This window comes from Nannocystis pusilla (assembly GCF_026626665.1).
In the GTDB taxonomy this organism is placed as follows: Bacteria; Myxococcota_A; Polyangia; order Nannocystales; family Nannocystaceae; genus Nannocystis; species Nannocystis pusilla.
This window is the reverse complement of record NZ_JAPNKE010000002.1, coordinates 1,647,709-1,763,051: the sequence shown is the minus strand read 5'-3', so window position 1 is coordinate 1,763,051 and position 115,343 is coordinate 1,647,709. Positions and strand designations below refer to the sequence as shown.

The 115,343-nt window shown below is 72.8% G+C and carries 85 protein-coding genes, 3 tRNA genes and 7 pseudogenes (1 of these 95 running past the window's edge); 43 read left to right on the top strand and 52 right to left on the bottom strand.

Annotation, left to right across the window (positions count from 1 at the left end):
• Positions 1–796, top strand: the 3' portion of a protein-coding gene (locus OV079_RS07805) for a hypothetical protein (protein ID WP_267767157.1). 395 nt of this gene lie to the left of the window's left edge; the window shows 796 of its 1,191 coding nt (coding positions 396–1,191); its start codon lies beyond the left edge, outside the window; it ends in the stop codon at positions 794–796.
• Positions 797–809: 13 nt separating this feature from the next.
• On the opposite strand, the gene OV079_RS07800 is transcribed toward OV079_RS07805, so the two are convergent.
• Entirely contained in the window at positions 810–974 is a 165-nt protein-coding gene (locus tag OV079_RS07800) for a hypothetical protein (RefSeq protein ID WP_267767156.1), read from the bottom strand.
• 19 nt (positions 975–993) lie between these two features.
• On the opposite strand from OV079_RS07800, the gene OV079_RS07795 reads away from it, so the two are divergent.
• Positions 994–1,428 carry a hypothetical protein gene (locus OV079_RS07795; RefSeq protein WP_267767155.1) on the top strand — a complete coding sequence of 145 codons (435 nt, stop codon included), beginning with the start codon at positions 994–996 and terminating at the stop codon, positions 1,426–1,428.
• A 76-nt stretch (positions 1,429–1,504) separates the two neighbouring features.
• On the opposite strand, the gene OV079_RS07790 is transcribed toward OV079_RS07795, so the two are convergent.
• Positions 1,505–2,761 (bottom strand): cytochrome P450 family protein, encoded by a 1,257-nt coding sequence (locus OV079_RS07790; protein ID WP_267767154.1) that lies wholly within the window; start codon positions 2,759–2,761, stop codon positions 1,505–1,507.
• A 72-nt stretch (positions 2,762–2,833) separates the two neighbouring features.
• Here OV079_RS07790 and OV079_RS07785 point away from each other — a divergent pair, with 72 nt between their 5' ends.
• The 3 genes from OV079_RS07785 (at position 2,834) to OV079_RS07775 (ending at position 4,391) form a co-directional block, all read left to right on the top strand.
• On the top strand, positions 2,834–3,421 hold the full coding sequence (locus tag OV079_RS07785; protein WP_267767153.1) for a TetR family transcriptional regulator: 588 nt from the start codon (positions 2,834–2,836) through the stop codon (positions 3,419–3,421).
• Between the two features lie 149 nt (positions 3,422–3,570).
• A complete protein-coding gene (locus tag OV079_RS07780; protein ID WP_267767152.1) occupies positions 3,571–3,873 on the top strand; it encodes a DUF3892 domain-containing protein in 303 nt (100 codons plus the stop codon).
• Between the two features lie 59 nt (positions 3,874–3,932).
• Positions 3,933–4,391 carry a hypothetical protein gene (locus OV079_RS07775; protein ID WP_267767150.1) on the top strand — a complete coding sequence of 153 codons (459 nt, stop codon included), beginning with the start codon at positions 3,933–3,935 and terminating at the stop codon, positions 4,389–4,391.
• 167 nt (positions 4,392–4,558) lie between these two features.
• Here OV079_RS07775 and OV079_RS07770 read toward each other — a convergent pair whose 3' ends face one another.
• From OV079_RS07770 to OV079_RS07755, 4 genes are all read right to left on the bottom strand, one after another.
• Positions 4,559–5,683 carry a gamma-glutamyltransferase gene (locus OV079_RS07770; protein WP_267767149.1) on the bottom strand — a complete coding sequence of 375 codons (1,125 nt, stop codon included), beginning with the start codon at positions 5,681–5,683 and terminating at the stop codon, positions 4,559–4,561.
• Positions 5,680–6,504 (bottom strand): gamma-glutamyltransferase, encoded by an 825-nt coding sequence (locus OV079_RS07765; RefSeq protein ID WP_267767148.1) that lies wholly within the window; start codon positions 6,502–6,504, stop codon positions 5,680–5,682. The genes OV079_RS07770 and OV079_RS07765 overlap by 4 nt, the downstream gene beginning before the upstream one ends.
• 405 nt (positions 6,505–6,909) lie before the next feature.
• Positions 6,910–7,581 (bottom strand): histidine phosphatase family protein, encoded by a 672-nt coding sequence (locus OV079_RS07760; RefSeq protein WP_267767147.1) that lies wholly within the window; start codon positions 7,579–7,581, stop codon positions 6,910–6,912.
• 109 nt (positions 7,582–7,690) lie between these two features.
• Positions 7,691–8,158, bottom strand: a complete 468-nt coding sequence (locus tag OV079_RS07755) for a hypothetical protein (RefSeq protein ID WP_267767146.1) — start codon at positions 8,156–8,158, stop codon at positions 7,691–7,693.
• A gap of 497 nt (positions 8,159–8,655) precedes the next feature.
• Between OV079_RS07755 and OV079_RS07750 the strand changes: the two genes are divergently transcribed.
• The 3 genes from OV079_RS07750 (at position 8,656) to OV079_RS07740 (ending at position 11,966) form a co-directional block, all read left to right on the top strand.
• A complete protein-coding gene (locus OV079_RS07750; RefSeq protein ID WP_267767145.1) occupies positions 8,656–9,969 on the top strand; it encodes a cytochrome P450 in 1,314 nt (437 codons plus the stop codon).
• A gap of 35 nt (positions 9,970–10,004) precedes the next feature.
• Positions 10,005–10,556 carry a TlpA family protein disulfide reductase gene (locus tag OV079_RS07745; RefSeq protein WP_267767144.1) on the top strand — a complete coding sequence of 184 codons (552 nt, stop codon included), beginning with the start codon at positions 10,005–10,007 and terminating at the stop codon, positions 10,554–10,556.
• 111 nt (positions 10,557–10,667) lie between these two features.
• Positions 10,668–11,966, top strand: a complete 1,299-nt coding sequence (locus OV079_RS07740) for a TIGR02996 domain-containing protein (RefSeq protein ID WP_267767143.1) — start codon at positions 10,668–10,670, stop codon at positions 11,964–11,966.
• Positions 11,967–11,998: 32 nt separating this feature from the next.
• On the opposite strand, the gene OV079_RS07735 is transcribed toward OV079_RS07740, so the two are convergent.
• Positions 11,999–12,358 carry a hypothetical protein gene (locus OV079_RS07735; RefSeq protein ID WP_267767142.1) on the bottom strand — a complete coding sequence of 120 codons (360 nt, stop codon included), beginning with the start codon at positions 12,356–12,358 and terminating at the stop codon, positions 11,999–12,001.
• Positions 12,359–13,885: 1,527 nt separating this feature from the next.
• Between OV079_RS07735 and OV079_RS07730 the strand changes: the two genes are divergently transcribed.
• Positions 13,886–14,305, top strand: a complete 420-nt coding sequence (locus OV079_RS07730) for a hypothetical protein (protein ID WP_267767141.1) — start codon at positions 13,886–13,888, stop codon at positions 14,303–14,305.
• 13 nt (positions 14,306–14,318) lie between these two features.
• Positions 14,319–14,801: pseudogene (locus OV079_RS57410) on the top strand (RNA polymerase sigma factor); the annotation flags it as partial.
• Positions 14,802–15,266: 465 nt separating this feature from the next.
• Here the strand turns inward: OV079_RS57410 and OV079_RS07725 are convergent.
• A complete protein-coding gene (locus tag OV079_RS07725) occupies positions 15,267–15,602 on the bottom strand; it encodes a hypothetical protein (RefSeq protein WP_267767140.1) in 336 nt (111 codons plus the stop codon).
• 65 nt (positions 15,603–15,667) lie between these two features.
• Between OV079_RS07725 and OV079_RS07720 the strand changes: the two genes are divergently transcribed.
• A complete protein-coding gene (locus OV079_RS07720; RefSeq protein WP_267767139.1) occupies positions 15,668–16,372 on the top strand; it encodes a hypothetical protein in 705 nt (234 codons plus the stop codon).
• A gap of 257 nt (positions 16,373–16,629) precedes the next feature.
• Here OV079_RS07720 and OV079_RS07715 read toward each other — a convergent pair.
• A pseudogene (locus tag OV079_RS07715) lies at positions 16,630–17,571 on the bottom strand (helix-turn-helix domain-containing protein).
• A 104-nt stretch (positions 17,572–17,675) separates the two neighbouring features.
• Here OV079_RS07715 and OV079_RS57405 point away from each other — a divergent pair.
• Positions 17,676–17,975: pseudogene (locus OV079_RS57405) on the top strand (putative quinol monooxygenase); the annotation flags it as partial.
• 641 nt (positions 17,976–18,616) lie between these two features.
• Here OV079_RS57405 and gcvH read toward each other — a convergent pair.
• From gcvH to OV079_RS07695, 3 genes are all read right to left on the bottom strand, one after another.
• The gene (gene gcvH, locus OV079_RS07705) at positions 18,617–19,021 is read right to left on the bottom strand and encodes a glycine cleavage system protein GcvH (RefSeq protein ID WP_267767136.1); all 405 of its coding nucleotides are present in this window, start codon (positions 19,019–19,021) and stop codon (positions 18,617–18,619) included.
• Positions 19,022–19,439: 418 nt separating this feature from the next.
• Complete coding sequence (locus OV079_RS07700) at positions 19,440–20,483, bottom strand: FHA domain-containing protein (protein WP_267767135.1); 1,044 nt, start codon at positions 20,481–20,483, stop codon at positions 19,440–19,442.
• Positions 20,484–20,735: 252 nt separating this feature from the next.
• Positions 20,736–21,272: an FG-GAP repeat domain-containing protein gene (locus OV079_RS07695; protein ID WP_338089057.1), complete on the bottom strand. Its 537-nt coding sequence runs from the start codon at positions 21,270–21,272 to the stop codon at positions 20,736–20,738.
• Between the two features lie 632 nt (positions 21,273–21,904).
• Between OV079_RS07695 and OV079_RS07690 the strand changes: the two genes are divergently transcribed.
• Complete coding sequence (locus OV079_RS07690; protein ID WP_267767133.1) at positions 21,905–23,638, top strand: LamG domain-containing protein; 1,734 nt, start codon at positions 21,905–21,907, stop codon at positions 23,636–23,638.
• A 512-nt stretch (positions 23,639–24,150) separates the two neighbouring features.
• On the opposite strand, the gene OV079_RS07685 is transcribed toward OV079_RS07690, so the two are convergent.
• The 3 genes and pseudogenes from OV079_RS07685 to OV079_RS07670 all read right to left on the bottom strand — a co-directional run bounded on the left by OV079_RS07685 (position 24,151) and on the right by OV079_RS07670 (position 28,318).
• Positions 24,151–26,034, bottom strand: a complete 1,884-nt coding sequence (locus tag OV079_RS07685; RefSeq protein WP_267767132.1) for a DUF4215 domain-containing protein — start codon at positions 26,032–26,034, stop codon at positions 24,151–24,153.
• A 384-nt stretch (positions 26,035–26,418) separates the two neighbouring features.
• The gene (locus OV079_RS07680) at positions 26,419–27,042 is read right to left on the bottom strand and encodes a hypothetical protein (protein WP_267767131.1); all 624 of its coding nucleotides are present in this window, start codon (positions 27,040–27,042) and stop codon (positions 26,419–26,421) included.
• A 212-nt stretch (positions 27,043–27,254) separates the two neighbouring features.
• Positions 27,255–28,318: pseudogene (locus OV079_RS07670) on the bottom strand (SMP-30/gluconolactonase/LRE family protein).
• Between the two features lie 192 nt (positions 28,319–28,510).
• Here OV079_RS07670 and OV079_RS07665 point away from each other — a divergent pair.
• Positions 28,511–29,377 (top strand): MBL fold metallo-hydrolase, encoded by an 867-nt coding sequence (locus tag OV079_RS07665; RefSeq protein WP_267767127.1) that lies wholly within the window; start codon positions 28,511–28,513, stop codon positions 29,375–29,377.
• A gap of 440 nt (positions 29,378–29,817) precedes the next feature.
• Here OV079_RS07665 and OV079_RS07660 read toward each other — a convergent pair whose 3' ends face one another.
• The gene (locus OV079_RS07660; protein ID WP_267767126.1) at positions 29,818–30,282 is read right to left on the bottom strand and encodes a protein-tyrosine phosphatase family protein; all 465 of its coding nucleotides are present in this window, start codon (positions 30,280–30,282) and stop codon (positions 29,818–29,820) included.
• A gap of 98 nt (positions 30,283–30,380) precedes the next feature.
• Between OV079_RS07660 and OV079_RS07655 the strand changes: the two genes are divergently transcribed.
• Positions 30,381–30,800, top strand: coding sequence for a hypothetical protein (locus OV079_RS07655; RefSeq protein WP_267767125.1), 420 nt, complete (start codon positions 30,381–30,383; stop codon positions 30,798–30,800).
• 349 nt (positions 30,801–31,149) lie between these two features.
• Here the strand turns inward: OV079_RS07655 and OV079_RS55635 are convergent, their stop codons facing one another.
• Positions 31,150–32,658 carry a hypothetical protein gene (locus OV079_RS55635; RefSeq protein WP_267767124.1) on the bottom strand — a complete coding sequence of 503 codons (1,509 nt, stop codon included), beginning with the start codon at positions 32,656–32,658 and terminating at the stop codon, positions 31,150–31,152.
• A 365-nt stretch (positions 32,659–33,023) separates the two neighbouring features.
• Between OV079_RS55635 and OV079_RS55630 the strand changes: the two genes are divergently transcribed.
• The gene (locus OV079_RS55630) at positions 33,024–33,404 is read left to right on the top strand and encodes a S41 family peptidase (RefSeq protein ID WP_267767122.1); all 381 of its coding nucleotides are present in this window, start codon (positions 33,024–33,026) and stop codon (positions 33,402–33,404) included.
• 58 nt (positions 33,405–33,462) lie between these two features.
• Here the strand turns inward: OV079_RS55630 and OV079_RS07640 are convergent, their stop codons facing one another.
• The 3 genes from OV079_RS07640 to OV079_RS07630 form a co-directional block, all read right to left on the bottom strand.
• Complete coding sequence (locus OV079_RS07640) at positions 33,463–34,197, bottom strand: metallophosphoesterase family protein (protein ID WP_267767121.1); 735 nt, start codon at positions 34,195–34,197, stop codon at positions 33,463–33,465.
• Positions 34,197–34,685, bottom strand: coding sequence for a HEAT repeat domain-containing protein (locus tag OV079_RS07635; protein ID WP_267767120.1), 489 nt, complete (start codon positions 34,683–34,685; stop codon positions 34,197–34,199). The genes OV079_RS07640 and OV079_RS07635 overlap by 1 nt, the downstream gene beginning before the upstream one ends.
• Positions 34,686–34,995: 310 nt before the next feature.
• The gene (locus OV079_RS07630) at positions 34,996–38,028 is read right to left on the bottom strand and encodes a hypothetical protein (protein WP_267767119.1); all 3,033 of its coding nucleotides are present in this window, start codon (positions 38,026–38,028) and stop codon (positions 34,996–34,998) included.
• Between the two features lie 123 nt (positions 38,029–38,151).
• Here OV079_RS07630 and OV079_RS07625 point away from each other — a divergent pair, with 123 nt between their 5' ends.
• The 4 genes and pseudogenes from OV079_RS07625 (at position 38,152) to OV079_RS07610 (ending at position 48,593) form a co-directional block, all read left to right on the top strand.
• Positions 38,152–38,724 carry a hypothetical protein gene (locus OV079_RS07625; protein WP_267767118.1) on the top strand — a complete coding sequence of 191 codons (573 nt, stop codon included), beginning with the start codon at positions 38,152–38,154 and terminating at the stop codon, positions 38,722–38,724.
• Positions 38,725–38,765: 41 nt separating this feature from the next.
• Complete coding sequence (locus OV079_RS07620) at positions 38,766–43,601, top strand: tetratricopeptide repeat protein (protein ID WP_267767117.1); 4,836 nt, start codon at positions 38,766–38,768, stop codon at positions 43,599–43,601.
• Positions 43,598–45,619 (top strand): annotated as a pseudogene (locus tag OV079_RS57400) (tetratricopeptide repeat protein); the annotation flags it as partial. The gene OV079_RS07620 and the pseudogene OV079_RS57400, both read left to right, overlap by 4 nt.
• A gap of 922 nt (positions 45,620–46,541) precedes the next feature.
• Positions 46,542–48,593 (top strand): tetratricopeptide repeat protein, encoded by a 2,052-nt coding sequence (locus tag OV079_RS07610; protein ID WP_267767115.1) that lies wholly within the window; start codon positions 46,542–46,544, stop codon positions 48,591–48,593.
• A 160-nt stretch (positions 48,594–48,753) separates the two neighbouring features.
• Here OV079_RS07610 and fghA read toward each other — a convergent pair whose 3' ends face one another.
• Both fghA and OV079_RS07600 read right to left on the bottom strand, forming a co-directional pair.
• Positions 48,754–49,599 (bottom strand): S-formylglutathione hydrolase, encoded by an 846-nt coding sequence (fghA, locus tag OV079_RS07605; protein ID WP_267767114.1) that lies wholly within the window; start codon positions 49,597–49,599, stop codon positions 48,754–48,756.
• A 455-nt stretch (positions 49,600–50,054) separates the two neighbouring features.
• Complete coding sequence (locus tag OV079_RS07600; RefSeq protein WP_267767113.1) at positions 50,055–51,212, bottom strand: hypothetical protein; 1,158 nt, start codon at positions 51,210–51,212, stop codon at positions 50,055–50,057.
• 212 nt (positions 51,213–51,424) lie between these two features.
• Between OV079_RS07600 and ftsW the strand changes: the two genes are divergently transcribed.
• The 6 genes from ftsW to OV079_RS07570 all read left to right on the top strand — a co-directional run bounded on the left by ftsW (position 51,425) and on the right by OV079_RS07570 (position 58,870).
• Positions 51,425–52,756 carry a putative lipid II flippase FtsW gene (ftsW, locus tag OV079_RS07595; RefSeq protein ID WP_267767112.1) on the top strand — a complete coding sequence of 444 codons (1,332 nt, stop codon included), beginning with the start codon at positions 51,425–51,427 and terminating at the stop codon, positions 52,754–52,756.
• Between the two features lie 114 nt (positions 52,757–52,870).
• Positions 52,871–53,452, top strand: coding sequence for a hypothetical protein (locus tag OV079_RS07590; RefSeq protein WP_267767111.1), 582 nt, complete (start codon positions 52,871–52,873; stop codon positions 53,450–53,452).
• Positions 53,453–54,013: 561 nt separating this feature from the next.
• Positions 54,014–54,988 (top strand): beta propeller repeat protein, encoded by a 975-nt coding sequence (locus OV079_RS07585; RefSeq protein WP_267767109.1) that lies wholly within the window; start codon positions 54,014–54,016, stop codon positions 54,986–54,988.
• A 727-nt stretch (positions 54,989–55,715) separates the two neighbouring features.
• Positions 55,716–56,498, top strand: coding sequence for a hypothetical protein (locus tag OV079_RS07580; RefSeq protein WP_267767108.1), 783 nt, complete (start codon positions 55,716–55,718; stop codon positions 56,496–56,498).
• Positions 56,499–56,595: 97 nt separating this feature from the next.
• Complete coding sequence (locus OV079_RS07575) at positions 56,596–57,120, top strand: hypothetical protein (protein WP_267767107.1); 525 nt, start codon at positions 56,596–56,598, stop codon at positions 57,118–57,120.
• Between the two features lie 379 nt (positions 57,121–57,499).
• A complete protein-coding gene (locus OV079_RS07570; RefSeq protein WP_267767105.1) occupies positions 57,500–58,870 on the top strand; it encodes a serpin family protein in 1,371 nt (456 codons plus the stop codon).
• Between the two features lie 113 nt (positions 58,871–58,983).
• On the opposite strand, the gene OV079_RS07565 is transcribed toward OV079_RS07570, so the two are convergent.
• From OV079_RS07565 to OV079_RS07530, 9 genes and pseudogenes are all read right to left on the bottom strand, one after another.
• Entirely contained in the window at positions 58,984–60,645 is a 1,662-nt protein-coding gene (locus tag OV079_RS07565) for a metallophosphoesterase family protein (RefSeq protein ID WP_267767104.1), read from the bottom strand.
• Between the two features lie 220 nt (positions 60,646–60,865).
• Positions 60,866–61,579 (bottom strand): SMI1/KNR4 family protein, encoded by a 714-nt coding sequence (locus OV079_RS07560; protein ID WP_267767102.1) that lies wholly within the window; start codon positions 61,577–61,579, stop codon positions 60,866–60,868.
• Positions 61,580–61,835: 256 nt separating this feature from the next.
• Positions 61,836–62,807 (bottom strand): PAAR-like domain-containing protein, encoded by a 972-nt coding sequence (locus OV079_RS07555; protein ID WP_267767101.1) that lies wholly within the window; start codon positions 62,805–62,807, stop codon positions 61,836–61,838.
• Positions 62,808–62,970: 163 nt separating this feature from the next.
• Positions 62,971–63,279 carry a hypothetical protein gene (locus OV079_RS07550; protein ID WP_267767100.1) on the bottom strand — a complete coding sequence of 103 codons (309 nt, stop codon included), beginning with the start codon at positions 63,277–63,279 and terminating at the stop codon, positions 62,971–62,973.
• A gap of 258 nt (positions 63,280–63,537) precedes the next feature.
• Positions 63,538–64,365: a D-arabinono-1,4-lactone oxidase gene (locus OV079_RS07545; protein WP_267767098.1), complete on the bottom strand. Its 828-nt coding sequence runs from the start codon at positions 64,363–64,365 to the stop codon at positions 63,538–63,540.
• Positions 64,257–65,369 (bottom strand): FAD-binding oxidoreductase, encoded by a 1,113-nt coding sequence (locus OV079_RS07540; protein WP_267767097.1) that lies wholly within the window; start codon positions 65,367–65,369, stop codon positions 64,257–64,259. The genes OV079_RS07545 and OV079_RS07540 overlap by 109 nt, the downstream gene beginning before the upstream one ends.
• Positions 65,370–65,571: 202 nt before the next feature.
• Positions 65,572–65,766 (bottom strand): FAD-dependent oxidoreductase, encoded by a 195-nt coding sequence (locus OV079_RS57395; RefSeq protein ID WP_420829508.1) that lies wholly within the window; start codon positions 65,764–65,766, stop codon positions 65,572–65,574.
• Between the two features lie 1,741 nt (positions 65,767–67,507).
• Positions 67,508–68,185: pseudogene (locus tag OV079_RS57390) on the bottom strand (NAD(P)-binding protein); the annotation flags it as partial.
• 2,328 nt (positions 68,186–70,513) lie between these two features.
• Positions 70,514–72,601: a serine/threonine-protein kinase gene (locus OV079_RS07530; protein WP_267767095.1), complete on the bottom strand. Its 2,088-nt coding sequence runs from the start codon at positions 72,599–72,601 to the stop codon at positions 70,514–70,516.
• Between the two features lie 666 nt (positions 72,602–73,267).
• On the opposite strand from OV079_RS07530, the gene OV079_RS07525 reads away from it, so the two are divergent.
• The 3 genes from OV079_RS07525 to OV079_RS07515 all read left to right on the top strand — a co-directional run bounded on the left by OV079_RS07525 (position 73,268) and on the right by OV079_RS07515 (position 73,570).
• Positions 73,268–73,354: transfer RNA gene (locus OV079_RS07525), tRNA-Ser, on the top strand.
• A 41-nt stretch (positions 73,355–73,395) separates the two neighbouring features.
• Positions 73,396–73,479, top strand: a tRNA-Ser gene (locus OV079_RS07520).
• Between the two features lie 7 nt (positions 73,480–73,486).
• A tRNA-Ser gene (locus OV079_RS07515) sits at positions 73,487–73,570 on the top strand.
• A 170-nt stretch (positions 73,571–73,740) separates the two neighbouring features.
• On the opposite strand, the gene OV079_RS07510 is transcribed toward OV079_RS07515, so the two are convergent.
• A complete protein-coding gene (locus OV079_RS07510; RefSeq protein ID WP_267767094.1) occupies positions 73,741–74,715 on the bottom strand; it encodes a polysaccharide deacetylase family protein in 975 nt (324 codons plus the stop codon).
• 90 nt (positions 74,716–74,805) lie between these two features.
• Between OV079_RS07510 and OV079_RS07505 the strand changes: the two genes are divergently transcribed.
• The gene (locus OV079_RS07505; protein ID WP_267767093.1) at positions 74,806–75,846 is read left to right on the top strand and encodes a hypothetical protein; all 1,041 of its coding nucleotides are present in this window, start codon (positions 74,806–74,808) and stop codon (positions 75,844–75,846) included.
• Between the two features lie 81 nt (positions 75,847–75,927).
• Here the strand turns inward: OV079_RS07505 and OV079_RS07500 are convergent, their stop codons facing one another.
• On the bottom strand, positions 75,928–76,173 hold the full coding sequence (locus tag OV079_RS07500; protein ID WP_267767092.1) for a hypothetical protein: 246 nt from the start codon (positions 76,171–76,173) through the stop codon (positions 75,928–75,930).
• Positions 76,170–77,270, bottom strand: coding sequence for a hypothetical protein (locus OV079_RS07495; RefSeq protein WP_267767091.1), 1,101 nt, complete (start codon positions 77,268–77,270; stop codon positions 76,170–76,172). The genes OV079_RS07500 and OV079_RS07495 overlap by 4 nt, the downstream gene beginning before the upstream one ends.
• Before the next feature lie 787 nt (positions 77,271–78,057).
• Here OV079_RS07495 and OV079_RS07490 point away from each other — a divergent pair.
• From OV079_RS07490 to OV079_RS07475, 4 genes are all read left to right on the top strand, one after another.
• Positions 78,058–79,449 carry a DUF4215 domain-containing protein gene (locus OV079_RS07490; protein ID WP_267767090.1) on the top strand — a complete coding sequence of 464 codons (1,392 nt, stop codon included), beginning with the start codon at positions 78,058–78,060 and terminating at the stop codon, positions 79,447–79,449.
• A 526-nt stretch (positions 79,450–79,975) separates the two neighbouring features.
• Positions 79,976–81,460 carry an NHL repeat-containing protein gene (locus tag OV079_RS07485; RefSeq protein ID WP_267767089.1) on the top strand — a complete coding sequence of 495 codons (1,485 nt, stop codon included), beginning with the start codon at positions 79,976–79,978 and terminating at the stop codon, positions 81,458–81,460.
• A gap of 347 nt (positions 81,461–81,807) precedes the next feature.
• On the top strand, positions 81,808–86,853 hold the full coding sequence (locus OV079_RS07480) for a sensor histidine kinase (protein ID WP_267767088.1): 5,046 nt from the start codon (positions 81,808–81,810) through the stop codon (positions 86,851–86,853).
• Positions 86,854–86,937: 84 nt separating this feature from the next.
• Positions 86,938–88,329 (top strand): amidohydrolase family protein, encoded by a 1,392-nt coding sequence (locus OV079_RS07475; protein ID WP_267767087.1) that lies wholly within the window; start codon positions 86,938–86,940, stop codon positions 88,327–88,329.
• A 66-nt stretch (positions 88,330–88,395) separates the two neighbouring features.
• Here OV079_RS07475 and OV079_RS07470 read toward each other — a convergent pair whose 3' ends face one another.
• Positions 88,396–89,379 carry a Hint domain-containing protein gene (locus OV079_RS07470; RefSeq protein WP_267767086.1) on the bottom strand — a complete coding sequence of 328 codons (984 nt, stop codon included), beginning with the start codon at positions 89,377–89,379 and terminating at the stop codon, positions 88,396–88,398.
• Between the two features lie 291 nt (positions 89,380–89,670).
• Between OV079_RS07470 and OV079_RS07465 the strand changes: the two genes are divergently transcribed.
• Positions 89,671–90,111 carry a hypothetical protein gene (locus tag OV079_RS07465; RefSeq protein WP_267767085.1) on the top strand — a complete coding sequence of 147 codons (441 nt, stop codon included), beginning with the start codon at positions 89,671–89,673 and terminating at the stop codon, positions 90,109–90,111.
• 55 nt (positions 90,112–90,166) lie between these two features.
• On the opposite strand, the gene OV079_RS07460 is transcribed toward OV079_RS07465, so the two are convergent.
• The 3 genes from OV079_RS07460 to OV079_RS07450 all read right to left on the bottom strand — a co-directional run bounded on the left by OV079_RS07460 (position 90,167) and on the right by OV079_RS07450 (position 92,326).
• Positions 90,167–90,394, bottom strand: a complete 228-nt coding sequence (locus OV079_RS07460) for a DUF1918 domain-containing protein (RefSeq protein ID WP_267767084.1) — start codon at positions 90,392–90,394, stop codon at positions 90,167–90,169.
• Between the two features lie 270 nt (positions 90,395–90,664).
• On the bottom strand, positions 90,665–91,249 hold the full coding sequence (locus OV079_RS07455; protein WP_267767083.1) for a DUF4269 domain-containing protein: 585 nt from the start codon (positions 91,247–91,249) through the stop codon (positions 90,665–90,667).
• Between the two features lie 144 nt (positions 91,250–91,393).
• The gene (locus OV079_RS07450; protein WP_267767082.1) at positions 91,394–92,326 is read right to left on the bottom strand and encodes a LysR family transcriptional regulator; all 933 of its coding nucleotides are present in this window, start codon (positions 92,324–92,326) and stop codon (positions 91,394–91,396) included.
• Positions 92,327–92,409: 83 nt separating this feature from the next.
• On the opposite strand from OV079_RS07450, the gene ahcY reads away from it, so the two are divergent.
• On the top strand, positions 92,410–93,675 hold the full coding sequence (gene ahcY / locus OV079_RS07445; RefSeq protein ID WP_267767081.1) for an adenosylhomocysteinase: 1,266 nt from the start codon (positions 92,410–92,412) through the stop codon (positions 93,673–93,675).
• Between the two features lie 94 nt (positions 93,676–93,769).
• Here the strand turns inward: ahcY and OV079_RS07440 are convergent, their stop codons facing one another.
• Positions 93,770–94,525 (bottom strand): CPBP family intramembrane glutamic endopeptidase, encoded by a 756-nt coding sequence (locus tag OV079_RS07440; protein WP_267767080.1) that lies wholly within the window; start codon positions 94,523–94,525, stop codon positions 93,770–93,772.
• 20 nt (positions 94,526–94,545) lie between these two features.
• On the opposite strand from OV079_RS07440, the gene OV079_RS07435 reads away from it, so the two are divergent.
• On the top strand, positions 94,546–95,148 hold the full coding sequence (locus OV079_RS07435; protein ID WP_267767079.1) for a helix-turn-helix domain-containing protein: 603 nt from the start codon (positions 94,546–94,548) through the stop codon (positions 95,146–95,148).
• Positions 95,149–95,338: 190 nt separating this feature from the next.
• On the opposite strand, the gene OV079_RS07430 is transcribed toward OV079_RS07435, so the two are convergent.
• The 5 genes from OV079_RS07430 to OV079_RS07410 all read right to left on the bottom strand — a co-directional run bounded on the left by OV079_RS07430 (position 95,339) and on the right by OV079_RS07410 (position 102,423).
• The gene (locus tag OV079_RS07430) at positions 95,339–96,739 is read right to left on the bottom strand and encodes a lamin tail domain-containing protein (protein ID WP_267767077.1); all 1,401 of its coding nucleotides are present in this window, start codon (positions 96,737–96,739) and stop codon (positions 95,339–95,341) included.
• Positions 96,740–97,062: 323 nt separating this feature from the next.
• The gene (locus OV079_RS07425; protein WP_267767076.1) at positions 97,063–98,115 is read right to left on the bottom strand and encodes a radical SAM/SPASM domain-containing protein; all 1,053 of its coding nucleotides are present in this window, start codon (positions 98,113–98,115) and stop codon (positions 97,063–97,065) included.
• 384 nt (positions 98,116–98,499) lie between these two features.
• Positions 98,500–100,230, bottom strand: coding sequence for a VWA domain-containing protein (locus tag OV079_RS07420; RefSeq protein ID WP_267767075.1), 1,731 nt, complete (start codon positions 100,228–100,230; stop codon positions 98,500–98,502).
• Between the two features lie 249 nt (positions 100,231–100,479).
• Positions 100,480–101,130, bottom strand: a complete 651-nt coding sequence (locus OV079_RS07415) for a formylglycine-generating enzyme family protein (RefSeq protein WP_276603220.1) — start codon at positions 101,128–101,130, stop codon at positions 100,480–100,482.
• 141 nt (positions 101,131–101,271) lie between these two features.
• Positions 101,272–102,423 (bottom strand): choice-of-anchor L domain-containing protein, encoded by a 1,152-nt coding sequence (locus tag OV079_RS07410; protein ID WP_267767073.1) that lies wholly within the window; start codon positions 102,421–102,423, stop codon positions 101,272–101,274.
• A gap of 137 nt (positions 102,424–102,560) precedes the next feature.
• Between OV079_RS07410 and OV079_RS07405 the strand changes: the two genes are divergently transcribed.
• Positions 102,561–103,943, top strand: coding sequence for a serine hydrolase domain-containing protein (locus OV079_RS07405; RefSeq protein WP_267767072.1), 1,383 nt, complete (start codon positions 102,561–102,563; stop codon positions 103,941–103,943).
• Between the two features lie 278 nt (positions 103,944–104,221).
• Here the strand turns inward: OV079_RS07405 and OV079_RS07400 are convergent, their stop codons facing one another.
• Both OV079_RS07400 and OV079_RS07395 read right to left on the bottom strand, forming a co-directional pair.
• Positions 104,222–104,359, bottom strand: coding sequence for a hypothetical protein (locus OV079_RS07400; RefSeq protein ID WP_267767071.1), 138 nt, complete (start codon positions 104,357–104,359; stop codon positions 104,222–104,224).
• 313 nt (positions 104,360–104,672) lie between these two features.
• On the bottom strand, positions 104,673–105,884 hold the full coding sequence (locus tag OV079_RS07395) for a Ca2+-dependent phosphoinositide-specific phospholipase C (protein WP_267767070.1): 1,212 nt from the start codon (positions 105,882–105,884) through the stop codon (positions 104,673–104,675).
• A gap of 73 nt (positions 105,885–105,957) precedes the next feature.
• Between OV079_RS07395 and OV079_RS07390 the strand changes: the two genes are divergently transcribed.
• On the top strand, positions 105,958–106,593 hold the full coding sequence (locus OV079_RS07390) for a hypothetical protein (RefSeq protein ID WP_267767069.1): 636 nt from the start codon (positions 105,958–105,960) through the stop codon (positions 106,591–106,593).
• Positions 106,594–106,657: 64 nt separating this feature from the next.
• Here the strand turns inward: OV079_RS07390 and OV079_RS07385 are convergent, their stop codons facing one another.
• Complete coding sequence (locus OV079_RS07385; protein WP_267767068.1) at positions 106,658–107,686, bottom strand: hypothetical protein; 1,029 nt, start codon at positions 107,684–107,686, stop codon at positions 106,658–106,660.
• Positions 107,687–108,344: 658 nt separating this feature from the next.
• Positions 108,345–108,605, bottom strand: a complete 261-nt coding sequence (locus tag OV079_RS07380) for a hypothetical protein (RefSeq protein WP_267767067.1) — start codon at positions 108,603–108,605, stop codon at positions 108,345–108,347.
• Positions 108,606–108,743: 138 nt separating this feature from the next.
• Between OV079_RS07380 and OV079_RS07375 the strand changes: the two genes are divergently transcribed.
• From OV079_RS07375 to OV079_RS07365, 3 genes and pseudogenes are all read left to right on the top strand, one after another.
• Positions 108,744–109,724, top strand: a complete 981-nt coding sequence (locus tag OV079_RS07375; RefSeq protein WP_267767066.1) for a protein kinase family protein — start codon at positions 108,744–108,746, stop codon at positions 109,722–109,724.
• Positions 109,721–109,885, top strand: a pseudogene (locus OV079_RS57385) (helix-turn-helix domain-containing protein); the annotation flags it as partial. The gene OV079_RS07375 and the pseudogene OV079_RS57385, both read left to right, overlap by 4 nt.
• A gap of 181 nt (positions 109,886–110,066) precedes the next feature.
• Positions 110,067–110,648 (top strand): LysR substrate-binding domain-containing protein, encoded by a 582-nt coding sequence (locus OV079_RS07365; RefSeq protein WP_267767065.1) that lies wholly within the window; start codon positions 110,067–110,069, stop codon positions 110,646–110,648.
• Between the two features lie 444 nt (positions 110,649–111,092).
• On the opposite strand, the gene OV079_RS07360 is transcribed toward OV079_RS07365, so the two are convergent.
• The 4 genes from OV079_RS07360 to OV079_RS07345 form a co-directional block, all read right to left on the bottom strand.
• Positions 111,093–111,704, bottom strand: a complete 612-nt coding sequence (locus OV079_RS07360; protein WP_267767063.1) for a ferritin-like domain-containing protein — start codon at positions 111,702–111,704, stop codon at positions 111,093–111,095.
• 214 nt (positions 111,705–111,918) lie between these two features.
• Positions 111,919–112,605: a hypothetical protein gene (locus OV079_RS07355; RefSeq protein ID WP_267767062.1), complete on the bottom strand. Its 687-nt coding sequence runs from the start codon at positions 112,603–112,605 to the stop codon at positions 111,919–111,921.
• A 137-nt stretch (positions 112,606–112,742) separates the two neighbouring features.
• Entirely contained in the window at positions 112,743–113,333 is a 591-nt protein-coding gene (locus OV079_RS07350; protein ID WP_267767060.1) for a hypothetical protein, read from the bottom strand.
• Between the two features lie 338 nt (positions 113,334–113,671).
• Positions 113,672–114,121 carry a hypothetical protein gene (locus OV079_RS07345; RefSeq protein ID WP_267767059.1) on the bottom strand — a complete coding sequence of 150 codons (450 nt, stop codon included), beginning with the start codon at positions 114,119–114,121 and terminating at the stop codon, positions 113,672–113,674.
• Positions 114,122–114,300: 179 nt separating this feature from the next.
• On the opposite strand from OV079_RS07345, the gene OV079_RS55625 reads away from it, so the two are divergent.
• Positions 114,301–115,080 carry a YncE family protein gene (locus OV079_RS55625; RefSeq protein WP_267767058.1) on the top strand — a complete coding sequence of 260 codons (780 nt, stop codon included), beginning with the start codon at positions 114,301–114,303 and terminating at the stop codon, positions 115,078–115,080.
• Positions 115,081–115,343: the final 263 nt, after the last annotated feature.

Below are 115,343 nucleotides of genomic sequence, written 5' to 3'. Positions count from 1 at the left end.
GGCGACGCGCATCACGTTCGCCATCTCCGACGACAACCTGCTCGCCGGCGCCAAGGACCGCTCGCCCTCGGCCGGCTTCAAGCTGGCGGCCGACCGCCTGTTCTACGACGCCATCGAGCAGGAGAAGCGCGGCTTCGAGACGGAGACGCAGCTCGTTGTCTACAAGCGCATGCCGACGTTCTTCAAGCGGATGGACGCGGAGGCGGCGTTCGTCACCGAGATCGAGCAGTGGCACGACGGCAAGACGTTCCAGAACTACACGACGCTCAGCGACGACGGCTCGTACGGCAAGCTCAACTTCTACACGAAGCGCAACGACTACACCGGCGATAACATCTCGCTGACGATGTTCCCGGTGGACTCGCAGCGGTTCCTGCTCGAGTACACGTACGCGGTCACGTGGGGCGGCGAGCGCATGTTCCCCAACAACACCGGTCAGACGCCGGGCCTCCGCCTGCGCTACGACTGGAACGTCGGCACCGGCAAGGACAGCTACGTGTTCCTCGGCGCCAAGTCGGCGCGCCTGCTCAACGAGAAGATCAACGAGCCGCAGACCTACTACTCGGCGCTGGCCGGCTTCGGCATCGGCTTCACCCCCTGGCTCGCCTGGGAGGTCAACGGCGGCTACTACCAGTCGGGCGCGTTCCCGATGTTCTCGCCGAACTCGCGGATCGGCGGCAAGACGGTCCAGACCTTCGGCGGCTCGACCCGCCTCACCGCCCACTGGGGCGTCCCGATCGGCACCTCGATCGACTTCCGCTGTTCCGCTACAGCCCCGACGCCAGCTTCCTGCTGACGCAGAACCAGATCTACGACAACCGCATCGCCGGCTCGGCCGCGGTCGAGTTCACCACGGTCGGCCAGACGCTGCAGAAGTTCGAGGAGCCCGACACCACGCGGATCCAGCCGGCCAAGGCGGCCGCGTTCCTCGGCAAGCTGCGCATCAAGAAGCTGCGCCTGTTCGCCAACGCCATCTACCGGGACCTGGCCTTCGTGGTCCTCTCGATCCCGGGCGTGTTCCCGTACCAGACGTTCCCCCACGAGGCGAAGGTCTCCCCGGAGCTGTGGGGCTCGCTCGGCTTCGACTACTACTTCGAGCGCTCGAAGCTGACGCCCGGCGCGGTGCTGGCCTACAAGTCCCCGGCGTCGATCAAGGTCGGCGACACGACCAACGTCTACCGCGAGTACTGGGACCAGGAGGTCCTCCCCGCCGGCGAGAACCCGTTCGACATCCTGTCGGGCAAGCTGACGCTGAAGTGGGACATCGCGCCGTTCTTCGTGGTCGTGTCCGAGCTCCGCTACACGCTCGACAACAACCGCACGAAGTTCGTCAAGGCGAGCAACGAGTCGGGCCGGATCCGCGTGTTCGAGGACCCGAACGTCACCAACCGCCTCGGCTTCTTCCTGCTCGCGCAGGCGCGCTGGTAACGGCTGCGCCCCCTGCGCCCCCTGACGCTCGCCTCGCGGGCCGGGCTCGAAGGGCTCGGCCCGCGCTGCTTAACGTCTACGCGCCCGCGACGGACAGCGGCAGCGACTGGAGCCCGCGCAGCCCCATGTTGGCGCGCCAGCGGATCTGGTCGGCCGGGACCGCGAGGCGCAGGCCCGGGAAGCGCCGCAGCAGCGCGGGGATGGCCACGCGCGCCTCCACGCGGGCGAGCGGCGCGCCGAGGCAGTAGTGGGCGCCGAAGCCGAACGCGACGTGGCGGTTCGGCTCGCGGGTGATGTCGAGCCGGCCGGCGTCGGCGAAGGCCGCCTCGTCGAGGTTCGCCGAGGCGAGCAGCAGCGTGAGCGTGGTGCCCCGCGGGATCCGGACGCCCGCGATCTCGAGGTCCTCGCGGACGAACCGCGGCGACACCGTGCCGACCGGGTTGGTGAAGCGCAGCAGCTCCTCGATCGCGCCGTCGATCCGCTCGGGGCGCTCGCGCAGCAGCCGGAGCTGCTCGGGGTGCTGCAGCAGCGCCAGCACGCCGTTGCCGATCAGGTTCACGGTCGTCTCGTGGCCGGCGAACAGCAGCAGGAAGACCATCGAGATGAGCTCGTCCTCGCCGAGCCGGTCGCCGCCCTCCTCGGCCTGCACGAGCGCCGTCACGAGGTCGTCGCCCGGCTGCTCGCGCCGCAGCTGCACGAGGCGCCGGAGGAACCGGTTGAGCCGCATCATGTTGCGGTAGTTGAAGACGAACCCGGCGAGGTTCATGCCCTCCGGATCGAGGACCTTGCCGATCAGCTCGCGGAAGCGCATCCGCTCGGGCTCGGGCACGCCGAGCATCTCCGAGATGACGGTCAGCGGCAGCGGCAGCGCGAGGTCGGCGATCAGATCGAAGACCGGCTTGTTCGCCGCGGCGTCCAGCAGCTCGGCGGTGATCTGCTCGACGCGCCCGTTCAGGCGCTCGACCATGGCCGGGGTGAAGGCCTTCTGCACGAGGTTGCGCAGGCGGCGATGGTCCGGCGGGTCCTTCATGACCATGCTGCCGAGGAACAACTTCATGATGCTCGGCATCCACCAGCGCTCGAGCGGCCCCTTGCCGCCGTCGCCGACGTTGCGGCGATCGTTGGCGACCCGCGGGTCTCGCAGCACGCTCATCACGTCGTCGTAGCGAGTGATGACGAGGCTGTCCTGGAACCACGTGCGCCAGTGCAGCACCGGCCCCAACCTCCGCAGCCGGGCGTACGCGGCGTAGGGGTCGGCCTTCGCCTCCGGCCGCTCGATCTCGCGGCGGACGTCGAGCCGCACGGGCTTCGATGACTCGAACGCAGTCCTCATGTTAGTTCGTCCTTCGAGGCCGCGTGGGGCGCCTCTTCTGCTCCCATCTCAATTATGGCATCGGGTGCCAAAATGCAACCTGCGACGAAGCGAGGCCGACCTCAGGAGGCGGACCCGCGCCAGATCGCCCGCGTCGCGCTGGGCCTGTTCGAGCGCCACGGGTTCGACCGGGTGACGATGGGCGAGATCGCCGAGGCGGCGTCGGTGAGCCGTCGGACCCTCTTCCGGCTGTTTCCGTCGAAGTCGGACCTGGTGTGGGACGGCCTCGACGAGGTGCGCGACCTCGTGCGCCAGCGGGCCGCCACCCTGGCCCGCGCCGACCTGCGGGTCGCCGGAGTGCTCCGCGAGTTCGCGGAGCCGTTCCTGCGCCGGCTGGACGACCCCGAGGCGGCCGAGCTGGCGCGCAAGCGCCTGCGACTGCTGGCGGCCGCGCCGGCGCTGCTCGACCACCCGCCGCTGCGAGAGATCGAGGCGCTGATCGCGACGACGATGGCAGGCCGCACGCCGTCGGGTGATACGCCGCCCACGCTGGTCGCGCGCACCCTGGTGGCGGCGACGTTCGCCGCGCTGATGTGGTGGGCGGAGCACGGCGAGGGCATGAGCGCGCTCGCGGCGACCCGCGCGGCGCTCGGAGCCCTCGCGCCCACCGACGAGACGTGAAAGCGGGACCGCAACAGCGAGCGCATCGGTTCCACTCCCGCCGAGCTCGCAAGTCGCGCAACGTCACTCGCAATCGCCTTCGTATTCGCCGAACTGTTCTTTTTTATTACCGGATTGGCCAGCTCGCGGCACTACCTGTCCAGTCCATCATGACTCAGTACCTGATCAGCAAATCCCGTAAGCACGGCGGAGTCATCGAATTCGTCACCGCTGGCCGGGTGAGTGACGACGGCAAGCATGTGCTCGACGTCATGCTGTACAAGCGCGAAGACGTGGTCGCGTGGATCCGCCGGGGCTACAACGTCAATACGTCCTTGGTCTACACGGACGAGTATGGCGTCAATCGTTGGCCAAGTAACGCCAAGGTCGAACTGACCCGCGACGGTCGGTACATCACGACCGACCCCAACCACACCACGAGCGACAACCTCGGCACTTTGCCATCCTGCTGACAAAGTGGTCTCGCTCTCACTTCCTCCCAAGGAGTAGCCTGTCGGGCTGTCAACCCATCATGATTCAACGAAAGTACTTCCCGAATGAGCACGAACTCTGCACGTGGAACGCGGTCACGCTCACCAGCCATCGAGTTATCTTCGGCGACCGCACGACAGGGACCTCAACTTCCCTCTTGCTACACTGTCTCAGCGGGACTGAAGTCGTCAAGCGTGATGAGCCGAGCTTGCTGATCCTAGCCGTGGTTGCGCTGGTTGTGGCGGCTTATGCCGACAAGTTTCAGCTCGGCGCTCTCGCAGTAGTTGTCCTAGTTCTTATCTACAGCGCGACGAGGAGGGCGAAACTTGTTATTCGAGGTAACGGCGGTGAAATTGTTCGTACGGTGACGGGGGGCGATGCCGACGCTCGTGCGGCACTCGAGTTCGCTGATCGAATCGACCGCGTCGCGTGTCTGGTGAGCCGTAAACCCGAAGCCGAGCCTCTACTTTCGAGCGAAGCAGCATCGATGCGGCAATAACTCTTTCCGCCTTGGGCGGGCGAGCGAGCTCTGGGCAAATCGACAATGTAGCGACCGGATGGCGGCGCAGGAGTCGCCCGAGTTCCGTCGACGGCCGACAAACCCTCGTCGACCGCGCCCGCGCCGCGAGCCCCGCAGCGCTCACGCCAGTTCGTGGAGCAGCCCCGTCAGGGCCTCGGGGGCCGAGGCGAACGGCGGCGCGAACCCTGCCGCGCCGCCGCGCGCTCGCCCGTCAGTGCTGGTCGAGGCCGCTGACGCCGCCGATCCGGCGCGAATCGGCGGCCCCGTACTGCTGACCGCCGCCCGGGTAGGTGACGATGGCCTGCACCGCCCCGATCGAGCTCGTCGAGTCGAAGTCGTAGCCCATGTTCTGCAAGCTCGAGCGCACCGACGCGCTGAAGCCCGACTCGATCTCCGTGTCTCGCCGAGCTGCTGCCGCTGTCGAGCGAGATCCGCGGCCGCTGCACCGCGGTGCTCAGGGTGAGGTCGTGGTCGACGAGGTTCAGCGTCACCTGCAGGATGGCGTTGATGATCCCGGTGCCGCCGGGCGAGCCGTAGCCCGCCACCAGCTCGTCGCCGAGGAACACCAGGGTCGGCGCGATCGTCGTGCGCGGGCTCTTGCCGCCCTCGACGTCGTTGGCGGCGGGGTTCGCCGCGGTGCCCTGGGGGTCGTCGTTGAAGTTGGGCAGCTGATTGTTCAGCATGAACCCGCGGCCGCGGACCATCAGGCCGGTGCCCCACAGGTCGCTGATCGTGCTGGTGACGCTGACGACGTTGCCGGCCTCGTCGATGACCGTGAAGTGCGTGGTGTCGACGCCCTCGTGCTCCTGGGTCTCCTTCGTACTCGCCGGCTTCTGCTGCGCGGCCGCCAAGGTCGGCGGGCTGCCGGCGGAGAAGCTCGAGCGTCGCTGGCCGGGCGTGATAAGGCCAGCGCGCGTCTGGATGTAGCTGGGCGCGAGCAGACCGGCGACGGGCACCGGGAAGAAGTCGGGATCGCCGAGCCAGCGCGCGCGGTCGGCGAAGGCGGCGCGCATCACCTCCTGCATGACGTTGAGGGTCCCCACCTCGCCGAACTCGTAGTTGCCGGCGCCGATCGAGAAGCCCCAGCGCGCCTCGAGCCGCTCGAGCAGGTCGAGCATCTGCACCAGAAAGACGCCGGACGACGGCGGCGGCGCGGTCACGATGGTATGGCCGTGATAGCTGCCGATGACCGGGGCGTGGACGGGATCGGAGTTGGCCAGGTCCGGATCGAAGACGCCGAGCTGATAGTTCGCCAGGTCGGAGCAGGTCATGCGACCGCGTCCCCGGAGTTGCCGCTGCGGGTCGCGGTCTGGGTCTCGACGATCGCGGCCGCGATCCCCGAAGGATCGGCGCAGCTGTAGAAGGCGGTGGCGCCGCGCGCGACGATGGCCTGCAGGGTCGTCGCCAGCCTGGGCTGCCGCAACAGGGTCCCGGTCGACAAGCTGTTGCCGTTGGGCCGGAACACCCCGCGCGCCTCGGCGTAGTAGCCCTTGTTGAGCGAGTTGGTGCTCGTCTCGAGGCGCAGCTGCGACGACCCGGTGTCGCCGGCCAGCCGCGAGCTGATGTTGAAGCCGTTGGTGGCGGCCGCGATCGCCGGCGCCAGCACTGCGGCGCGCGTCTTGGTGCCGTAGTGCTCGAGCGCGTACAGCATGCCCTTCACCGTGCCCGGCACGCCGACGGCGTAGCCGCTCGAGCCCTTGACCGCCGACGAGACCGAGGTGTCGAACATCCCGATCGTCACGTTCGCCGGCGCGACGTCGCGGAAGTCGATGACGACGGTCTCCCCCGGCGGCGCCCCGGCGAAATGAATCAACATGAAGCCGCCGCCGCCCATGCCCGAGGACTGCGGCTCGACGACGTTGAGCATGAACTGCACCGCGACGGCGGCGTCGACGGCGTTGCCCCCCTGGGCGAGGATGTCGCGGCCGACGTTGGCGGCCAGCGGCTCGGTGGTGGTGACGACCCCGCCGAAAAAGGCGGGCCCGGGCCCGCTCTGATTCACCGACGTGGGTAGCCGGGCGTCGGGCAAGGCGCGGAACTCGAGCTCGTCGTCCCCGGACGCCGCGACCTCTGCCGCTTCCAGACACGCCACCTGACCCATGCAGACCGCGCCCAGCCACGCCCGCGCGCACCATGACATCGTCCCTCGTTGTCGCATCGACATCTGGCCTCCTGGTGAAGCGGAGCCCCGGACGCACGTTCGAGCGTGGTCCGGCGTCGGCTTACCGCGTCGACCGAGAAAGCTAGCGCGTGATGATCGGGGCGTTCACGCGGCGTGTGACGAGCGACGCGACGTCACGGGCTGCCGCGGCCGGGCGATGTCGTTCACGACACACGGCCGGCGTGATCCAAAGCGACCCGCGAGATGACCGGGGGACCGTGATCTCCGCGGCACGGTCCTACTCTTCTCGCAATTGTCGGCGATGTGGTCGCGACTGCCGCGGAGGCGAATCGAACACTCACGATGGGACATGTTCTATCAAACATGTCCCATCGGTCACTCCCGCGACGCGTCCCACCACTTGGACAGCTTGGCGCCGGGTCGCGCGGGCTGGGCCGCGTAGTGCGACACGTCGTTGTAGAGCATCAGGCGGGCGCGCACGACGTCCTTGAACTCGAGGATGTTGAGGCACGCGGGGGCCTGGTCGAGGCGGTCGCGGTAGCCGCGGGCGTCGATGCCGAGGAGGCTCGACAGGACCAGGCGGATGGTCGCCTTGTGCGAGACGACGGCCACGGTCTGGCCGGCGTGCTGCAGCACGATCCGGCGGATGACGGGCAGCGCGCGGGCCATCACCGCGAGGCCCGGCTCGCCGCCCGCGGGCGCGAAGGTGTACGGGTCCTCCTCCCACGCGCCGTACTCCTCGGGGAAGCGCGCCTCGACCTCCGCGCGCGTGAGGCCCTCCCAGCGGCCGTGGTCGATCTCTCGCAGGCCCGTGTCGGCGATCGGCTCGCGCCGACAGGCCGTGGCCACCAGCGTCGCGGTCTCGTACGCGCGGCGCAGCGGGCTCGCGTACACGGCGGCCAGCTCCTGATCGGCGAGTCGCTCGCCGAGGCACCGGGCCTGACGCCGGCCCTCGTCGGACAGGTCGACGTCGGTCGAGCCGGCGAAGCGGTCCTCGGCGGACAGGACGGTGGCGCCGTGACGGATGAGCAAGATCCGGGTGGACATGCTCCCGAGGGTTGCCGGTTCCGCGCGAAGTGCAAGCCGGCCGACGCGGACCTTCGGCCGGACGCGAGCACGAAGCCTGACGCGGCCGGCCGCTCGCGTCACGCGTCGCTCACAGGTCGATGCCGCCGTCGAACTCCTGCGGCTTGGGCACCTTCGCCGCTTTCGGCTCCGGCGCCTGCTTCGGCGCGAGTCGGCTGCGAGCCGGCGGCGGCGGTTCTGCGGGCTTCTCGCCGCGCTCGATCTGCGGCGTCGGGGCCAGCTCGCCCTCGAGCACCGGCCGCAGCGGAGGCTCGAAGTTCGTGGGCACGTTGACCCCGCCCGCGATCGACTGCAGCAGGACCTCGTCGTCGCTCGCCAGCTTCTCGGAGCCCTTCACCGGCCCATGCGGTGTGCAGGCGCTGAGGGCCGCGGCCACCCCGGCCGCCGCGACCGCCTCCGGCAGCCAGCGCCGGCGCAGGCGCGTCACGGGGACCAGCGCGGGCGCGGGTGCGCGCGCCGGCGAGTCGGCGTATTGCAGTTCGCCCTCGGCGTCGCGCCGCAGGGACACGCACACCGAATTGCCGCGATTGGCCGCCAAGAACGCCTCGGCCTCGGCGCGGGGCCAGTTGGCGAGGACGTGAACGTCCTTCTGACAGTGACCACAAAGAATTGGCGCCCGCTGCGGTCGGCTTCGAGGTCGATGGGGCAAGGCCGGGAGATCTTCAGGGTGCGCGTGTCCATCGTCGCCCGCCGAAACGCCGCCCGCAGGCCCGCGGCTTACACCCGTTGTCGGGGCCTGGCGCCCGCAAGTGCGGGCCGCCCGCTCCCGCTCGCTCGCGCCCGACCTCTCGTGTGCCTCATGGGACATGTCGAAAGGGACATGTCCCATGAGACTTACGACGCCCGCTCAATTCGCGCCGGTCTGGCTCGACGGGCGCCGGTCGTCCACCTCGTGGAGGGGGCGCGCGAGGCCGCAGGACAGGTCGCCGGGAGCCCCACCGATGGGCGCCTGGCGTCGCCGGCCATATCGCCGTTTGGTACCCCGCGCGATCTCGTGCCATTGGCAGGCGCTTCGCCATCCCCGACACTCCCGCCGTGCCGGCGCTGCCCCCTGGACCACGCTCGACCTTGCTGACCAGCTTCGCGGTGATGCGCGAGCCCATCGGGGCGATGACGCGGGCCCGCGATCGATACGGCGATCCGTTCACGCTCCCGCTGGCGCACGGTAAATTGGTGTTGACCGCCGATCCGCGGCTCGCCCGCGAGATCTTCGCGATCCAGGACGTCGACCTGTTCGACACCTTCGGCGCCACCACTCTGGTGCCGCTGTTCGGCCAGCACTCGCTGCTCCTGATGGCCGGCGAGCCGCATCGACGCGAGCGCAAGCTGCTGCTGCCGCCCTTCCACGGCGAGCGCATGCGGGCCTTCGGCGACACGATGGCCGAGGCGACGCGGCGGGCGCTCGCCGCCGTCGCGCCGGGGCAGGAGTTCCTCGCGCTCGACCTGGGGCTGCGGATCTCGCTCGAGGTCATCGTCCGCGCGGTCTACGGCGTGGAGGAGCGCGCGCTGGTCGAGCGCCACACGCAGGCCATCGTCGCCATGCTCGACGCGGCCCTGCCGATCTTCATGGCCGCCGAGGCGTTCCAGCGGGCCCCGCTCGGGCTCGGGCCGTGGGCGAAGTTCCTGCGCCGCTCCGACGACGTCGATACCCTCCTCTACGAGCAGATCGATCGCGTCCGCCCGCACGCGAGCGAGCGCGACGACATCCTGTCGATGATGCTGAGCGCGCGCTACGAGGACGGGTCGAGGATGACCGACCGCGACATCCGCGACGAGCTGCGCACCCTCCTGATCGCCGGCCACGAGACCACCGCGACCACCTTCGCCGCCGCGCTCGAGGAGCTGCACCGGCCCGAGAACGCCCACGTCCGCGCGCGACTGCAGGACGAGCTCACGGCCGCCCCCGCGGCCCCCGAGGAGCTCGCCAAGCTGCCGTTCCTCGGCGCGGTGATCGACGAGACGCTGCGCCTGCACCCCGTCGTCGAGATGGTGCTGCGGCGGCTGCGACGGCCGTGGCGCCTCGGCGACTACGAGCTGCCGGCCGGCACCTCGATCGGCGTGGCCCTGCCGCTGGTCCACCAGCGCGCCGATCTCTACCCCGACCCACAGCGCTTCGACCCCCAGCGCATGCTCGATCGCAAGCCCAACGCCTCCGAGTTCGTGCCCTTCGGCGGCGGCATCCGGCGCTGCCTGGGCGCCGCGCTGTCGCTCTACGAGCTGCGGATCGCCCTGGCGGTGCTCTTGCGCGAGGCCACCCTGGCCCTGCGGGAACCACGGCCGGTGCCGATCGTGCGGCGCCGGATCACCCTCGGGCCGCAGACCGGCGTGCGCATGCAACGGATCGCCTGAAGCTCGCCGCGCGAGTTTGCTATCGTCGCGCAATCATGTCCGCGCCTCGTTCCCTCGCAGTCACCGTCCTGCTCGCCGCTTCGGCCTGTCGCTCCGGCGAGACCACCCCGCCGACCTCGCCGTCGCAGGACCAGGCCCCGCCGGTGCTGGTCGGTCCGCTGGAGCGCGCCCAGGTCGAGCGCGAGGTGCCCGGCTGGATCAGCGACGCGGAGATCGACCGCGAGGCCGCGGCGAAGCTGGCGAGCGTGCCGCCCGGGGCCGAGGTGACGGTCATCTTCGGCACCTGGTGCGGCGACTCGCGGCGCGAGGTCCCGCGCCTGTGGCGGGCCCTCGACGCTGCCGGCCCCGACCTCCCCTTCGCGTTGAAGTACGTCGGCCTCGACCGGCAGAAGACCGCCCCCGGGTTCGACAAGGAGGGGCTCGATCTGCGCTACGTCCCGACCGTGATCGTCGTGCGCGACGGTCGTGAGGTCGGCCGGATCGTCGAGAGCGCGCCGAACGGGATCGAGCGCGAGCTGCTCGCGCTGCTCGACGGCAGCAAGTCCGGGCTCGTCACCGGGCGCACCGACCTCGGCCCGTCGTCCTAGACCGACGCGCTCCGCGAGCGCGCGCGCGGCTCGACGGCGGGACCCGGCTCGTCAAGGGACGCACCCCCGCGCGGGCCATCGCGGGCTCGCGCTGGCGTATCCTCGGCGGCGATGCCTGCGTCCGCGAGCGCCGAGCGCGAGTTCATGGCCCGCATCCTCGCCGACCCGGCCGACGACGCGCCGCGGCTGGCCTTCGCCGAGTGGCTGACGCGACGCGGCGACCCGCGCGGCGAGTTCATCCGCCTGCAGGTCTCGCTGGGAACCGGCCCGCTCTTCGCGCAGGACGTCTGGCAGCGAGCGGACGCGCTGCGGCGGCAGCACGAGACCGCGTGGGTCGGAGAGCTCCGCGAGCTCCTCGGCGTCGCCGATAAGCCCGACTACCAGCCCGGCACCTTCCGTCGCGGCTTCGTCGAGGAGCTCTACGTCCCCGCCGACGTGTTCGCCGCGGCCGCCGATCGCCTGCTGGTCCTCGCGCCGCTGCTGCGCGTCGTGAGCTTCGGGCGGCCCATGCGTGGCGGCACCTTCGACGGCGCGCTCGCGCGGGCGCTGGCGGCTCGCCCCGAGCTCGCGGTCCTGCGGCAGATCCGTCTGGCTTACCTGGACCTCGCGGACGAGGCCTTCACCGGCCTGCTCGCCTCGCCGCATCTGCACGCCCCGCTCGCGCTCGACCTCGCCGGCAACGCGCTCGGCCCCGCGTCCGTCGCCGCCTTGCTCGCGGCGCCCTTCACCGCCGAGTACGAGGCCATCGATCTGTGGAAGAACCGCATCGGCGACGACGGGGCCGCGCTGATCGCCGCCTCGCCGCCGCCGCGGCTGCGCAACCTCCGTTTGACGCACAACCGCATCGGCCCGCGCGGCGCGATCGCGCTGGCGAGTTCGCCCCGCCTCGGCAACCTCGAGGCGCTCGACCTGGCTCACGATCCGATCGGCGACGCCGGCGTCCATGCCATCGTCGCCAGCCCGACGCTCCTGGCCCTTCGCAGCCTCGAGCTCTTCGAGGTGGGCCTCACCCTCGACGGTGTGGCGCGACTCGCAGCCGAGCCGTCGCTGGCGCGGATCGAGCACCTCGACCTCGGCGGCAACGGACTCGGCGATCGCGGCCTGGCGAGCCTCGCGGCCTCGCCCCACACGCGCGGGCTCGTGCGACTCGCCGTCGAGGGCTCGTCGATCGGCGACGCCGGCATCGAGGCCCTGGCGCTGGCGCAGGACCTCGCGCGCCTCGAGGCGCTCACGGCCCGTTACAACCGGATCGGCGACGCCGGCGCCCGCGCCCTCGCGGCCTCGACCCGCTTGCCTCGCCTGCAGGACGTCGACCTCGCCTACAACGACATCGTGCACGAGAGCGAGCTCTTCGCCCGCTTCCCCGACGTGAACCTCGTCGGCCAGAGCATGCGCGAGGAGCTGCGCTAGCACCTACGTAGGTCGTCTCGTCGGTCGTCCCGCTACCCGCTCGTCTCGTCGGTCGTCCCGGTGCCGGTCGTCGGCGCCGTCGTGTCCGTCGCGTCCGTCGTCGTCGCGTCCGTCGTCGTCGCGTCCGTCGTCGCGTCCGTCGTCGTCGCGTCCGTCGTCGTCGCGTCCGTGCCGAGCGTCTCCGCATTCGTGTCCGTGTCGGGGACGCCGTATTCGGGCTGCGGGGTGCCGCAGGCTGCCACCGCGAGGGCGGCGGCCAGAGCGACCAGCGGGCCCGTGCGCTCCGCTCGTGACCGCATCGCCCCGCAGTGCGGACAGACCGGATCGGCGACGCGCAGCAGCTCGCTGCACCTGGCGCAGGGGAACAGGTGGGTCTCTGGAACCAGGGCCATGCGCGATCCTTCGCCCGCGCCGCGGACCGTGTCAACGCGCCGGCACTAGCCGTCGCCGACATGCTTGAACAGGCATGTCCGATCGGCCAGCCCTCAACGCCCCGATCGTCGATTCTGAACCGCCGCGAGTGAGCGCTGGCGCGGTCCGTCGGCGACAGCACTGCTGGCTCGCGCGGCCGCGATCGACGACCGCGAAATCCCCGACCCGGTGGCGCGCTCGTGAGGGCCACACCGGGCCCGAGCGATCGCTCTCCGGGGCAGTTCGACGAGCGCGAGCCACCTCGCACGCGTGAGCCCGGGGGCCGTCGACGGGGCCGGAAGGGCGGCCGCTGGGAGGCCGAGGAGTTCCGCGGCTCGAGCTCGCTATCCGGCTCGCGGCCTGTCGGCGGCGTAGAATGGGCGCGTGGTCCTGGCGCTCGCAGGCCTGCTCGTCGCGCTCGCGTCGCCTCCGGCCACGCCGCGCGTCGAGCTGACCTGGCGGGCTCCGGCCCCGTGCCCGAGCGCCGACGACATACACCGGCGCCTGCGCGAGCTCGTGCCTGCACCCCCGCCCGGGCCGGTCGTGCGCGTCGAGGCCGACGCGGCGAGGCGCTCCGGGACCGGCTGGCGCCTGCGGCTGGTGTTGCGCGGGGCCCAGCTCGACGACCGCCGCCTGATCGAGGCCCGCGACTGTCGCAGCCTGGCGGACGTCACGGCCCTGCTGATCGCCCTCGCCGTCGCGCCGGAGGAAGTCGCCACGCGGATCGCCGCGCCTCCCGGCGGCCTGCCCGGCCCACCCACCAACCCGGCGACCGACGCCGCCGGCGCGCCCGGCCTGCCCCCCGGACCGCCGACCCGCGCCGAAGGCCCTACCAGCGGCGCGCCCGGCCTGCCCCCCGGACCGCCGGCCCGCACCGATGCCCCTACCAGCGGCGCGCCCCGCCTGCCCCCCGGACCGCCGACCCGCGCCGGCGCCCCTACCGGCGGCGCGCCCGGCCGTCCCGCCTCCTCATCTCCCGCTTCGACGCGTGCCGACGCTCCTCCCCGAGGCGCGTCCGGTGTGCCCGTCGCCGCGGGCGACGCCTCGACGCGCGCCGACGCTCCTCCCTCTGGCGCGTCCGGTGTGCCCGTCGCTCCGGCCGACGCCTCGGCGCGCGCCGACGCTCCTCCCCGTGGCGCACCCGCTGTGCCCCTCGCCCCGCCCGGCGCCTCGGCGCGCGCCGACGCCCCTCCCGGGGGCGCGCCCGGCCCATCCGCGAACCCGGCGAACGTCTCCGACGCCTCTCCGCCCGGTGGCCCGCGCATCTCCGGAGCCGACGCCGACGCCCCGACGCGCGCCGGCGCCTCTCTTCACAACCCCGGCCTCCCCGGCCCACCGCCGCCGGGCGGTCGCCTCGGCTCTCCCGTCGACGATCCCGCGCTCGACACCCGCGCCCCCGCAGCCCTCGCGCCGCGTACCCCGGTGCGGGCGGCGGTCAGGCTCGCGGGCGGCGGCGAATTGGCGGCATTCCGGCCTTCAGCCCGGCCGCCGGCCTCGCCCTCGGCCTGTTGCGCGGCCCCTGGCGGGTCGAGCTCGCCGGCACCTACGCCGCGCGGGCCCTCGCCTACCCCGAACCCGCGGAGGTCGGCGCGCGCGTGCGGCTCGCGACCGGGGCCGTGCGCGGCTGCGGCGTCCCGCGCTGGCGGCGGCTGGAGTTCCCGATCTGCGCCGGCCTCGAGCTCGGGTACCTGCACGCCGTCGCCCGCGGCGTCGCCGATCCGCGACCCGCCGGCGACCTGTGGATCGCCGCCCAGCTCAGCCCCGGCCTCGCCTGGGCCCCCACGCGCGTCCTCGCCCTCACCCTCGGCCTCGACGTCCTCGTCGCCCTGCGGCGCCCCGGCTTCCACGTCGCCGGCCTCGGCGAGCTCGCGCGGTCCCAGCCCGTCGGCCTGCGGCCCATGCTCGGCATCGAAGCCCGATTCCCGTGATGGCCGCGCTGGCATGCGGGCACCCAGGAGCACCGTGAGCGGCCCTTCCTTCCCCGAGCTCTACCAGGACCACTTCGAGTACGCCTGGGCCTGCCTGCGCCGCCTCGGCGTCCCGCCCGAGGCTCAGGAAGACGCGCTGCAGGACCTGTTCCTCGTCGTGCATCGCCGCCTGCCCGAGTTCGCCGGCCGCTCGACCCTCAAGACCTGGATCTTCGGCGTCGCCCGGCGGGTCGCCGCGCGTCACCGGCGGACCGAGGCCCGGCGGCTGCGCCGGCACGCCCGCCTCGCCGCCGCCTCCGCCACCGACCCGGCCTTCGCCGACGACGACGAGCTCGCGCGCCGCGAGGCTCGCCGCCGGCTCGCCGAATTCCTCGACGGCCTCGACGACGATCGTCGCGCCGTGTTCGTGCTGCATTTATATGAAGAGATGTCGGCGCCGGAGATTGCGCAGACGCTCGGCGTCAATGTCAACACCGTGTATTCGCGGATCCGCCTGGTCCGCGAGCAGTTCGAGCGCACCTTCGCCGCCGCGGCTCCGACCGCGCTGCGCGTCGCCAAGGCCCCCGAACCTCCGCCGCCCGGCGCCCAGGCGCGCGTCTGGGCCGGCCTGTTGCTCGTCCTCGGCACCGGCGCCGCCGCGGCGGCCCCGAGCGCCGCGCTCGCCCAGAGCGCCGCCGCGGCCGGCCACCAAGCCATCGCCCAGAGCGCCGCCGTGGCCGGCCATCAAGCCATCGCCTGGGCGCTCGGCCTCGCGGTGGCCGGCACCCTCGTGATCGTCGCGGCGCCGCGGCGCGACGAATCACCTTCGATCGCCGCGACCTCCGAGCGACGCGCGGCCGCCTCCGTTCACGCCAACGACAATCCCTCCTCCACCGAGCCCGCCGAGCCCGCGTCCGCCCAGCCCGACGACCACATCGAGCCAGCCCCGCTCCTCGGTGTCACCGAGCTTGCCGGGCCCGGATCAGGCCAGGACCAAGCCCCACCCGACGGCCCGACCGAGCCCACGCGCGCCGACCCGCTCGCCCGCGAGGCCGCGCTGATCGCCGGCGTGCGGGCCGCGATCGAGGCCGGCCGCACCGACGACGCGCTCACCGGCTTGCGCCGCCACCAGCGCGAATTCCCGGCCGGCGTCTTGCTGCGCGAGCGGCTCGGCCTGCGGGCCATCGCCCTGTGTCGCTCCGAGCGCGCGGCCGAGGGTCGGCGCGAGGCCGAGGCCTTCGTGCGCGCGCATCCGGACAGCGCGCTCGCGGCCCGCGTGCGCCTGGACTGCGGCCTCTCCGCGCAGGCAGACCCGCAAAAAAATCATCGACCCCGTGATGGGCCTTCGCCGACCCGGGCACTCAGGGCCAACGAGCATTCACCATGCACTTCCGAGCTCTTCTCCTGCCTTACCTCGCCCTCTCCACCCTCGTCTTCGGCTGCACCCCCGACTCCAAGAACATCGGCGACACCCTCGAGACCGACAGCGACGCGACCGCCGCCACGGGTGACGAGACCGAAGGCCAGTCCAGCACCGACGGCGTCACCCCGAGCACCTCGGCCCCCGGCACCACCGGCGACGACCCCAGCGCCAGCGACCCCTCCGTCAGCGGCACCAGCGGCGTCGGCACCACCGGCGACGACCCCAGCGCCAGCGACCCCTCCGTCAGCGGCACCAGCGGCCCCGACACCGAGACCACCGGCGGCAGCACCGGCTTCGACCGCTTCACCCTTTACACGGCCGCCGGCCCGTGCCCGCCGCGGGCGGACTGCGACGGGTTCGTCGAGCTGACGGGGACCGGCATCTTGCGCGTCGAGAAGTTCGGCGACGTCGGCAACCCGGTGCTCGAGGTCGAGATCGAGGCGACGGACTTCGCGCAGGCGCTGGAGGTGTTCGCCGATCCCGCCCTCCTCGAGGTGCTCGACAGCCCCGATCCGCTGTGCGACCCGCCGACCGACATCCTCGAGCAGATGGAGGTCGTGGTCAACGGGACGCTCCACGACGCCGCGACCACGACGTGCTCGCAAGTGCCGCTGCAGGCCGCCCGCAAGGTCGCCGAAGAGCTCCGCCTCAAGTACGCGCCCTGATCCCGCGGCAAGATCATCGCCATCGGCGGACCCGCGACCGCACGCCCGCCGCGACGCTCGCCTTCCGCGGTCGCGGCGGCGGCGCTGCAGCGTCCGCCGCTCCATCGTCTCGCTCACGCCTGCCGCAGCGCTCGTGCTCCGCGCCGCGCTGCGGTCTTCACCCTCGGTCGCGCGCACGTCCGTCATGCCGCCACGGCGCTCGTGCGCGCAGCGCTGTGACGACGCAGCAGCGGCGTCGTCCGTCGCCCTCGACCTGATCAAGCCCGCCGCAGCTCTCGCACGCCGCGGCCGGTGCGGCGGCGCAGCAGCGTCCGCAGCGTCGTCGCCTCGCTGTAGCCCACCTCGGCCGCGATCGCGTCGAGCGACGCGTCGGTGGTTTGCAGCCGGTGGACCGCGTGGGCCACTCGCAGGTCCTGCACGAACGACAGCGGCGACTTGCCGAGCACCGCGCGCACCCGTCGCTCGAGCGTGCGCTCCGTCGCCCCGACGGCCCGCGCCGCCGCGCTCATCGTGAAGCCCGCGAGGTGACCGCGGGCCCACTCCTCGAAGCGGGCCACCAGCGGGTCCGCGTGGGCCAGGTGGTCGGGCATCACGAACGGCGCCTGGGACGGGCGCGCGTCGTACAGCAGATGATTCGCCACCGTGCGCGCCAGCGTCGGGCTGCGGCGACGGACCAGCCACAGCGCCAGGTCGAGGTGCGCCAGCGCCGAGCCGGCGGTCACCACGTTGTCGGATTCGACCACCATCTGCGCCTCGTCGAGCGCGACCGCGGGGAAGCGCGCGCGGAAGAACGGCGCCAGCCACCACGTCGTGGTCGCGCGGCGGCCCGCGAGCAGGCCGGCGTCGCCGAGCACGAAGGTCGCGGTGCAGGCCGCGGTCACCCGCGCACCCCCGGCCGCCGCGGCCTGCAGCTGCGCCGTCGCGTCGACCACGTCGCGCCGCGCCAGCGCCAGCGCCAGCGCGTCCGGCGTCTTGGCCCCGAGCGCCGGCACGACGATGACGTCGGCCGCGCCCGCGGCCGCGGGACCACCGGCACCGCGAAGCCGAGGTGCGTCCGGACCCGCCGCCGCACCCCGACCACCGCCACGCGCGCGCTGCTCCGGCGCGCTGGCCAGCGCGTTGGCGGTGTCGAGCGTGTCGAGCACCAGAGCGAGCCCCGCGTCGAACACCCCGTCGAGGACGAGCACCTGCACATGCATGGCGGAAACGATACCATCATTGTCGGTTCCGACAATAGCGGGTGACGGCCCCGATCGTTATGGTGTCGACCGTGACCGGGCGTCACGCACAAAGGAGAACACCCATGGTGAAGGTCGGACTGTTGGCTCGCATCGTCGCAAAACCTGGCAAGGAAGAGGAGGTCGCCGCGTTCCTCGCCGGCGCGCTGCCGCTGGCGCAGCGCGAGGAGGCCACCACCGTGTGGTTCGCCATCCGCCTCGGCCCGCAGGAGTTCGGCATCTTCGACGCCTTCGCCGACGACGCCGGCCGCCGCGCCCACCTCGAGGGCTCGATCGCCGCGGCCCTGATGGCCCGCGCCGGCGAGCTGCTCGCCGAGCCGCCGCGGATCGACAACGTCGACGTGCTCGCGGCCAATTGCACGGCTGACAGCGCCAGGTCGGTCGCTCACGCCGCGCGCTGCCGCAGCGGGCATGCGCGCGGCGGTCGAATGCGCGAAACTCGAGGCTGGAGCTCCGATGATTCTCATCACTCACGCGTACGTGCCCGGGCCCGTGGAGTCGATGCGAGAGCCGGCCGCGGAGCCGCCGCAACCACCTCGCGGGGCCCGAGCGCTGGCGCTCGAAGGTGTACGGCTCGGACACCGCGCGGGTGCTGGGGCTGACACTGCTGCCGACGTCGATCTCGCAGGACATCGATGCCGAGCGCGATAAGCTCACGTGCTCGAGCGCGAGGTCAAGCTGCTGCTCGGCAACACCGGGCGCTGGCCGGCGCTCGGGCTCGACGAGCTGCGCTGGCGATGATGACCACCGAGGGTGGCACGACAACAGAAGGCTCCCTCGAGTTCATCGACAACACCTGGCGCCGACGCTCCGCCCGGGCGGCACCGTGGTGATGCGCGACTTCGAGCCCGACAGCTCCCGGAGCGCTTCGCGTCCTGGTCGACAGCGACGACGGTCGATGACGATCCTGACGCGAGACCAGCGAATGCTGCGTCTCGCGCCAGCGTGCGCGGCCTGTAGATCGACGCGGAAGTCGGAGCGCACGCGGGAGCTGACGGCGCCACCCCTATTCTTCGCTCTTGACGTAAGCCTCGTACGCCCTGGCGTCCATCAGCGAATTGAGCTCCGACGCGTCCCTCGGCGTGATCTCGACGAACCAGCCATCGCCGTACGGATCGGTATTGACGAGCTCCGGCTCGTCGCAAACATCCTCGTTCAACGCCACGGTCGTGCCACTGGCCGGCATGAAGAGGTCCTGGACGGTCTTCACGCTCTCGACGAGGCCGAACGCGTCGCCGGTCGCAAACGCCTTTCCCGTCTCCGGCAACTTGACGAACACGACGTCGCTGAGCTGCGCCGCGAAGAAGCTCGTGAGGCCGACGCGCCAGCGAGCGCCGGTGACGCGAACCCAAATGTGATCCTTGGTGTAGCGGAGGTCGGTCGGGTAGTCGGACATGGAGTATCCCGGCACGGACAGTACCATGACGAAAGCCCACGGCGTGGAGCCCTACCGCGCGGACGACCTCGTACGGGGCGGTCTTGCTCATCGCTCCCCGTCGGGGACGTGGCCACGACTGGCGCGATGATGGCCGCCCGGCCCCGGCGAGACGAGCGAGCCGTCCGCGCTCGTCCCCGCACCGAAGATGCGCACTCGCGCGTCCGTTCACGGTCCGAGCATTGCCGGCATTCGCAGCAGCCGTTGCCCGCTCACGAATCACCGCGCCACGACTCGCATGATTCGCCGCGACTCGTCGCACGAGCGAGCGCAGACCGATCCGCGGCGCCCATCGCCAAGGCGTGCGTCCGTCCGCCGCCCTCGCTCGACATCGACGCGACGCGCAGCGATACCGCCTGCGCCGCTGTCCCGCGCGTCCGCTCGGCCCCCGCGTTTACCCGAGCGGCACCACCTCGAGCGCCCCCATGCGCCGCTCTCCCGCGTCCGCTCGGCCCCCGCGTTTACCCGAGCGGCACCACCTCGAGCGCCCCCATGCGCCGCTCTCCCGCGCCCGCGAGGTACCCGCGTTTACCCGAGCGGCACCACCTCGAGCGCCCCCACCCCGATCCGCAGCAGCCGCGTCCCGGGTCGGCGCTCGATCAGCCCCGCCGCGTCGGCCACGCCGGCGCGGGCCAGCTGCGCGCGCGCGGTGGATCGCCACGCCGAGGTGATCCTCCTTGATCCGCAGCATCGCCAGCAGCTCGTCCTGCCGCACCCAGCCCTGCTCGGCCGGCGTCATCCCGGCCTCGGCGTCTTCCAGGCGCTGGCGCGCGAGCAGCAGCAGCGGATAGTGGTGCGCGCGCACTTGCAGGTCGACGCGACGCTCGCCGCAAGAGGCCACCAGCTCGACCTGCTCCTCGTCGCGGCTGACCGCGAAGCGCAGGCGCAGCTGCGCGACCACCAGCGGCGACGCGCCGTCCTCCCACGTCCCCGCCGCCCCCGCGGGCAGGTGTACTCGCCACAGCCCGTCGGCATCGACCACCGCGCGATCCTCGACCTCGCGCGCGGTGCCGTCCTGCTCGAGCCACCAGCGGCCGTCGCCTTCCTGGTAGATCGCCGCGCACGGCTCCTCGTCGTGCGGCAGGGCCAGATAGCCGCCCTCCGCGACCCGCCGCTCTCCGTCGGCCAGGGCCACCGCCAGGGCTCGCGGGGCGCCCGCGTCGACCAGCTGCCACGGCCCCGACTCGCGGCCGAACTGCAGCGTCGCCCCGACCGCCAGCGGCGCCCGTCCCCCCGGCGCCAGCCGCACCTCGCCGACGTACGAGCCGTTGCGGCTGCCGAGGTCGCGCAGCACCCACTGCGTCCCCGACCACTGCAGCACCGCGTGCTCGCCCGACACGTCGCGCGCGGCGAGCACCAGATCGCAGCCGCGCGAGCGCCCGACGAGGCAGCGCTCCGGCAGCTCGACGTCCCCCTCGGGCCCGCGCAGAACACCCATCAGCCGCCTCTCCCCCGTCGCACGCGCCCGCGAGGCTAGCACGGCCTCGCCCGGCCGTCGCCGGCGCCGTCTGCACGCCGGGCTCACGCGCGCGTGAGACGCACGCTCGGCGCTGCGCTCGATCGGGGCGAGCGCGAGCGACCGCACGCGCATATGTCCGCAAGAACATGTCGCCGTCGACATCCTCACGCCGGCCGCGCTCCCCGCACGCCGGCGAGCGCGCCGACAAGATGTCCCGAAGAACATGCCCTTTTAGACATATCCATCGGGACATCCTCCGCGGCCGCGCCTCGGCGCATCACCGCCACGTCGCCGGGCTCGCCCCAGTACACGCCCCACCAGCGGTCGAAGTTGTACCAGGCGCCGCTGCGCGGCTCGTAGTAGATGCGCTCGCTGGTGCCGTCGCCGTCGGTGTCGGCCAGGCGCGGGATGTCGCCGCGACCACTGCGTCCCGCCGACCTGCGCCTGGCGGAACACCGCCGGCGAGGCGAGGCCGTCGCCGTCGTGATCCATCGGCACGGGGATGTCGCCGATGACGCCCCAGGACAGGCTGTACGACGGCGCGTCCCACGGCCGGACGTGCCAGCTGCCGTCGGACGGGCGGAACACCACGAGCTCGGCCCGCCCGTCGCCGGTCATGTTGGCGGGCACCGGGATGTCGCCCGGCAGGCCCCACGCGTACGACGCCGTCTGACCTGTCCCCGAGAACAGGATGTACCAGGTCCCGTCGCTCGGCCGCCACACCGCGTAGTCGTCCTTGCCGTCGCCGTCGAAGTCGGTGTCGCGCATCTGCACGTGGCGCGCGGTGAGGTGCGAGGTCTGCCGGCGCAGGTCCGGCCGCGGGCGTCGAGAGCAGGGCGATGCGAGAGAAGAGCGGAGAAAGAAGAGGACGACTCATGACAGGTGAAGGCTTTCCGGGCGCCCCGACGCCGTCGCTCGACGGCCGCCCGCCCTCGTTCGCATGCGGCGCGAGAGCGTCCAATACTGCGCTCTGGCGGCGCCGTCCTCGCCGACGGCACGACGAGCAACTACGACGCGGCGTTGGCGATCCACAGCGATCGTCGGGCTCGCAACGGATGCGTCCCGCTGCGTCGACGACACCGATGAGAGGCGCGCTCCCGCGCTCGCCGCGACGGTTCGACGCCCCGGGAGTCCCGGACCTCGCCGATGACTGGCTCGAATTTCGGTGACGGACTCACGCCATTTCCCTACAGGCTGCGGCGGCGTCTCTCGGCCGAAGCGCCGCGCCCGGGCCTCTATCCGCAGATCCACGCCGAGGACCTGCGCATTCCTTCAGCCACTCCTCCATTCGGAGAATGGGATCCTTGCTCGTACAAAAACACCATCTACGATAACTCTGTTCCCGTTACAGGCCCGCTACACCGGTTGCTGTATTGTCAGACTTTCGATATCCCGGAGTGATGGACGACCCTGCGCCTGCAACCCCGGCCCGTCCGTGCCGTGAATCGCTGCACGCCCTGCTGTGCGACACCCTGAGCCCGGAAGAGCTGCGAATGCTCGCGCGTGCGATCGGCGACGAAGGCGGCGACGACAGCATCGTCCATTCGCTCGGCCCCTGGAGCGTGAGCGACCTCGCGAGCGAGCTCATCACGTTGGTCAACCGCCGCGGGCTGCAATACGAGCTGTTCATGGGCCTGTCGCGGCTGCGCCCGCGACAGTTCCCCCGCATCGCCCGCGTCGCGCACAGATTCGACCTGGAGCTGTCGCCTCCGCCTCCGTCTCCGCCCCGCATCGCCTCCGCGCCGCGGTCGCACGAAGGCATCCTCGAGAGGTCGGTCGCTCGACCGTCCGAGTCCACTCGGCTGTTCGTGGCCGCGTTGCTGGCGATCGGCCTCGGCGTGATGGCGCTCGGCGCCGGCTCTCTCGTCACGGCCCTCGCCCGTGCGCGGGGACCCGTCGCAAAACCGCCTCCCGAGCCCCCGCCGTCGCAGTCGGGCAGCCGTTCGAGCGGGCCGGAGCTGCTCGGGCCCACGCCCGCCGAGCCCCCGAGCGAGCGCGGGTCGGAGCCTGCGTGCGCTCGCCCGAGCATTCACGAAATACCGCCGCAAGAGCGCCTCGAGCTCCTGATCGTGTCGACGCAACGCCCGAAGAACACGGCGTGGATCACCTTCTCTGCCGACCTGGACAGCGGAGAGGCCGCCCGTCACATCCTCACCCACCACTTCCTGCGCAGCGACGAACCGCTCATCCCGCTGCTGGCGGGCAACCGGCTGAAGCTGTGCGTCCTCGATGGGTGTGCCGGCCCCGGCACGCCGATCTCGGCGCTCTTCCGCGGCGCCGACCCTGCGCACACCCGGCCGTCAGTCGCCCCGAACACCGAGGCGAAGTTCGGCCTCCGCAAGGAGCTCGCCGACCCGCCGCGGCCGGCCGCCAGGGCGGACGCCTCCGGCCCCGACGACAAGAGATCACTCGGTGCGGGCAGCCCGACCGTCGGGTTCGTCCTCCTCGACGATCTGTACCTCTTCTACTCCGAAGAACCTCGCTCCGCGCTCGCCTGCACGGACTGGGATCTCCCATGCGCGCGCACCGTCGCCTTGCCCGAACCCACGGGTCGCCGCGAATTCACCCTCTCGATCCATTTCCGCCTCGACGCGGCCGAGCCGCGGTCCCTCTCCGCGCCCGTCGATCCCTACTCCGACGATTGCTGGTGGCGAGACGAACAACCCCTCCTCGCCGACGCGAGCGGCGCGTGCGGCGAGGCGCCTCGCTTCGCCCTGCTCCTCCGCGACGACGGCGGGCTGCGCTGGCTGATCGAAGACGGAGCGGATGTGGGACCGGGTCGCGCCTGGTCCATCGACGCTCCTGCGTCGGATCCTCGCGGCGTGCTCGACGCGAACTGGCACCACGTCACCCTCGTCCGCCGATTCGCCGGAGACGGCGATGCGTCGCTCGAGCTGTGGCTCGACGGCGCGCTCCAGGGCGTCGAGACCTCGAACTCGCGCGACGATCTCGCCGACCTCTGGCTCGCGCCGGGTGGAGCGCTGCGAGCGCCCTGGCACTGGACCCTCAAAGGCGACCTCGGCCTGATGCACCTGTGGGACTACGCGCTACCGGAGGCGGATCTCGCCACGCTGAGCCCACCCTCGCGCTCCGACCCTGCACCGCGGCCTCAGCTCGTCGACGCTCCATCGTGACGCGAACCGGCGTCCCATCACCGGCACGCGCCGCTCGCTCGATCCGCAGCGCGAACGACACCGACAGCGGCACCCACATCAACCCCATCACGATGACCCCCGGCACCGCCCGCATCCCACCTGCGCGGAGGATCACGACCTCGTAGATCGCCGCGAACAGCCATACCCACGCGCTGAAGCCGAGCGCCTGCCGGCGCGCGGCCCGGACATCCTCCGTCATGCTCCAGGGATACCGCCACCGCGTGCCGTAGTCGCTGCAGTCGCGCCTCGTTCGCCACCGTCGGTTCCGCGCGCCGCTCTGCCGCCACTCGCCGATGCGCCGCCGCGGCCGGCGCCGGCGCCTGCTCGCCTGTCCGAACAGCCAGATGCGCGGCAGGCTCGCCACACGCACGAGCCCGCCGCCGCTACTACGAGTAGAGCGATACCAGCCATCTTGCGAGCAACTCCATGCTCAGAGAATCGCAGCAGTACAATTGCCACGCAATCGCGGCGCTCTCGATCCAGGGGGCGACTCACTCTTCCAGCTGCTCGAAGCAATACAGCCGCCGCTTGCTCGCGCAGCTCGCCGCCTTTGCCGCGCCCTCGTCGACCCAGCGCGAGTCGGTCGCGGTCGTCCTGCCGACGCGCCCCTTCGCCGTCGGCGTCGACCCGGCGTCCGTCCAGCTCGCGCAGTGCTCGGTCGCCGCGGTCAGGTTCGCGTTCATGCCCGTCCACACCGCGAACTGGCCGAGCGGCGTCCCCCATTCGTCGACGGCGATCGGCGCCGCCAGCGTGCCCTGGAACAGCTCGTACATCGACCCCGCGACATCCGCCCCGTCGACGCGCGCATACCCGGCCTGCGAATCGTCGATGTGTTGCCACACCGCCGTCGTCGGCGTCGCTAGCCACGCGCGCCACACCCCGCCGAGGCCGGCCGCGTCGGCGCGCTCCTGGCATTTCGCCGCCGCGCCCTCGATCCCGCCGAGGTCGCCGGTGTACGTCGCGCTGGTCACGAACACCCGCCGCGGCACCGTGCAGTCGGCGTTGCACAGATCGCCGTCGAGGGTATTCCCATCGTCACACGCCTCCTCGTCGAGCCACAGCACCCCGTCGCCGCACGCGGCGAATTGGCACGACTGGGTGCATTCGAGCCAGTTGCCGCCGTAGGGGCCCCAGTCGCACTCTTCGCCGGCCTGCGCGATCCCGTCGCCGCACACGGGCAGACGGCAGCGAGCGGTACACCCGTCGAAGTCGTCGTCGTCGGCGTCGTCGCACTCCTCGAGCGGATCGAGCACCCCGTCGCCGCAATCCGGCAGCGTGCAGTCGCTGGCGCACGCGCCCTCCGGTCCGTTGTTCTCGCCCTCGTCGCACGCCTCGGCCCCGATCCACAAGTAACCGTCGCCGCAATAAGCCATCTGGCACGCCGGGGTGCAGGCGCCCAGTTCCTCGTTGTTCGGGCCGACGTCGCAAGCCTCGCCGACCCCCCAGCTCGCCAGCCCGTCGCCGCAGCTCGGGCTCGTACACCATTCGGTACACTCGTCTAACCAGTCGCCGTCCTTGCCGTCGTCGCACTGCTCGCCCGCGTCGACCTCCCCGTTGCCGCAGGTCTCCAGCGTACAGTCGGCGACGCAGCCGTCGCCGTCGAGGGTGTTGCCGTCGTCGCACGCCTCGCCCTCGCCGACGTACCCGTCGCCGCACACGTTGAACTTGCACTCCCCGCTGCAGGCCGAGCCCGTCCCGTTCTCCGGCCCGTAGTCGCACGCCTCCGCGCCGCTGCCCGCGTCGTGCAGCCGTCCGTCGCCGCACGCCGCCGGCTCGCAGCTCAGCGTGCAGTCGCCGTTCTCGGCGTTGTCCTCGCCGTCGTCGCAGCCCTCGCCGTTGTCGGGCTGGACGACCCCGTCGCCGCACGCCGCCGCCACACACGCCGACGTACACGCGTCGGTGTCGTCGTCGTCGCCGTCGTCGCAGACCTCCGGGGCCTGCACCACCCCGTCGCCGCAGGACGCCGCCACGCACTCGTTGCTGCAGGCGTCGTCGTCGACCTCGTTGGCGTCGTCGCAGCCCTCCATCGGCCCGACCATGCCGTCGCCGCACACGTTGAACGTGCAATCGAGCTTGCACGCGGCCTCGTCGCCGTTGCCCGCCCCGTCGTCGCACGCCTCCTCCGGCCCGACGTCGCCGTCGCCGCAGACATTGAGCATACAGCTCGCCAGGCAGCGCGCCCCCGGCCCGTTGTCGATGTCGTCATCGCATTGCTCGCCGGGCTGCAGCGCCCCGTCGCCGCACACGCCCGGGGCCGCCGGCACCTCGACGTGGACCGTGATCTCGACGGCGGAGTCGCAGGCCGGGCCCAGCAGCAGCGTGGCCAGCGCGAGCGAGGAAATGGTGAGAGGAGGAGGGACGATCTTCAATGACATGTTCTCGTGGCTCCGATCGCGGCACGCGATCGAACAGGGCCATCCCGCCGCGGACGCACGCGGCGCGACGACCGGACCGGACAATCGACAGCGTCGACGATCCAACCGCCGCTCCGCGGAATCATTCCTCGCCGCGCGTCGCCCCGCGCGAGCCACGTTCATCCATACCGAGCGGCCCCGTGCTCGCCCCGCAAGCCGCAGTCGCCGCGGACACTTCTCGCCGCGGGCCCGCGAAATGCAAGCAGCGCCGCGGCCCGCCTCCACGTCGAATTCGCGCCGTCGATCTCTCCCTCGCCCCAAGATCGCCCCGCGATCGCCCGCGCCGACGCACGAGCGCCGCGCTCCGCTCGCAGGCCGACGTCCGCCCCCGCAGGCCCGCGCGACTCAGAAGCGCACGCCGACAAACGCGCGCGCGCGGAACAGCAGCCACGGCGCCGGCACCGACACGTCGAACGCCGGCTCGACGCCGAGGAGCAGCCGCCGCTGCTTGCCGAGCGCGCCCTGCAGACCGACGCCGACCTCGGCGACGAACATCCGCGCGAGGCTCGTCTGCGGCGTCCCGACCAGCAGGTCCAGGCCCAGGCGCACGAGCCCGTAGGCGAACACGCGCTCGTTGCTGGCGCCGATCCGCAGCTCCGGCCCGAAGCGCAGGAAGTTGAGCGTCTTGCCGGCCCAGTTGTTCTCGTACGGGTTGACCCACAGCATGTGCTCGAAGAAGCCGCCGAACGCGATCGCCAGCCGCTTGCGCATCGTCCAGTAGCGGCCCGCGCCGAGCCCCCAGCCCCACATCTGGAAGCCCGGCGAGCGCACGTCGAGGGCGAACAGCGCCGGCGACACGTGCAGATACACCCCGGTCGCGCGCAGCCCCTGCGCCTGCACGCGGAACGGGTCGACGTAGGTGGCGACCGGCGACACGCCGTCGCCCGCGGCCGCCGGCGCGCCGACCAGCGCCGCGCACAGGCAGGCCGCGGCGGGCAGCAGGGCGAGCGGGCGGCGTCGGGGCTTCACGCGCAGTTCTTGGCACGGATCGCCGCCTGCCGCCGCGCCGCGGCCCTCGCCGCGGTCCGACGCGCGGCCGGGCAGCGCGCCCGCCGGCGCCGACCTGGCCCTCCGCGCCGGACCCGCACCGGCGGACAGCCGTCCCCGAGCCCGTTGGCCGCACTCCACGACATGTCCCTTGAGACATGCCCGAACCGGCATGTCTCTTCAGACATGCGCAGCTACAGCGGGACCTTCGAGATCCGGTCGCGGTGCAGGTGGCCGAGGTAGAGCGCCCCGTCGCGCTCGTGGACGCTCGTCACCTGGTGGACCGTCGCGCCCGAGGGGTCGTGCAGGCTCTGCAGCACCTTGCCGTCCTCGTCGATCTCGATCGCCAGCCCGTACGGCTCCGGCTTCGGCCACAGCGCGCGCGGCAGGTTGGCGACCATCCGCTTGAGCAGCGGCCGCGGGGCCAGGAAGTCGCCGGCCGCGTTGCGCACCGTGAACATCGCCACCCAGAACGTCCCGCGGCCGCTCTGGGCCACCCCGTCGGGGAAGCCCGGCAGCCCCTCGATCAGCACGTCGGTCGTGCCCGCCTTGGGCCCTTGAGCCAGTGGCGGGAGATCCGGTAGCGGTAGGTCTCGTTGACGGCGAGGAACGACTCGTCGCCGCTCAGGGCCACGCCGTTGGCGAAGTACAGGTCCTTGGCCAGCACCGTCGACGTCTTGGTCTGCGGGTCGTACTTGATCAGGCGCCCGTGCGGCCGGCCCTCGAGCAGGTCGAGCATGTGATCGCCGAAGCCGAACTTGTCGCTCGCGTCGGTGAAGTAGATCGTCCCGTCGCTCGCGACCGCGACGTCGTCCGTGAAGCCGAGGCGCACCCCGTCGACGGTGTCGACCAGCGTCGACACCTCGCCCGCGGGGCTCACCGAGAGCAGGCCCTTCTTGGCGTCGGCGACGATCAGCGCGCCCGACGGCGCGAAGTCGAGGCCCAGCGGCCGGCCGCCGGTGTTCGCGAACACCTCGAGCGCGTCGCCGTCGAGCCGCAGCACCTCGCCCGCGTTCGTCCCGCCGTACACCCGGCCCTGCGCGTCGGTCTCCACGTCCTCGGGCCCGTCGATCTTGCCCGCCGCCAGGATCGTGGCCCCCGCCATGCGCTCGTTCGGCGCCAGCGGCCCCGTCATCGCCGGCACCGGCGGCGGGTCCCACGCCACCGGGTCGATCGGCGCCGGCGCCAGCGCCAGGTACCCCGCGAACAGTCCGAGCCCCAGGACCAGCAACAACACCAGGCGCAGCAGCAGCTTCATGGAGATCGCCATCGTAGGTCATCTTCGCCGGCCCCGCGACGCGCGTCGACGCACGTGGCCCGCAGGTGCGAGTCCCGACGCCGCCGCTCCTGCCCCGCCCCCCGCGTCGTAGGCTCAGGCTCGAGGCGACGAGCTCCGCCGCCCCATGCTCGCCGGCATGTCCCTCTTCCTCCGCGTGGAGGCCCTCTCGCCATGAAGATCGAGCACTTCTACGACGCGCGCACCAACACCCTGTCGTACCTCGTCTACGACGAGGCCACGCGCGACGCCCTCGTCATCGACCCCGTCCTCGACTACGAGCTCGTCGGCTCCAAGGTGTTCGAGGAGTCGGTCGCCAGGATCGCCGCCCGGATCCGCGCCCTCGATCTGCGCCTCGGCCTGCTGCTCGAGACGCACGCCCACGCCGATCATCTGTCGGGCTCGCAGGCGCTGAAGCGCCGCTTCCCCGGCGTCCCGGTCGCCATCGGCGCCGCCATCACCGAGGTCCAGACCGTCTTCCGCGACATCTACGACCTCGGCCCCGAGTTCCGCGTCGACGGCAGCCAGTTCGATCGCCTGCACCACGACGGCGAGCGCTTCGACGTCGGCGCCCTCCACATCGAGGCGATCGCCACGCCCGGCCACACCCCCGCCTGCATGAGCTACCGGATCGGCGACGCCGTGTTCGTCGGCGACGCCATGTTCATGCCCGACTACGGCGCCGGCCGCTGCGACTTCCCGGCCGGCAGCGCCCGCGCCCTGTGGCGCTCGATCACCCGCCGCCTCTACACCCTGCCCGACGACACCCGCATGTTCGTCTGCCACGACTATCAACCCGGCGGCCGCCCGCTGGCCTGGCAGACCACCGTCGGCGAGCAGAAGGCCGACAACGTCCAGCTGCCCGCCGGCCGCGAGGAGGACGACTTCGTCGCCTTCCGCACCGCCCGCGACGCCACCCTCGACGCCCCCAAGCTGCTCTACCCCAGCGTCCAGGTCAACATCGACGGCGGCCGCCTGCCCGCCCCCGCCCCCAACGGCCGCAGCTACCTCAAGATCCCGCTCGACATCCGCGAGTCGTGAGGCCGGTCGGGCATGTCTCCCAGGACATGCCCGATCGACCATGCGCATTGAGACATGCTCCACGCGACATGTCCATCGCGCCAGCCCCACGCGCGCTCCGCCGGCCGCGAACGCCTCGCTCGTCGCGCGCAGCTCGGTCAGTCGCACCTCGCCCGCGCCGGCCTCGGCCTCGCCCCGCGCAGCTCGGCCAGGCGCGCGCGAGGTCTCGCGTCCGCCGCTCGCCTCGCCCGCGCCGGCCTCGGCCTCGCTTCGCGCAGCTCGGCCAGACGCGCGCGACGTCTCGCGTCTGCCGCTCGCCTCGCCCGCGCCGGCCTCGGCCTCGCCCCGCGCAGCTCGGCCAGTCGCGCGCGACGTCTCGCGTCCGCCGCTCGCTCGCCCGCCTCGGCCTCGACTCGCGCAGCTCGGCCAGACGCGCCCTGCGTGTCGCCCCACCTCTCGCGTCAGCCGCTCGCTTCGTCCGGCCCGGCGAACTGCTCGCCCCACGCGAGCCGCGGCTCCGTCGCGGCCTCGGCAGTCGCCGCGCGCAGCTCGGCCATGCGGGCCAGCGCCTCCGCGCGCGAGTGGCCGAGGAAGCGCAGGAACGCGTGCGTCACCATCCCCGTGCGGTGCAGCCCGGCCGAGCAGTGGACGTAGATCTTCGCCCCTGAAGCCAGCAGCTCGCGCAGCTCGGCGAAGCAGGCCCGCACCTCCTCGCTGCGCGCCGCCCCCGGCGGCTCGGCGGAGACCAGCGGCAGGCGCAGCTGCACCCCGCTCGCGGCCACGCCCGCCTCGTGATCGGCCAGGAGGCTCAGCACGTGCGTGCAGCCGGTCTCGGCCAGCGCCTGTCGCAGGTCGCGTCCGGGTTTGTGACCGATGGCGAGGTGGCCGCCCGCGAGCGGCCGCCAGGTCAGGCGATAGCTGCCCATGCGCCGCCCAGCGTAGCAAGCCCCGGCCCGCCCCGCCTCGCCCGCGAGGGGCCCGGCCGCGCGCGCCATCGCCCTGGCGCCTCGCCTACCATGCCGGCATGAAGCGCCGCGCCTCCACGCTCGCCCTGTTCGTCTCGCTCGCCGCCGGCTGTTCGGTCAACTCTTTGCTGAACCAGATGGACGCCGAGTCCGACAAGTCGATCGACCTCGCGTGCGACTGCACCAACGTGTTCCCCGACCGCGCCGCCTGCGAGGCGCAGTTCGCCTCCTTCATCAGCCCGTTCGACCGCGAGTGCCTCGAGGACGCCCTCGCCCTCGACAAGAAGGCCTCCAAGAAGTCCCTCGAGTGCATCGTCGACCAGATGAAGGAGTACAACGACTGCCTCGAGGAGATGCTCGACTGCAACGACGGCAATTCGTGGCAGGGCTGCCAGGACATCATCTCCACCAACGAGTGCCCGCAGCTCCCGGCCGAGGTCCAGACCGCCCTGAAGCCCTGCGGCACGAACGACGATTGAGCCCCGCTGGCGGCCGCGCTCACGACATGGCCTTTAAGACATATCGAAGTGCGCCCCGTTGTCGTTCAGCCGGCTGGACCGAAGAACACCAGGCCGTCGAGCGCTGGCCAACCGAGCGCGTAGAGCCTGAGCCCGACGCGACCGACGCCGAGGCGTGGAGCTTTCGAGCGATTCTTCGGACATGCCCTGAGAGCCATCCACCACGATGGACCGCCGACCTCCTGCGGACGCGGTGTCACCCCTCTCGCTAGCCAGGCCGAGGTTGCAGCGCGCTCCGGCGAACACGCCGCCCTGGCGACGACGCCCGATCCCCTGAACGATGATTCGAACCTGTCCTTGAAGACATCCATCACCCTCGGCCGTCCAGCGGATGAGGTCCAGCCTTTGGCAGGCCCGGGCCGGTCCGCAGCTCTGTCCGGGTTCGTGGTAACCTGCAGCAGTGGAGCGCTCGGCGTGCTGGCTGCTCGCGTGCATCGCCCTCGTGGCCTGCCCCGGCGCTCCGCGCTCGACACCCGCGCAGTCGCAGCGACAGGCGCTCGTGACCTGCGACGCTGGCTCTACACTCGCCCCGTGGGAGGGTTCTGACAACCCGGCGCTGACCTTGCGGCACGCGATCGCGCGCGACGACGGCATCGAGCCGCACTGCCGCCTCGAGCTGACGACCGGGGCGCTGGACGGACCTGTCGCGCGTGCCGGAGTCTCGCGCACCCTCGAGCTCGCACACGCGGGGCGACGCGTGCTCCTCCGCGGCGAGGTCTGGAGCGCGCACGAAGCTCGCATCCAGGCCGGGCGCCTGCGCCTCCGCGCCGACGGCACCCCGGCTCGCGCTGCTGAAGTCGACCTCACCGACGGACCCGCGCGCGCCTGGCACCCCTTCGCGCTGTGCCTCGACGTCCCCGCCGACGCGCGAGGCCTGACGCTCTCCCTCGCCCAGTCGGCCCACGCCGAGACGCGCTTGCGGGCCCTCGAGATCGAGGTCGTCGACATGGAGCCGTCTCCGACGCCCGACGCCTCGCCGGTCCCCATCGAGCCGCTCGTCGCCCTCGCCCGCGCCTTCGGCCACCTGCGCTACTTCTACCCGGCGCAAGCCGCCGACCACGAATGGCACGCGATCGCGGCCGCCGGCGTCGCAGCTGTCCGCGCCGCCGAAGCTCACGACCTCGCCGACGCTCTGGCCACCTGGGCGCGCACGATCGGACCCGACATCGCCTTCACGCGAAGCGCCGACCTCACGCCGCCGGCGCCCGATCCGTCCGGCCCAGGCTGGCGGCATCACGGCGTCGCCGGCGAGAACACCCTGTACCGCAGCGAGTTCGTGGCTGGCCCCCACGCGCCCGATCGCCTCGTCGCCGACATCGGCGCCGGCCTGCGGATCGACTACCCGCGGGCCCATGCCGATCAGTCGGCGCCGACCTCGGTCCCACCGCTCGTCGGCGATCCCTGCGCCGCGCTCGCGCGCCCGCGCGACCATCGGCTCGCCACCGTCATCGAGGCGTGGAGCCTGCTCGAGTACTTCTACCCGTACCGCGACGACATGCGCACCGACTGGGCCCACGCCCTTGGCACCGCCTTGCCCGCGGCCGCCGACGCCGGCGACGAGCTCGCGTTGCTCCCCGTGCTGCGGCGCATGCTCGCCGAGTTGCGCGACGGCCACGTCCGCCTTACGCACCCCGCCCAGACGACCTGCGTCCTGCCGCTCGAGTGGCGGTGGATCGAGGACCGCGTCGTGCTCACCGAGCTGCGCGGCGCGTCCTCGGCCCTGCGCGTCGGCGACGTCGTCGCTGCGATCGGCGGCGTCGCCGTCGGCACGCGCATCCGCGACGCGCAGGCTCAGGTCTCCGCCGCCACTCCCGCCCACCGCCGCGAGCTGGCGCTACGCTTGCTGCGTCACGAGCCCTCCGCCTCCGTCACCGAGCTGACGCTGCACGACGGCCGGACAGTCTCCGTCGCCTGCGTCGCGGAGGCTCCGCCTGTCCCATCGGACAGCTCGTTCCGCGAGCTCGGCGACGGCGTCCTGGCCCTCCGGCTCGGCCAGCTCGACGCGAATTCGCTGCGCGCCGCCTTGCCCCGCGTCACCGCCGCGGCCGGCCTCGTCGTCGACCTGCGCCCCGCCGCCGCGCTCTGGACCCTGCTCCCCCACCTCGTCCGCGCGCCGGTGGACGCCCACGGCTATGCGACCTGGGACACCTTTTCCCCGGTCCGGGCGGACGCGCCCTCGGCCCCGTGCAGCGGAGCACCATCACGCCGCGACCTCCGCTGCTCGCCGCGCCGATCGCCTTCGTCGTCGACGAGCGGGCCATCAGCGCCGCCGAGACCACCCTCGCGTACGTGCACGAGCACCACCTCGGGCCGATCTTCGGGGCGACCACGGCCGGCACCACCTGCGACATCAACGAGACGTTCATCGCCGGCTTCTCCCTGCGGTGGACCGGCTGCGTGGCGCTGCGCCGCGACGGCGGCGTCTTTCACGGCACCGGCGTCCCGCCGACGCACCCCGTCGCCCCGACTGTCGCCGGCATCCGCGGCGGCATCGACGAGCCGCTCGAGGCCGCCGCGGCGTGGGTGCGAGCCGAGCTCGCCCGCCGCTCCGCGTCGCCGCCGTAAAAAAAACGCCGCCCGCAGGCAGCGCTTCACGGGGCCGCGACCGCGCGGCCTTGCGCCGTCACACGCCGGCGAACAGGCGCGCGCCGAAGCTGTCGGACAGGCGCGCGTCGTTGAAGATCTTCCGCGCCGCCGCGCCGACATCGTACTCGACGCGCTTGAACTCGAACTTGCCGCGGCCCGAGTCGTAGATCGTGTAGCTCGCGCGGGGGTCGTGGTCGCGGGGTTGGCCGACCGAGCCGACCGAGACGATGTAGCGGAACTCGGGGTGGATCTCGAATTCCTTCGTCACCACCTCGTACACGCGCTCGCGACCGATGGCGAACGACTTACACAGGTGCGAGTGGCCGATGAACGTGATCTGGCCGAGGCTGTCCCAGATCGGGATGCACGTGGCCGCCTGCTCGACGCTGAAGATGTACTCGAACTCTTCGAGGTCGACCGGCGAGCCGTGGCAGAAGTGGGTCGCGCCGTCGCGTTCGAAGTAGTTGAGCTTGCGCAGCCAGTTCATGTTCTCGGACGTCAGCTGGCGGGAGTGCCAGTCGAGCGCCTCGCGGGCCGCGTCGTAGTAGTAGCTGTAGTCCATGCGGCCGGCGACCGCCGCGTCGTGGTTGCCGAGGATCGTGTAGCGGGTGACGCGCTTGACGATGTCGCAGCAGTCGTTGGGCTGCGCGCCGTAGCCGACGGTGTCGCCGAGGCACACGAGCGCGTCGATCTTCTCGCGTTCGAATGCGCGGAGGACCGCCTCGAGGGCGTCCAGGTTGGCGTGCACATCACTGAAGATCCCGTAGCGCATCAGTCCCCGACTTCCACTTCGACTTCGTCGATCTCGTCGTCCTCGGCGGCGTCGAGCTCCGGCGCGATCGCATCCGACGCCAGCCGAGAGAAACGGCGTGACGCCTCGGCCTCGTCGCCATCGACCTCGTCCCGCACGGCGCCCAGTGTAGCAAGCGCGCGCCGGGCCGCGGAGGATACCGAGGGGTCTCCGACCTCCAGCAAATTCTCGACCGCCACCCGGCCTGAGCCGCCCGGGCCCGCGCCCTCGGCCTTGATGAGCTCTGCCAGCGCGCGGGCGACCCGCGCCCCCACCACCTCTTTGCGGCCGATCGGGGCGCTCCGGAGCAGGTTGCACAGCGGCCCCACCACCCGGGGCCCCAGGTTGCCCAGCGCGCGGGCCGCATCGACCCACCCGGCGCTGGGTTCGTCGCCGAGCATCGCCACCAGCGGGCCCTCGGCTTTGCGTTCGCCGAGGTGGCCGAGCAGGATGGCCGCGGCCTGGCGCACATGGCGTTGGGGGCGCGGACGCAGGCCAGCAGCTCCGGCCCGACCCGCGAACCGAGCTCCGCCAGGGCCGGAAGCAGACTGGCGACGTCCGCTTCGGAGAGCTCCGGCAAGTTGCCGATCACCGCCCGGACGTCGCCGTCGCTGGGCGCGCCGCGGAGGCGGGCGGCCAGCTCGCGCAGGCGCGCCTGGGACCGCGCCTCCTGCACAGGCGAGGTCACCTCGGCCGCCGCCTTGATCTGCGGCTGGCTGGCGCGGCGGCCGGTCGTCACCTTGCCGAGCCCGAGCGCCTTCGACAGCTCGGGCGGCGGGGTCAAATCTTGTGCTGGCACAGGTCGAGGATCCCGCGCCAGGCGGCCTCGGCCTGGTCGGCGCTGAGGTCCTCACCGCGGGCGATCGAGGCCGTGCGGGCCGCGATGAGCTTCTGCACGAAGAAACCCGTGTCGCGGGCCTGGTCGGACCCGAGCCAGCGGCGCCAGAAGCGGGCCGGGGCCGGCAGCCCGAATTCGATCGCCGCCGCCAACACCGCCGAGCGGATCTTCTCGTACGTGTCGACGCTGAGCCCGTCGACCTCGAGCATGCGCGCCAGGTTCTCCTTGCGCGATCCCTGGTCGAGCCGCTCGAGCGCCAGCCAGGCCGCCCCGGCCGAGTCGCGGCAGGTCTCGGCCAGCGACTCCGGGATCGGCGTGCGCGCCGGCTCGAGCCGCTGGGCCGCGTTGCGCCCCGCCAGCAGCTCGCGGGCCGTGCGGTAGGCGTCGGGCGGGAACTCGCCGGTGCCGAGCTGCGCCTGCGCGCTCTCCAGGCACGACGCCGCGTTGCGCTGCAGCTCCGGCGCCACCAGCTCGCGCTGGTGCCCCGGCAGCGCCAGGCGGATCTTGAACTCGCGGGTCAGCTCCTTGAAGAGGTCGAGCGTCATCGGCTCGCCGACGTCGACCACCGCGTCGATCACCAGCGCCTCGCCCCCCGCGTCGGCGACCACGCGCACCCCCACCAGCGGGTAGCCGAGCCCGCGCAGGTGGATCGGTCGCACCTTGAGCGGCACCGTCGCCCACACGCGGGCCGTCGCCTCGTTGACGTTCGCCGTCACCTGCACCGCCCCGCCCTCGCGGCCCAGGCTGGCCAGCGCCGCCCGCTGCACGTCGCTGCCGAGGCGCAGCGGCGGGGCTGCCGGCGCCCGGCCCGGCCGATTGCTGCGCGGCGGCTCCTCTTGTTGGGGCCGCGGCCAGCCGGGCCCGCTGTCGCCCGGCCCCTCCAGGATCTGGCGCTTGGGCCAGGTCCCGGTCACCGCCGCGTCGCTGACCTGGCGGCTGTCCCCGCCCTCGAGCCCGCGACGCGCCGCCGCGTCGGCCGCCTCGACCTGGCGCCGCGACCACGTCCCGCTGCTGTCGGCCGCGCTCGCCTCGGCCGTCGGGCCCGGCAGCACCGCCCCCGGGCGCGGGGTCTCCGGCGCCGTCGGCGTGAGCGCCCGGGCCACCGCCGCCCGCAGCGCCGAGCGCTCGGGATCGGCGTCGGCCGTCCGGTGCGCCTCGTCGCGCCGACCTGTCCCCGCGGACATGGCCCCTGGGTCCTGTCGGTTCGGACCTGTCCCTTCGAGCACGGCCCCCGGCCGCCGCGTCCCGGACCCGTCCGTCGCTTCCAGCACCGCCCCGGGCCGCCGCGTCGACGGGCCGTCCGTCCCTTCGAGCACGGCCCCCGGCCGCCGCGTCGACGGGCCGTCCGTCCCTTCGAGCACCGCCCCCGGCCGCCGCGTCCCGGGCCCGTCCGTCCCTTCCAGCACGGCCCCCGGCCGCCGCGTCACGGGCCCATCCATCCCGTCGAGCGCAGCCCCGGGCCGTCGGGTCTCCGTCGCCTCGAGCACCGCCCCCGGCCGCCGCCCGTCCGTCCCCTCGAGCACCGCACCGGGCCGCCGCCCGTCCGTCCCCTCGAGCGCCGCCCCGGGCCGCCGCGTCGCCGGCCCGTCCGTCGCCTCGAGGCCCACGGTCGGCCGCCGCCCGGACTCGTCCGCTCCGCCCGGGCCCTCGAGCACCGCCGCAGGCCGCCGGGTCGCGTCGCCCGCCCCGTCCGCCCGCCGACCTGCCCCTCCGGACATGCCCGAAGCGTCCTGTCCGTTCGAACCTGTCCCTTCGAGCACCGCCCCCGGCCGCCGCGCCGGGTCGCCGGCTCCGTCTGCCCGCCGACCTGCCCCGCCGGACATGCCCGCAGCGTCCTGTCCGTTCGAACCTGTCCCTTCGAGCACCCCCGCCGGCCGCCGGACCGCGTCGCCCGCCGAGTCCGCCCGCCGACCTGTCCCTGCGGACAGGCCCGCGGCGTCCTGGCCGTTCGACCCTGCTCCTTCCGGCCGCCGCGCCGGCTCCTCGCGCTTGCCCGCCGCCTGGCCGCTCGCCTCGAACGAGCGCCGCGCCGCCGACACCAGGCTGCCTGACTCCTCGAGGCCGATGTCCTCGGCCGAGCGCCCGCGCCGGCGGCCCGGGAACGTGTCCTGCAGCGCCGACTCGGCCGCGGTCGCGTCGCGGCCGGACCGCGCCGGGCTCCGCGCCTCGGCGTCGCTCGGCCCCGAGCCCTCGCGCCCGCGGCCGAGGACCGCCTCGACCGGGCCCGAGCCCTCGCGCCGCCGCGCCGTCACGCCGTCGCTCGGCCCCGAGCTCTCGCGCCGCCGGCCGTCGCTCGCCGCCACCGGCCCCGAGCCCTCGCGCCGCCGCGTCCGCGCCGCGTCGCTCGGCCCCGAGCTCTCGCGCCGCCCGCCGTCGCCCGCGCCCTTGCCCCCGGGGACATGCCCCTTCGGACCTGCCTCTTCGGACCTGCCCGCCGGGACATGCCCCTTCGAACCTGCCTCTTCGGACCTGGCCCCCGGGCCAGGCACCGGCTCGTCATGGCCGCGCTCGCTGGCCCGCACGCCCGAGTCCTGGGACCGCGAGCCGAGCGCCGGGCCCGGCCACGGCGACAGCTCGAGCGCCGCCTCGCCGTCCTCTTCGGCCCACGGCGGCGGCACCGGCACGAACGCCACCGCCGGCTGCAGCAGCCACGGCGCCGCCAGCTCCGGCCGGGCCTGCAGCGCGGCCAGGTGGGCCTGCAGCGCCGGGATCAGATCTCCGCGCCTGTCGGCGCTCAGCACCAGAGTCGCGGCGCCGCGGTCCGGATCGACCTCGAGCCACGCCCCGCCGCCGGTCGCGGGGCGGCGGCAGCGCGAACACGCGCCCACCAGGGGTCCGCTGCCCCGCAGCGTCGTCACCAGCTCGGGCCGCGCCTGACGATCGAGCCAGCGCCACCTTCGGGCCGCCACCAGCGAGCCGCACGGGCACGCATAGAGGGCCTCCTCGGACCAGCTCCAGTCGCCTTGATTCGACACGCGCGCGACCATAGCGTCCGCCCGCGGACGGTGTAAAGCTGCCGCGCCGATGACCGACACGCCCCCGACCCCACCGGATGCGACCCCCGGACCTCCGGCCCCGACGCCGCCGCGCTCGACGCCGTGCTGGGCGATCTCGACCGACAGCTGCGCGAGCAGGTGAAGCGCGCCCTCGGCGTCGAGCTCGACGGCTCGGTCACCTCGCTGGCCTTCCTCGACCACTACCTCGGCCTCGCCCGCAGCGAGACGCGCGCGCCGATCCTCGACCTCCTGGCCGCCTCGGCCGGCGCCTACTTCGGCGAGCTGGTTCGGCGCGAGTTCGGCGGCACCTGGGTGGGCCGCGCCGGCGAGCCGCGAGGGTTTCGCCTCCTGCTCGGCGCCGCCTACCTCCACTTCACGCCGGTCGCGCTCGCGCTGTCCGCGATCCTCGGCCGCGAACCGGACGACGAGGACGTCGACTGCGGCCTGCACCTCGACATCCGGGGCGGCAACGAGCCTGACGGGGCCAGCGACGCCGCTTTCATCGAGGAGCGGCTGATGGCCGTCCCGCCGGTCCCCGAGGATCAATTCTATACGCTGACCACGCGCTTCGAGACGATCGCCCTGATCGTCGATCTCCTGGCGCAGCGGCGGGCGCAGGGCGGGTCTGAGCCCCACACCTACACCCTCGACGATTATTCCCACGCCCTGTCCTAGGTATTCCGGCCGCGCGCCCCGGTGTAGACTGCGCCCGAGCGATGCCCGAAACCGCCGAGATGCCCCTGCTCGAGATGTTGCAGGTGCTGTCGCGGACACCGACGAGTGAGCCGCAACTCCGGGCTGTGGTCGCCGTCACGTGTGCGCGTTGGTGTGTCGTGCGCGGCGAGGACGGCGAGGCCCAGCGCCTGCTGGCCCACGCCCTGGAGCTGGTGCCGGACCTGCGGCCGGCGATGCGCCTCCTCTACCGGATCTTTCTCCGGCGCGGCGACATCCGCAACTCCGTTCGCTACCTCGATCTCGAGATCCGCGCCACTCGCCACCCGCGCGAGGCGGCGGCGCTCTACCGCGAGCGAGGCCAGCTGGTCGAGACCCACTTCAAGGATCGCGCCGCCGCTTTGCAGTGTTATCAGGCGGCCCTGCGCGCGACCCCGAAGGACCTCGCGGTGTTGCGCTCGGTCGAGGCGGTCACCCTCGTGCAGGGCAACCTCATGGCGCTGGTCGCCAACCTCGAGGCGCAGCTCGAGGTCCTGCACGACCCGCGGGCCGTCGCCGCCGTCGCGCGCGACCTCGCCGTGCTCGAGACCCGCCAGGGCGGCGACCTCAACCTCGCCGCGGCCCTGCTGATCGCCGCCGGCGAGGAGCAGCCCGGCAACCTCCTCCTCATTCAAGACCTGTTCCGCGTCGCCGAGGCGGCCGGCAACGCCGAGCTGATGCTGCGCGCGCTCGAGGCCGAGGCCGACGCGCGTCCGCCCGAGCAGCGCGCCGGCCCGCTGGCCCGCGCCAGCCTCGTCCTGCGCGAGGTCCGCGAGCGCGCCGGCGCCGTCTCGCTGCTGCACGCGGCCGCCAAGCTGCAGCCCGACAACTTCAGCCTGTGGCGCAACCTCGAGGAGCTGGCCATGGCGACGGCGCGCTACGACGTCGCCGTCGAGGCCTGCGCCGGTCAGCTCAAGGCCATCGGCGGCTCCGACCCCGGCACCGAGGCCGAGCTGTTCTACCGCCTCGGCAAGCTGGCGATGATCCGCCTCGACCGCGTCAGCGAGGGCCTCGGCGCCATGCGCCGCGCGCTCAAGCTGTTCCCCGGCCACACCCCCGCGCTCGAGGACGCCGGCCGCTACCTCATCGCCAACGAGTCGTGGCACCAGCTGCTCGAGCTGCTGAAGCTCCAGGTCGCGACCGCCGACGCCGCCGGCCTCAGCCCCGAAGAGCGGGCCCAGGCCCAGCTGCGCGCCGGCCAGGTGCTCGAGGAGAACCTCAAGGAGCTCGAGGGCGCCCGCCAGCTCTACGAAGAGGCCGTCGCCTCGTCGCAGACCTACCGCCCCGCGCTCGACCGCCTCGAGCGCGTGCTCCTCCAGCTCGGCCGCTTCGACGGCCTGCGCGAGCTCTACAGCGGCGAGCTGCAGCGCGGCGTCGGCGGCCCGCGCCGCGTGTTCCTGCTGTCGATCCTCGCCCGCCTGCACGAGCGCCAGGGCGATCCGTCGGCCGCCATCAAGTGCCTGGTCGCCCTGCTCAAGGAGTTCCCGGAGCACCTGCCGTCGCTGCAGCAGCTGGCCCGCCTGCTCGCCAAGGCCGGCCGCGCGCGCGAGCTGCTGCAGGTCACCGAGCAGGAGATCAAGCTGACCATCAGCCCGCTGCGGCGCGCCAAGCTGCTGTTCCGCAGCGCCGAGCTGGCGCTGCAGATGGGCGACACGGGCCACGCCGAGGCCAGCCTGCAGGAGTCGCTCGAGGAGGTCCCCGACCACCCGCCGACGCTCGCGCTGCTCGAGCGGATCCTCCGCGACCGCGGCGACGACGTCGGCATCATCGACCTGCTGCGCCGCCGCCTGCAGCGCGCGGTCGATCCGGCGCAGCGGCTGTCGCTGCACCTCGAGATCATCCACCGCCTGCTCGCGCTCGGCGAGCTGCCGCAGGCGCTCGACGAGGTCGACCTGGTCCTTCAGACCTGGCCCGAACACCTCTCGACGCTGCACACCGGCGAGCGCCTGGCCGCCGCGCTCGGGCGCACCGACGCGCTGCTCGGCTACCTCGCGCGTCACTTCGATCTGTCGCGCGGCCAGCGGGCCCGCGCCCTGCTCATCTACCGCGCCGCGCTGGTGCGGGCCTCCGATCCCGCCGGGATCTGGGCCGACCCCGGGCAGGCCGAGCAGGCCACCGGCGAGCTGCGCCGCGCGCTCGCCCAGTGGCCGAGCCTCGGCGGCGGCTGGACGACGTTGCTCGAGCACTGCGCCGCCAACGGCGACGGCGCCGAGCTGCGGGTCGCCGCCCGCGGCGCGCTGGCCCACGAGCGCGGCCTCGGCAACCGTCAGGCCGCCGCGCTGCTGCTGGCCGAGCTGTCCGACTCGCCCGCGCTCGGCGTGCAGTACCTCGAGGCCGCCGCCGAGGCTCGCCCGCGCGACCTCAACACCCAGCTCCGGCTCGCCCGGGCCGCCCGCTTCAGTCGCCGCCCCGACCTCGTGCGCGCCGGCATGTCCGCCGCCCTGGCGATCACCTCGGTCGAAGAGTCGGGCGACCTCACCTTCAGCCACAGCTTGCGCTACCGGGCCGCCCGCGCCGCCGAGTCGGCCGGCGACCTCGACGCCGCCGACACCGGCTACGCCGAGATCCTGGCCAAGGATCCGCGCTACGACCAGGCGCGCCGCGGCCAGGCCCGCATCGCCGCGCGCCGCAACCTCGGGCCCACGCGACGTGCTGCGGCCGAGCTCAACACCGCCGCCGCCGGCGAGAAGGACTACGTCGAGCGGGCCGCCCTGCTGTGCGGCAGCGCCGACCTCTACGTCCGCGCCGGCGACCTCGACGAGGCCCTGTCGCGCCTCAACGCCGCGCTCGTCACCTGGCCCAAGTACCTGCCGGCCCTGCACGCTAAGGCCTGCTTGATGGAGCAGCGCGGCGCCCCGGCCGACCTCGTCGTCGCCGCCGACCTGCTGGCCCAGATCGCCCTCCTCGTCGGCGATCCGGCCCACCAGCACGCGCTGGGCGTGCGCGCCGGCCTGCTCGCGGTGCGGGCCCGCGATCCGGCCCGGGCCTGGCGCGCCCTGGCCCGCGCCCTCGACATCGAGCCCACCTCCGATCCGGCCTTCTCCGCGCTGTGGCGGACCCGCGAGCAGCACGGCCGCGAGGGCGCCCAGCCGCTGCTCGGCCCGCTCACCCGCCGCTTCGACGCCCTCATCGCCGCCAAGTCCCTCACGCCCGAGGCCGCCCGCGCGATCGCCCGCATCGTCGAGGTCAGCGACGGCAACCACGGCGCCACCGGCCTGCTCGAGCGGGCCGTCGGCTCGTTCCCCGAGCACGTCGCGTTGCGCGTCGACCTCGCCCGCCTCTACGCCCGCGCCGGCCGCGGCGCCGAGGCCGTGGCCCAGCTGCAGGAGGCCCTCCAGCGCGAGACCTCGCCCGAGCTGCGGGCCGTGCTCGAGTTCTTGCTGGCCGACGCGCACGAGCGCAACGGGGCCCCCGACGCCGCCTTCGAGCACTACCTCGCCGCCAGCCGCGGCGGCTTCCAGGCCTTCGTCGCCCTGCGGGCCGCCGATCGGATCGCCTCCGCCATCGGCACCGTCGATCAGCGCGTCGAGGTGCTGCAGCGCCTGCTCGAGCTCGGCGACGCCGACGAGCGCGTGCGCAGCCTGCGGGCCCTCGCCGACATCGATCGCCGCGTCCGCGGCCGCCCCGAGGAGGCCGCCGGCCTGCTGCGCGAGCTGCTGCGCCTGCGCCCCGCCAACACCGACGTCATCCTCGAGCTGCACGCCCTGCTCATCGAGCTCGGCCGCGGCGACGAGGCCCGCGTCGCCCTGCAGGCCGGCATCGCCGCCCAGCGGGCCCTCCTGCGCGACCGCGGCCTCGTGCGCCCGCACAAGGGCAGCCGGCCCGACCCCGAGGGCGTCGACGCCGATCCGATCGCCGGCCTGTTGCGCCTGTTCGACGCCGCCGAGGAGTCGGGCGGCGTCTACGTGTGCGCCGCCGTGCTCGAGACCGTCGACCCCGATCTCGTCCCCGCCAGCCGCCGCTGCGAGGTCCTGCAGCCGGCGCCGTGGCCCTTGCCGACCGCGCCCGACAAGCCGCAGCCGTTCTTCACCGTCGACGACCCCGCCTGCGCCGCCGCGGTGCACCTCCTGCAAGCAGGCGTCAAGTACATGTCCGGCATCCCCGGCGCTCCGCCGCCGCCGGTCAACCTGGCGCAGCGCCACAGCTTGCCGGCCGCCAGCTCGGTCGCCGTCGTCACCCGCGCCCTGGCCCGCACCCTCGGCGTCGGCGATCCGCTGCTGTTCCTCAACCCGAGCGACGACAACGGCGTCGTCGCCCACGTCGGCACCGCGCCGGTGCTGCTCATCGGCCGCAAGATCAACAGCGCCCCGTTCTCGCCCGGCTCGCGCGAGGCGATCGGCCGCGCCCTGTTCCGCCTGTCGACCGGCGGCGACCACCTCCACCACGCCATGGAGGACGAGGGCGTGATGGCGGTCATGCACGGCCTCGCCAGCTGCGCCGGCGTCGAGCTCGACGACATCCACCCGCGCGACGAGAGCGTCTCCGACGCGATCATCGAGGGCCTCGCCGGCGCCGGCGTGGCCGTCGACTTCGGCGACGACGCCGAGGTCCTGGCGCGCAACCTCCAGCAGTTCTCCATGCCTGTCCTTCGGGACACCTTGCGTCAGGGCGAGGATCGGGCCGGCGCGATCGCCTGCGGCGACCCGCGCGTGCCGCTGCGCCGACTGGCTGCCCGGCCCGCCGGCACCGACGCGGCGCAGGCCCCCAGCCTCGCCCTCCCCCGCGCCGCCGCCCTGGTCGCCTACCTCGTGTCCGAGGAGCACCTCGCGCTGCGTCGCGCCCTCGGCTACAACGTCGAGCTCGAGCTCGAGCTGAGCGACGTCGAGGAGCTCCCCGCATGACCGGCCCGCGCAAGCCCCTCCCTCTCGACGAGTGCGGTCGTCCGCTCGACCTGGGCGCCGCCCCGGCCGAGCGCGTCACCGGCAGCGGCCCGCCGCCGTCGCTGCTCGACCTGCCCGACGCCTTCTGGCCGCTCGACCTCCCGCTGGCCCCCGGCGCGCTGGCCCTGCCCGCGGTCGACTGGTGGCTGCTGGCCGACGTCCTGGCCGCCGAGGCCGCGCGCGAGCAGAGCCCCGACCTGCGCGCCGCCCTGACCGGAGAGACAGGTCGAGTCCAGCGCGAGCGCCTGGGCCTCATCGAGGGCGACGACGTGCTCGCGGCCGGCAGCCCCGCGGTGCGCCAGGTCGCCGCGGCCGTGCAGGCCGTCCGGGCCGACCTCGCGGCGGAGTTGGCCGAGCTGTTCCACGAGGCCAGCGACGACAGTCAGCCGCCGGCCGTGCGCGTCGCCGCGTGGATCGAGCACGGCCAGCGCATCGAGGACGCCACCGGCGACATCGGCCGCGCCTACGGCAGCTACCAGGCCGCGATCGTGATCATGCCCGATCACCCGATCGCGGTCGCCCTCGCGGTCGACGCCGCGATCCTGCTCAAGCGCCACGGCGAGGCCCAGCGGCTGCTGGCGACCAACGTGCGCAAGATCGACCTGCCGAGCCTGCGCGCCGCCCGGCGCCTCGACCTCGCCCACGTCACCGACGACCCGCGCCAGCGCCGGAGCTACCTCGAGCTCGCGCACACCGACGACCCCACCAACGCCACCGCGCTGCGCCGGCTGATCCGCACGATCCGCCACGACGGCGGCGGCACCCCCTCGGCGCTGTCGGAGCTGTACCGCCGCCTCGCCGGCCTCGCCGAAGATCCGATCACCGCCGCCACCGCCCTGCAGCTCGCGGTCGTCGTCCTCGGCAGCGAGCCCGTGCCCGCGCCGCTGCTCGCCGACGTGCGCGCCTGGCTGGATCGCAGCGCCGACGAGTCGGCCGCCCAGGGCCTGCTCGACGCCCTCGCCTACGCCCTCGCCGGTCAGGCCCTCGCGCGCCACGGCGGCGAGCCCGACCCCAACTACATCGAGATCCTGGCGCGCCTCGCCCCGCTGCTCGACGACACCCGCGAGCAGGCGATCGTGCGCGAGCAGATCGCCCGCATGCGCTGGAGCGCCACGCCGCTGGCCGCTCGTCAGAGCGCCATGAGCGACGACGGCACCCTGCGCCGCCTGCAGGACGGCGGCGACGACGACGTCCAGCCCGACCCGCTCACCGACGACGAGGCCGCCGCGTATCGCCGCCTCGAGGTCGACCTCCGGTTCGTGCGCACGCACCTGCCCGAGCAGCGGTGGGTCTGGCAGGCGCTGGCCGACATCCTGCGGGCCACCGGCGACATCCCGGCGCTCGTCTCGCACCTCACCGAATGGGCCCAGCACCAGCCGCACGGCGCCGAGCGGGCCGCCATCCTCGTGCGCCTCGGCTTCGTCCACGAGGAGCTCGAGCGCAACCTGCCGCGCGCCGCCGAGGTCTACGAGCTCGCGGTCGCCGAGGACCCGCGCAGCGCCCACTGCCTGCGCGCGCTCGGCAGCGTCTACGAGAAGATGCGGCGCTGGGCCCAGGCCGCCGCCACCTTGCAGCGGCAGGCGCGGGAGTCGAGCGAGGGCAGCGAGCGGCTGGCCGCGCTGCGCCGCATCGCCGCCATCGCCGAGAACGAGCTGCACGACGTCGACCTCGCGATCGCCACGCTGCAAGAGATCGCCCAGCTCGATCAGGACGACGTGCTCGCGCTCTACCAGCTCGCCGGCCTGTGCCGCACCCACGGCCGCACGCCGGTGCTGATCGGCACCCTGCAGCTGCTCGTCGATCGCCTCGAGGAGAACACCGCCCGCACCGCGATCCTCGTCGAGCTCGGCGAGGCCCAGGAGTTCCACCTCAAGCAGCGCACCGCGGCCCGCGAGGCCTACGAGCGCGCGCTGGCGATGACGCCCGGCTACACCCCGGCGCTGCGGGCCCTGGCCCGCATCTACCGCGACAGCGGCGACCTCGACGACCTCCTGCGCCTGCACGAGCCCGAGCTCGACCCCACCAGCGATCCCGCCGTGCTCGCGCTCAAGGCCGGCCGGATCTGCTTCGAGGAGGTCGGCGACATGGACCGCGCGATCGACTACCTCACCCGCGCCTACCGCCTGAACCCCGACCTCGTGCCCGCGCGCGAGGGCCTGTTGCAGCTGCTGTCGGCCAACGGCCGCGTGCGCGAGGCCTACGACCTGCTGCGCGCCCAGGACCTGCCGCACAGCCCCGCGCTCCTGGCCGACTACCACTACCGCCTCGGCCTGCTCGCCGAGACGCTCGCGCGCAAGGACGCCAGGCCCGAGTCGGACACCGCCTTCGTCGACGAGGATCGGGCCCTGCAGCACTACCGGGCCGCGCTCGCGGTCCAGCCGCTGCACGGCCTCGCCAGCGAGCGCGCGCGCCGGCTGCTGGTCGCCAACCGCGACGTCGCCAACCTCGTGCGCCTGCTCGAGGATCAGAGCCAGCACCTGAGCGGCCCGGCCAAGGCCGGCGTGCTGGTCCACCTCGCGCGCCTGCACCTCGCCGAGCGCAACCTCGACGAGGCGCGGCGCACCTACGAAGAGGCGATCGAGCACACCCCCGACGACGCCATCCTCCTGCGCGAGTACAAGAACCTGCTGCGCAAGACCGGCGACACCGAGTCGCTGCCGAATCAACGGCTCCGGCTCGCGCGCGTCAGCGAGGACACCCACTACAAGGCCACCCTGCTGGTCGAGTCGGCCGAGGTCCTGCTGCGCTCCGCCGCCCCGGAGGACCGCGAGTTCGCCGCCAACGCGATCCTCGGCGCCTTGCGCGAGGACCCCGGCAACCCCTACGCGGTGCGCCTGCTCGAGGGCCTGCTGTCCGACCCGAACAACCCGCTGGCGATGACCGACGCCGTCGGCGCGCGCGGTGCGGGCCCAGAGCGACGGCGAGCGGGCCATCTTCTACCTCGAGAGCGCCGAGCTGCTCGAACAGGCAGGTGCCATCAACGAGGCCCAGCGGGCCTACCGCGCCGCCCTGCGGGCCATGCCCTCGCTGGCCCCGGCCGAGCTCGGCCTGCAGCGCGTGTCCTCCGGCGCCGCGCGCGAGTCGGCCGCGCCGAAGACCAAGGCAGTCAGCGTCCACACCCTCATGGCCGAGGCGCGCGACGCCGCGGTGCGGGCCGGCAACTCCGGCAAGCCGGCCGACGCCGAGGTCGCGCTCGGCCTGCTCGGCCAGATCTTGGGCCGCGATCCGCACTACCGCGACGCCATCGGCCTCGCCCGCGCCCTGGCCAGCCAGCTGCCCGAGCCCAAGCCCGCGCTCGACCTCCTGCGCACCGTGTTCGGCCGGATCAGCGACGCCGGCCTGCGCTACGAGCTCGGCGTCTACCTCGGCGAGCAGAGCACCCGCGACGAGGACGCGCTCGCCTACTTCACCGTCGCCGCCCAGGCCCGGCCCGACGGCAAGCAGGCCCTCCGCGGCCTCGTGCGCTGCTACCAGCAGCTCGGCAAGGAGGCCGAGTCGGCGCGCGTCATGGAGCAGCTGCTCGCGCTCTACGACCCCGCCGATCCCTCGGCCGTCGACCTGCGCCTGATCCTCGCCGGCTACCTCGCCCGCGCCCCCGAGACCCTCGCCCGCGCGCTCGAGCACGGCCGGATCGTCCTCTCCTCGCGCGGCGACGACCCGCGGGCCATCACCCTCATGGCCGGCCTGCTCGAACGGACAGGTCAGCCCGCCGAGGCCGCCGAGCTGCTCGATCGCCTGTGCGCCCGCGAGCGCGACCCCGATCGCCTGCACGAGCTCTACTTCCGCCGCGCCAGCCTCCTGGCCGAAGTGCCAGGTCGCGAAGCCCAGGCGCTGGCCGCCGTCGAGCGGGCCGCCGAGCTCGGGCCCGGCAACCGCACCACGATCCTCCTGCTCACCCGCCTGCTCGAGCGGCTCGGCCAGACCGAGCGCGTCTCCACCTTCCTCGAGCCGATCCGCCTGGCCATGCTCGGCGGCATCGGTCGCGGCGCGCTCAACCCGAGCGACATCCGCCTGCTCGCCGAGGTCGCCAACCGGCCCAACCCTGGTCTGGCGCAGATGGCCCGCCTCCTCGTCCACGCGCTCGAGCCCGGCGAGTCGATCGGCCTGCCCGACGGCTTCATGCGCCCCGCCTCGGCCCAGGGCCTGCAGGCCGCCTTCGCGACGCCGGCGCTCCGGCAACTCCTGTTCGCCCCGGGCGAGCTGCCCGACATCAACGACCTGCTCACCTGCGTCGAGACGGCGATGGACCGGATGTTCCCCGAGTTCACCGGCCTCAACGGCGACGAGACGGTGCCCGTCCCGCCCAACGTCGACACCGGCGCCATCCGCAACAACCTGCAGCAGTGGTGTCGCCTGCTCGGCATCGAGGACATGGCGATGCGCGCCACCTCGATCAACAACACCGTCGCCGTCCTCGACGAGGGCGAGGAGCCGACGCTGCGCCTCGGCGTCAACCTGTGGCTGCGCGGCGACCCGATCAGCTGGCGCGGCCTCGGGGCGCTGGCCCTGGCTCGCCGGGCCCTCGGCGGCGGCCGCGTGCGCTCGCTGGTGCCGGTCGAGCTCGACCTCATGATCGCCGCCAGCTTCGAGGTCACGAAGGTCTTCAACGCCATCACCGCCGACCCCGACGCCCGCCGCCTGCGCGACGTCGCCAACAACCTCGGCAAGAACCTGCCCCGCCGCCAGCGCCGCCCGCTGCTGCGCGTCTGCCAGGCCCTCTCGAGCCACCACTTCGAGCCGGCCGCCACCGCCCGCGCGACCCTCACCACCGACCTGCGCATGGCCCTGCTGCTGTCCGGCGACGTCGCCGGCGTCCTGTCCGCCGCGTGCCTCCTCGACGGCTTCGCCAACGGCAACATCAAGCAGCGCATCGTCCTCAGCCGCAACGCCCAGGACCTGTGCGTGTGGATGCTGAGCGACGCCTACCTGGCCCTGCGCAAGGCCGTGGCCTGAGCGGCCGGCTGGCCTGCGGGACATGCCCGCCAGGACATGCCGCCACGGGCATGTCCTGACGAACATGTCCCTGAAGCCAGCCTGGCCCCGCGCCGCGTCGAGCCCAGTCGCCGTCTCGTCCTCGCGCGACCGAGTCGTCGCGTTCTCGCGAGCCGACCGCTCAGCGCTTCGCCAGCAGCTCGGCGTGGTGGCGCAGGTGCTCGCCGATCAGCGTCGCCACGAAGAAGTACCCGTGGTCATACCCCGCGTGGCGATGCACCTCCACCGCTTGCCCCGCCCGCGCGCACGCGGCGGCGAACAGCTCCGGGCGCAGGTGCTCGCCGAGGAACTTGTCGGCCTCGCCCTGATCGATGCGGATGAGGTCCGGGCGGCGGTGGCCGTCCTCGACCAGCGCGGTCGCGTCGTACGGACGCCAGAGCTGCCGGTCCTGGCCGAGATACGCCGAGAACGCCTTGGTCCCCCACGGCACCTGCGACGGCGCCACGATCGGGGCCAGCGCCGACACCGACGCGAACTTCCCCGGCTCGCGCAGGCCGAGGACCAGCGCCCCGTGGCCGCCCATCGAGTGGCCCATGATCCCGAGCGCCCCGGGGCGCAGCGGGAACTTGTCCGCGATCAACGCCGGCAGCTCCTCGGCCACGTACGAGTACATGCGAAAGTGGGGCGCCCACGGCGACTCGGTCGCGTCGACGTAGAAACCCGCCCCCTGGCCGAGGTCGTAGGCCGGGTCGTCGGCCACGTTGGGGCCGCGCGGGCTCGTGTCGGGGGCGATCACGACGAGACCGAGCTCGGCCGCCCAGCGCTGGGCCCCCGCCTTCACCGTGAAGTTCTCCTCGGTGCAGGACAGCCCGGACAGGTAGATGACCGCCGGCAGCGCGCTCGAGCGGCCCTGCTCGGGCACGAACACCGACAGCCGCATCTCCGTCCCGGTCGCCGTCGACGCGTGGCTGTAGGTCCCCTGTACGCCGCCGAAGCAGCGGCTCTCGCTGATCGTCCGCAATCCCATCGCCTGGGACCCTAGCACCGGCCGCGCCCGCGCGGAAGCCTCCCCGGCGACCAGGGCCGCGTCCTCGCGCGAGCCCCCGGCCCCCTGAGCCCGCTGCGCCGCGCCGGCCCGCGCCGCGCGGTTCACATGTCCGCAAGGACAGGTCCGGGCCAAGCCACCCGGTCGATCGTGTCGCCAGCCGCGGCCCTGTCCGCAAGGACAGGGCCGGGCCCGGCCACCCCGACGCTCGTCGCGCCGGCCGCGGCCCTGTCCGCAAGGACAGGGCCGGACCCGATCACCCCGACGATCGTCTCGCCAGCCAAGACCCTGTCCGTAAGGACAGGCGCCGAGCCCCTCCCTCGCCGCCGTCGGCGAGGACGTGCACACCTGTCCCGCGAGCCAGGCCGACGCAGCCTGTCCGCGAGGACAGCCGTACATATCCCGAGGGACAGACCCGGCGTCTCCGCGCCAGCCCGCTAGAACCGGCCGCTGAGGCCGAGCCCGCCGCCGCCCGGCGTGAGGGCCGGGAACACCGACAGCACCGACGCCCGCTCGCGGTTGATCCGGCGGTGCTTCGCCAGCCTGACCGAGGCCATGATGATGAGGCCGACGCCGGCGGCCGCCAGGAACACGCCGGCGGCCGTCGCCAGGTCGCGGCGGACGTTGGAGTCCAGCTCGATCTGCGTCGTCGCCGAGCCGCTCGAGCCGGTGTCGCCGGTGTCGCCGGTGTCACCCGTATCGCCGGTGTCGCCCGTCGTGTCGCCTTCCTCGCGGAAGTCGATCTTGGCCGACTCGGCGGTCCCCTCGGCCGCCTGCTCGGCGGAGCTCTTCTTGAACTCGTGCGTGCGCGACCAGTAGATGAGCCCCGCGCCGCCGGCGCCCAACACCACGCCGACCGCGAACGCGGCGCCGATCCACGGCGGCGCCGAGGGCTGGACGATCGCGCGGTTGTAGGGTCGGCCGCCCGGCGCGGTGTCGATCTCCGGCGGGATCTTCTTGATCTTCGGCTGCGCCTCCTCGATGCGCTTCATCAGCTCTTCGAGGCGCTTGCGGGCGTCGGCGGTCTCCTGGTAGCGGTCGCAGACCGAGCCGTAGCGCTTTTTGCAGGCGCGCAGGTAGTCCGAGATGATGAGCTGCCCGCGCTTGAGCATGTCGACCTCGCCGGACTCGACGTACAGTTGCTCGTACGCGGTGACCGCGTTGAGCAGCATGGCCGAGCGGACGCTGTGGTTCGACTCGTTCTCGGACAGGGCGTCGAGCGCCTTGACCCACATGCGGGCCGCCTCGCGGTAGTTGCCCTCGTCGAAGCGGGCCGACGCCTCGGCGTCGAACTGCAGGGCGAGCGTGTCGCTGCCGACGTTGGGCTTGCGCGACATCGAGATCCCCGAGCTGTTCTTCGGGCCAGATCCCGAAGTGGCGCGGGCGCCGGGGGCGACCTGCCCCTCCTCGAGCGGGGCGTCGGGGATCGCCTCGTCGCCGGCGTCCGGCATGTCGGGGTCGATCGGCCGGCTCGAGCTGGCGGTCCCGACCGGGGCGTCTTGCTTCTTCGCCGGCTTGGCGGCCACGGGCGGCGCGATCAGCGAGATTGCGAGCACGACGCACAGGCCGTGGAGCGGACGACGCGAGAGCTGCATGGACGTCCGTGAGGATGACGCGACCCCCCGGCTCGCGCAAGGCCCCGCCGAAAACGTCAAAAAGCCCCTCCAGACCCGCCTCGGCGCCATTTGGGCACGCCGCCGGGTCAAGTTGACACGCCCTCGTTGTCAACCTGGCGCGGCGCACCTGCGCACCCCCCGGTTTGCGCCGAAAACTCGCCTCGCGCGCGCACATGTGCGAGGGGCTGGGCGTGACCCCGAGCGAGACCGCGGCCCCGGACCCGGGAGACGACCCCGTCGTCGCACCCGCGGAGGGTTCGCCGTCGCTCGTCGCGGACGAGGGCGAGGAGCGGCGGGCCATGGACCCCTGGCTGTTCTTCGCCGCCATGTCGCTGGCCTGCCTCGGCCTCGTCATGGTCTACAGCGCCAGCGTCTACACCGCGCGCGTGCGCTACCACGACTGGGAGTACTTCCTCGGCCGCCAGAGCGTGCTGTTCGCGCTCGGCACCGCCGTCATGGTGCTCACGTCGCGGCTCGACTACCGGATCTTCCGCCGCTTCGCCCCGCACCTGATGGGCATCGGCCTCATGGGCCTCTTGCTCGTGCTCGCCGTCGGCGACGAGGTCAACGGCGCGCGCCGGTGGATCCGCGCGCCCGGCATCAACATCCAGCCGAGCGAGCTCGCCAAGGTGTTCTTGGCGATGTTCCTCTCGGCCATGCTGGCCCGCCAGGGCGAGCGCGTGCGCCGCTTCAAGGCCGGCTTCCTCCCGCCGCTGCTGGTCGCCTCGCTGACGATGGTCCTGGTCCTGCTCGAGAAGGACCTCGGCACCACCATCCTCCTCGGCGCCGTGACGCTGACCGCGTTGTTCGTCGCCGGCACGCGGATCACCTACGTCGTCGCCGCCATGATGCTGGCCGCGCCGCTGGCCTGGTCGCAGATCGTCGGCGTCGGCTTCCGCAAGGGCCGCCTGCTCGACTTCCTCTCGGGCGAGCAGTCGTACCAGATCCAGCAGTCGCTGATCGCCGTCGGCTCGGGCGGCACGTGGGGCCTCGGCCTCGGCGCCGGCCGGCAGAAGCTCGGGTTTTTGCCCGAGAACCACACCGACTTCATCCTCGCCAGCATCGCCGAGGAGCTCGGCCTCGTCGGCGTGTGGACCGTGATCGGCCTGTTCTGCCTGCTCGTGTGGCGCGGGCTCGTGGCCGCCCGCGGCGCCCCGGACCGCTTCGGCACCTACCTCGCCGTCGCGCTCTCGGCCCTGTTCGGCTTCCAGGCCTTGATCAACATCTCCGTGGTCCTCGACGTGATCCCGGCCAAGGGCATCACCCTGCCGTTCCTGTCGTACGGCGGCTCCTCGCTGCTGGTCAGCATGGGCGCCACCGGGGTCCTGCTCTCGATCTCCCGCCGCCCGCGCCCGTGGCGGATCAGCGACCAGCGCAGCCGCGCCCCCGCCTCCGAGCGGCCCGCGCGGACCGACCGCCGCCAGCGCACCGCCGAGCCGCCGCGCAAGTCGTGGTGGCCGTGGAAGCGCGCCGCGGCCGCGTCGAGCGGCCCGCGCCGCAACGCCCGGATCGCGCGCTCCTGAGCCCCGCGCGCCGGCCTCCGCGCGCCGCCTCGCCGCCCGTGCGCACGCCGGTGTCCGAGCGCCGGCCCCGGGCGGGTGGCGAGCGCCCGAGAAATCGCCAATACTCACGCGCAAGTGCCCCTGCGCGCCCTGCCCGAAGCGCTCACCTATCGCGTCGACCTCGCGCCCGCCGAGGTCCTGGCGCGGCTCCGCGGCGACGCCGACATCCAGATCCTCGAGGGCTTCCCGGCCCGCAGCCGCAGCCGCCGCCGGTTCCTCGCCGAGCTCGGCCCGCGCAAGTTTCGCGTCTGCCAGAACCTCACCGCCGGCGTGGTCGACACCGGGCCGGCCGTCATGCGGCGCATGACCCTCGAGGCCGAGCTCGTCCCCATGCCCCAAGGGACAGACGTGCAGGTCCGCTTCATCCGCGGCCCGTTCGCCCGCCAGGCCAGCTTTTGGATCATGTGGGCCGCCTGCCTGGCCTGGCTCGGCCTCACCGGCATCACCGGCGCCAAGCTGGGCCTCGTCGGCATGTTCATGGCGCTGACCATCCCGGCCTTCTTCTACGACCTCGCCCGCGCCCGCGGCACCGACGAGGAGCGCATCGAGCTGCTCAACCTGATGGAGCACCTCCTCGGCCCCTCTCTGGTCGGCGACAACCCGCTGGAGAACACCCCCTACCGCCGCCCCCGCCGCCTCCCGCAGGCCATCAGCTGAAGCACGCGGAGAAGACCTCCCGCAGGCCTGCGACGCACAGAACGGAGCGCGTGAGACCGCTGGCCGCGATCCGAAGCCGGCAACGCCTGAAATGGAGCGCGCACGACGGCCCGCGGCCCGACCCCTCCCGCAGACCCCGAACTCTGCGACGCATCCAATGGCGCGCACGATGGCCCGCAGGTGAACACCTCCCGCAGACCTCGAGCCGAACTCTGCGACGCATGAAGTCAGCGAGGTCGGACCACGACCGCTTCCGCGAACGCATCGTCGGGCTCGTCCTCCCGGGCTCGATGTCCCCGGGCCCGTCGTCCCGTTGCTCGTCGAACCGTCGGTGTGTCCGAGCGAGAGCTCGGGCCGATCGCCGCTCGCAGGCCGCCGCCGCGGATCGGGAATTCACCGTCTGCAGTGCGCCCGCGCGCGGCGGCGGGGCGGTCGCCTTTATTCCCGATGCTGCCGGCCCGGAGCCTCACGTCGCGTGTGATGCATGCTCGCAGCGGCGACGCCCGGCGCGCCGGCCCGCGCCTCGACACTCGAGGCGCGCGCGGCTAGCTTTGCCGGGTCATGCTCCGCGTCGTCGTCGCGTCGTTCGTCCTCGCCGTCTCCGGCTGCATCTTCTTCCCGCCAGCGGGCGACACCGACAGCGACAGCGGCACCGGCGGTCAGACCGGCGCCGACCTCTTCATCGCCGTCGGCGACTCCGGCGCCATCGTGCGTTCGACCAATGGCGCCGACTGGGTCATCTCGACCTCCGGCATCACCACCGCCCTCAACGACGTCGCCTACGGCGGCGAGATGTACGTCGCCGTCGGCCAGGCCGGCAAGATCCTCCACTCCGACGACGGCGTCGAGTGGAGCGCCTCCTCGAGCCCGTCCACGCGCGATCTCTACGCCGTGCGCTGGCACGGCACCCGCTTTATCGCCGTCGGCGGCGACTACAGCGTCGGCGCCGAGACCCTCGAATCCGACGACGGCATCACCTGGACGCGGCCCGACCTGCCGGCCCCCAAGCACATGCTCGTCGACCTCGCCGGCGACGGCGTCACCCTCGTCGCCATCGGCAACTACCAGGCCGACGCCATGAACTTCGGCGCCTTCAACTGGCAGGACGGCGTCGGTTGGGTCCAGCGCGTCGACGGCAGCCCGACCGGCGATCGCTACAGCGCCCTCGGCCACGGCGCCCCCAACTTCGCCATGCTCGGCCCGATCAAGAGCGCCTACTCGGGCGACGGCCTGACCTGGAATTACACCCCGCTGTTCAACCTCGCCGCCGACCCGCGCGGCCTCACTTACGGCCCCGGCGGCTGGATCGCCGTCGGCGGCGGCGGCCAGATCCTCGCCTCCGCCGACGCCATCACCTGGCTCGTGCGGGCCTCCCCGTTCATGACCAACCTGAACGACGTCGCCAGCGACGGCCAGCGCCACGTCGCCGTCGGCGTCGGCGGCAACATCGCCTACAGCCCCGACGGCCTGACCTGGACCGCGGTCACCCCGCCGCTCACCTCCGAGCTGCGAGGCGTCGCCCACACCCGGCAGTAGCGGCCCCTCTCCCGAGGCTGCCCTTCCAGCCATGTCCCATTCGACATGTTCTTACGAACATGTCTCCAGGGTCATCGCCAGGCTCTCGGACCGCGCCGGGTGCGTCGCTGCGGCTCACGCCGCGAGCAGCACCGCCCCCGGCCCCCCGACTTCGCTCGCGGACGCCACAGCCCCGCGAGCGAGTAGCCGCCCCACGCGCCCCGCCGCGAGCGCCAGCGCGCCGAGGGCTGCCGCACTCCGGATGCGGCGCGCCGGCCCCGCGCCCGCCCGGCGAGCGCGCGCAGCCCCGTGTGCACCGGCGGCTCGGTCGACCTCGACCTCGTCCCCGGCGCGCGCGAGCACGCCACCGGCACCAGCTTCGCGCCTGTCCCTGCGAGCCGCAGACGCAGCGCGAGATAGACACCCTCCACCGCGCTCGATCCTGGCACGACGCGCGCGCGCGACCACGCTCTCGGCGGTCCCACGACGAGGCCCTCGCGCTCTTCCTGTCGCGCGGGCATCCTCGAGTTCGCATGCGAAGCGAGGCGGCGGCGATCGGCATCCTCATCACGGCGTTCGCCGGCGCCTGTCTGTTCCACGACGATCCCACCGGCCCGGCCACCGACACCGCCGCCACCACCTCGACCGGCTCCACGACCGACGTCGTCCCGACCGCCGGCGAAGATCAATGCCCGAACAACTGCCCCGCCCCGGGCCCCTGCCAGGAGGTCACCTGCACCCACGGCGTGTGCGGCGTCGCCGACCTGCCCCAAGGGACAGTCTGGCCGAGCCCCCCGGCGACTGCCGCCAGGACGTGTGCGACGGCAAGGGCGGCCTTCAGAGCGAGTTCGCCGACGACCCACCGAACCAGGTCCCCGGCGACTGCCAGCGGTTCGTGTGCGAGGCCGGCGACGCCGTCGTCATGCTCGACGCCGCCGACGTCCCCGACGACGACAACGACTGCACTGACGACACCTGCGAGGACGGCACCCCGACCAACACGGTCAAGGCCATGCACAGCGCCTGCGGCCCCGGCGGCGCCGAATATTGCCACACCGACGGCGCCTGCCGCCCGTGCAAGCAGGTCACCGACGCCTGCGAGGATTACGGCCAGGAGCCGCACGACAACCAGGAGACCGCGCAGAACCTCGGCACGATCACCGACGCCGACGACGACGGCTCGTTCGTGTGCGCCACCATCAAGGGGAAAAACGACGTCGACTGGTACACCTTCGCCGGCGACGACGCCTTCCTCAACTACGTCGACCCGGTGCGCAGCCTGGTGCAGCAGAACGGCAGCGGCGGCCGGGTCTGCGTCTACCTGCAGTGCAACGGCGGCGGCACCAGCATCAATTGCAACGGCGCCGCCCCCGACACCGCCCCGCTGGGCCAGAAGGGCTGCTGCAGCGCGACCACGGTGGCGCCCAAGCTCAACTGTGACGGCCTCGACGACAGCGCGAAGGTGTGGATCCGCGTCGACACCCCGGACAACCTCGCCTGCGTGCCCTACCAGCTCGACTACCATTTTTGAGGAGCCGCCCGCCCAGGGCGGCCATCGTCGCTCGCGGGGGATCGGCTTGCAGCCAGCCGTCCATCGCGCCCGCGGCCGCCGAGCTATGCTACCGCATATGCCCACGCTTAACCTTGCTCGCATCCTCGTCGGCGCATCCCTGCTCGCCTGCGGCCCGACCTCCGACGAGACCACCGCCGCCACGACCACCACCGGCGACACCGCCTCGACCACCGCCGCCACGCACGAGCCGGATCCCTCGACCGGCACCACGACCGACGGCACCAGCACCGCGCCCACCACCGGCGACACCGTCGCGTCGACGGCGACCACCTATCACACGGAGACCGGCACGACCACCAGCCCCGGCCCCGTGTGCGGCGAGGGCTGGTGCGCGGCCAAGGAATTCCTCAACGTCCAGATCCACGACAATCACGAGCCGCCGCACGAGCTCGAGATCCCGGCCGTCGACGTGGCCGCCTGCGAGGCCCGCACCTACGAGTTCACGGGCCTCGCCGATCACACCCACACCGTCACGCTGACGCCGGAGCACATCGCCACCATCGACCAGGGCGGCTCGATCGAGGTCGAGTCGAGCGAGGCCCAGGGCCACACCCACACGGTCTGGAGCGACTGCGAGTAGCCCCGCCGTCACCTGTCCCGAGCGCCAGCCTCGCTCGCGCCTCGCAATCGACATGACCCGAAGGACAGCCTCGACGCGACGCCGTCGCGCATGACATGTCCGAAGGGACAGACTCGTTCGCCGAGGTCCTCACGACGCGATCACGCAGATCGGCCCCGCGTGCGCCGCGAACGGGCGCCGCGGACGCGCGCGCAATTGCGGTCAGCGAGGCCGCACGCCCCCACGAAAACGGGCGGCCAGCGGCTGAGTCCGGTCGTTCCGGCGCGACGCTGCGAAGCCTGGGCGCGCAGCCCCCCGCCGCGACCTCCGCAGGCGACAGCGCAGCCCAGGCGCGCTCGTGCGCGGCGATCTGCGGCACCATGCCTCCAGGAGCGAGTCCATGACGCAGCGAGTCCCCCGCACCTTCGTCGTCTGCGTCGCGCTGGCCGGCTGCGACGCCGCGGCGACGAAATCGGAGCCCGCCCCGATCGCCACGGTCGCCGCCCCGGCCGCCATCCCCAGCGCCGCGCCGACCCCCACCCACGCGTCGATCGACAAGGCCGCCCCCGCGGTCGAGGCCGGGCCCGCCGCCGCCAAGCCTCCCGAGCCGGGCAAGCCCGCGCCGCCGGCCGGCAAGGGCACCAGCGAGCTCAAGCAAGCGCTCGGCCGCAGCATCAACGACTTCACCATCGCCCTCCAGCGCAAGCTCGCCAAGCAGCCCGGCAACCTGCTCGTCTCGGGCATGAGCGTGTCCGTCTCGCTGGCGATGTTGCACGCCGGCAGCAGCGGCGCCACCGCGCGCGAGTTGGCCGAGGTGCTGCGCCACGACGGCCTGACCGGCGACGTCCACGCCGCGCTGGCCCACCTCGCCGCGCGCTGGAACCACCCTGGCGACCACGTCACCCTCGTGACCGCGAGCCGGGTCTTCGGCGATCGCAAGGTCGCGTTCAAGCCCGAGTACCTCGACCTCGGGCGCAAGGTGTTCGCCTCCGAGCCGGGCGTGCTCGACTTCGCGGGCGACCTCGCCGGCGCGCGCGAGCACATCAACGGCTGGATGCGCGAGCAGACCCGCGGCGAGATCGCGGAGGTCGTGGCCGCCGAGGACGTCGACGCCGCCACGCGCCTGCTCGTCACCGACGCCGCCGCGTTCAAGGCCGACTGGCTCGAGCCGTTCGATCCCGCCGCCACCCAGCCGGTGATGTTCTACGGCCACGAGCGCCGCGAGCCGGTGCCGATGATGCGCAGCGTCCAGCGCGTGTCCACCACCCTCGGCCTGGCCGGCAAGCTGCGCCTGGTCGAGCTGCCGTACAAGGGCGGCGAGTACAGCATGATCATCCTCCTGCCCGCGACCCGCGGCGGGCTCGAGGACGTCGAGAAGGGCTTCGATTTCGAACGGCTGCAGAGCTGGCTCGACGCCGCCAAGCCGGCCCCGGTCGACCTCCAGATCCCCCGCTTCAGCCTCGACAGCGACCTCGACCTCGCGCCGTTCATCGCCAAGCTCGGCGCCGCCCGGGTGTTCGACGCCCGCCGCGCCGAGCTCGACGACATCTCCGACGAGAAGAAGCTGGCCCTGTCGTCCGTGCGCCACCGGGCCCGCCTCAGCGTCGCGGAGCACGGCGAGGGCGGAGCCGGCGGCGCCATCGAGATCTCGGTCGGCAACGCCAGCGCGACCCCGATCCCGTTCATCGCCGACCGCCCGTTCCTGTTCTACGTCCGCGACGTCCGCAGCGGCGTGCTGCTGTTCTACGGGCGCGTCGTCGACCCGGCCTGAGCGTACGGACATGTCTTTCAGGGCATAATCTAACGGGCATGCTCATGAGCGCATGTCCTGAAGGACATTCCCGATGGGACCGCCGACCTGCCCCGCGGCCCGGCCCGGCGCGCTCACTCCGGCGCGGCGATCCACAGCTCCACGTTGCGCTGATCGGGTCCGGTCCCGCGGCCGTCGTTCTCCCAGCCGGAGGTGAAGTCGGCGACCGCGAGCGTGCGTCCGAGCTCGGCCAGCGGGTCGTCGTCGGTGATCATGTCGAACGCGCGCGCCTGGATCGACAGCGCCCCGTTGTCCTGGTCCCACACCTCGATCACGCGCATCTGCGAGGGGAAGTCGTTGAGCGACGGCGTCACCATCTCCCAGTACGCGTGGCCGCCGACCGGCTGCAGCGGCTCGACCATCAGCCGGTGCGTGTGCGCGGCCAGGTGCAGGATCACGTTGTCGTAGCCGCCGAGGAACTCCTGCCATTGCACCGTCGTCAGCGCGTCGTCGTACTTGGTGCCGATGCCGAACTCCTGCCCGTTGCCGAGGCTGCCCGAGCGGTGGTGCGACGTCACGATCACCCACTTGTCCTCGGCCAGCGCCTGGTCGAGCTTCGGCCCGATGACCGTCTCGAGATCGACCGGACGGATCAGCCCCTGGCTCGCGCCGGTCAGCGACGACGTGTTCATCACCAGGAACCGCAGCGGCGTGCCCGCGACGTCGAAGGTGTAGAACGCCCGGCCGAGCGCGACCGCGGCCGCGTCGAGCCCATGACCGTCGCCGTCGCCCGCCACGATCGCGACCTGCTCCGGCTCGGTCAAGAACGCCCGCGCCGGGTCGGCCGGCACCATGCCCTTGACGATCGGCGCCCCCGGCTGGCCGTAATCCCGCGTCCCGCCGACCGACGAATCGCCGATCGGCTCGCTGAAGTCGAGGATCGCAAATGTCCCCTGGCGCAGGACGTCGTGGTTGCCCGCCACCCACAGCCACGGGACGTCGAGGCCGACCGGGGCGAAGCGATCCTTCTGGTCGTTGTCGGGCCCCGGCAGCGGATCGTCGTCGACCGCCGAGTCACACTCGACCGCCGGCGCGCCGTTCAGGATGCCCATGAACCACTCGAGCTCGTTGGTCTGCGCGTTGTCGGTGTTGTCGCCGCCGAGCAGCACGAAGTCGAGCGGCATGTCGACGTGCAGGGCGTTGATCGTGCGCACCCCGGCGTTGAGCATGCGGCACACGTGGCCCTCCTGCGGGCGGAAGGCGCCGCCCGAGACCTCGTCGAACGAGGCCAGCCGGGCCGGTGACTCGTCGTCCGCCAGCTGGGTGTCGGCGAGGTGGACGAAGCGCGCCAGCAGCTTCGGCGCCGCGCCCGGCGACGGCGGCTCCGACCCGTCGAGCGTGCGCGGCAGCACCGGCTCGCCAGGCCCGAGCATGACGTCGCCGTAGCCCTCGGCCAGCGCGATCTCGACGTCGGCCGGCACCCGCAGGTCGAGCAGCTTGTCCTCGTCGACCGGATGCGTCGGCGTGCGCAGCACCTCGTCGGTCAGCGGCACCGGCCCCTCAAGCGGCGGCAACGGCTCCGGCAGCGGCTCACTGGTGCTCGTGGTGCTGTCGTCACCGGTCGTGCCGGTGGTGGTCGGGTCCGCCTCGCCGGTGGTGGTGGTGGTGGTGCTCGTCGGCGACGCCGTGGTGCCACTCGTGTCCCCGCTGCTGCTGCCGTCGTCGGTCTCGCCTGCCGTGGGCGAGTTGCAGGCGGCGACCAGAGCGAGGACCGAGACGAGACGACGCGCAATCATCCAGCCCAACATACACAAGCCGGCGACGCATCGCGGCGAGATGCGAGGCCGTCAGCATCGGCAGGCTCACGCGCGCGGCCTCACGAGCCCACGTGCGTCGCCGGGTGCCGTGAATGCACCCCCTCGCCAGGGCGACAGGGGCAGCGCCGACGACCGCAGGGATCCGACCCACCAGCCTCTGCTCTCGATCCCGGACGTTTTCTTCACGGTGAGACCCGCCTCAAACGCCGTTGACGATCGGAGGTCGCCACTCGTCGACCTCGACGCGGAGCGAAGACTCGCACCCGAGCTGACCTAGGACCCTTCGCAAGCGAGCGGAGTCCTGACCGGCCAGGCGGAACGTCTGGTAGCCCGGGAGACCCTCGGGGCCTGAATACGTGGCCATGCTTGCCTGAGGGCTACGATAGATCGCACAGTTCGGTCCGGTCTCTACGGGACGGACGAACCCGAGGCTCTCCATGATGGGATCGAGGGTCGCGCGCAAGTCCCCGCCATCGCGCCGCTTGAATGAACCGATGCAGGACTGCGGCAGCGTTATCAGATGGAACGCCAAGAAACTTCCCCACGTCAGCTTCTCCCGAAACGTGTCGAAGACATGGTGAAAACCTCCGCCGAGCGCGTGGCTCTTTGTCACTCGGGCGTCTTCTCGGACTGAATGCTGAAAATCGTAGAAAAAATGCAGCGGCATCATTTCGTCCGATTCGTAGCCGATCATCAAGAACCGTGGATTCGGAGCGAACATGCGCCGGGCGTAGCACTCCAGCACCTTCGGCGCCGAGAAATCCGCCGTGGGATACGCCAAAGGCCCCATTTCATGCCCCATCCGCATGAGGAACCACCGGTAGAACCTCGGCAGCGGGCGACCGGCGATGGTTTCGATCTGGACGATCTCGTCCTCCGTCGCCCCCTTCCACGCGTCCTGTAGGTCGGGCACGAGGGCCAGGAGAAACTCCTCAACCTCGGGCTCTAGCTCTTGTGCTCGCATGACGTCTTGCCTCCGTCGCAAAGCAACAGCGGTACGATGAGTTCGCAGGCACCGCACGGCGGCACCGTGGCCCCGTGCTTGAATTTGTCGATGACTTCCTTGCGCGATCCTTGGCGCTCGTCCAGGAACTTGATAGGCGCCTGCGTCTTGCTGCCTCTATGGCTGTACCACCGCTCAGTCATGGCTCCCGGGAGAGCGCCATCGTTCAGAAGCAACAACAATGTCTTCTGAGCCGCGCAAGTCCCGGAGGATACGCCGCAGGAGTGTTCTTCTCCTTGAAGCGCATCTCATCGCTATGAGCGGCGCGAGCTCGCGCTTTTTCCCACTTCTCCTGAAACAGCGCAGATTGGCCAAGCAGCGCGCCCACACGCTCGTGCACTGCTTTCAACGACGCTTCGTACGCAGCGTTGAGCGGGTCTTTCCCGTCGCCGTACGACAACGTCACGTCCGCGGGGTGAATCATCCCCGCCCCCTTGGCCGCGTCGCACAGCTCGACGGTCGTCGCCGCCGACTGATCCGCGTATTTCTTGCCGCACTTGCACTCGACCACCCCGAGCATCGTGCTGACGGAGATATCGACGGGCGGCTCCATGGCCTTGCCCTTCGCAATCACCGGCTTCACCTGGGCGTCAAAGTTTCCTGCCAGTCCGCCCGCGTCGATCTTCGTCTGTTCCGTCTCGGCGAAGTCGCCGTGGCTCTTCTCGCAGATCGGGCACGGACCGGCTTCCACCGCCGTCACCAGCCCGCTCGCCTGGATCACCCCGAGCAGCGTCGCCGCGTTGGCCGGGGTTCCGCTCGGGCCGCAGTTGTTGAGCATCGGGTCGCTCAGCAGCTGGACGTTCTTGCCTTCGATCTTGACGTCCATCGAGCCGGGCCCGACGAACTTCGTCGGCCCGTGCGTGTTGTTCGAGACGACGCCGCCACCGGTGGCCTTGCTGGCCATGTCGCCGGTCGAGCCGAAGCTCGCGCCCTTGATCGCCACCTTCTTGCCGGCGATGGTCACCCGCTTCGAATAGCCCTTGGGCGAATCGCTGCTCTTGCCGATGTTGGGCAGCGGCGTCGGCACGAACGGCGCCGGCGGCCCGGGCATCTTGCACACGTTCGGCACCGTCGCCGCGGCCACGCCGTTGCTGCCCGCCGTCACCGGCGTCTTCGGAGGGTTGACGGACACGCTCACGACATCGCTCCTCGCCGTTGCCTCGCGGTGGCCTGAGCGCCGGTGCGCACCGGCGCATGGGGCCACGATGATAGCCGCGAGCCCGCCCCCGTGCAGCCCGACGCCAGCAAGCACCCCGGCTCGCCGCGGGATCACCGGTGTCGACGGACCGGCCGATACCGCCTCACTGCGGACCGTCGGTCGGTCGGGTGCCGAACAGCTGGAAGCTCGGGATCGGCGGGCGCTTCGGCGGGCTGCGGATCTGCGCCGGCGGCTCGGGGTCCGCGTCGTCACCGCTGAACGTGATCACCTGCGCGGTCGGGGCTTGCTTGGCCGGCGCCTCGACCTCGACCTCGGCCTCGACCTCGCCCTTCGCCTGATCCTGCGGCGGTCCCACCGGCTCGGGTGCCTCTGCCGCCTCTTCTCCGAGCCTGGAAGTATGGCCGCAGGCGATGAGGACGAGGGCGAGGAAGAGCACGGCTCGGGCGGGCATGCCCGGGCTCGAACGCGCGGGCGCGGCCGAAGATTCGAGCGGCCTCGGCGGGCGCCCCGGCGCTGGCGCGATACAGACCGCTGCGCGGCCGAGGCCGGTCGCCCTGGAGTCGCTCGCCGAGCCTGGCCGATCCGACGCACCGCCGAGCCCGGCGGGCCGGCTCCTCTCACCGACGCCACGAGTTTCACGGATTCCCATCACAAGGCCCGAAGGACATGCCCTTTCGAGCATGTCCTTCGTACCATGCTCGACCATCCTTCAAACCGCGGCGTGCGGCGAGTGGAACCGCGCCACGCGATCGAGGATCTCCTCGAACCCCATGTGCTGCGACGGCGTCGCCGGCACGTAGTGCAGCATCCCCGTGCTCGGGTCGTGCTCGAGCGCCAGCAGGTTGACCTCGCCGTGTTCGTTGAGCAGGAAAGCCGCCCCGGCCGCGAGGTCGTGGTAGAGCTCCATCCCCTCCGCGCGCATCGGCGCGGTCGGCGTCGCGTGTTCGACGTTCGCCAGCGGGAACGCCCGGCGCGGCGGCGCGGCCGGCATCGCCGGGTAGTTCGCCCCCGGCGCCCCGCGCAGCGCCTGCCGCGGGGTCGCCTGCCCGGTGAAGAAGCCGCGCAGGTACTCGTTGGTGAACGTCGCCCCGTCGGGGTCGATGCGGTCGCGCACCGCCAGGAATTGCTCGAGGCGGTTCGGCCCTGCCCCCGTCTTCGCGGTCAGGAGCGAGTGCACGTATTCGTCGATGCCCGGCACGCTGTCGAGGTACTTGCCCCAATTGGGCAGCCCGCCCCACTTCTTCCAGCCGAGCCCGTGCGCCGGCGCGTAGAACTCGCGGTTGAACGCCAGGTACGTGTCGGTCAGGTCGCCGTGGGAGTAGCTGAGGTACTCGAAGTAGCACGTGTGCTGCGACGATCCCGCCGGCGCATAGGCGGGCGACAGGGTCGCCTGGCTGTTGCGGACGAAGCGGGCGTGGGCGTTGAGGTTCACCGGGTACGGCATGTCGCCCTCGCTGCCGCTGCGCCACGCCTCCATGCGGTCGACCAATTGATAGAACGCCGCCACCACGTCGCCAAAGCCCTGCGCTCCGTCCATCGGCAGCGTGAACTCGAGGTCGAGGAAGCTGCGGAAGTAGTGCTTCTGATATAAAAAGCGTCCGGCGGGGTGAGCACGACCGGATCGCTGAAGTGGTTCTTCCACTTCATCGTATGCAGCGCGAAGTTCGACATCGCCGGCACCACCCGCGGCAGGCGATCGATGAGCGGCCCGATGGCCCCGCCCGCCAATGCCAGCACCCCGAACACGTCGTTCCACAGGTCGACGAAGGTCGCGTCGCCGCTGACCGGATCGCTGGTGCGATCGAGCATCATCACCCACAGCGTGTCGTGCTCCGGCCCGGCCGGCACCGGGGTCAGCCCCTTCATCTTGTAAGCGTTGTACGGGAACCAGAAGATCTCGACGTAGTCGTGACCCTCGATCAGCCGCTGCAGCTTGCCCGGATCGCCGCGATCGAACACGTCGGTGACCGGCACGAACGCGTTCGACACCCGCAGGTTGAACGGCTCGGCCGGCAGCTGGAACACGATCCGCGCCAGCACCCCGAGAGCGCCCTGATTCACCCGCACCACGTTCATCAGCTCGGCCGGGCTCAGGCCGAGGTCTGCGAATCCGGGCGGGCTGGCGTCGGCGGTGAATGTCAGCACCGTCCCGTCGGGTGCCACCAAATCGAGGCCGTACACCAGCTCGGCGATCGTCGGCTCGGACCAGCCGGTGCCGTGGCAGCCGTTGGCGACGAAGCCGCTGAGGGTGATGTCGGGCGCGGGCCCCTGGGTCGGCAGCGGCGCGCCGAGCTGCTGCGCCAGCTCGGCGAAGTCGCCCTGGCACATCCCGGCGGGTACGCTGATTCGCCGGTACGTGCGGCCATCGGCGCCGGTCACGGTCGCGTGCCGGACCTCCATGCAATTGACGGCCCCCGCCGCGCCGACGACGTGGCACACGCACGCGTTCTTGTCGGCGGGCGTGAGCCGGCTGGTGTTCACCGAGCAATCGGCGGTGACGAGCGCCGGGTTCCACGAGTGACCGCTGCCGCGCGCGCGCACTGCTTGCGCCGGGCGTGGGCCAGGCGGACGACCTCGCGCAGCTCGGCGAGGCAACGCGGCGACGCGGCGGTCGCGGGCGTGAACGTGAGGGTCTCCGACCAGTTGGACTGGGTCGTGGAATGCGAGGCGACGGCCTCGGTCGCGGAGTCGTGGCTGTCGGTGGTGCGCTCGTCGGTCATGACGGTGTCTCCCTTCGAGCGACTCAGAAGCCCGGCCGCCACACGGTGCGCGGCTCGTTGCTGATCGCTCGCGCCGCCAGCATGCCCGAGGTGGTCGCGGCCTCGACGCAGCCGCAGTTGAGATCGGTGCGGGTCCAGTCGCCACACAGGAGCAGGCCCTTGACCCCCGATTCGGCCTGGCCGAGGCGCAGCGCGATCGAGCCCGGCTGACTCAGCACGTAGAGGTTCGAGGGCTCGACGTCGGCGATCAGGTGCTGCCATGCGAGCCGCGCCGGGCCCTGCAGCGGCTCGCCTTCGACCACGAGGTCGTCGAGGAAGCCGGCGAAGCTGCGCGGCGTCGCGCTGCCGTCGTAGAACTTCAGGTATCTCGCCGAGCCACTGCGTGACCTTGGCGACCCACTGGGCCTGGATCCGCTGCGGATAGTCGGGCCCGCAGTCGGGCGGCAGCGGCGGCTTGCCGGCCACCGAGGCGCCGGTGAAGTACGACAGCAGGTGCGGCCCCGGGGCTTGCCACTCCTCGTGGGCGATGAGCGGCGTGAAGTCGCCGTAGCTCGGCTCGGGCTGGGCGAAGCAGGTGAGGAGGCCGCGCTGCGCCCCGGCGATCAGCGCCCCGGCGTTCGGCTTCAGCCACAGCTGGAACGACAGCGTCTGCGTCAGCGCGATGCCGTCGATCATCCGCTTCCACGCCGGATCGGCGTCGGGCCGCGACGGCCGCGTCAGCGGCGAGTCGATCAGCGGCAGCGCGCCGAGCGGGACCCCGAGCACGCACAGGTCGAAGTCCTGACCTTGCTCGAGCTGCACCGGCTGCGCCTTGATGTTCTCGCCGGCCCGCCAGGAGTCATAGAAGTCGATCTTGTGATCGCGGTACCAGTCGCCGTCGACGAGCTGCGACCAGTCCGGATCGAGCGGCCAGTCGTGCAGCTCGGGCGGATTGTTGGCGAGGTCGGGGATGACGAGCGGCTGGTAGTTGCCCGCGCCGCCCTTGACCTCGGCCTGTCGTTGCAGGTGCACGCGCACGAGCCGGCGGTGCTCGCCGCTGCCGTCGAGCTCGAGGCCGGTGACGGTGTGGAAGAAGTTGACCGCGGCGCCCAGGCGCTTCAGCGCCAGGTAGTACGGGGTCATCATCGTCTGGGCGCAGCTGTACTCGAAGCGATAGGCCGGCGCGCCGCGGTAGCCGAGGCTCTCGAGCAAGAACCACCGCGTCGCCACGCCGGCGGCCAGGTTGGCCGGGCGCACGTCGGTGTCGAGCAGCTTGCAGGCGTCCTTGTTCGGGTCGGCGTTCTGGTGCGAGAACAGTGTCTCGTAGACCTGATTGATGACCTCCCACGACTCGCCGGGCGCCTCGTTCAGGCCGTTGGCCTTGAGCCACGCGCGGAAGTCCCAGGCGTCGAGCTCGGACAGGTTGGTGACCGGGTTCTTGAGCAGGCCGACGAAGATCGTCAACATCGTGTCGGCGCCGGTCCACAGGAACCACAAGTACGTCGACAGCGAGGTGTCGGCGCGCACCCGGGCCGCGAGGCCGTCGCGCACCTTCTCGACCTCGCCGGCGAGCAGGCCGTCGATGCCGCCGAGGTTCGTCTTGTAGACATCCTCCGCGACGTGGGTGACGAGCCCGACGACGGCGCTGCGCAGCCGATGCAGCACGGAGCTGTGCGCGTCCATGCCGTCGGCCAGGCCCGCGTGCGCGTCGGCCATCGCCTTGAAGTGATCGAGCACGCGCCGCGCCAGCGCCTCACAGGCCATCAGCAGCGCGTGACCGCCGGTCGACGACGCGGTCGACGACGGCATCGGCGCCGCGGACGACAGGCTCGGCAACGGGCAGTACGACCATGCACCGCCGTGATGGACCATCAGCCCGTTGTACTTCTCCGGGTAGAACGCGTGCTGGTAAAGCGCCTCGCCGATCTCGGGTGTGGCGAAGCCCTCGTGATAGGCGTCCTGCACCGCGGTGAAGGCGTTGTGATAGAAGCCGAGGAACGCGTGCAGACCGTGCTCCTCGACCCGCCAGGCCTTGGCCGGGTTGCGCCACGACTGGCACTTGCCGCCGAGGCGATAGCCGGTGGTGTAGAGCGAGACTTCGTAGCGATCGGTCTGGCGCGCCAAGTACAGCGCGGTCACGCAGGCCGACGGCCCGCCGCCGAACACCGCGACCTTGAGCTTGCGCGCGGCCGGCGGGCGCGGATAGTCGGCGTTGGCGCACGAGCCCGGCAGCGAGATGCCCTGCGGGCAGCGGATCCGGAACGCGCCGAGCTCGGCGTCGGCCAGGCTCGGCACGCGATACGTGCCCGGCGGGATGCCCTGCGGCGTCAGCGAGGCGCCGATCGTGATCGTGGCCGCGAGCGGCTGGATCGTCGCGCCCGGCTGGTCGGCCTCGAGGATGTTGTTGGCGGCCAGGAACGGCCCGGGGATCGGCGAGTTGAACGAGTTGGGATCGACGATGTGCAGCGCCTGCGAGATCGTCGGCTGCTCGAACAGCTGGCGGACGATGAGGAAGTTCTTGACGTCCGCCGCCGCCTGCGGGCCCACGCCCGGGATCTCGGTGAACTCGCCGGTGGCCGCGGGCGTGCTGCCGCCCTTCGGCGTGACCGTGAATTGCACCTTCGGGGACCCGTCGCCGACGACGTTGAGCGTCCCCATCTGCTTCTCCCACCCGTACATGTGCACGCCGAGCTCCATCGGCACCGCCTCGTTGAGGTAGAGCCGCGGCATGTAGATGAACGGCCCGGGATAGGTGGCCTTGGGGTCCTTGATCTGCACCCACGGCACGCCGATCAGCAATTCCTCGTAGTCCATCGTGCCGAACCACGCGCGGAAGATCTCGTGCGAGAAGAACAGATAGACCGGGTGATACTCGGCCGGCACGACCGGCTGCGGCGCCAGCTCGAGCCCGGCGGGCAGCAATTGCCGGACCGTCGCCGCCGGCAATACGAGCACCGCGACGCGGGCGTCGAGGTTGCCCTTGGCCTCGTACCCGGCGGCCTGCGGCCCCGCGCCGTTGCCCGGGTGATTGAACAGCGTCGCCAGCTCGCCGGTGAGGGCGGCCGCGCGCGCATGGGCGTCGGTGCCGCCGGGGTTGCGAGACAATGCAATGGCTAGTTCACGCGCTCGCGAGAGGTCCTTCATCGCACTCCTCCAAATTGTCGGTGGGGGTCTACGGCTGCCGGTCGAAGCCCGGCGCGATCATGTCGGTGAAGCGATCGGGGCGCAGGATCTGCTGCTCGGCCATCCAGTCGTCGGCGAGCTGCTGCTGCGCGCGGCCCTCGTCGCCGCCGAGCAGCACCGCCAGACGTCGGCGACACGCGGCGAGGTCGCTGGCCATGGCCAGGCGCTCGAAGATGGCGACGGTGCGGCGCAGCTCGGAGATCGCGACGTCGTGCCCGCCCTCGAGCGCGGCCGCGCTGGCGAGCGTGAGGTGGCCGTAGGCGTTCGACATCGGCAGCGGCACGCGGAAGCTCTGCTTGGCGGCCGCGCGGGCGATCTTGAGCAAGGGCGCCGGATCCCGCGACCGCGCCGCCACGGCCAGCGCGTTGGCGGCGCGCGAGCGGTAGAACTCGGCCTTCACGAACGGCACGCGGAAGAACGGGAATTTCTCGACGATCGCCGAGTCGACCTGGTTCTGCTGCCACGCCGCCTCGGCCTCGCCGCGGTAGCGCAGCAGCTCGGTCTGCTTCGACGCGCAATTGAAGAAGTGCGCCTCGAACCGCTTGGGCGCGTGGCGGCGGTACAGCTCGAGCTGCTCGTGGGCGGCGTCGACCTGGTCCTGCGCGAGGTACACGTGATTGCCGAGCACGCCGCGCGCGAAGCCCTCGACATAAGGATTGGGCCGCTCCGCACATTCGCGCAGCAGGCGGAACGCGACGTCGCCGAGCTCGCCGATCCGGCCGAGGTACAGCAGGACCATCATGCGATGCGCGTCCATCTGCGCGATCTCGTCCATCACGCCGGTGCATTGATCGCGCAGGATGGCGATGCCGCGCTCGTAAGAGACCAGCGCCGGTTCGAAGCGGCACAGCATCTGGTGCGCGCCGGCCCGGTACTGCGCCAGCATGCCGAGGACGTACGGGCTGGCCTGGATGTCGGCCGAGGCCTCGAGGCTGTCGAAGATCGCGGTCGCTTCGGCGTCGGCGTCGCCGCCCTCCATCAGCGCCCGCAAGTAGGCCTCGTAGCCGATCGCCCGCGCGGCCCGCAGCGGGTCGCCGCTCGCCAGCGCGAGCCGCAGGTGGCGGGCGTGGAACAGCGCCGAGGTGATGCCGTCGCTGTAGAGGAGGCCGCGCGTGGCGGTCCAGCAGACGTCGAGGCGCTGGGCGTCGCGCTCCGACAGACGCGGCCCGCCGCGCGGCGGCAGCACCAGCTTGCGCGTGGCGAGCAGCGCCCGCTGGGCGAGCAGCGCGACGATCGTCGCCGCGGTGCCGCGCGGCAGCGACAGACCGACGCGCGGCAGCAGCTCCTCGAGCACCGCCCTGCCCTCGTCGTGATGCCCCGTCGACAGGAAGTGCGCGGTCGCCAGGCGCAGCCACTCGCTGCGCTGGGCCTCGCTGGCCTGCGTGTCGTCGGCGTGCGCGGCGTCGGTGTAGACGCGCGCCGCGGCGTGCAGGCGGCCGGCGTTGGCCAGCGCCGAGGCCAGGTGCGCGCGCGTGTGCGTGGCCGTGGCGGCGTCGATGCCCCCGATCGACAGCGCGGCCCGGAACAGCTCGGCGGCCTGATCGAAGGCCAACGCGCGCGCCGCCTCGAGCGCGGCCGCGAGGGTGAACTGCGTCGCCCGCTCGCCGTCGTTGGCGGCGCGGAAGTGGTGCGCCAGAGTGGCCGCGTCGGCGGTGCCGGTGCGCAGCAGCGCCTCGCCGATCGCCAGGTGGATCGCCGCCAGCTCCGACCCGTGCGATTCGGCGGCCTCCAGCGCCGCGGCCTCGCGCACGCGATCGTGGTAGGTCTCGAGCACGTCGTCCTGCGACGCGTCGGCGATCCGGATCAAGTGCTCGGCGCGCAGGCGGGCCAGCGTGCCGCGATCGACCGGACCGGCCGCGGCGGCGACGATGTCGACCGCGAGGTCGCGCGGCAGCCGACCGCCGGCCACCGCGAGCACCTCGACCAGGCGCTTGGCCGACAGCGGCAGCCGCTGCAGGTGCGCGCGCAGCAGGTTGTCGAGGCTGAGGCCGGCGTCGTCGAGGCTGCCGTGGGCGAGCGCGTGGCGGACCAGCTCGCCGATGAAGAACGGGCTGCCGCCGGCCTCACGGGCGACCCGCACGGCCACCGGATCGTCGACCGGTCCGCCGAGCAGGCGCGCCGCGAGGGCCACCGATTGCTCGCCCGACAGCGGCCCGACCAGCACGCGGCGCAGGCCGATGTGATCGGCCGCCTCGAAGCTCTTCCACAGGTGCGCGAGCGGGGCCCGCGTGGCCTCGGTGCCCTCGCGGTGGCTGCCCAGCAGCGTGACCGGCGGCGGGTGCTGCGCAGCAGCACCGACTCGAGCAGGAGCACGCTGTCGAGGTCGGCCCACTGCAGGTCGTCGAGCGCCAGCACCACCGGCCGGCGCGCGGCGATGCGCGTCAGCACCTCGGCCAGCGAATCGGCGGCGCGGCGGCGGATCTCGATCGGGTCGAGGCCGTCGAGCCGCGAATCGTCGATCGCCCGGATCGCCGGCACCGTGCGCAAGATCGGGAACAACCGGGCCAGCGCCGCGAGGTCGTCGGGGCGGGCGATCGCGGTGGCGTCGGCGTCGGTGTTGCAGAGGTAGAGGCTCAGCGCGTCGATCGCCGAGTCGAGGGCCTTGAACGGGATCGACTCGCGCTCGGAGCAGCTGCCCGAGAACGCGACCACGCTGTCTTCGCGGCGCACGACGTCGAGCACGTGCTCGACCAGCGTGGTCTTGCCGAAGCCCGACGGTCCGCTGACGAACACCGCGCCGGCGCGGCCGGTCTGCACCAATTGGTCGCGCAGCAGGCGGGCCTCGTGTTCGCGGCCGAGCAGGCCCTGGACCGCGAGCTCGATCGCCACCAGGTCGCCGCGACCGAGGCGCGTCAGCACGTCGCCGGCGCTCGGCCGCGCGGCGGGCTCGCGCGCCAGCAGGTCGACGCACAGTTGATCGAGGTGCGGCGGCACGCCCGGGCGCCGGCGCGACGGCGGCTCCGGCGGCTCCATCAGCTTGCGCTCGAACACCTCGACCAGAGTGCGGCCGGCGTGGCGCGACTCGCCGCCGAGGCACTCCCACAGCACCTCGCCGACGGCGTACCAGTCCGCGGCCGGGCCGGCGTCGTCGGAGCGGATGACCTGCTCGGGCGCCATGTAGAGCGGCGTGCCGAGCAGCGGCGCGTTCTCGCCGAGGCTGTCGAACGACGCGACCCGGCTCTCGCGCACCAGCCCGAGGTCGAGCACCACGACGCGGCCGCTCGGGGTGATCATCACGTTCGACGGCTTGATGTCGCGGTGGACCAGGCCGTGGCGGTGGACGCACGACAGGCCGCACGCGAGGCCGACCAGGCCGTCCTGCAATCGTCGCAGGCCCGCCTCGTCGAGCCCGGCGTCGTCCGCCAGCTCGTCGCGGATCGCGGTCACGAAGTGGGCCCCGCGCAGCAGCTCCATCGTGAAGAACGCCAGGCCCGGGCCGCCCTGCTCGTCGACGTGGACGAGGTCGTAGAGTGCGACGATATTCGGGTGGACCACCGCCGACAGCGAGCGGAACTCGCGCTTGAAGCGATACAGCCGCTCCGGGCTGGTGCCGCGAATGATCTTCAGGGCCACCGTGGTGCCGTCGGGCGCGCGCGCCTCGAACACCTGGCCCATGCCGCCCATCCCGAGCGGCCGCACGAGCTCGTGGCGGCCGATGTTCATCGGCATCGCGCGCGCGTCGAACACGCTCGAGTCCTGGGACGACGTCGAGTCGAGGTGCGCGGGCAGCCGGGCCCGGCCGGTCGTGCCGCCGCCGGTCATGCCCGCGCTGGGGCCGTCGACGGTGTCGGAGTCGACCGTGGCCGCGAAGTCGAAGTCGCCGCGGCGCGCCACGCCGCCGGCGACCTCGCCCGCCTTGGGCCCGGGCGATCCGCCGCCGTGGACTGCCATGCGGCCCCATGCCTACCCCAAGGCCCCAGGCCCCGTCAACGGGCGCGCCAGGGCAATTGCCGCCGAGGCGGACGAACGCAGGCGTCTGCCGTCATGCCGGTCGCGACCGTCGCCCGCGTCGCGTCACGTCGTCCTGCGACTCGGCGCGAAGGCCCGGCCGCCGCAGCCACGGGCGAACTCGACGACGCGCCCGCCACGAGCGGCGCTCGATCGTGCGCGCGCCGCGGGGCCGAAGCCTCGCGGTCCTCGTCCGGGCGAATCACCACAGTGCGGACCGCCCTCACCATCATTGCGCTGCTGCAATTCGCCCGGCGCCCGTCAACGACGAATTATGCGATGGGTCGCTTGACGACCGGACGCACCCATGATAAATCGTCCGCATGTTCCCTCGTCGCAGCGACCGGACCCGGAGTCCTCGATCCGTCAGCGGATTCGGGCGCTCCAGTTCGCCGTCACGCTAGCGTGAGCGCCGCCCGGCGCTCACGCGTCAGCGGCTCGAAAGGCGGCACAGGGCTCCTCCGCGGGTGTTTCGCGGGCCTCTTCCCTCGCTCTTGCGTTCGCGCGCGACCGAGCGGAAAAGGCCCCGCGAGCTCCCGTCCGGCGCCGACACTCCTGCGATTGGCAATCGCGGGTGTGCCGGGGTCATTCGGGGCTCGTGCGCATTATGGAAGGATGGCCGAGAGGCAAGGCTCCGGGGTGCTAACCCGTGGACGGGCCTGAAAACCCGCGCGCGTTCGATCCGCGCTCCTTCCGTCGCTCTTCGCCACGAGCCGCGAGTTACACATTGTCCATTCGGAGCGGTCGTCCAGCGGCCTAGGACACCAGCTTGGAAAGCTGGAGGGCGCAAGCCTGCGGGGGTTCGAATCCCTCCCGCTCCGCGCATTGGGGAGAGCGGCCATTTGGTTTGGCAAACGGTCCCGAAAACCGTCGCGGGTAACACCGTAGCAGGTTCGATTCCTGTCTCTTCCGTGATTGTCGGCACCACCGCGGCGCGGCCGCGATGTCGCGCCGTTTCTGTGCATCTTCGCGGCGGCGGGCGCGGTCGGCTCGACGGCGGCGCCCTGCATCGCGTTCGCCGAACATCGGCGTGATCGGGATCGCCGGCGGCCCGCGCGCCACCTCCGGCTGCGCCGGTGGGTTCACTGGCTCGCGTCGAACAGCTGCTGCACGAACGCCGGCGGCGACGGCTCCGTCTTCCAGTCGACCTGCTTGCGTCCGCGCGTCCAGTCCCAGCGGTACAGCCACGACACCCCCGAGTTGCCGGTGAAGCGGTCGGCCTCACCGTAGGCCGGATCGGTCAGCGCCTCGTCGAGCGTGATGAAGCGATAGCCGCGGCGCTGGTAGATGGCGACCACGTCGTCGAAGTACGCCGCGTTGAGCTCGTTGGCGTGCAGCAGCAGGACGTGGCGGATCGGCCGGCCGAACAGCGCCTCGGTCGCGCCCTCGTGGAACGTCAGCGCCGCCTCCATCGAGGCCACGTACGCCTCGCCCACGCGGCCCATCGTCTCCTCGTCGCCGCGCGACTTCGCGTCGGTGTAGACGAAGTTGTACAGCCAGTCCGAGTTGTCGACCGTCACCGGCGCCACCGTGTAGCCGCGCGCCGCGAGGAAGCGGTCGATCTCCGCGCGCACCTCCAGCGACGTGCCCGTGTGCAGGTACGGGTGGCGGAACCACCGCAGCCCCAGCCCCAGCGTCGCGTTGAGCGCCTTGATGTCGGGCTCGCCGCGGACGATGTCCTCCTCGTACGCCGTCGTCGGCGTCGCGTGCAGCGACGGGTGCGAGAACGTGTGGTTGCCGAGCTTCAGCCCCGCCTCCGTCCACAGCCCCAAGATCTTCAGGCGCTCCGCCTTCGCCGGCCCGTCCATCAGCTTCGCCGCGTTGACGAACCCCACCACCGGCACCGCGCCGTCGCGGATGTGCCCGAGCAGCGCCCGCGTCATCGCCTCCGTGCGCGCGGGCTCGAGGTCGCGGCCGCCGACGATCAGGTCGTCGAACGTCACCGCCACCGCGGGCGTGTCCGGCGGCGCGCTCGCGGGCGCCACCACCGGCGCCTGCGTCGGCGTGCACGCGATCACGAGGGTGAGCAGGGCTGCGACACGGGCTCCGACAAGCACCGCGCGACCATACCAGGCCGTGCCCTCGCGATTGAGACGCCGTGCACGTTGCCCGCGTGCGGTCCGTGGCATCGGCGATAAGAACAGCTCATGCAGCTTCGCCTCGCCTCGTTCGCCCTGTCGCTCTCGTCGCTCCTGTGCGCCTGCGTGGGCGACCACGGCGGCGGAGCCGGCGCGAGCGCCACCGTCGGGATCACCACGGTCATGCACGGCACCGGCGACGGCACCTTGCAAGATCTGCTGACCACCGGCGACGGCTCCGGGACCACCGACGACGGCGTCGGCGGCGGCACCGAGGCCGTCAAGCTCGACCTCGCCGCCTCGGCCGACTTCGGCCCGCTGTTCGAGGCCGGCTGCGAGTACATCGACGTCCTGTTCGTCGTCGACATCTCGGCCTCGATGAACGAGGAGAAGGCCAACCTCGACGCCAACTTCCCCTCCTTCGTCAGCGTCCTCGACGCCTACGTCGGCGACCCCGGCAACGAGGCCGTCGGCTACCGCCTCGGCGTCACCAACTCCTCGATCGTCGCCAACAAGGCCGGCAAGTCGAGCATGGGCCTCGACGGCGCCCTGTTCGACGGCGACAACCTGTTCGACGACGACTGCGACATGGGCGGCAAGCTGTGGATCGACGGCCCCGACCCCTCGGTCGCCGCGACCTTCAGCTGCGTCGCGCCCGACCCCAAGTCCAGCTGCAACCTCTGCACCGACCTCGGGCGCGAGCGGCCGCTCGACGCGATCGAGATGTTCTTGGCCAAGGCGGCCCCTGGCGGCGTCAACGAGGGGTTTTACCGCGGCGACGCCTCGCTGCTGGTGATCGTCCTGTTGACCGACGAGGACGACGACGTCGACAACTCCACCACCACCCCGACCGGCACCAAGGCCGCGCTCGACAAGTTCACCGGCGGCGAGCAGCGCTACGTCGTCGTCACCATCGCCGGCCCGAAGGACGTCTCCTGCGACTCCGTCTTCGGCAGCGCCGACGCGGCCCCGACCCTGCACGCCTTCACCTCGATGGTCCCGAACGGCATGCTGGGCGACATCTGCCAGGGCGACCTGGCCCAGGCCCTCGACCAGGCGCTCGCCCTGATCCAGCTGTCGTGCGACACCCTCCCGCCGCCGGTCGGCTGAACCTCATCATGCTCCAAAGACATGCCCCGAAGGACATGTTTGTTCGAGCATGTCCTCGGGACCTCCCGGCTCGATCCGGCCTCAGGGTACGTAGGCGCCGACGCGGACGCGCCGGTCGCCGGACGACATGGTCACCAGCTCGCCGCACGCGCCGACGGCGCTGGCGATCCCGTACTGGCTCGTGAGCAGCGTCGCCTCCCACAGCGGCGTCTCGTCGATCGGCGCCCCGTCGAACCCCAGGCGGTGGGCCGCGACCGTGTGGGGCCCGTTCAGCTCCTCGAAGTCGAGCGTGCGGACCACCGGCAGCGTCAACCGATCGCCGATCACGTGGACGCGAGTCGCCCGCGGCGGGCCCTCCTCGTTGTCCGCGGCCACCTCCGCGTCCCACAACGTCGCGCCGTCGGCCGCCGCCAGCGCCAGCAGCCGGACCGGCCCGACCGAACCTCCGCCGCGCAGCACCGCCCAGCCGCCGGGGAACGCGACCGCGTCATGCACCAGGCCGGAGAGCGGCGCCTCGATCGTCCGCGACCACACCGGCTCGCCCGCGCTGTCGACGACGTGCGCCCGAGCTCGCCGTCGCCGGACCCGGGGCCCGACACGAAGAGCACCTGGCCGACCTCGTCGCTGGCGATCGCCAGCGGCAAGCCCATCGGCGACGGATCGATCACCACAGTCCAGTCGGAGCCGACCCCGTCGGCGGCGATCTTCGTCCCCACCGCCATGAGCGTGTCGTCGATGAAGTTGCGGCCGAACAGCACCGGCGTGTCGAGCATCCCCAGCTTCGCGTCCCAGACGTCGTGCGGCAGGCCGGGCGCGACCTCCTCGATGAACCCGCCGTCGCCCGCGAAGCGCCCGAGGAACGGCGGCATCGGGGTGTCTGCGAGCCAGCCGCCCAGCACCACCCACCCGTCCGCGCCGTCCGGCGCGATCCCGGCGAGGACGGGGCTCTCGGCGCGAAGCGGGCCCACGTGGGTGCCGAGCAGCTCGCCGTCCTTCGACAGCAGAATCACCCCGTAGCCGCGCGGCCCCTCCTCGGTATCGAACGCACCCAGCAGCGCGATCTGACCGTCGGGCCGCACCGCCATCCCCTCGACGCCCCAGTCCTTGAATTCGGGCTGCTGGACCACGGTCGCCCAGCGGGCGGCGAACGGCGTCTGTCCTTTCGGGCAGTCGATCGGCTCGCCGGTGGTCGTGTCGGGCAGTTCGCCGGTGGTCGTGTCGGGCGTGCCCGTCGGGTCGGCCTCGCTGGTCGGCGCGTCGGTGGTCGGATCGGGCGGCTGGCTCGAGCTCGAGGTCGTCGCGGTCGAGCCCGCGTCGTCCGTGGAGCTCTGAGTTTCGGAGCCCGAATCGAGGGTCGACGGCCCGCACGCCGGCGATCCCAACACGACGACGAGGCACGCATAGGGGAGTGAATGCGTTGACATCCTCGTCAGTAAGCATCGGCCGGGCGCGCGGGCCAAGGACCGCCATCGGACCTGCATCGACCCGCGCGTCGGCCCTGCTCACGCCGAGAGCGCGCGCTATTCCCGTCGATTCGACGGACCTCGCGGTCCGCCGAATTCCTGACAGGTCCATCGCCCTCCGCCGCCTCGATCGAACTCACGAGGCGTCCGCGCGTCCGGGCGAATCACGACATGCTCCTTCGGACATGTTCCGCCCGGCGCCCCGCCGGCCAGGAGCACCGCGGAGCCCGCACGGGCCGCCCGCCGCGACCGCGGATTTCCCGACATGTCTTTTTAGATATTTTTTCGCCTTGCCGCGGAGCCGAGCGCGGCCCCGCCCTCGCGCCGCCCAAACTCCCGGCCGCGCGCCCCCGTCCTCGCCTCTCGGGGAGACCGTCGAGCCAGCGACGCTCGAGCGGGGGCGCCGCGCTCGCTGCCCGCTCGCGTCGACCTCTACGAGATGTCCTTGAAGACATGTCCTATCAAACATGACCTCCGTGATCTTTTCACCACCTCGGCCGCACCGGCGCGGGGGCCGGTCCGCCGCGGCGGTGCCGACCTCGCCGCGAAGACGCCTGCCCGCGCGGACGCTCGCTCCTCGCGCGTCGACTCGCCGACCGTCTCCTGGCCCGCGGGACAGCGTTCGCGCTGCGCCTCGCACTCGCACGCACGAGCGCCCCGACCCCCTCTGCGGGCGCTGTGCGAGCGGGACCCGTCCGGTAACACCGACAGGATGCGACTGCCAAGCGCCCCGCGAATTCTTGCGATTTTGACGCTCTCCCTGCTCCTCTCCGCCTGCAGCGACAGCGGCGGCGGCACCCTCGATCCCTCGGCGACCGACGCCTCGACCACCGCCGGCGACGCCACCACCGCTCCGGGCACCACCGCCCCGGACACCACCGCCGAGCCCACCACCGCCGTACCGACCTCCGACGGCACGACCTCGACCTCGACCTCGACCTCGACCTCCACCACCGATCCGGGCACGACCACCGGACCTGCGTGTCCGGCCGGCGACGAGGGCTGTCCGTGCGACGGCGGCGCCTGCGGCGACGGCCTCGTGTGCGAGGACGAGATGTGCGTCCCGCTCGCGGCCAGCTGCGGCGACGGCAAGGTCGACCCCGGCGAGGCCTGCGACGACGGCAACACCGTCGACACCGACGCCTGCACCGCCGCGTGCGCCGACGCCGTGTGCGGCGACGGCATCGTCCAGGAGGGCGTCGAGGCCTGCGACGACGGCAACGGCGACGACGCCGACGACTGCAGCTCGATGTGCGCGCTCGCCAGCTGCGGGGACGGCGTGCTGCAGGACGGCGAGGCCTGCGACGACGGCAACGACGACGACACCGACGACTGCCTCGCCACCTGCATGGTCGCCACTTGCGGCGACGGGGCGGTGCACGCCGGCGTCGAGGACTGCGACGACGGCAACGCCGACGACACCGACGAGTGCCCCTCGACCTGCCTCGCCGCCGAGTGCGGTGACGGCTTCGTCCACGCCGGCGTCGAGGCCTGCGACGACGGCAACGACGTCGACACCGACGCCTGCCTCTCGACCTGCGTCGCCGCCAGCTGCGGCGACGGCGTCGTCCAGGCCGGCGTCGAGGAGTGCGACGACGACAACGACGTGAACACCGACGCGTGCGCCGCCTGCAAGACCGCCGAGTGCGGCGACGGCTTCGTCCAGGCCGGCGCCGAGCAGTGTGACGACGGCAACGTCGTCGGCGGCGACGGCTGCGAGGCCGACTGCACGCTCGCGTGCGGCAACGACTGCTGGGGCGAGGCCGGCTGCATGACCGCCGGCGGCCGCTGCATCCGCTTCACCTGCACCCCCGGCAACGCCTCGGCCACCGCCTGCGACAGCTGCTTCGGCTGGCAGCCGATCAGCTACGACGAGTGGATGAACCAGGGCTACTGCAGCGACGTGACCACCAAGTACCGCCAGGTCCACAACACCGAGACCCGCTGCGGCCAGGCCCCGATGTGCTGCAGCGACCCCGCCTCCTGCGGCGGCGGCGACAACGCCTGGCACTTCCACGACGGCGCCAACAACCGCTACGTCGGCCCGTGCCTCGGCTGCGCCAACGACATGAACTGCACCTACTGGAACGGCGTCGACAACGGCAGCTACACCCGCATCACCGCCTGCGAGAAGATGTGACGGCTCTGCCCGCGGGGACATGCCCTCGAGGGCATGTCCCCGTGGACATGCTCGATCGCGCATGCTCCCCGGGACATCCACCCCACGCCCTGGCGCCGGCGGTGAACTCGCTGGCCGGCGCCCGGCATTCACCTGATCGCGGGTCGCTCCGTCGCCCCGGAATCCCCTCCTGAGTCCCCCGGACTTGTCCTCGATCGCGCGGCAGCCGCGGCGACCGCCAGGAGATCGCCGCCGCGCCTCCGAAGGCTCTGGTTCGCCCCGTCCGGGCCGCCGGGCCCGCGCGCGAGGATGCCCTTGCGGACACGATCCTGGCGACCGGCTCCAAGAGACAGGTTTGAGCGCCGGCTCGCGGGCCGTCATCACCCCCGGCCGCGCGCGCTACCGCCCCACGGAGTTGCCCTCGCTCGCACCTGTGCGCATGGGTGGTTTCTTCGGCGCGCGACACGAGAGGATCCACTCAAGACGGATCGCAAGAAACCACGGGGCCGGCGCTGCCGGATCGCCGGTCCTTCCGCACAATCGCCGCATGACTTCGACGTACGAGCGGTGGCTCGCGCTGGCGGTGGCGGCGGGGCTGGCGGGGTGCGGTGACTCGGGCAACACCACGGCCAGCGACTCCGGGACGATGACGCAGGGCACGGTCGACCCGACCGCCAACCCGACGGGCACGACGCCGACCGGCGGCACCGCGACCGACAGCGACGGCAGCGGCGGGTCGATGTCGAACGGCATGACGATGTCGACCACCGTCGGGCCGACGACGACCACCGTCGGGCCGACGACCTCGACCACCACGGACTCGACGACCGCGAGCACCGACACGACCACGACCAGCACGGCGACCACCGACACCACCACCGGGCCGGGCACCGACAGCACCGGCATGACCACCGGCGGCGTGTGCCGGCCGGGCGACACCGGCGGCATGGGCATGGCGGAGAAGAGCTACATCTTCATCCCCAGCCAGGACCTCGACGACGTCGCCAAGGTCAACACCCAGACCCTCGTCGAGGAGGCGCGCTACAAGATCGGCCCCGGGGGCGAGAGCGCCTCGCGCACGGCCGTCAGCGCCGACGGCCGCTACGTCGTCGTCAACAACCGCCAGACCGGGCGCAGCACCATGCTCGCGGCCAACGTCGAGGACTGCGTCGACACCAACGGAAGCGGCGTGATCGACACCTCGCAGAACGCCGGCGACGTGCGCCCGTGGGGCCAGGACGAGTGCATCCTGTGGCAGATCCAGTGGCCGTACGGCGGCGCCTGGGACGACGGTCCGCGCGGCGTGACCTGGACCCCCGGCACCTGGGATCCGGTCCAGTGCAAGTACGTCGACCCCAAGGTGTGGATCGGCTACATGGCCCAGGATCAGACCAGCGTGCACCTCGTGCGCGTCGCGGTCGACGGCACCGTGGAGGAGACGATCGTCGTGCCCGGCTGGAACGGCAGCGGCTTCGCGCCCTACGGCGCCGCGCTCGACCCCGACTTCAAGCCGTGGTTCTCGTCGCTGCGCGGCGAGTTCGTGCGCGTCAACACCGACCAGAACCCGATCACCGTCGACCGCTTCACCCCGCCCGGCAACGTGCAGTCGTACGGCTTCACCGTCGACCCCGACGGCCACCCGTGGTTCGGCGGCAACTGCGGTCCCATCACCCGCTTCGACCCCGACACGCAGACGTACACCGCGATCCCCGGGACCGAGGCCGGCTGCTGGCGCGGCGTCACGGCCGACAAGAACTTCACCTGGGTCGCCAACAACTCGCCGTGCGCGCTGGCCCAGGTCGACCGCATGACCAACACCCTCGTGGCCCAGCACAACACCAACCCGTGCTCGACCGCGATCGGCCTCAGCGTCGACATCGAGGACTTCGTGTGGCTGGTCGACCAGGGCGGCTGGGCGTGGAAGATCGACCCCGACAACGTGCCGGCGATGCAGCAGGTCATGGTGCCCGGCAGCCACTACGTCTACTCCGACATGACGGGCGGCCAGCTGAAGAGCATCCTCCCGCAGTGAAGCCGGGGCGCACCCGCGCCCGACATCGACCGTGACGCCGCGTGCGACGACGCGTCGTCACGATCGACCTCCGCTCCCGAGCCGCGGCGCCGCGATGATTCGCCGGCGCCGCCGTCGTCTAGCGACGCCACCCCGCTCGCCAGCGACTGCACCGAGGCCGTCGACGCCGCGCCGGCGACGCGATCGACGAGACCTCACGCGCCGTCGACGGACCGCGACGACGCGAAACAAGCCCTCGTCCGGCGCCGCAGCGGCCGAGGTCGCCCGCGCCGCCGGCTCGTGGGCGCGGAAGCGAGCCCCACGAGCGCGTGTCGTTCGTCCCCGCGGCGAGGCACACTGGGGCCCACATGGCCGCCGGCGACTACGAGCTCGCGGAGCAGCTGCACGACGGTCGCACGTCGCAGGTGTTCCGCGGCTTCCGCCGCCGCGACGGCGCGCGCGTGATCCTCAAGGCGCTGCGGCGCGAGTACAGCGACGCCGCCGGGACCGCCCGCCTGCAGCAGGAGGGCGAGCTGCTGCGGCGCTGCGCCGGGCCGGCGGTGCCCGAGGTCCTCGGCGTCGAGCGCTGGGACGGCTGCCCGGTGCTCGTCCTGCGCGACATCGGCGGGCTCTCGCTGCACCGGTTCCGCCAGGGCCGCCCGCTCACGCTGGTGGCGCGCCTCGACCTCGCGCTCGCGATCTGCGGCGCGCTCGCCCGGGTCCACGCCGCCGGCGTCGTCCACCGCGACCTCAAGCCGGCCAACATCATCATCCACGGCGAGGGCGAGCGCGTGCAGCTGATCGACTTCAGCGCCGCCGTGGCCGGCGAGGGCACGCTGCAGTACATGTCGCCGGAGCAGACCGGCCGCACCGGCCGCGACGTCGACCCGCGCAGCGACTACTACGCCCTCGGCGTCACCCTCTACGAGCTGTTCACCGGCCGCCTGCCGTTCGCCAGCGACGACCCGCTCGAGCTCGTGCACGCCCACCTCGCGCGCGTGCCCGCGGCCCCGGTCGCGCTCGTACCTGACCTCGGGGACACGTTGTCCCGCGTCGTCCTCCACCTGCTCGAGAAGAGCCCCGAGGCCCGCTACCAGAGCCTCGACGGCCTGCGCCACGACCTCGCCCGCTGCCGCGACGCCTTCGCCCGCGGCGAGCAGCCGCGCTTCGTCCCGGCCACCCGCGATCGTCCCCCGGGGCTGCAGCTGCCCGCGACCCTGTTCGGCCGCGAGCGCGAGCTCGCCGGCTTGCTGTCCGTTTGGTCAGGTGTTCGCGCCGGCGCCCGCGCCCTCGCCCTCGTCGCCGGCCCCTCGGGCGCCGGCAAGTCGGCGCTGGTGTGGGCTCTGGCCGGGGCGGTGCGCGAGGCCGGCGGCGTGTTCGTCAGCGGGCGCTTCGAGCAGGGCGAGAAGGCCACCCCCTACGCCGGCCTGCTCGCGGCCCTCGACCAATTGTTGCGGCGCGCCCTGGCCGAGCCCGACGAGCGCCTCGCGGCCGTGCGCGCCGCCCTCGACGCCGCCCTCGGCGACGCCGCGGCCGGCCTCGCCGACGTCTTGCCCGCGCTCGCGCTGGTCCTCGGCGCCCGCCCGCGCCCCAGCGTCCCCCTGCCCGCCGAGGCCGCCGGCCGCTTCCACATCGCGGTCACCCGCCTCGTGCGCGTGTTCGCCGGTCGTCAGGCCCCGCTCGTGATCGCCGTCGACGACCTGCAGTGGGCCGACCCCGCCAGCCTGCGCCTCTACGACGAGCTCGCGCGCGAGCCCAGCCTCGACCACCTGCTGCTCGTCGGCAGCTACCGCGACGACGAGCTCGCCCCCGGCCACCCGCTGCGCGGCCTCGCGGCCGACGTCCGCGTCGTCCTCGGCTCGCTGTCCGCCGCCCAGGTCCAGCGCCTGATCGCCGAGACGCTCGCCTGGCCCGAAGGACAGGCCGCCGAGCTGGCCGCGGTCGTCTCCGCCAACACCGACAACAACCCGCTGTTCGTGCGCGCCTACCTGCGCTGGCTGTTCGACCAGGGCTTTCTGGTCTGGTCGCCCGAGCGCGACGGCTGGGCCTGGGACGCCGCCGCCACCGCCCGCGCCGCCCCGGGGGCCGACATCGTCGCGCTGATGACCCGCCGGCTCGCCGCCCTCGACGCCCACGTCCGCGCCGCGCTGCAGGCCGCCGCCTGCGTCGGCGCCCGCTTCGACCGCGAGCGCCTGGCCGGCCTGCTCGGCCGCGACCCCGCCACCGTCGAGGCCGCGCTGGCCCAGGCCATCGATCGCGGCCTCGTCGTCGCCGTCGACGTCGGCGTCTACGAGTTCGTCCACGACCGCGTGCAGCAGGCCGCCTACGCCGGCCTGCCCGCGGGCGAGCGCCAGCGCCTCCACCTCGAGCTCGGCCGCGGCCTCTTGCGCGGCGCCGACTCGGCTGTCCTCGAGGACATGCTCTTCGAGATCGTCGGCCACCTCAACCTCGCGGCCACCAAGATCGTCGCGCCGGCCGAGCGCCTGCGCCTGGCCGAGCTCGACCTCGCGGCCGGGCGCAAGGCCATGCGCGCCGCCGCCTTCCCCACCGCCGTCCTGCTGCTGCGCCAGGGCCTGGCGGTCCTGCCCGACCGCGCCTGGGCGACCCACTACGACCTCGCCTTCGCGCTGACCCGCGACTGCATGGAGTGCGAGCACTTCGCCGGCGACCCCGACGCCGCCGCCGCCCGCTTCGCCCCGCTCCTCGCCCGCGCCCGCGACGACGTCGACCGCGCCGCCGTCCACGACCTCAAGGTCGCGCTCGAGACCGATCGCGCCAGCATCCACGCCGCGCTCGCGGCCGGGCGCGCCGGCCTGGCCCTGCTCGGCGTCCACGTGCCGGCCAGCGCCTCGCGCGTGGCGATCCTGCGCGAGCTCGCGGCCGTCCGCTGGCTGCGCGGCCGCACCTCGCTGAGCGACCTCGCCACCCTGCCGCAGGTCCGCGACGCCCGCATCGCCTGCGCCCTCCGGCTCCTCTGCACGATCTGCGTCTCCGCCTACCACCACCAGCCCGACCTCTCGCTCCTCTACGGCCTGCGCGCCCTGGCCCTCGCCCTGCGCCACGGCGTCATCGGCGAGTCGGCCATCGCCGTCGCCCTCTACGCCTTCGCCCACGTCCACATGTTCGGCGACGTCGCCGGCGCGCGGGCCCTGCAGGACGCCGCCTACGCCCTCGCCGATCGCTTCGCCGACCCGCGCCTCGGCCCCCAGCTCGCCAACTACTGCGGCGTCTACGTCGCCGCCTGGCTCGAGCCCGCCGCGGTCACCGTCGCCCGGCTCGAGCGCGAGCTCGAACAGGCGACCCGGCTCGGCGCCACCTCGATGGCGCTCTACATCTCGGTCGGCATCATCCACGCGCGCTGGCTCGGCCTCGGCGACGTCGAGCAACTCCTCGCCAGCGGCCGCGCCCACGCCCCGATCGGCGTCGGCATGCCCGGCTTCGATCAGCGCCACTGGCACCTCCTGTTCGTGCGCCTGTGCCTGGCCCTGCGCGGCGAGACCGACGGCCCCACCTCGCTCGCCGGCCCCGACTTCGACGAGGACGCCCTCGTCGACGAGCTCGGCCCGCACAGCCGCGCCCTCGCCTCGGTCTACCACCTGGCCAAGCTCACGCTCCTCTACCACCACGGCGCCATCGACGAGGCACTCGCGCTGTCGAAGCGGCTGCGCTGGGCTCGCACCGAGGGCGCCCTGCTGCTGATCGATCAGATCACCCTGCCGCTGCTCGTCCTCACCGCCCGCGGCGAGCCGCTCGCGCGCCAGGACCAGCGGCGCGCCCTGGGCTGGCTCGGGCACCTGCGCCGCTGGGCCGAGCTGAGCCGCGAGAACATCGAGGGCCGGCTGTTCCTCGCCGAGGCCGAGCTGGCCCGCTGCCGCGGCGACCACGACCAGGCCGCCCTGCTCTACCCGCGCGCCGTCGAGGCCGCCCGCCGCGCCGGTCACCAGCGGATCGAGGCCCTCGCGCTCGAGCGGGCCGGCCGGCACTGCGCCGCCCGGCAATCACATGTCCTCTCGCACATGTACCTCGGGGCAGCCGTCGCCGCCTACGAGCGCTGGGGCGCCTCGGCCCTGGCCGCCCGCCTGCGCGCCGAGTTCCCCGGGCTCGCCGCGCCGGCGCCCGTCCCCGTGCCCGTCGCCGCGCCGGCCCCGATCCCCGCGCCCACCAGCTTCGGCGCCGAGGCCATCGACGTCGCCGCCCTCCTGCGCAGCACCCGGGCGATCACCGGCGAGCTCGTGCTCGACAAGCTCTTGCGCGCGCTGGTCCGCACCGTCCTCGAGGTCGCCGGCGCCCGCCGCTGCTTCGTCCTGCTGGCCGGCGACGGCGGCCTGCAGATCGCCGCCGCTGCCGACGTCGCGCGCGAGCGGCTCGACGTCTTGCAATCTCGGGCCATGTCCGAAGAGCCAGGTCTCCCGCAGTCGCTGGTCCACTTCGTCGCCCGCACCCGCCGCGACGTCGTCCTCGGCGACGCCGAGGTCGACCACGACTTCGCCGGCGACCCCGCGCTGGCCGGCGTGCGCTCCGTCCTGTGCGCGCCGATCCTCGGCCACGGCGAGCTGCTCGGCGTCCTCTACCTCGACAACGACCTCGCCCCGCACACCTTCGGCAGCGGCCGGCTCGCCCTGCTGCGCCACCTCGCGGCCCAGATCGCCACCTCGATCGACAACGCCCGGCTCTACGAAGACCTGGCCCGCGCCCGCGACGCGGCGGTGCGCGCCGATCGGCTCAAGACCCGCTTCCTGCTCAACATGAGCCACGAGCTGCGGACCCCGCTCAACGCCGTGCTCGGCTACGCCGAGCTGATCCGCGAGTCGGCGGCCGAGGGCGACCTCGCCGCGATCGACGGCGACACCGAGAAGATCCGCCGCGCCGCCGCGCGCCTGGTCCGCACCCTCACCAACATCCTCGAGCTCTCGCGGGTCGAGGCCGACGTCGTCGAGCCCGCGCGGGTGGCCGTCGACGCGGCCGCGCTGGTGCGCGAGGCGGTGGCGGCCTGCGAGGTCGAGGCGCGCGCGCGCGACGCGCTGGCGCTCGAGCTCGACCCGGCGCCGTTCGTGTGCCTGACCGATCCCGCCATGCTCGCCCACTGCGTCTCGACCCTGGTCGACAACGCGGTCCGCTTCACCGAGCACGGTCGCGTCACCGTCCGCCTCGCCGCCATCGCCCGGGACGTCGACCCCTGGCTCGAGCTGCGGGTCAGCGACACCGGCGTCGGCATCGCCGCGGGCGACCTCTCGCGCCTGTTCGTCGCCTTCCAGCCGCTCGACGATGCCCCCACGCGGGCCCAGGAGGGCAGCGGCGTCAGCCTCGCGCTGGCCCACCGGTTCGCCCGCCTCCTGGGCGGCGACATCGACGTCGTCAGCGCGCCCGGTCGCGGCTCGACCTTCGTCCTGCGAGTCCCGGCGCCGCGCGAGTGATGCCCACGCCCACGCCCTGCCACCTCGAGACCCGACATCCCCAGCGCTCGACAACCCGGGGCGCCTCCGGCATCCTCGGCCGGCATGGTCTCGCGCGGTCGCCTGCGGCCTCCGGACAGCGCCGGTGGCCGGCCTCGCGCGCACGCGCGGCCGGGCGCCTCGGCCGTCGTCGGCCTCGCGGTCCTGGTCGCCGCCGTCGTCCCCGCCTGCCGGCCCGAGCCGTCGGCCCCCGACCGACCTGTCCCTGCGAACATCCCCGCGTCCGGCCTCACCGTCTACAAATTCGCCCGCGTCGTCACCGCCCCGCACGAGGTCGTCGAGGGCGGCGCGGTGGTCGTCGACGGCAAGCGGTTCCACAGCGTGCTCGCGGCCGGCGAGCCGCTGCCCGCCGGGGCCAAGGTCGTCGATCACGGCCGCTACACCGCGATCCCCGGCCTCATCGACGCCCACACCCACATCACGTTCTGCTGGGATCCGGCGTGGGGTGACCGCGCGCCGCACGACCCGTTCCAGATCGCCCAGTCGAAGGCTCAGCTGCAGCCGCTGGTCGAGGCCAACGGCCGCACCCTGCTCTCGATCGGCGTCACCACGATCCGCGACCTCGGCTCCGACAACCACCTCGACCTCGAGACCGCCGCGCGCATCGAGGCCGGCGAGCTCGTCGGCCCGCGGATCTTCGGCGCCGGCGACGGCGTGTGGTCGTCGCGCCTGGCCCCCAAGGAGTCGACCCGCCCCGGTCAGGCCGACGGCGTCGAGCAGGTCGCCGCCACCGTGCGGCGGGAGATCGCAGCCGGCGTCAAGGTCGTCAAGCTGTGGGCCTCGACCGGCAGCGACGACGACCTCACCGGCGAGCGCACCTACTCGTACGAAGAGATCAAGGCCGCCGTCGACATCGCCCACGCCCACGGGATCCCCGTCGCCGTCCACGACACCCTCGGCACCGTCACCGACGACATCGTCCGCGCCGGCGCCGACAGCGTCGAGCACCCGCGCAAGCTGTCCCCCGAGACGCTCGCGACCATGCGCGCCCGCGGCGTCGTCTACGTGCCGACCATCCATCACAACCGCTACTACCGCGACAACATCGACCGCTTCGGCTTCTCGCCCGACAAGCGCGCCGCCTTCGACGCCTTCATCGCCGACAACATCGCCACCGCCAAAGCCGCCCACGCCGCCGGCGTCACCATCGTCATGGGCTCCGACGCCCTCTACACCGCCTTCGGCGAGAGCACCCGCGAGCTCGACGTGTTCGTCCACGACGTCGGCATGACGCCCATGGAGGCCCTCGCCACCGCCACCACCGACGCCGCCAGGCTGCTGCGCGCCGACGACCGCATCGGCGCGATCCGCCCCAACTACCTCGCCGACTTCGTGGTGATCGACGGCGACCTGTCGCAGATCGAGCACATCCACGACGTGGTCGCGGTGGTCAAGGAAGGCGCCGTGGTGTTCGAGGCCTCGGCGACCGGCAACTAGCGCTCGCGCGGTCGCCTCGCTCGTGGGCGAGGGTCGCCGACAGGACCCGGTCGCGGGCCGTGCCGCTCACGGCGCGAAGACCGAGACCTCGAGGCCGCCCTCCGGCCCCGGCATGCACGACCCCGCCACCGCCTGTTCTTCAAGACATGTGCAATCGGGCATGTCGAGGCAGGCCGCGGGCAGCGGCACGCAGCTGTGGGTGATCATGCCCTCCCGCTGGCCCGGGTGGAAGATCTCGCAGTACTCGGCCGCGAGCAGGCAGGCGGCCTCCTCGCCGCACGGGAACGTCGCCGGAGCGCCCGAGGTGGCGTCGCTGCTGCCGCTCGTCGCGTCGCTGCCCTCGCTCGTCGCGTCGCTGCTCCCGCTCGTCGCGTCGCTGCCCTCGCTCGTCGCGTCGCTGCTCCCGCTCGTCGCGTCGCTGCCCTCGCTCGTCGCGTCGCTGCTCCCGCTCGTCGGCGCGCCCGTGTCGGTCCCCGGCTCGCCGTCGCCGCTGGTCGTGGATTCGCCGTCGGTGGCGCTCGTCCCCTGACACGCCTGCGGCGGGCACGTGGTGCTCTTGTTGTGGACGACGAACCCGCCGGCGACGAAGTTGTGGTGCTCGCTGGCGACCCCGACGTCGAAGACGTCGTGGAGGCCGGCGTCGAGGCGGTGCTCACCGACGCCGTGACGCCGGGACCGCGCCTCCGGCAGTGCACCATCGATCAGGCTCAGACTCGCGGCCTGACGCAGCGCCACGCGCCCCGCCGCCACGTAGCCCCCGACTTCGGGGACGTGGACCGGGTGATCGGGGGTGACGAGGAGCTCGCGGCCGTCGTCGGCGACCAGGGCCAGGCACTCGCGGCGCGCGTGACGGAGGCTGACGACCTCCGTGGCGACCAGCGTGCCGCGTTCGAGGTCGACCGCGAAGATCGGGTCGCCGACCTGCAGCGCCTCGATGGCCGCCCAGCCGCGCGGGGTGGCCACCAGGGTCCCGGCGGCCACGCACGTGCTCGAGCTGGTCGATTTGTCACCCCCGCAGCCGGTCCACAGCACCAGGGGGGTGGCGAACAAGAGGAGCAGAGAGTCGATAGAAGGAGAAGAAGCCATGGACCAGAGAGTAGCAGGCGGTCCGGCCGACGACATCGCCGCGGCGGTCAAGGAAGGTCCCGTGGTGTTCGAGGCCGGCGACCGGCAACGAGCGCGCGAACCCGCCGTACCCGGTCAATGCGCGCACATGCGTCCATCAGCGGATGATCACGGGCGAGCGCGCCTGCCCGAAGGCCGACACCGCGGTCGTGTACGACCTTTGTAAATCATGGAGCTCTCGCTCGCGGCGGCCGAGGCCGGCGTATCCTCCGGCGAATGATCCGGGTCGCCCTCTCCGCGCTGGTGCTCCTGTTCGCCTGCACGCCGCCGCCCGCGGTCGCGACGAAGCGGGCCGAGGTCCCCGCGCTGCGCTGCTCGCTCGACGTGCCGGCCGGCACCGAGGTCACGCTCCACGTCGACGGCGCGACCTTCATCCTCGAGCCCGGGGCCCGAGCGCCGCACGCCTTCTCCCTCCACGCGCGCGCCCCGGCGCAGCGGGGCGAGCTGCGGCAAGTGCTGGCCCCGGACGTGTCCATCGCCTACGCGCTGGAGGCCAACGACGGCGGCAGCGGCGGCAGCGAGTCGACCCTCGTCGGCGCCTTGCAGGTCGGTGACCGTGAGTTCGCGGTGAAATGCCACGACCAGGACGAATGGCCAGGCGATCCGGACGCGTCCTGGTGCCTCGCGTGGCTGGCGACGATCCGCCTCGACCGCTGAGACGGCCGATCGATCGTTCGACCGCGATTCAACGAGTCCCGCGAGACATGCTCGTTCACGCATGTCCCACCGAACATGTCCTTAAAATCATCCTATGGCACGGGCACGCTCTGCGGGCCGGCTCGTCGCCGACGACGTAGTCCGGCGGCGGCGTCCACACGAACTCGCGCCCGTCGGGGTACTTCACCCGGTACGGCGCCGAGCCGCCCCTGCCCAGGGCCTCGATGACTTCGCCTTCCTCGCCTGACGGGGTCGTGACGCGCGTGCCTACCGGTACGTTCATGGCTTCCATCCTTCGTGAGTCGGCGACGGCTCGCCGCGCGAACCGTGCTCTTCCAGTATTTTTTCCATCCTCGTCATCGGCAAGCCCCGCCTGCCCCGATCTGCGCCGCACCGGCGGCAAAAACGCCACGGAGCGCGGCCACGAGGGCCCGCCGCACGGCTGAGGTCGTCGCCGGCAAACTCGACCGCAGCGGCGGGCTCGACCGGACTGCGCAAAATGCCCCCGCGGGCCCCTCGCACCACGGCGCCGCCGCCCACGAGCAGCAGCGCATCACTTCCGGTCGGTCGCGTCCGCTCGCCGCACGAGCCGCCGCAGCGCCTCGTCGCCCAGCTCCTCGAGCGCGAGCACGGCGAGGTACGGATCGTCGCCGGTCAGCTGCAACCATCGCGCGAACGCCGGCTCGGTCTTCAGGCCCTCGCGCTTCCATTGCGTGATCGTAGCGACCGCCCCCGCGCTGGCGAGCGCCAGCACCCGCGCCTCGACCTGCAGGTGACGCCAGCCGTGCTGCAGGGCCACCGGCTGCGGCTGCCCGAACAGCTCGACCGCGAACTCCTCGGCCGCGAACCGCACGATCGTCGACGGCACTCCGCGCACTAGGACCTGCTCCGTCATGAACCCGGGCTGGGTCGCGTACGCCGAGCACGCGGCCACGAACGCCGCCGGCTCGTGCACCTCGCACAGCACGTCGAGGTCGCTCGCCTCGGTGTGGATCGGCAGCGGCAACGTCCCCGCCAGCGCCGGCTGGAACTCGCCCAGCCGCTCGAAGATCGCCAGCGATCGCAGCACCGCGTACGCCCGTCGCTGCCGCGGCGCGCCCGTCCGCAGCCCCTCGAGATCGGTCCACGCCCGCGTCATCCCCGGCGAGCGTAGCCGATCCCCCGCCGATTCGCGCCACCACCGGGCCTCGCGCCGACCGCCCTCCTTCTCAACCTGGCCCAAGAGCCATCCCCGCTCCGTCGCCCGCGACGCCTCTCGCCTCATCGCGCTCGATCGACGAGCTCACCCCCCTGCGCGCTTCCCCAGCGCTTGCGTCACGAACGCCACGAACGTCCGCTCGAGCCGGCTCGGCACCCGGTCGAGCAACCGCACCAGCGAGATCCGGTTGGTCAGCGCCCGCTTGCGCGTCGTCACTGCCACCAGCTCCCCGGCTGCCAGCGCGCGCGCCACCGTGTGCGCCGGCACCACCCCGAAGCCCATCCCGTGGCTCGTCGCCGCGATCACGGCCTGCACGCTCTCGACCGCCAGCGCCGGCTCGAGCCGCGGCGGCACCCGGCCGAAGTGGTGGCGGAACCACCCGCGCACCGCCGGCGCGCTCGCGTGGTAGTCGACGAAGCGCTGCCCCGACAGCCGCGCGAACGCCCGGCTGCCCGCCAGCGTCGCCGCCTCGTGGCCCGCCGCCGCCACCAGCACCAGCGCCTCCTCCATCACCTCGGCCACCTCGAAGCCGGCCAGCCGGCGCTCCGCCGAACCTGGCCCTTCAAACAGGTCCGCGAACCCCAGGTCGAGGCGACCCTCCTCCAGCAGCGGCACGATCTCCGACGGGTGCCCCAGGCGCAGCGAGAAGCGCACCCCCGGGTGGACGCGGGCGAACCCCGCCAGCACCTCCGGCAGGCGGTGCGCCCCGAACTCGACCGGCGCCCCGATCTGCAGCGTCCCCGCCAGCTCGTGGCGGGCGCGGTGGATCTGACCCACCCGCTCCTGCAGCCCGGCGACGAACGGCGCCACCACGGCGAACAGCGCCTCGCCTGCCGCCGTCGGCACCACCGCCCGGTGGCGGCGGACGAACAGCTGCGCCTTCAGCTCGTCCTCGAGCTTGGCCAGGCTCTGGCTCACCGCCGACTGCGTCACGTGCAGCGCCGCCGCGGCCGCGCTGACGCTGCGCGCCTCGTGGACGTGGAAGAACACCCGCAGGCGGTTGAAGTCCGGCAGCATTAGCCACACTTATACCATCGGCGAGAAACTCGAACGTGACTCATGCGTCGCCCTCCCGCATCTTCGCCGGCAGGAGCGTGTCCATGACCACCACCTCGAGAGACATCAGCGACGAGACCCTGGCCCCGCGCGGGCGCGACAAGATCGACTGGGCCGAGCGGGCCATGCCCGTGCTGGCCGCCGTGCGCGAGCGGTTCGCCCGCGAGCGCCCGCTCGCCGGCGTGCGCGTCGCCGCCTGCCTGCACGTCACCGCCGAGACCGCCGCGCTCGTGCGCACCCTGCAGGCGGGCGGCGCCGACCTGCGCCTGTGCGCCAGCAACCCGCTCAGCACCCAGGACGACGTCGCCGCCTCGCTGGCCGTGCACGACGGCATCGGCGTGTTCGCGCGCGCCGGCGAGGACCGGCCGACCTACTTCGCCCACCTCGCCGCCGCGCTGGCTCACCGGCCGCAGCTCGTCATGGACGACGGCGCCGATCTGGCCACCCTCGTCCACACCAGTCACGCCGCGCTCGGCGACGCGATCGTCGGCGGCACCGAGGAGACCACCAGCGGCGTCACCCGCCTGCGCGCCATGGCCCGCGACGGCGCCCTGCGCTACCCCGTGATCGCCGTCAACGACGCCGTCACCAAGCACATGTTCGACAACCGCTACGGCACCGGCCAGAGCACCATCGACGGCATCCTGCGCGCCACCAACCGCCTGCTCGCCGGCGCGTGCTTCGTCGTCTGCGGCTACGGCTGGTGCGGCCGCGGCCTGGCCGCGCGCGCGGCCGGCATGGGCGCCCGCGTCATCGTCACCGAGGTCGACCCGCTGCGCGCTCTCGAGGCCACCATGGACGGCTACCAGGTGCTGCCGATCGCCCGCGCCGCCGCCGTCGGCGACTTCTTCTGCACCGTCGCCGGCAACCGCGGCGTGATCGGCGGCCCCGAGTTCGCCCTCATGAAGGACGGCGCCGTGGTGGCGAACGCCGGCCACTTCGACGTCGAGCTCGACCTCGCCGCCCTCGCCGCCCTCGCCCCGCAGCGCCGGCGGATCCGCCCCGCCCTCGACGAGTTCGTGCGCCCCGACGGCCGCCGGATCTACCTCCTCGCCGAAGGTCGCCTCGTCAACCTCGCCGCCGCCGAGGGCCACCCCGCCGCGGTCATGGACCTCAGCTTCGCCGACCAGGCGCTCGCCGCCGAGTTCGTGCTCGCCTCCGGTCGCGAGCTCGCCGCCGACGTCCACACCCTGCCGCGCGCCCTCGACGAGGAGGTCGCGCGCCTCAAGCTGCACGCGCTCGGGGTCGAGATCGACGTCCTGAGCCGCGAGCAGCGCGACTACCTCGGCGGCTGGCGAGCCGGCACCTGAGCGCTGCGCGTCACCATCAGCGGCCCCGGGCGATGCTCGTTCGAGCAAACAAGAAAGGCGCGGCCTGTTCGCCGATGATTCGCAGAGCGCCGGGTCACGCCATCAACGCCGGCACCGCCACGTGCAGCACGAGGTCGGCTGCGAAGTGCATCACGATGGCGTGCTCGAGCCCGTGGCGCACGTAGGCCGCGCCGAACAGCGCGGCCAGGACAGCATTCAGCACGAGCGTGCGCGCCACCACCAGGGCGGTCAGCGGCCACACCTGCGCAGCCGCGGGCAGGTGCAGCGCGCCGAACAGCAGCGCGGAGCCGGCGATCCCGACGACGAGCGCCGCTCGCCGCCCGAGCCAGCGCGCCGTCATCCACGCGAGCACCGTCGCCATGCCCAGGCGGGTCATCACCTCCTCGGCGATGCCGCCGTAGAAGCTGGCCCAAAGGCCATCCCAGGGCGACGGCCGCGGCAGGACCCCGGCGAGCGGCGGCGGCATCGACGACGTGAACGCCAGGTCGATCACCACCGCCACCGACCCGGCGCCCAGACCGTACAGCACCATCCACCCGAGCGAGCGCGGCAACGCCGGCCGTTCGCCGCGCAACCGCGCCTCGAGCCATGGACTGCCGACCCCGAGCTGCCGCCCCGCCGCCGTGCCGGCCCAGGCCAGCAGGAACGCCTGCAGCCCGGCCTGGACCACGAACACGGCCGTGATGACAGGCACCGGCATCGACGGCGTCTCCGGCAGCAACGTCAGGACGTAGGGCACGACCGCGACTGCCGCGAGCGCCGACAGAGCGGCCCACACCAGCGCCAAACGCCAGGCAGGCGGCCGATTCGGGTCGACGAATGTTCTCATGTTTGATAACATTGCCGCGCGTGGCGAAGAACGCAAGCAAAAACCGGCCGCCGAAAGGCCCCGCCAGCGCGCGGGAGCGCGCCGACGTGCTGCTCCACCCGCTCCGGCTGCGGATCGTCGAGACGGTGGCGGCCGCGGCCCGGCCGGTGACTGCGGCGGCCCTGCTCGGCGAGCTGCCCGACGTCGCCCCTGCGACCCTCTACCGTCACCTCAACCTGCTGGCGCGCTCGGGCGTGCTGCGGGTGGTCGGCGAGCAGCCCAAACGCGGCGGAGTCGAGCGGAGCTACGCGCTTCACGAGGCGGCCGCCCACCTGGACGAGGCGGCCGCCCGCGCGCTCACGCCCGGCGATCACACCCGCGGCTTCGCGGCCTTCACGGCCCACCTGCTCGACGCGTGGGGCCGGTACATCCAGCACGCCGCGGCGTCGGGCTCCGTCGATCTCGCGGCGGACGGCGCCGGCTTTCGCTCCGCCTTGCTGCACCTCGACGACGTCGAATTCCGCGAGTTGGTCGCGGCGCTCCAGACGACCTTGCGGCCGTTTTCGAACGAGGCCCCGCGCCCGGCCGACGCGCCCGCCTGTGGTCGACGATCGTCTTCCCGTTCGAGCGCTGACGCTTGGTAGGGACACGCAGGCGACTCGGGCGACCGCCCTATGATCATAGCGACCGAGCGCGCGCGGGACTCTTCCCAATCCGGCTCGAGCTCGTACCCGCAGCATCGAGAAGCTCGTCGCCGAGCACCTCGAAGCCTGCGGGCCGCTCATCTCCGACAGGCACGAATCCCCGCGCACCACGCCGTCGAACGCGCGGCCCTCACGGCAAGTTCGCCGCCGCCGGCGTCGGCTTCTTCGTGAACTTCCAGTCGCTCGCGGCGTTGTTGCTGTCCTGCCCGTTGGGCAGCCGCGCCAGCGAGCCCGCGGACGCGGCGTCGTCGATCACGTTGCCCGGCAGCGGCGTCCCCTCGACCAGGCTCACCGTCCCGATCCCCGCGATGTTGACCGCCGTGATCGGCCCGTCGTACGACAGCGCGTCGACCAGCTTCTTCGCGCTCTTGTCGACGAGCGCGATCCCGTCGGGGCTGGTGCCGCCGTTCTGCACGATGCCGCTCGTGATCGTCACCTTGAGCGCCGGCGCCGGCACGACGAAGTTGGCGTGCGCGAGCACCAGGTACTGCCCCGCGGCGAGGGTCCCGGCGAGGTTGATGGTCGCGTAGGTCGAGTTGTTCGCCCCGTTGACGAGCACCACCGCGTGGTTGCTCAGGTCGATCGGCGCGCCCGACGTGTTGAGCAGCTCGATGAACTCCGCGGTGTCGTTGCCCGGCTGGTCGTAGTCGACCTCGTTGATGACGAGGCCGACCGTCCCGCACGGCGCGCAGTCCGGACCGCCGCAATCGACGCCCGTCTCGCCGCCGTTCTTGACCCCGTCGTCGCAGCTCGCCCCCACGCAGATCCCGCCCGTACAGTCGTCGCCCACGCAGTCGCCGTCGACCTCGCAGGCGAGCCCGTCGTCGCAGGGATCGCAGTGCTGGCCGCCGCAGTCGACATCCGTCTCGTCGCCGTTCTTCGCCCCGTCGTTGCACAGCGGGATGGCGCACAGGCCTCCGTCGCACACCCCGCTCTTGCAGTCGTCCGCGACCTCGCAGCCGAGCGCGTCGCCGCACGGCTCGCACTCGGGTCCGCCGCAGTCTACCGCCGTCTCCTCGCCGTTCTCCACGTCGTCGTCGCACGCCGGCGCCGCGCACGAGCCGCCGACGCAGCTCTGCGACGCGCAGTCGACCGCCTCCGCGCAGGCCTGCGACTCGCCGCAGGCCGGGCAGTCGGCCCCGCCGCAGTCGACGTCCGTCTCGCTCCCGTTGTGGACCGCGTCGTCGCAGGTCGCCGCCGGCGGCCCGCAGACCGCGTCCACGCAGCTCATCCCCGCGCAGTCGGTGTCGGCGACGCAGGCCGAGCCGTCGACGCACCCCGGACAGGCCGGGCCGCCGCAATCGACGTCCGTCTCGCTCCCGTTCTGCTCGCCGTCCTCGCACGATTCGGCGGCCCCGCTGCTCGTCCCGGTCGTGGTGCTCGCGTCCGTCGACGTCGACGTCGTCGTGTTCGTCTCCGACTCGTCGGTCGCGCTCCCGGTGGTCGCGTCCGTCGTGGGCTCCGCGGTGGTGGTCGGCTCGCCCGACGTCGTCGACGTGGTGGTCTGCGTCGCCCCGACCGAGGTGATCATCGGCGCCGTCGAGAGACCCTCGGTCGGCTCCTGCGCGTCGTTGTTGCAGGCCGGAAGAGGAGGAAGAGAGCAGCGAGGCGCCGTGTACCCGTCGACATGCGCGCGAGCCTATAGAAGCCGCGCGCCGGCGTCCAAGCGCCCGCGCCGGTCCGCGACGTCGAGACCGCCGCGTGACGCCGCCGTAACTGTCCGGCGCCTCGCGTCGTCGACCCGTCGCAATGTGCATTGCGTGCGCCGTCCCGCGGCGTCCCCCTCGCCGGACCGCGGCGCCTGCAGCCGCGGACCAGCCCGACGTCGTCCGCATTCTCTGCACATTCCGCCGCTCAGATCCACGGCGGGTTGACGCGACAGCCGCCGCAGATCCGGTGCTCGCCGCGGCGGTCGTGCAGGTGTTGCCGGCGCAGCGCCGTGTAGCCCGGCCCGTGGTAGATCTGGCGCAGACTCTGCACATTCGTGTCGCCGAGGATCAGCTGGCGCAACGCCGCGTCCTCGCAGCACGGCGACACGCGGCCGTCGGCGTACACGTACATCTTGTGCCACGGCGCCGGGCACGGCATCTGCGACTGCGAATCGTCCATCACCCGCAGACGCCCGCGCACCGGCCCCGCGCGGTCGGTCTTCTTGAGCTCGCCGAGCCAGTCGGTGCGGTCGGCGATGCTCACGCGATCGACCCGCGGACGCCAGTAGCGCACGAACTCCGGCACCTCGTGGACGTTCTCGGCCAGGGTCACGCACGACACCGTCACCTTCGGCACCGCGCCCTCGTGGGCCCGGCGCAGCGCGAGGAACCGCTCGATGTTGGCGTACACCCGGTCGCGCGACAGCGGCGGCATCACGGCCTCGTAGACCGACTTCGACAGGCCGTTGACGCTGAAGTTGACCTCCGTCCAGCCGCCGAGCTCGAGCATCGCCGCCGCCAGCTCGGGCGTCAGCATGCTCGCGTTCGAGAAGAAGTTGTACGTCATCCCGGCCATGCGCACGTACTGCAGCCGCTCGAGCCAGCGCTTGTCGACCATCGGCTCGCCGTAGATGCTGAGGCACACCGAGTCGACGCCCCACGCCGACGCCTCGTCGACCAGGCGGCGGAACAGGTCCATCGCCATCACGCCCACCATCTTGCGCTCGCTGTGGACGCACATCGAGCAGCGGGCGTTGCACGTCAGCACCGTCTCCAGCCACAGCTGCGGCCGCGCGCCGGCCTGCACCGCCGCCTCCGCCTGCGTCGCGCGCGTGCGGACGAACCGGCGGAACACCTGCGTCTGCTGCAGCCGCGGCGAGCGATAGACCCGCTTGGCCAGCGCCACCGCGGCGGGCGAGCGCGCCACCAGCCCCCGCGCCCGCGACAACAGCGTCCCCGGACTCGCCTCGTCGGTCATGACCTCGCCTCCTCGCTCCGGCCGCGAATACGGCCACATGTCTCATGAGACATCTGTGAAATCCTCCGCGACGCGCGCCGAGGTCCTCGCAGCGGACCGGCGCTCGCGTCTCCGATCGTTGCAGTGGCCGGGCCTCGCTACGTCCGTCTGCGCCGCCGCACGGCACCACCTGCCCGGCCACCGAACGGCGCCGCGTGGCCAGTTCGCGCGCCGTCCGTCTCGGCCGGGTCCGACCGCAAACGCTCGCATGGCCGCACCGCGGGCCGTCCGTCATCGCAGCGATGACGGACGCCGCACAGCCTCACCGGCAGGCCTCCAGCGCACGCCCTCACCGGCGGCCGCCGCACCCGCCGCCCGAGCGGCGAGGTCAGGCCTCGCTTCGCCTCACAGAGCCGGGCAATCCCGCGACACGTTCGGCGACGGCGCGCAGACCGCCTCGAACGTCACGCCGCTCGGCGGCGCCGTGTTGCGAATGAACTGGAACTCGAGGTTGAAGCCCTCGGCGACGCACTCCGCGGACATGTCGTCGCCGGAGCTCGGCGTCTGTCCGCCCTGATCGATCAGCTCCGCGAAGCACACCGTCGAGCCGGCGGGGACCGTCCAGACGTCGCCGAACGCCTCGCACTTCACCACCTCGACGCGGGTCTGGGCCGCGGCGTCGACCTCGAACACCTGGCAGTTCGGATCGAGCACGCTCGACGACGGATCGAGGTCGGCGACGCACAGCGGCATGCAGCCCGGCCGGATCTGGTCGGCGATCCGCGTGGCGATGGCCGCCAGCGCCGCGCTGTAGTCGCTGTCGCAGATCGAGAAGATGTCGCGGTTCTCGTCGACCGCGAACGCCTCGGCGACCTCGCGCTCGCGCACCGGCGGGACGGCGCCGAGGGACTCCGCGTCGATGCAGCCGTGGCCGATGCCGAAGTCGAGCTGGACCTGCGGGTCGGCGGCGTCCTCGTACACGAGCTCGCTATCGTGGGTCTCGTAGCCCGGCGGGACGCCGGCGATCATCATCATCCGCACCTCGGCGAACGAGTCGAACACCCGCTTCTGATCCTCGATCGCCTGCAGGAAATCGATGTAGTGCGACACCGGCTGCAGCACCGCGGCGTCGTCGCTCACGCCCGGGTTGCCCTGGATGTCGTGATTCTCGGCCGAGCAGCCGGCGTACAGCGGCCCCGGCCCCTCGCAGCGCACGCCCGCGTTCCAGCACACCGCGCTGGTCGGCGCCGGCGCGTCGGGGTCCTCCCAAAACACCTTGTTGTCGGTGAAGATCTCCTCGAAGCCGGGCGCCGGCGAGCAGTCGGTCTCGTCGCTGAAGAGCACCACCGACAGGCTCGCTTGCGGGCGCATGAAGCCGAAGTTGCTCGCCGAGCCGACGTCGCTCGTGCGCGCCAGCGCCGTGAACATCGACTCGAGGTGCGACTCGAAGCCGCAGCCCGTCACCCCCTGCGGCATGAAGCACTGCAGCGCCTGCGCCGGCGACACCCCGTCCGGCAGGTTGCTGATCTCGCTCTCACCCTGGACCTCGACCCACTTGCGCGGCGCGAGCTCGCCGTTCGACGCGTGCGTGGCCGTGGGCTTGATCGGCAGGTCGGCGTCGCCCAGCGCACACGCGGCGGTGCACGCCGCCGACACGTCGTCGAGGATCCCCGGCACCTCGAACTCGCCCGCGGCCACGCGCTCGAGGCAGCTCGTCAGCACCAGCTCGCCGCGCTCCGGCCCGGTGGCGTTTGCGCTGCAGCGCGGGTTGCCGCTGTCGGTGGTGGTGATGCCGATGCGGTAGTCGAGCCCGCCGAGCCCGCCGACGAACGCGGGCATCGCCGCCGCCAGCTTCGCCTGCCGGGTCGCCATCGACAGCGAGTTGTCGACCACGAACAGGATGTCGGCCTCGACGCTCGAGCCGATCGGCACCGTCGGCGCCGGCTCCGGCCCGCCCGACGTCCCTTCGGTGTCCGACGACGGATCTGTCGTCGTCGGCGGGTCCGTCGTCGGCGCCGTCGCCGTGCCGTCGGTCATCGGACCACCGGTCGCCGGGCCGTCCGTCGTCGTGCCGCTGTCGGTCTCGTCGCCGGGGTCCCGCTCGGTGCAGCCCGAGGCCACGACGAGCGCTGTCATAAAGCCGATACTACGCGCCAGGAAAAACCAAGGATAAGCCTGCATCCCTCCGTTATAGCGCACGTCCCCGGCCATCACCGGCCGGCGCCGCCGAGCGATCACACGACGCGGATGTCCGACACCCGCACGACACGTGGGGGACGCCCGCGACAGGTGCGTCGCAGTCGGGGCGGTCTCGCCCGGAACGAGTGACATGGCGGAACGGACATGTCCCTTACGCCACGTCGCCACGGACCGCCGTGACGCCGTTCAGCGCGAGCGGGCGAGGCGGAACCCCAGGTCGTCGACGCGAAACGTCGGGTGGCTGCGGCGGCGACACGACGCCCGCAGGCCGCGCGGCGTGTCGTTCCAGCCGCCGCCGCGGAACACCCGGTACGGCCCGTAGACCTTCGGATCGTAGACGTCCCAGCACCACTCCCAGGCGTTGCCGATCGTGTCGTAAAAACCCCAGGCGTTGGGCTCGCGGGTCGCCACGTCGTGCGGTGCGCCGCCCGAGTTGCCCCGGTGCCACGCGATCGCGTCGAGGTCGCCATAGCGCTCGCCGGTCGTCCCGGCCCGGCACGCGTGCTCCCACTCCGCCTCCGACGGCAGGCGGTAGCCGTCGGCCTCCCAGTCGCACGTCACGTCGCGCGCCTCGGGATCCTCGCCGAACGCGTAGCACGGCCGCAGCCCCGCCTGCAGCGACAGCGCGTTGCAGAACCGGATCACCTCGTTCCACGACACCTCGGTCACCGGCGTCCGCGGCCCCGCCGTCGACGGCGGCGCGACCCCGTGGACCGCCGCGTACAGCTCGCGCGTCACCGGCACCGCCGCCAGGCGGAACGGCGCCACCGCGACCTGCCAGTCGGTCCTGGTGCCCTCGTCGCGGAGCACCACGGTCGCCGCCGGCAGCGCGATCATGCGGGCCTCGAGTTCGTGGAGCAGCGTCTCGTCGGAGGTCGTCACGGCGATGCCTCCCTACCGACCCCACGGCTGGGTGTCAATGCGCCCTCGCGTCACGCACTCCGCCGCATCCCGCGCTCGCGGCCTCGCGCGAACCTCTCACCCCACCGGCTCGGTCACCGGTCCGCCCGCGTCGCCGCAGTGCCACTGGAAGTTGTCGACCAGCACGAAGCTGTCCCAGTTGACGTCGTCGAGGTCGAAGATCGCCAGCACCAGCTCGATGGTCTCGCCCGGCACCACGTCCGCGGTGGTCGTCAGCCACTTCGTGCCCGCGCTGTAGCGCATGCACGTGCCGGCGAACTCGGGCAGGTCGCCGCCGTCGTCGTACAGCTCGAGGAACGCCGCGTTGAGCGACAGCGCCTTGCCCTGCTGGTCGAACGAGATGTTGCCGGTCCAGTTCGTCGACTCGAGCCAGCCGATGAACATGTCGTTATACGGCTGGTCCTGCCAGATCGGGTACTCCTTGGTGAAGAACGCCAGGTCGAAGCTGAACGACTCCGCCCCCGCCGGCACCACCGCCGTGAAGCGCAGCTCTTGATAGTCGTACTTGAAGCCGCTCTGGTCGAACTGGTTCTTGATCGTCTTCGAGCAGTCGCCGGTGCCGACCTGCGACGGGTCGACCAGGCAGTCGCCCTGCACCGGCTGCTTCGTGATCGGCGGCGGGAACTTGGTCGTGTCCATCCCGTCGCCGGGCGTAAACCACGAGTTGCAGTGATACGCCACGTCGTCCTCGTCGGCCGGCGCGTCGTGCATCTCCCCCAGGTCGCCGGTGCTGAGCACCAGGAAGCTGCTGCCCTCGCGCGGCGTGAACGTGTCGGCCTGGCCCCACTGCGAGATGACCCGCAGCCCCGCCGGGTCGCCGTCGAAGCCGCCCGTGACCGTCAGCTCGCCCGGGCAGTTGAGGCCGATCGCCTGCAGCGGATCGCCGCCCTCCGCGTCGCAGGCCGCGTGCTGCTCCGCCGCGCACTCGCTCGGCCCGCCGAAGTCCGGCATGCCGACGTCGAGCGCCGGCCCGCCCGTCACGCTGCTCGTCGACGTCGGCGCCGCGGTGCTGTCCTCCCCGCTCGACGTGCTCGCCTCGCCGCTCGTCGGTTCACCGCTCGTCGGCGCCGCGGTCGTCGACGTGGGTGCGAGCGACGTCGCCCCCGTGACCCCCGTCGCGCTCGTGCCCGAGCCGCCCCCCTCGTCGCCGCACGCCGACGCCAGCACCGAGACCGTCACCAGACCAGGCCAAACCAAAGATCGCAGCATGCCGCAAACTATCACGCCGCCGCCAGCCGCCGCGCCTTTGCGCCCGCGCGACGGAGATGCCTCAAGTCACTGGTCCTCCGCTCGGGGCCCACGGCGACAGGGCCTGCTCGCCGCTCGCCGCGGTATCATGGCTCGGCGTGCCTGCCCCTTCTCGCCTGCGTCGGCGGCTCCTCCTCGGCCTCGCCCTCGTGCTCCTCGCGGCCGTCGTGTTCGCGGCCGGCTGGATCCTCCCGACCGCGACCGGCTACGTGGCCAAGAACGCCTGCTCCGCCGTGTTCGTCGCCGGCCGCGATCCGGACCGCATCGGCGAGGACCTCGCCCCCATGGGGTACGTGTCCTTCGCCGTCGATCGCGAGCAGCGGCGCGTCCACGCCAGCGTGCTCGGCCTCGCCGGGCGCACCGCCGTGTACCGTGACGGCCTCGGCTGCGCCCTCGCCATCGGCGTCGCGCCCGAGGCCCTGCAGGCGCAAACCCTCGCCGTCCAGCACGCCCCCGCCGGCGACGTCCCGTGGCCGGCCGGCGAGGGCGAGCGCCTCGCTGCCGATCCGCCCGCCCTCGACCGCCCCGCCCTCGACGCCGCCGTGGCCGCCGCCTTCAGCGAGCCGAACCCCGACTCCCTGCGACTCACCCGCGCCGTCGTCGTCGTCCACGGCGGTGCCATCGTCGCCGAGCGCTACGCCGACGGCTTCGATCGCGGCACGCGTCACCTCGGCTGGTCGATGTCGAAGAGCGTCACCAATGCCCTGATCGGCATCCTCGTCGGCCGCGGCCGCCTGACCCGCGACGCGCCCGCGCCCGTCCCCGCGTGGTCGGGCGACCCGCGCCGCGCGATCACCCTCGACCAGCTGCTGCGCATGAGCAGCGGCCTGCAGTTCGAGGAGCGCTACGGCCCGCTCGCCGACGCCACCCACATGCTGTTCGAGGTCGAGGACGCCGTCGCCGTCGCCCTCGCGCGCCCGCTCGCGCACGACCCCGACACCGTGTTCGCCTACTCCAGCGGCACCAGCAACATCCTCAGCTGGATCGTCCGCAACCAGTTCCCCGCGCTGGCCGACTACCACCGCTTCCCGCACGAGGCCCTGTTCGCGCCGATCGGCATGCGCTCGGCCGTGTTCGAGACCGACGCCAGCGGCACCTTCCTCGGCTCGTCGTTCGTCTACGCGACCGCGCGCGACTGGGCCCGCTTCGGCCTGCTCTACCTGCGGGACGGCGTGTGGGACGGCGCCCGGATCCTCCCCGAGGGCTGGGTCGAGTACAGCCGCACGCCCACCCGCACCGGCCCCGGCGACTACGCCGCTCACTTCTGGGCCAACGCCCCCGACCCCGCCGACCTGAGCAAGCGCCGCCTGCCCCACGTGCCCCCCGACGCCTACCAGGCCTCCGGCTTCCAGGGCCAGGCCGTCCTCGTCGTGCCCTCGCGCGACGCCGTGATCGTCCGCCTCGGCATGACCCACGAGCGCGCCGCCTGGGACCTCGACGACTTCGCCGCCGCCGTGCTCGCCGCCCTGCCGCCCGCCTGAGCGCCTGGCGCCTGCCCCTTTCGCCATGCTCTCGAGAGCATGTCTACAAGGACATGCCCGAATGAGCATGTCCTTGGCGCCATTCTCTTACGAACATGTCTCTTGGAGCATCGATCGCGTCGCCGGGCCGTCCCGCCGCGCGGGCCTCGGGCTCGGACCGCACGCTGGCGGCCGCAGCAGGAGCCCTGACGCAAGCAGCGCGCAGGAGCCCGCGAGCACGTCCGCCGTCCCCTGAGCGAACGTCGGCCCCCACGCGAGTCCCTCCGGTCGCCCGCGCCTCACGGCAGGTTGCGCTCCTGCTCGAGCTGCCAGCGGCCGTCGCGGCACCACAGCGCCTCGCTGTACCCGCCCGGCTCGCCCCACGACAGCACGCAATAGCCGTCCCCCGCGCGGCACGGAGCGCCTTTCTTCGGCATCGGCTCGCAGCGGCCGTCGTCCGCGCGCCGATGCGGCGGCGGCACCTCATCCTTCGCGGCATCCGCCGGTCTCGTCGCGCCCGCGGGTTCCTCCGGCTTCTCGGCCCCGGCCTCCCCGGCGCTCCCCTCTGCGGCAACGACCGCGCTCTCCGGCTTCTCTCGCGCTGCCGCTGCCCCCGTCGGATCGCTCGCCGTCCCCGGCGACGCGCTCGGCGGCTCGCCGCGCACGCAGCCGCACAGCAACGCGCCCGCGATCACGCTCGCCCGCCTCACAGGTCCTCCAGGGCCGCGCTCGTGCACTCCGGCGGCGCGGTCACCGGGTTGCAGCGGGCCGGGTTGCCGTCGGGGAAGTCCAAAAGTAGGTCTTGCCGTCGGCCGGCGCCGGGAAGTCGTCCTTGAGCATGTGGATCCCGGCCGCCTTGGCCGCCTCCGCCTTCGCCTCGCAGTCGGCGTCGGCCTCGCCCGCGCCGCACACGTTGGTGGCGATCAGCATCCTCCCCGCGTGGGCCTGCGCGATCGCCTCGTCCTCGTCGATCCCGAGCTTCGCTATCGCCGCCCACGGCGCCGAGAACTGGCCCGGCGCCGCCCGGGCGAACATCGCCCGCCCGGCCAGCGACGTGTACCCGGCCGTGTAATCGTCCGCGTGCCCCTCCTCGACGTTGAGCAGCACCATCAGGATCTGCCCGCGCAGCTGCGCCAGCGTCGGCCAGCCGTCGGCCTCGAGGGCCGCGCGCACGCTCGGGTGGCCGGCCTGCAGGTCGTCCGGCGTGAACAGCTGCTCGGGCGGCAGCACCTCGCGAATCGTGTCGTCGAGCGCGTCGAGGTCGGACGCCCCGATCGGCAGCCCGCCGGTCGAGTCCTTGATCTCGATCCAAATCACGATCGGCAGGTGCTGCGGGTGCGCCAGCGACCAGTCGCGCACCAGGCCCAGGCACTCGGGCACGTCGGTGCAGGTCGCCGACGAGTCGATCACGGTGATGTGATAGACCTCGAACTCGCTGACGCCCTTGTGGACGTCGAGCTCGAACGCCCGCACGCCCTGCTCGCCGAGCTGCACGTCGAGCGGCGCGTGGCTGTACTCGTGGCTCGCGTCGAACGGCAGCAGCGGCTCGACGTGATAGCTGTTGTGCGTCCCCTTGACCTGCACGTGCTGCAGCGTCAGCACCTCGTCGACGGGCCCACCGGTCGTGTCGGTCTCGCCGTCGGTCGTGTCACCGGTGGTCGTCGTCGACGTCGTCGACGTCGTCGACGTCTCCGCCTCGGTGGTCGAGCTCGAAGCCTCCGACGTCGACGAGGTCGAGCCGGTGGTCGTCGTCTCCCCGCCGGACCCTGAGCCGGACGTCGGCACCGCGGTGGTCGTCGGCGCCTCGCCCGTCGTGGTCGTGCTCGTGCTCGTGCCCGTGCCCGTGCTCGTGCTCGTCGAGGCGCCGGTCTCGCTCGCCGCCCCGCCGGGGTCCGGATCGCCGCACGCCGTCATCGCCAGCGCCCCCCACCACACCCCGCGTATCAGCCCGTTCGCGCGCATGCGAGCATCCTCGCACGCGCACCGCGTCGCTGTCACGTCCCCGCCGCGCGTGCCATCCTCGGGCGCCGGCCGCATGACCCCGCAGCCTTTCCCCGCCGTCCGCGAATTCGTCCGCGACCGCGACCCGGCCTACTTCGGTCGCTATCGCCTGTGGTTCCAGCAGGTCGCGCCCTGGTGCGACGACTACCGCGCCCTGATCCCCGTGCGCCCCGGGGCCGCCGCCGAGCTCGACGCCGCCATCGAGGCCCTGCCCGCGCAGCACTGGCCGCTGCAGCGCATCAACCGTGACGATCACGCGTGGGGCTGGTCCCTCGATCGCGGCGAGCCCGGCCAGGACCTGCTCTCGCTCGAGCAGCTCGCGGACGTCTGCTACATCGACGCCCGCAACCTGCGCTGGGCGCTCGATCGCCTGGCCGTCTTCCTCGAAGACGTGCGCCTGTTCGTGCGCTCGACCGGCGACGCCGACGACCGCTGGCTCGACGAGTACACCCTCGCCGAGGGCTGCGCCGAGGTCCGGCGCTGGCACTGCCCCGAGCCCGGCTGGCCGGGCGTGTTCGCGGTCTACGAGGCCCTCGTGCGCGAGCGCCCGGACGACCGCGAGCTGCGCCGCTTCGTCGCCTTCGCCCACCGCGAGCGAGCCGCCCACGGCGGCAACGCCGGTCAGGCCCGCGAGCACCTCGCCCGCGCCGCCGCGCTCGACGAGCCATGACCCAATCGACATGCTCTTGAAAACATGCCCCTACGGGCATGCTCTTCAAGACATGTCCTCGGGTTCACGCCCGCCGCGCGCGCGAGCGCCAGATCACCGCGTCGACGATGTAGTGGTGGAAGTTGACCGTCTGGTGGCAGACGAGCACGAACGGCAGGACCTCCCAGGACATCCGCCCCGTCGCCTGGCCGAGCGCGAAGTAGAAGCCCGACGACAGCGCCAGGCACACCAGCGCGTAGCGCAGCGCCTGCTCGGGCTGGCACAGGCGCGACAGGAACGGCCGCCGCGGATCGATCCCGCCGCGGAACCGGCGGGCGTTCATCGCCCACACGAACAGCAGGTACTGCGCGTTGTGCCAGATGTTGATGAACAGCCAGCCGAGCGTGATCTCGCGGACCACCAGGTAGCTGACCGCCGTGATCACCACGTGCGAAAGCACGAACAGCGCGTGTCCCGTGCTGCGCGGGCGCCCCGCGGCCAGCGCTCGCAGGTGCCGCATGGTCCACAGCCCCAGCGCCGCGAGGGCCAGCGCCCCGGCCACCACCACCAGCGACTTCGGCACCGAAGGCAGCCAGATCGGCCCGCCGTAGAACTCCGCCGGCTGCTGGTGCGCGCGGTGCAGCAGGCCCCACAGCGGCCAGGCGAACACCACCACGTCGCTGAGGCGATCGCCGGCCGGATCGATGCCCGCGCTGCGGTGGTAGGCGCGGGCGATCCCGTAGCTCTGCCGGGTGTAGTGCCACGACTGCCAGAAGAAGTAGATCGTGTTGAGCGCCAGCACCCCGCCGAGCGCCACCGCCCCGGCCGTGGCCGCGAACACCAGCGGCGGCAGCCCGAACAGCAGGAACGCGTGGGCCCGCGCGCCCTCGCGGTCGAACGCGATCCGCGTGAACGTCGACAGCGCGTGCGGGTAGGCCAGCAGCCAGAAATCGACCGCGATGACCGCGGCGAACAGCGCCGGCGAGGCGCACCCGGCCGCGCCGAGCACCAGCGCCAGCGCCAGCACGCCGACGATCAGCGACAGATCGAAGCGCGGCCCGCGGAGCCAGTCGATGGGCCCCGCGACAGCCGGCGCGGACTCGACGACCGCCACGTCCTCACCCCTCGCGGACCACGCCTAGGTCGGCGGCGGCGGCAGGGCCGCGGCCGCGGCTCGGGCTGCGGATCGGGGACCTTCGGCTGCGGCTCCGGCTCCGGCTGCGGCTGCGGCTCCGGCTGCGGCGGCAGTTTCACGTCGGGCGGCGGCGGCGCGTACGGCTGATTGCCCGGCGTCTGCGGCGGCGTCGGCTGCTTCGGCGCCGCCTCCTTGTCGCCGGTCTTGGGTGCCGGCGCCGCGCCGGTACAACCGGCCGCCGCCACCGCGCCGAGCGACAGCCACGCGGCCGTCAACGTGACCACGAGCGGCGCGCGACGGGTCGGAGGAGCAGAGGAGCGCGGGCGGGGCGGCTTCGACATGCACCCACGCTACCACGCCGCCGCGCCGGGCCACACCCGACGCGCACGCGAGTGGAGGCGAGCGGAGAGCGATCACGCGAACCACTCCGGCCCGCGCGCGCGAGCCGAGCGTCGCCCGGGACCGCCCGCACGCACCCCTATCCCCTGCCTCGCGCGCGCAGGCGCTCGGCTCGCCGCCGGCTGTTCATGTCCCTGAGAACATGTGCCATGCGACATGCTCTTTCCGCCATGCCCGAAAGAACATGCACTTCACCACATGCCCTTTCGGGCATGTTCCCGCGATCAACCTCCGCCGCTCAGGTCACCGGCGGCGGGTGCAGGTCTACAGGCTCCGGCGGCGGGTCCGTCACCTTCACCGGCTCCGGCTCCGGCTTCGGCGCCGGCTCGCCGTCGGGGTCCTGCGCCGGCTTCGGCTCGGCCGCCTGGATCGGCTTGCTGGTGCCGGTCTGGGCGCAGCTCTCGAGGCCGAGGAGCGCGGCGCCGCCGAGGAGGACCATCACGGCGGCCGCGGCGACACCCCGCGAGGCCAGCCGCTGCATCGAGTCGGGCGTGGGCATGTTCCTCAGGCTAACACGCCCGCCGCCCGCGGGGGCGCGCGCCGGGCGACCCGCAGCGCCGCGCGATCCCGGGCGCAAAGCCCGATCTGCGGGGGGCCTCCTGCCCGGGCCCGGGCCCGCGTATAGTGTCCCGCCTCGATGCTCCTGTCCGAGCTCAACTCGCGCGTCACGGCCCAGGTCCGCATGCTCGCGGCCGGACTCGCGCTCGACCCGGCGACCCTCGCCGTGCGCCACCTGCCGGAGCGAGGCGACCCCGCGCGGGCCTCCTTCTCGATCGCCGACGCCGGCGCCCGCTACGACCTCGAGCTCGCCGGCGACCTCGCCGGCCAGGCGGCCCTGCGCCGCTGGCACGACCTCGGTCCTGCCCTGGCCGCCCGCTACCACGCGCCGCGGATCCTCGGCTGGCTCGAGATCGTCGACACTCCGTTCGCCGGCCTCCTGCTCGAGCACGTCGACGGCGTCGTCGTGCGCGACCTGTCCGAAGCGCCAGATCTGGCTCGCGCCCTCACCACCCTCGTCGGCCGCCTGCACGCCGACCGCGACCTCGCCGCGCGCCTGCCCGGGCCGTCGCACACCTGCTGCGACGCCTACCTCGCCGGGCACTTCGCCCGCTGCACCGCCGTCTTGCGGTCCGCTCGCGCCGCGCTCCCGCCGTTCGTCGAGCCCGCCACCCTCGCCTGGCTCGCCGGCGAGGTCGACCGCGTCACCGCCCTCGTGCGCTCCTCGCCGTCGTTCGCCGTGCCCGCCGACCTCCCGGTCCACGGCGCCTTGCTGCGGGCCGGCAACCTGCGGGTCACCGCCGCGGGCGCCTGGTACGTGCTCGGCTGGGACGCGCTGCGCCTCGGCGACCCCGCGCTCGACCTCGCCGCCTTGCCGCCCGTCACTTCCACCATCGATCCGAGCGCCGACACCATGCAGGCCACCCGATCGATCCGCGAGCCGTGGCTGTCCCAGCGGATCGCCCTCCTGCGCCGCGCTCGCGCCCTCGCCGGCGCCATCGAGCCGCTGTCCGACTGGCTCGCCGCCGCCGGCTGGGCCGACCAGCGCGAGCGCGCCCAGGCCCGGGGCCAGCGCGCGCACGAGTCGGCGCTGGCGTCGTACCGCCAGGACCACGCGTGAGCCGGCCGCGCCCCGCCCCGCCGCCCGCCAGCGACCTGCCCGCGATCGACAGCCTGCGCTGCTTCGTCGCCGCCGCCGAGCACCTGAACTTCAGGACAGCCGCGCGCGCCCTCGCCCTGACCCCTGCCGCCGTCGGCCAGCGGATCCGCCTGCTCGAGGAGCAGCTCGGCGCGACCCTGTTCGTCCGCACCACCCGCTCCGTGCGGCTCACCGACGCCGGCCTGTCGCTGCTGCCGCGCGCGCGCCTGCCTGGGCGAGGCGGCCGCCTGCGTCCGCGTCGTCCGCGGCGAGGACGACCCGCCGCCGATCGAGCTCACCCTCGGCACCCGCTTCGAGCTCGGCATGTCGTGGATCGTGCCCGCCCTGCCGCGCCTGCGCGCCGCCCTCCCGCGGCTCACCATGCACCTGTTCTTCGGGTCGGGTCAGGAGATCGTCGACCGCCTGCGCAGCGGCCTCGTCGACTGCGCCGTCACCTCGGCGCGCGTCGACGACAGCCGCCTGCTCGCCGAGCGCCTGCACGAGGAGCGCTACGCCTTCGTCGCCGCGCCCGAGCTGCTCGACCGGCTCCCGCTCGCGCGCCCCGAGGACGTCCCGCGCCACGTCCTGCTCGACATCGACGCCCGCCTCCCCCTCTTCAACTACTTCAGCGGCGCCCCCGCGGCCCCGGCCCTGCCCCGCTTCGGCGGCCACCGCTGGCTCGGCCTCGGCGCCGCCGTCAAGGTCCAGGTGCTCGCCGGCGAGGGCGTCGCGGTCCTGCCCCTCTACATGATCGAGGCCGAGCTGCAAGCCGGTCGCCTGCGCCGCGTCTTCCCCGGCGTCGCCCTCCTGCTCGACTACTTCCGCCTCCTCTACCGCGACCACGACCCGCGCCAGGCCGCCTACCGCGCCCTCGCAGCCGAGCTCGCCCGCGCCCCGATCGCCTGAGGCCGGGCCGTGGAGGCCGCCGCGAATGTCCCCGAGGACATGCCCGAAAGCGCATGTCCTGAAGGACCCTGCGCCTCCGCTCGCCCGCGCGGCTGGAGGTCGCGAATGCCACCAACGACGCGCGCTGCGCCGTCAGCGGCCTCGTCGCTGCACATGTCTCTCGGAGCATGCCCGAACGAGCATGCCCCGAGTCCCTGACGACGCCCGCGCGAGCGGCCCCCCGCACGTCATCGCCCTGGCCCACATCCCGGCCGCCAGCGGGCGTGGCCGGCCGCGCCGCTGCGCATGACCAGAAGGACATGTTCACGAGAACATGTTCCGAGCCCATGCCACATCGTTCCGGCCCCACGATCCGGTCGCCTGCGTCGCCCGCTGGCCGTCAGCCGCCTCGCCGCTACACATGACTCTTGGGACATGCTCGAACACCCATGCCCCCAGTCCGCGTCACGACGCCCGCGCGAGCGGTCGCCCGCCCCTCATCGCTCCGGCCCACGTCCCGGTCGCCTGCGCCGCGCGCCAGGCCGACAGTGCCGGCAGCCCCGACGCTTGCAGCCCGGGCACGATCACCTCCTGGACCGTGGCGAAGAACAGCCGGCGCGCCGCGTGCCCGTCGCACACCCCGATCGCCTCGGCCGCGGCCGACGGGCTCGCCCGCGCCGGCAAGTGCGACAGCTCGTGCGTCGCCAGCTCGTCGAGCGCGATCACCAGATAATCGCCGAGCCGCTCGCGCAGCGTCGGTGACAGCGACGGCGCCAGCTCCTCGAGCAGCCGCCAGCCGAACCGCGCGTGCCCGACCTCGTCGGCCAGGATCTCCGCCAGCAGCCGCTGCAGCGCCGGCGGCCCCGCCGAGCGGCGCTCCGCGTCGATCAGCGCCACCGCCACGGTCTCGCTCAAACACGACACGCTGATCACGTTGCGCAGCACCGCCTCGAGCGGGTCCGCGTCCTCGTGCTCGGGCACCGCCGGCAGCGACGGCAGCGCGACCACCGGCTCGCCCCCGAGCACCTCGACCACCGCCGCGCAGCGATCGGCGTGGCGCCACTCCTCCGCCACCATCGCCGCCACTCGCGCCTGCCGATCGCCGCGGATCCCCGCGCGCCCAGCTGCTGCGCCAGCGCCGAGAACACGCGCGCCGACACGTGCTCGTTCAGCATGCGCCCGCGCCACGTCAGGATCGCCGCCGTCCGCTCGACCTCGTCGAGCCGCGCGAGCGTGCGCGCGTCGAGGCGCAGCTCGGCGCGATCGGCCGCCCCGCGCAGATCGAGGCTGCTCATACCCACCTCCCGCGGGCCGCGCGAGCCCGCTGCAGCCGCTCGTGCAGCGCGGCCGGCGGCGCCGGCGGTCCCCACGGCGTGCATTGCGGCGACGGCTCCCACATCTGCCGCTCGCAGCAGACCCAGTCGATCTCGCCCGTGCGCGTGTCCATGCAATCGTCGAGCCCTCCCGAGCTGCTGCCCGTGTCCGTGCCCGGCTCGCCGTCCGTCGTCTCGCCCGTCTCGGTGTCGCCCGCGGTCGTCGACGACGTCGTGCTCGCGAACGTCGTCGCGTCGGTCAGCAGCGTGCCCTCGCCGGTGGTCGACGTGCTCGCCTCGCCCGTGCTCGTCGTGCCCGTGCTCGCCTCACCCGTCGTCAGCGCCTCGCCCGTCCCGGTCGCCCCGTCGGTCTCGCCCGCGCTGCTGCTCGTCGTCGCCAGCGTCGTCGCCTCCGCCGCGGTCGATCCGGTCGACCCGTCGCTCGAGCCCGCCGTCTCGCCCTCGTTCGGCCCCGGCCCGCACGCGCCCACCAGCGTCAACATCAGCCCGAACCGCAGCCGCGGCCGCCCCACCAGCCCCGCAGCGGCCGCCAGGGCGCGCTCGTGATGAGATGTCTTAAGAGCCATATCAAAGAACCCTCCCAGCTCGACGATGCCGCAGTCGCCGGGCATGCGGAAGCGATCTTGCGTTGGCTGCGCTGTCAACGGCCGGTTTACAATCGCAACGCGCCGACCGCCGTGGCGAACGCGAGCGGCGAGCCTCGGCGACATCGAGTGGATGCACGCCTGCGCCATCGAAGCGGGCGTCACGCTCGCCACGCCATGCCCCGCGTCAGTCCCCGTCAATCGGTCGACAGGCTGACCTGCACGATCATCAGGCGGGTCCCGGCGGCCACGAACAGCGCCACGCCGTGGTCGCCCCAATCGTCGGCCAGGTCCTCGCGCGCCAGCACTGCGGCGTGGGCATCAGTGACATCACCGACCCGCTCGCGCACGCACACCGCCCACGGCTCGCGCAACACCGGCAGCATCCACTCGGGCACGTCGTCCTGGCGCACGTACGGGCGATGGCGGCGGAAGAACAGCCAGCAGTCGAGGAACTCGTCGAGCGCCTCGGACGGCGCGGTCCACCTCAGCCCGAGCGGGCCGTCCGGCAGGTGCGGATAGATCGCGCGCAGCATCTCCCGGACCCGGACGTCGTCGCCCGCGATGGTCCCGCGGGCCGGCCGCGCGTCCTCGGCGAAGCGAAAGAAGTACCCGCCGTGAAGCCAGCGGCTCTGCAGGGCCGAGCTGAAGCTGGCGAACAGCGCCCGTCGCAACGCGCGTCCCGTCAGACCTGCCGGAGGGCTCGACCAGTACAGCCACAGCTCCTCGATCCCGGGCAGGTCCGGCTCGGCGTGGTCGTCGTCGCTGGACGTCTCGACGCGCAGCATCGCAGCCTGTCCCTTCTACCACGCTCACCGCGACAGCAGCGGGCAGCAGCGCGCGACGGCAGCGGCCGATCGCCTCGCAGGTCTCGCGCACGCGGCCGGTCGTGGGCTTCGGACCTCATGCGCTCGCCTTCGGCGGCAGCGAGCTCGACGGGTCGTCCGCACGCTCGCGTCGCGGCGAGCGACATGCGACTCGCATCGCGCATTTCGTCCTGGTCGGATCCCCGAGACGCGTCGCTGCGACACCTCGCGCGACGCGCGACGCGATCGACGTCTCGCAACTCCCCATCGCCCGCGTCAGCGCCGTATCCTGGGCGCCCTGAAAGTAATCCCATGCACATTCATCGCACTCTGATCCTCTCCGTCGCCCTCGCGGCCGCCTGCGGCGACGATTCGGTCGTCGTGACCGACAGCGACGGCCAGACCTCCTCGACCGGCGCGACGACGACCGGCACCACCACCGGTGACGACACGCCGACCGAGCCCGGCACCACCACCTCCACGACCGGAGTGACCGGCACCACCTCGACCGTGACCACCGACCCGACCACCGGGCAGGTTTCGGCGACCACCGACGACACGACGACCACCACCACCACTGGCGAGACGACGTCGACGACCAGCGAGACCACCACCACCACGACGACCGAGAGCACCACCACCGATACCTCGACCACCACCGGCGACACCACCACCACCGGTGACACCACCACCACGAGCACCACCACCGACACCACCACCACCACCGGCACGAGCACCACCACCGGCGAGACCTCGACCACCGGCGACACCGGCGAGCCTGTCGAGGAGGGCCTCGGCTACGCCGGCATGTCCGGCAACAACTCGCTCGTGATCTTCGACCCCCAGACCAAGCAGGTCGTCGGCGCTCCGGTCAGCCTGCTGCCGCACGCCAGCTACCCCTACGACGCGGTGATCAAGCCCGACGGCTCGGAGGTGGGTCGTCGGCGCCGTGGGCGACGGCGTCAAAGTCCTCGACACCACGACCGGCCTGATCGCGCAGGAGATCAGCCTGACCGGCGTGGGCGAGTACGCGGTCGACGTCCTGTTCAACGGCGACGGCTCGCGCGCCTACGTCAGCGCGCGCGACAGCGCGGCCGTGGTCCAGATCGACACCGCCAGCTACTCGGTGCTCGAGGCCTTCGCCGTCCCTGCCGGCATGGAGGGCGGCAAGACGGCGCTCGATCCGTGCACCGGCGCCGTGCACCTCGTCGACTGGTACGAGAGCAACCTGATCCGCTTCGACCCGGTCACCGAGGCCATGACCAGCAAGCCGCTCGGCGACTCGCTGTGGGACCTGCGCGTCGACCCCTCCGGCTCCACCCTCTACGTCACCGACCGCGGCCTCGACGTCGTCCACGTCCTCGACGTCGCCACCCTCGAGGTGCAGGCCACCGTCTCGGTCGGCGACGACCCGTGGGGCATCGACATCACCTCGGACGGCGCCCTCGTGGTGGTCGCCTGCGAGGACGACCGCACCGTCCACTTCATCGACACCGCCGCGCTGACGACTACCAGCCTGGTCCTGCCCGCCGGCGCCAAGCCGCGCGACGTCGACATCAGCGCCGACGACGCCCGCGCCTACGTGCCGTCCGGCGACCTCCCCGGCAACGACGGCGTCTTCGAGATCGACCTCGCCACCCAGTCGCTGACGGGGCTCATCGACTTCGGGATCAGCGCCAACACCAACGTGGTCGCCGTCAAGCCGCAGCCCGTCGCCTGCGAGCCCTGACCGCGGCCGTGGCCGCTGCTCGGTGTTCCTGTCTCATGGGACAGATCGCCGAGCAGCGGGCCGGCATTCGCCCCTCCGAGCCGCCGCGTCCGGCCTCCAGGAGCCCGGCGACGACTGTGATGATTGGCGTCACGAGGGACGGCGAAGCTAGCGGCGCGTGGAGGGTCGTCGCCTGCTCGTAGAGCTCGCAGAGGGTCCGGACGTCCGGCGGCTCGAACCGCGGCTCGGCCGGCGCCTCGATCGCCGGCAGCGCGGCCCCTCGA

Bases quoted from the DNA above. Each gene is read 5' to 3' on its own strand.
- OV079_RS07505 (WP_267767093.1), top strand. From the start codon at position 74,806: ATGCAGCTTCGCCTCGCCTCGTTCGCCCTGTCGCTCTCGTCGCTCCTG.
- OV079_RS07720 (WP_267767139.1), top strand. From the start codon at position 15,668: ATGCACTTCCGAGCTCTTCTCCTGCCTTACCTCGCCCTCTCCACCCTC.
- OV079_RS07410 (WP_267767073.1), bottom strand. From the start codon at position 102,423: ATGCTGCGATCTTTGGTTTGGCCTGGTCTGGTGACGGTCTCGGTGCTG.
- OV079_RS07395 (WP_267767070.1), bottom strand. From the start codon at position 105,884: ATGCGCGCGAACGGGCTGATACGCGGGGTGTGGTGGGGGGCGCTGGCG.
- OV079_RS07600 (WP_267767113.1), bottom strand. From the start codon at position 51,212: ATGCAGCTCTCGCGTCGTCCGCTCCACGGCCTGTGCGTCGTGCTCGCA.
- OV079_RS07785 (WP_267767153.1), top strand. From the start codon at position 2,834: ATGCAACCTGCGACGAAGCGAGGCCGACCTCAGGAGGCGGACCCGCGC.
- OV079_RS07585 (WP_267767109.1), top strand. From the start codon at position 54,014: ATGCTCCGCGTCGTCGTCGCGTCGTTCGTCCTCGCCGTCTCCGGCTGC.
- OV079_RS07575 (WP_267767107.1), top strand. From the start codon at position 56,596: ATGCCCACGCTTAACCTTGCTCGCATCCTCGTCGGCGCATCCCTGCTC.
- OV079_RS07770 (WP_267767149.1), bottom strand. From the start codon at position 5,683: ATGACCTGCTCCGACCTGGCGAACTATCAGCTCGGCGTCTTCGATCCG.
- OV079_RS07390 (WP_267767069.1), top strand. From the start codon at position 105,958: ATGACCCCGCAGCCTTTCCCCGCCGTCCGCGAATTCGTCCGCGACCGC.
- OV079_RS07530 (WP_267767095.1), bottom strand. From the start codon at position 72,601: ATGGCAGTCCACGGCGGCGGATCGCCCGGGCCCAAGGCGGGCGAGGTC.
- OV079_RS07620 (WP_267767117.1), top strand. From the start codon at position 38,766: ATGCCCGAAACCGCCGAGATGCCCCTGCTCGAGATGTTGCAGGTGCTG.
- fghA (WP_267767114.1), bottom strand. From the start codon at position 49,599: ATGGGATTGCGGACGATCAGCGAGAGCCGCTGCTTCGGCGGCGTACAG.
- OV079_RS07565 (WP_267767104.1), bottom strand. From the start codon at position 60,645: ATGATTGCGCGTCGTCTCGTCTCGGTCCTCGCTCTGGTCGCCGCCTGC.
- OV079_RS07375 (WP_267767066.1), top strand. From the start codon at position 108,744: ATGCTCCTGTCCGAGCTCAACTCGCGCGTCACGGCCCAGGTCCGCATG.
- OV079_RS07640 (WP_267767121.1), bottom strand. From the start codon at position 34,197: ATGCGCTACGGGATCTTCAGTGATGTGCACGCCAACCTGGACGCCCTC.
- OV079_RS07660 (WP_267767126.1), bottom strand. From the start codon at position 30,282: ATGGGCAGCTATCGCCTGACCTGGCGGCCGCTCGCGGGCGGCCACCTC.
- OV079_RS07700 (WP_267767135.1), bottom strand. From the start codon at position 20,483: ATGGGTGTTCTGCGCGGGCCCGAGGGGGACGTCGAGCTGCCGGAGCGC.
- OV079_RS07430 (WP_267767077.1), bottom strand. From the start codon at position 96,739: ATGATCACCTCGGTCGGGGCGACGCAGACCACCACGTCGACGACGTCG.
- OV079_RS07480 (WP_267767088.1), top strand. From the start codon at position 81,808: ATGGCCGCCGGCGACTACGAGCTCGCGGAGCAGCTGCACGACGGTCGC.
- OV079_RS07685 (WP_267767132.1), bottom strand. From the start codon at position 26,034: ATGTCATTGAAGATCGTCCCTCCTCCTCTCACCATTTCCTCGCTCGCG.
- OV079_RS07360 (WP_267767063.1), bottom strand. From the start codon at position 111,704: ATGGTGGCGGAGGAGTGGCGCCACGCCGATCGCTGCGCGGCGGTGGTC.
- OV079_RS07655 (WP_267767125.1), top strand. From the start codon at position 30,381: ATGAAGCGCCGCGCCTCCACGCTCGCCCTGTTCGTCTCGCTCGCCGCC.
- OV079_RS07415 (WP_276603220.1), bottom strand. From the start codon at position 101,130: ATGATCGCGCTGCCGGCGGCGACCGTGGTGCTCCGCGACGAGGGCACC.
- OV079_RS07570 (WP_267767105.1), top strand. From the start codon at position 57,500: ATGACGCAGCGAGTCCCCCGCACCTTCGTCGTCTGCGTCGCGCTGGCC.
- OV079_RS07400 (WP_267767071.1), bottom strand. From the start codon at position 104,359: ATGCCGAAGAAAGGCGCTCCGTGCCGCGCGGGGGACGGCTATTGCGTG.
- OV079_RS07350 (WP_267767060.1), bottom strand. From the start codon at position 113,333: ATGCTGCGCGTCGAGACGTCCAGCGACGACGACCACGCCGAGCCGGAC.
- OV079_RS07745 (WP_267767144.1), top strand. From the start codon at position 10,005: ATGTCCGCGCCTCGTTCCCTCGCAGTCACCGTCCTGCTCGCCGCTTCG.
- OV079_RS07735 (WP_267767142.1), bottom strand. From the start codon at position 12,358: ATGGCCCTGGTTCCAGAGACCCACCTGTTCCCCTGCGCCAGGTGCAGC.
- OV079_RS07425 (WP_267767076.1), bottom strand. From the start codon at position 98,115: ATGACCGACGAGGCGAGTCCGGGGACGCTGTTGTCGCGGGCGCGGGGG.
- OV079_RS07690 (WP_267767133.1), top strand. From the start codon at position 21,905: ATGGACGACCCTGCGCCTGCAACCCCGGCCCGTCCGTGCCGTGAATCG.
- OV079_RS07365 (WP_267767065.1), top strand. From the start codon at position 110,067: ATGTCGTGGATCGTGCCCGCCCTGCCGCGCCTGCGCGCCGCCCTCCCG.
- OV079_RS07455 (WP_267767083.1), bottom strand. From the start codon at position 91,249: ATGACGCGGGCGTGGACCGATCTCGAGGGGCTGCGGACGGGCGCGCCG.
- OV079_RS07545 (WP_267767098.1), bottom strand. From the start codon at position 64,365: ATGGACGGAGCGCAGGGCTTTGGCGACGTGGTGGCGGCGTTCTATCAA.
- OV079_RS07790 (WP_267767154.1), bottom strand. From the start codon at position 2,761: ATGAGGACTGCGTTCGAGTCATCGAAGCCCGTGCGGCTCGACGTCCGC.
- OV079_RS07380 (WP_267767067.1), bottom strand. From the start codon at position 108,605: ATGCCCACGCCCGACTCGATGCAGCGGCTGGCCTCGCGGGGTGTCGCC.
- ahcY (WP_267767081.1), top strand. From the start codon at position 92,410: ATGACCACCACCTCGAGAGACATCAGCGACGAGACCCTGGCCCCGCGC.
- OV079_RS07450 (WP_267767082.1), bottom strand. From the start codon at position 92,326: ATGCTGCCGGACTTCAACCGCCTGCGGGTGTTCTTCCACGTCCACGAG.
- OV079_RS07420 (WP_267767075.1), bottom strand. From the start codon at position 100,230: ATGACAGCGCTCGTCGTGGCCTCGGGCTGCACCGAGCGGGACCCCGGC.
- OV079_RS07440 (WP_267767080.1), bottom strand. From the start codon at position 94,525: ATGAGAACATTCGTCGACCCGAATCGGCCGCCTGCCTGGCGTTTGGCG.
- OV079_RS07460 (WP_267767084.1), bottom strand. From the start codon at position 90,394: ATGAACGTACCGGTAGGCACGCGCGTCACGACCCCGTCAGGCGAGGAA.
- OV079_RS07475 (WP_267767087.1), top strand. From the start codon at position 86,938: ATGGTCTCGCGCGGTCGCCTGCGGCCTCCGGACAGCGCCGGTGGCCGG.
- OV079_RS07485 (WP_267767089.1), top strand. From the start codon at position 79,976: ATGACTTCGACGTACGAGCGGTGGCTCGCGCTGGCGGTGGCGGCGGGG.
- OV079_RS07800 (WP_267767156.1), bottom strand. From the start codon at position 974: ATGGCGTTGGCGAACAGGCGCAGCTTCTTGATGCGCAGCTTGCCGAGG.
- OV079_RS07760 (WP_267767147.1), bottom strand. From the start codon at position 7,581: ATGTCCACCCGGATCTTGCTCATCCGTCACGGCGCCACCGTCCTGTCC.
- OV079_RS07465 (WP_267767085.1), top strand. From the start codon at position 89,671: ATGATCCGGGTCGCCCTCTCCGCGCTGGTGCTCCTGTTCGCCTGCACG.
- OV079_RS07550 (WP_267767100.1), bottom strand. From the start codon at position 63,279: ATGCCCGCCCGAGCCGTGCTCTTCCTCGCCCTCGTCCTCATCGCCTGC.
- OV079_RS07495 (WP_267767091.1), bottom strand. From the start codon at position 77,270: ATGTCAACGCATTCACTCCCCTATGCGTGCCTCGTCGTCGTGTTGGGA.
- OV079_RS07695 (WP_338089057.1), bottom strand. From the start codon at position 21,272: ATGCGCGACACCGACTTCGACGGCGACGGCAAGGACGACTACGCGGTG.
- OV079_RS07740 (WP_267767143.1), top strand. From the start codon at position 10,668: ATGCCTGCGTCCGCGAGCGCCGAGCGCGAGTTCATGGCCCGCATCCTC.
- OV079_RS07780 (WP_267767152.1), top strand. From the start codon at position 3,571: ATGACTCAGTACCTGATCAGCAAATCCCGTAAGCACGGCGGAGTCATC.
- OV079_RS07775 (WP_267767150.1), top strand. From the start codon at position 3,933: ATGATTCAACGAAAGTACTTCCCGAATGAGCACGAACTCTGCACGTGG.
- OV079_RS07665 (WP_267767127.1), top strand. From the start codon at position 28,511: ATGAAGATCGAGCACTTCTACGACGCGCGCACCAACACCCTGTCGTAC.